Below are 115343 nucleotides of genomic sequence, written 5' to 3' on the forward strand. Positions count from 1 at the left end.
AATCTGTCCGGATTCGATCTTGGAGAGATCAAGTAAATCATTAACCATTGATTTTAAACGCTTGAGCTCATCATTTGCGCCTTGCAACAGATCGCGTTCCCGGGTGTCCAATTTATCTGACGTATTGTCCAGCAACAAGCCAAGGCTCATGCCCATGCTGCCTAACGGGGTGCGAAGTTCATGGGAAGCAGCCATCACAAACTCGGTTTTTAACCGTTCGAGTTCCTTAAACCAGGTGATGTCCTTTAGCATCATCACGATACCGGTCACAGCATTTGTGTCGTCAACGATCGGGGTCATCGAGCAGGAATAATGTTTTTTCCCACCTGAATTTTCAATTGCTATGATACTTTCTTCTTCATCTGCCTCAGGTGCTTCCCCGGTTTCAGCAATTGTCTGCAGGCGCTGACAAATCTTTTCATCCGGTATGATTTCGCTGCAGGATTTGGATAAACATTTCTCCGATGGTTTTCGAAGAATATCACAGGCCGCCGGATTGATATCTGTGGATTTAAGCGCATGATCAAATACAATTAACCCATCTCCGATATTTTTCAGGATGGCCTCCCCTTTTTGTTTTTCGGCAATAATGCGGCCGACATTGAGCTGATTGTATTCTTCCAGTTTGGCGGCCATTTGATTGAATTCCGTTGCCAGTCTCCCAAGTTCATCGTTGCTTTTTGCGGGCACGGAAACGGCATAGTTACCATTGGTGATTTGTTTGGCCGCTGTCATCAAATGATTAAGCGGTTCGGTGATCCGCCGCGAAATTATTAGACTGAAAATCACGACAGCCAGGAGCCCGGCGGCTGCCACAGCGGCGGTAGACCACACAGCCCGGTCAGCCATTCGATTGGTATGAAGGTTGTTTTCATACATGATGTCTTCATTGGTATCACTTAATTGGATACATTTATCACGTATCTGATCCGCTACCGGGGCAATGGCTTCCTGGTACAGTTTTTTTCTGGTTTCAAAGGATTGATCTGTGTGATTTGCCAGTTCAATGAATTGTGAAAAGTTATGAACGTAATCCGAATAACGAGCCTCAATAGCCTTTAAAAGCTTTGACTCCCCGGGAACATAAACATTATCCTTGGCGCGGGTCAGCGATTTTAAAAAAGCCACTTCGTTTTTCCGGAACTGTTGTAGGCCAATTTCCCTTGAACCCAAAAAAGCCATCAACACCGCGTTTTCCTGGCGCTCAAGGGCCTCGATCATACTCTCTGCTGCAAGAATGCTTTTGTGATTTTCATGAAGCATGACATCGCTGGTCTGGCTGATGGCAATGATATGTCCAACCGACCACGCTATGACCAGACCCAGCAAAATAACGGCAACACCATAACCGATGAAAATTTTTTTTTGTAAAGTCATTGGTGTGTTACTTTAAGATCGGTTTATTTTTGTCTCTTAAGTAAAAGTTCAAATCGGCTCGCGGGGTTCATGAGCCGATTTGAACCTATTGATGGTGGCAGGTTACTTGGTTAATGTGACAACAACCAGACCCCGCCGGGGTCGCTTGATAAGAAACTGAACTTTATCACCTTCCTCGACATTCTTAATAATCTTCTGGCAGTCTGCAACTGAGCTGACCGACTTGTGCTTGATTTCAGTAATAATATCATTTTTCTGGATACCCGCTTTGTCCGCCTTGCTTCCAGCCTTGACGTCGACCACAATAACACCGGCATCCTGATTAATATTTAACTTTTCAGCCAGCTGCGGGGTAATATTTGCAATCGCAATCCCCATGTTAGCCGACTCCTTATCTTCCTTTGCCCCTTTTCCATGAAGCGCTGCTTCATCCCGTTTTGCAATTTCAACCGTGAGGGTTTTGGTATCACCATCCCGGTAAACTTTAATTTTTGCCTTTTCCCCGACAGAAAGGTTAGAAATCTTATTGGAAAGCTCCCGGGCGGAGTCGACTTTTTTGCCGTTGACAGAGATAATTATATCATTGGGCTTCAAGCCGGCTTTGTCTGCCGGATCTCCCTTGAATACGCGGGTAACGAGGACTCCGTGATCGACATCATAATACGCCTTCAGATCTTTGTCTAAACTTTGAATGCCAACACCTAACCAGCCCCGGGTAACTTCCCCGCTTTCTTTAAGTTGGGCTACAATGTCCTTGGCCATGCTTGAGGGAACGGCAAAACCGATGCCTTCACCAGCGGCCAGGATAGCGGTATTGATGCCTATAACCTCGCCCTTCATATTAAGGAGTGGCCCACCGCTGTTTCCGGGGTTAATGGAGGCATCGGTTTGAATGAAATCATCATACGGACCGGCGCCGATCACCCGGCCTTTTGCGCTGATAATGCCGCTGGTAACCGTATGTTCAAGCCCAAATGGATTGCCGATCGCGAGCACCCATTGTCCGATTGCCATTTTGTCTGAATTTCCCAGTTCAAGCTCTGGAAGCTTTTTGTCCGAATCGATTTTAAGTAAGGCCAGGTCTGTTGGGGGATCACTGCCGATAATTTCTGCCGAATACTCTTTGCCGCTTTTTAGTTTGACCTTGACTTGGTCGGCATTCTTGATGACATGATAATTGGTTACAATATAGCCTTCTGTATCTATAATAAATCCGGATCCCAGGCTTCTTTGCTGGAACTGCTGTTGCGGCAGGTTGCCGAAAAATTTTTCAAAAAATTCTCTTAATTGTTGCTGATTGCCCTGGGGCCCCTGAAAAAAATACTGAAAGGCCTGGCCCGGCTGACTCTCGATAGTCTTAACAGTCCGAATGTTAACCACCGCCGAACTTGCCTTCTCCGAGAGTTTTGTGAAGCTCTGCGGGCTGATTTGCGCTGTCGATGCGTTTGTGTCATTCGCCCAAAATAACGCAGGAACGACAAGAAATATCGCAACAATCAATAAAGAAAAAATGATCTTTTGATAACGTTTAATTTTTTTGTTTCCTCGGATAAAGTGCATTGTCAATCTCCTTCTGACTTTTTTGCATTCAGGTGATTCGGTCAATCAGCAATTAATCATCATCAAGCGTAATGACGGAGTCCGCTATCAGTTCCTGCTTTTCCCAGAAATCACTGCTCATTTCACCGGTGACGCTCACGTAGTCGCCTTCTTCAACATTTTGATAGCCTTTGTTATCCAGGGGATTGTAGGGCATCTTTCTGGTATCAATGCGAAGTTCCTGTTCACCCTCATCGATTATGAATTCCCTTCCTTCAACATCTGATACAGTGCCTCGAACCGTGGTTGCTCCAGGCTCAACCGGCGTGGTGACCCAGTAATCGCTGCCGCCATATTCTTTATCACCTTCTTCATCTGTGTCACTGGCATAGAAATAAGTGCCCATGTTTTCGACATAAACACTGCTGGCCTCGATCGTGTCTGTTGAATACATGTTATCATCGACTTCGCCATAGACGGTGACGCGGTCGCCTTCAAGCTTTTCTCTGTCTTTTTCATACCATTGCCAGCCATCCATTTCCACGGTAATGATATTATCGCCATAATCCAGTGTAAACGATTGGGGCGTTGTTTCTATGGCCGTGCCATCAATGCTGATCCATGTTTCGTCGGGCTCAAGATACGGATCCTCTTCCGTTTTTTTTGCATACGCATTGCCGACAAAAACCGTCAGCCCAAAGATCAGTATCAGCATAAGTCCAATTCCCTTTAAGCTGAAACGTCTCATTTTTAACCTCCTTATTTTTTGTTCAAAATTTACAAATTTTACCCAATGGGAATGTCTTTTGGGTTCCCAAAAAGCTTAATTTATTTATTCACTGATAAAAGCAAATCACATGCCAAGATTATGGCTACCGGTATGAAGGGGTTGAAAAGAGGCGTCGGGTTTGAGTGGATTGAAATTTGCAAGACAAAAAACAGGCCATATTGCAATTTGCAATACCTGGAAGATAGAAACACCTTTACAATTAATGACCGCCACCCCTTTGATTGTATGCAACTTTAAATAATTCTGTTTGAATCTTTGTGTTTATTGATTGCTGGCATTACCTTTGCTGAAAATAGGCAGAGCAAAATTTTCAACAAAAGTAGGATTGAATTGCACTAAAAACAAACTTAACCTGTTTTCGGGTTCAGGATAGGTCAGGATCGAAAGTCAATTTTCTCAATTATCGAATAGAGTTGCATGTTTGTCTACTCATGGGAGGAAAACGGTTATGAAGAATCTATTCTATCTGGCGTTAATCACACTGGCGGAAGCCACCATCGGAGTATTTGTCAAACTGGCCGGAGATGCCATACCGGTCTTTACCCTAAACTGCTACCGGGTCGGGTTTGCTTTTTTATTCCTGTTGGCAACGGTTCCTTTCATCAAGCGCGATTTCTGGGAGATGGACCGGGATGACATCAAGCCGTTGTTCTTTATCGGTCTGTTCATTGCCCTGCAGATCAGCCTGTTCAACATCGCCATGACCCTGGCGCCCATTGCCAACGTGGTGATTTTTTGGAGTGTGGCCCCCTTTTTCGTCTTTATCTTCTCCTGGTTTTTCCTTAAAGAAAAGGCCCGGAAATCCCACATCCTGATTTTCATCATCGCCCTGGCCGGCATTTTTATCGCCAAACCCCTAAAAGGAACGGCCAACCTGGGCAATGCCATCGCCCTGTGCTCCGGGCTGACCTATGCGGCCATGGTCACCTACATGCGGTATGAAGGACGCGATGAATCCCCCAGCATGGTGGTCTGGTACATGGCCGTCGCCACCCTGCTGCTTTCGCCGGCCCTGTTTATTTTCGGGCCGGGAGAAGTATTTCTGATGAAAAGCTACCCTGCCATAGGTGTCAATCTGCCGATTATGCTGTGGGTAATGTGCCTTGGCGTTTTTTCCACCGGTGTGGCCTATCTGTTCATCTCGCTGGTGCTGCAGCATATCTCAGCCAATGTCTACTCTCTGGTGGATATCATCGTCTCGCCGGTCGTCGCCGCTGCTTTCGGCTACCTGGTATTTAATGAGGTTCCATCCATAAACCTCATCTTTGGTGGGATTTTGTTGTTGGCCTCAGGTTTCTGGCTGAGCTGGGACATGCAGAATCGGGAGCGGACCTAAATCCTCAGACCGGGTATACAGAGGACGATTCCGAAAAAGGCCAGTTTTTTCTTATTTTACTGCACCGGCCCATCGGCGAAGGTCGTATACAATGCGGATAAGGATGGGAAGCAGAAAAAGCAGGACAAAGCTGGCAAATAAAAGACCGAATGCTAAACTAATGGCCATTGGAATAAGAAACCGGGCCTGAAGACTGGTCTCCAGAAGCATGGGCAGAAGGGCGAGACTGGTGGTCAGCGTGGTCAAAAGAATTGGGCGGAAACGCCGTCTTACCGCCTCAAAAACGGCTTCCTCGGGAAAGTCCCCCAATTCTTCCCGCCTTTTGTTGTAATAATCGATCAGCACCACGGAATCATTGATCACCACACCGGTTAATGCCACGATGCCGAAAATGGAAATAAAGGAGAGGTCAAATCCTAAAAGCAGGTGTCCCAGAACCGCCCCGACCATTCCGAACGGGATGACCGCCATGATGATCGCCGGCTGGATGTAGCTGCGAAGCTGGGCACCGAGCAGCGCGAAAATCAAAAGCAGGGCAATCGCCATGTTGCGGAAAAGAGATGCCAAATCTTCCCGCCTGTCCTCGCTCTGGCCCGCCACCCGGGCGCCCAGCTCTGGATGGGCTTCCCGGAGATCCGGCGTGATTTTTTCCATGATGCCGCCGAGTGCCTCTTCCGGTGTAGTGATCCGCCTGACCACATCGGCTGTCACACTGGTGACCCGCTGCCCGTTAACCCTGATAATTTCCGCGTAGGTCTTCTGCTGCCGAATCCTCGCCACTTTTTCAAGGGCGGCCGAATCCCCGTTGGGCAGCCTCACCCGGAAATCGGAAATACTTGCAATGGACTCCCGGTCTGATTCCGGATACCTGACCATAACGCGCAGTTCCGACTGCTCGCGCTGGATGCGCTGCACCTCGTATCCGTAAAATGCGTTTCGAAGCTGAAATCCCAGGTCCGCCGGTTTGAGTCCGGCAGCCAGGCCCACAGAGGTGAGCTCAAAAACATATTCCAGTTTGCCTGGCTTCAAACTGTCGGTTACTTCGGTAACCCCGCTCATGGCGCGCATTCTTTTTTTCAGTTCAGCGGCCGCGGCATCAAGAACCGCCGCGTCCGTGTGGGCCAGCTCGATGTTAATATCCGGACCGCCGGATACCAGGCTGCTCTGAAAGGAGAGCTCATCGGCATTGGGTATGGCACCGATGGTCTCGCGAAGCCGGTTGGCCACTTCCTGTGCGGAAATATCGCGCCTCGGGGGATCAATCAATTGAATCTGAAGCTCCGCGCTATTGCCGCCCGCCGCGCCTCCCCCCTGGGAAGCGGGGGGCGTCTGCTGGGAAAAACGGCCTCCCACCAGAAGCGAAGTGCTTTCAAACAAACTTTTCCCCGCCTTTTCCCGAAGTTCGGCTGCCACCTGTTCCGCGGCATTCATCATTTTGGCGGCATTGTGCCGCGTGACTTCAAACGGCGTCCCTACGGGCATAATTAATGTGGCTGTCACCCGGCTCCCTTCAATCTGGGGGAAAAAAATAAAGCGGATTATCCCGACCCTCAGCATCGCCCCGATAATAATCAACAAGGCGACAAAAGCCGCCAGCACCGCATAGCGCCACCGCACGGCCACTCTCAGGACCGGCAGCAGAAGCTGGTCGACAAATTTTCTGAGCAGCTGGCTGAACCCCTTGTTGATACTTAAAACCACACCCCGGCTCCACCGGCTGGAAGAAGACAGGTGCGCCGGCAGAATCGTAAACGCCTCCAAAAGGGATATCAATAAAATGCTGATCACGAAGATGGGGATGGGCCGCATGATCTGGCCCAGAGTGCCGGTAGTAAATGCGAGCGGGGCAAAAGCGGCGACCGTCGTGAAAACACCGATGGAAACCGGGGCGCGAACTGCCTGTACGCCGGCTATAGCCGCTTTTTCATCTTCTTTGCCGGACTCCTGCTCGACAAAAATGCTCTCTCCGGTAACAATGGCATCATCGACCACAATGCCAAGCACCACGATCAGGGCAAACAAGGTGACCATATTAAAGCTCATCCCCAACATGAAGACGCACAGCAGGCCGCCGAGAAAAGAGATGGGAATCCCCAGGCTGGTCCAGAACGCAAGCTTCAAATCCAGAAATACGAGCAGCGCGATAAATACCAGGGCGTAACCCAGCAGTGCATTTCGGGTGAGCAGGTTCATCCGTGATTTTAGAATTTCGGTTTGATCTTCCAGGATATCCAGGTCAATGCCGGGCGGAAGCTTTGCCGACTTCAGATAATCCTTTACCGCCCGGGCGACTTTGAGGGTATCCTGGGATTCGCTTCGTGAGACCTTGATAAAGATGGCTCGCTTGCCGTTATGGCGGGCCACCAGATTGACATCTTTGAAGCCGTCCACGATATTGGCGATGTCTTTCAGGCGGAGCAGGCTGCCGTCCGCCCGGCTTTTTATCACGATATCTTTAAAGGCGGCCCCCATATACTTTTTTTCCTGAACCCGCAAAAGGATGTCCCCGGATTCCGATTCAACCGTCCCGGCCGGCAGATCAAGCGATGAATTTCTTATCATGCGGCCCGCCTCCGCTATGGTGAGCCCGTATTTGCGAAGGTTTTCCTCCGGGATTTCTATGGAAATTTCATAGTCCCGGTCCCCGTGAAGGGAGACCAGCGATATATTCCGGCGTCGCAGCAAATCATCCTCAATGCGCTTTGCCCAATTTTTAAGGGTCAGTTCCGGTACCTCGCCGGATAAAACGAGGGTGATGACCGAGGGCTGGGGTTTTGCCTGGGTGATCATCGGGTCTTCGGCATTCTGCGGCGGAAAGTCGGCCAGCTGATCCACTGCATTTTCCGCGTCGTTTACGACGTCATCCATGTCGGCGAAGTCTTCCACCTCAAGGGTCACCACGCCCATGTTTTCGCGGGCAATGGAGGTCACCCTGGCCACGCCTTCTATTTCGATCAGGGCCTCTTCAACGCGGCGGGTAATGCCGTCTTCAACCTCGTGGGGCGTGGCGCCCGGATAGGGAACGGTAACATTTATTATCCGCGGATTGATCGTGGGAAACAGTTCCGTGCGCATGCTGAAAATCGCCAGCAGGCCCCCGCCGATGAACAGGATCATCAATAAATTGGCAGCCACGTGATTGTCGATAAACCATCCAATAAGGCCGCTGCCAAATATTTTGGCGCCATTGCGGTTATTTGCCATGGCTGTCCGAACCCCTCTCTGATCGGCTGACCAGCCGAACCCGCGTGCCCTGAGTCGCTTCCGGCAGGTTGCCCTGAACAGCGCGTATGGGCGTGCCGTCGCTTTCAGCCACGAGATATTTATCGGTTATCTGAATGATTTCAGGATGAATGGACCGGAGGGTCCGGTCTGGGGCGACCACCCAGATGCGGCCCTTTTTTTGAAGGGTATTCAGGGGCAGAACCCATACATCTTTCTTTTCAGGTCCGGTAATCCGGGCATGAACAAAGGCGTCCGGCAGAAGTTCAGGAGCCTTCTCCTCCAATCCCAGGATAATCCGGGAAAAACGGGTTTCAGGATCAAGTTTGCCGGCAACCCTTTTAATGTGTGCTTTGTAGACAGGCGCTTTTGAAAAATCCTTGCTGATCTTAATTTCCGGCTCGGAAGCGGCCATGACCCATTCAAATTTCTGTTCTTGGAGCGGCACATCAATCTCAAGGGATTTCAGCCGATAGGCCTGGCCATAGGATTGGCCCGCAACCACATACTGACCTTCCTCCATTTGAAACTCGGTAATCCGACCGGAAAACGGGAGCCGGTATTGGGTGCGCGACAAATCAAGGCGCGCTTTTTTTAGCCGGGCTTCTGCTGCAGCCAGGTTGGCCCGGGCTTCCCGGAGCTGAGGCTTTTTAGCGACCAAAGGCGGGACGGGGCGATCCGGATGCAGATCCTGCCACTCGGCAACTGCCGTTTTGGCTTCCGCCTTTTGAATTTTAAGCTGGGTTTTTGCCCGGGCCACTTCAGCCTTTATCCGTTCAAGGGCCAGTTTATAGTCAATTTTTTCAATTTGAAAAAGTAGGGTGTTTTCGGAAAAAAAACCGCCGGGAAATGCGCTGTCGTCAACCGAGGTGATACGGCCGCTGACCTGAGGCACGAGATGGGTCATGGCCCGCACCTGCACCGTGCCGGTGCAGGTAAAGGAGAGCCGGTGGGTTTGGGGCTCCGCAACGACCGTTTCCACCACCAGCTCCAGGTCCTGTTGCCGTATTTCGGTTTCCGGCGTCAGCTCCAGGGAGGAGAGATAGAGGTTTAACAGTAACGCCCCACCCAGGAACAGGATCACCAGGCAAAGCTGTAAAAGGCCGAAAAGCCACTTTTTGTCGTTTTTTTTGGGAAGTTTGGGTGTCGTCATAAATCGCTTTCTCTCGTTGGGCTGGAAACCGGCGCCAGATCCGGAGGTCTTTTAAGCCAGTCGCCGCCCAATGCCAGGATGAGAGCGATCCGGTTGTTCCAGGCCGTCCGGGCAGTGACAAGATATGCCGGTTCATTTCCCTGGTAGCCGATATTTCCGCTTAAGGTCAGATCCGGGTACAGGTCGGCCTCTGCCACCCCGATCTGGTCCACCTCGGCGGCCATCCGAAGTTCACTGGCCCTCAGATCCGGCCGCCGATCGATCAACTGGGCCGGCAACCGGTCGGGATGCTGCCGGGCGGCGGCCGCTTTGAGTTCCAGGTTCTCTTTGAGCAGGGTATCTACATATTTGTTCATGATCGGATCATTCTTTTGCCGCCACCAGCAGTTGAACTCCCCAAAAACCAGTTGCTCAGTATCTTCGGGCGTTCGGGCGTAAGTCGAGCTTTCATCGGCCGCGGTTGCCGGCCGCCGGTACGTTGGCCCCACCGTGCAGGCTGCGTTTAACAACCCCAGAATACAAAGGGCCCCGATCAGCCGAACATGTCGGTTACGCGTCATCATTTTTGCCTTTTCGTCCTTTTCCCGCTTTCAGGATTATCTTAATGGCTCGCGGCTCCGGTCCGTCATCCATAAAAGCCCTATCAAACCCAGGACCGCAACACCGAGGATAAAGCCGGCCAATGCATTTTTTGTGCCGGTAAAAGAAATCAGCCAGGTGCAGATCATAGGAGTAGAGCCCCCGACAACACCAAGCCCCAGGTTATAGGCCACAGAATAGCCGGAGAGTCGATCCTTGGTGGGGAAAAGCTCCACAAACATGGCTGGTGCCACGCCGCATAGCACGGAAATCAAGACGGCAAATCCGATTTGAACAGTAATCACGGCGGCCAGTGTGGCACCGGCAAGCCAAAAAAGCAGCGGATAAGCCGAAAGTCCGAAGATCCCAACAGACAAGGCAATAATATGGGTTCGTCTCATGAAGTGGTCACTGGCCCATCCCATAAGCGGCACCAGAATCAATAAAATGGCGGTGGCCAGGGTGTTAATGGTCATGGCTTTTTCAAGAGGGAATTGGATATATTCATTGAGCCAGTTCGGTAAAAATACAAGGGAAATATAGAACAACGCCCCGTAAGATGAAGCCACCAGGACTGCCTGTACAGTTTCCCTGAGATTTTCTGTAAATGCCTCTTTAAGCGGTGAGGTTTTTTCCCGTTCATTGGCATGTTTCTGGAAATGAGTGGAACTCGGTAAATGCCGGCGCAGCCAGATGGCGAATATGCCGAGCACCGCGCCAAACCAAAAGGGCAGCCGCCATCCCCAGGCATGAACCTGGGGGCTGGTCAACACGCTGGTGGTCAGCGAAGCCAGGCCTGAGCCCAGCAGCATACCGGCCATACTCCCGACATTGGCATAGCTTCCGGAAAGCCCCCGCTTGTTCTTCGGCGCGGTTTCAACCAGGTAGGCCACCGAGCTCGAAAATTCACCACCCACGGAAAGCCCCTGGATAAGCCTCACCATAACAAGCAGTACCGGTGCCAAAACACCAATGGCTTTATAAGTCGGTAAAAGACCCAGCAAAATCGTAGGCAGCGCCATCATGACGACGGATATCATCATGGCTGAGCTGCGGCTTACCTTGTCCCCGATCCAGCCGAACAGTAAAGACCCGAGCGGGCGCATGATAAAACCCGCGGCAAATACCCCGTATGTCGCCAGCAGACTGGCAATCTTATTGTCGCCTGGAAAGAAAAGAACGGAAAGAATGGATGCCATGTAACCGTACAGGGCAAAATCATACCATTCCATAATATTGCCGATAACCCCGGCGGCAATAGCAGTCCTGCGCTGGCTTTTTTCCAGATGGAAAACCATTTCTTGCTCCTTTCTGTTTGTGGGCTACCGGACCGGTATTTTGAGCTTTCGACCCGCTTCCACAGTGGCGCCAAGCTTCGTCTGGTTGAGTAAAGCGATGTCTTCGGCACTCATGTCCCCGGGGGGTGAAGCAATGAATGTCCTGAACTCAGCCGTATGATCGACTGTAATGATATTGAGACGGAGCGGTGATACGTTGATTTTTTTGGGGTCGCTCAAGGTGGCAAACGAGCGGAGCGTTTGTTCGAATGCGGCTCGCATGTGCTCATAGTTTGGCAGCATCGTGAAGCCGGCAAATGCGAAGACCTGGTCTTTGTGCTCGATAAAATACTGACGAAGGCCCACAACCCCCTGCTGGGTTTTTGCAACGGCTGTGATCGCATAAGCTTGATGGCCGTTGACCACAGTCGGCTCCGCGTCCTTCACCTGTATTCCCTGAGATGAACTGAACTGCCGGGCCGCCTGCCGGGCCGTGTCCGCCTGCGCGAGCTGGAAAGTTATCGCCGCGTCCCCTTGCGGCGATCCAAGCGCCACCATGGTTTTCTGGTTTTGGACCGTCCAGTCGGCGGGTATGCTGAATTTGAATCGCATCTCAGGGTGATAGAAGACGCCATGCGCGACATAGCCTTCCCGAGGGTCCTCACCTACCACCAGTTTGTCGATATGGGAGAGATACGCTTCGGGACCAAGCTTGGTCATTTCAATAGTTGACGACAAATTTGCCACCAATTCAGGGACGTTTTCTTCTCTCTGGCCGGGATCCGGATGGGTCGATTGCCAGCTCGGAAGCGGCTGGCCCCGCTGCTCGGAGAGGCGATCCAGGGTCTGAAAGAACCCGGACGCTTCGCCCGCCTGATAGCCGGCCTTCGCGGCATATTTGATCCCCAGCCGGTCAGCCTGCCGTTCATCATCCCGGCTGTATTTCAAAAACAAAAAATGCATGGCTGTATCGCTTAGATTAAGTGCATGCCTGGTGAGCTCCGGGCTGTCTAAAACCTGGGAGCCGATAATTGACCCGGCCAGAAGTCCGATCTGTCCCAGCCTGGCCTGAAAAGCCCGGCGGGAAGCGTGACGAGCGGCAACATGGGCAATTTCGTGACCCAGAACAACGGCTAGCTGGGCTTCGTTTTGAAGATGCGCCAGAAGGCCGCGGGTGACGTAAATATAGCCCCCTGGCAGTGCAAATGCGTTCACTACGGGGCTGTCAAGCACCCGAAAGGTAAACGGGGTTTTCCGGAATTTTGCCGGTGCCTCCGGGGACCGGAGGTCACTTTCCTGCAGGACCGCCTGACTGACATTTTGTATATAGTTCTGCAACGATTTATCAGGATACACACCAAACTGCGCAGTGATTTCCTTGTCCGTTTTACTTCCGATCGCCCGCTCCTTTTCCCAGGAATATCCATAAAATCGGCTCTCGCCGGTAACGGGATTATAGCCGCTGACGCACCCGGCCATCCCCAGCAGCACAAGCAAGAGAACGCTGAGTTTTAGAAAACGATATATCTGCATAATTTTCCATGTCTTTGAGAGTTTAAACTCAAATAAAAAGGTTAGCCTGTGGCGATGAAACAAGCCTTTTTGCGAAATTATTACTATGGACGAGGTTAAAAAGGCTGTTCAGAAAACGGCTCAAATAATCCGCGGCACTGATAATTGCTTAGATTTAAAATATACACTGCTTAAAAAGCCTGTCAATATTGTGGGGGGCTTCGTTGAAGCTTCTGTGTTAGAATCTATCTTGGTATTATATTATAAATGCGAACCGATCCCATAAGGTGATTAATATGCGGATTTTAAAGTGGGTGTTCATTACTTTCGCTGGACTGTTGATCCTTCTGCTTGCAGCGGTATTCATCATCCCCCATGTCATCGACATCAATGATTATAAACCGCAGATCAGCGCCCTTTTATCTGAAAAACTCGACCGACCGGCAACAATCGGCGGAGATATTGATCTGTCCCTCTTCCCTTGGGCGGGTTTTGCTTTATCGGATTTTCAGGTGGCCAACCCGGAAGGATTTGAAACGCGCAAATTTTTGTCCGTTGATTCCTTCGAGGTCCGGGTCAAAGTGCTTCCTCTCCTGTTCAGGGAGGTTCAAATCAAACGATTGGTGCTCAACGCACCGGAAATTTATCTGATCCAGGCACCATCCGGGCGCCGGAACTGGGAAGGCTTGGGACCCGGGGATGGCACCGCCCCGGCGCCTCCATCGCCGCCCGAGCAAACTCAAAAAGAAAAACTGCCAATTCAGTCACTTGACATAGAAGCCTTTGTCGTAAGAAACGGAACTTTCTTATGGATTGACCATACCGCGGGTGTCAAGCAGGAGATCACCGATATCCGTCTTGCCCTCGAAAACTTTTCGTTAGGCGCACCGGTCGATCTTGAATTCTCAGCCCGGCTTGACAAGGAGCCGGTCAGAATGACCGGCCGGTTCGGTCCGATTGGGACCAACCTGTATGAGGCGGAGATTCCGCTTGATTTTAGAACTTCTGTTTTCAACGAAATGACGATCAATTTGTCCGGAAAAGTTTCTAATCCAATGGGTAAACCGACATACAAGATAAAGATGGAAGTGCCGGCCTTTTCGCCGCGACAGTTGTTCAAGGCTATGGATATGTCCTTTCCGCTTAACCCTTCCGATCCCTCGGTTTTTGCAAAAGCGGCTTTTTCGGCCAAAATCATGGGTGATCCTCAATCTGCGAAGATAAGCAACGGTGAGCTGATTCTGGATGAAACCCAAGCGGATTTTCGGCTCGACGTAAAGGATATGCAGAAGCCGTGGATTGAATTTGACATTGAAATTGATCGCCTGAATCTGGATCGGTATTTACCTGAAACCCCATCAAAACAAAAGCGCAGGACAGGAGGAAAGCCTGCGAAAGCCCCGGTAGATTATGCATTCCTCCAGGAACCGCGCATTTCCGGTCACTGCGCGGTTAAGCGGCTGAAAGTCGGTGGAGCATCCATTGATCAGATTGATATTGTTCTGAAAGCACAAAACGGCAATTACCGGTTGGATCCCGTTCAAGCCGCGCTTTACTCAGGGAGTATGGAGGGGTCGATAAGGCTGGAAGTTAATCCTCAAAGTTTGAGCGTGAAAACCGACATCAGCGCAGAACAGATTGAAGCAGGAAGACTTTTAGCGGATACAGCGGATAAGGCATTTTTGGAAGGGCTGTTGCAGGCGGATATGGCAATTACTGCCTCTGGCCCGTCAGCGAACCAGTTTCGTCAAACTCTTTCGGGAAACGGAACCATCCGGGTTTACGACGGCGCAATTCAGGGGTTGGATCTGGTTAAAATCATTCGTCAGATCCAGACTGTCATTGGGCAGCAAGTCTTGCCGGCGGATGGGGGGGCTCAGACCGATTTTTTAGAGTTGGTGGTTCCCTTCAGCATTCGCAATGGCAAGCTCTCCACTACCAGTGCGAGCCTTGTATCTCCGCTGCTGCGGGTAAGCGCATCCGGCACCGCAGATCTGGTATCCCAATCTCTTGATTTCAGGATTCAGCCTAAGATTGTGGCCACCCTGAAAGGCCAGTCTGAAACCCGGAAGCACGCGGGGGTTAAGGTACCAATAAAAGTCTCGGGGACATTCTCCCAGCCGAAGGTGCAGCCGGATTATTCAGGGGTGAAATCAATTGTGGAAGAAGCTGTAAAAAAGCCTGGAAAAACAGATAAAAAATTGGAGGACTTGAAAGAGCAGGCGGAGGGGACCTTCGAGCAAATGAAAAAAGATGCGGAAACAATGCTGGAAGATCTGCTCAGTGAATGAGTGATTGGGTATGTATGGTTTGTATTTGAATTCAATTAATGAAGGGGAGCCCTTGCGGTTCTCCCCTCTTACATCAAATTGTCCGGGTATTGATTTCTTGCGGATTACTTCCGCAGCATTTTATCAAAGATGGCTTCAGATTTTTCGGCCGCAAGTTCAGCCCGATCAGCCTCTGCTTCCGCGCGATCCGCTGCAGCCTCGGCCCGATTGGTGGCATCTAAAGCCTTATCGCTTTCTTTACAACATTTCTCCGCCCGGGCTTTGGCTGCTTCGGCTTCAGCCATGGCCTGATCTGCTTTTTCCATTGCGGCATTTACCCGCTCTTGCAGCTGATCAACCCGGCTAGTCGTGGCACACCCGTTTAAAGACAAGCCGGCAAGCGAAAACGTCTCATTCTCTAACCTCCTTATTTGTTGTTTAAAATTCATAAGCTTTACCCAATGCAATGAATTTTGAGGAAAAAAACTCCATTAATTTATTCATTGATAAACGCAAATCACATGCCAAGACTATGGCTACCGGTATGAAGGGATTGAAAAGAGGCGCCGGGTTTGAGTGGATTGAAATTTGAAAGACAAAAAACAAGCCGTATTGCAATTTGCAATACCTGGCGTAATGATTACAGCGCGTTCAATTGCATTGCGCAACTCCCTGAGATTGCCCGGCCAGTTATGCGCCTGAAGGGCTTCAATCGCGCTGTCAGTGAATCCGGTAAAATGTTTATGATTGTTAAGGGATAAAAATTTTAGAAAATTCTCGGCCATGGGGCAAATGTCTTCAGGCCGCTCTCTAAGGGGGGGGCATGGTAAGTGTAATAACATTTAGCCGGTAATAGAGATCTTCACGAAACCGGCCGTCAGCTACTCTTTGGTCAAGATTCGCATTTGTCGCAGCAATAATGCGGACATCCGCTTTACGAGGCTTAGGATCCCCCAGGCGCTCGTAAGTACGTTCCTGGATAAATCGGAGCAGTTTGACCTGCAGTTCAGGGGGGAGATCGCCGATTTCATCAAGAAAGAGCGTGCCGCCCGAACAAGCTGCGATTCGACCGGGATTATCCCGGACAGCACCGGTAAACGCGCCCTTGGTATGCCCGAACAACTCACTTTCCAATAATTCTGCAGGCATTGCCGGGCAGGACACGGTCCCCATGGATTTTTCTGCTCGCGGACTCCACTGGTGGATCGCCTTGGCCATTACTGACTTACCGGTCCCGGACTCACCCCGGAGCAATATGATCGCCTCCGAATCAGCCGCCTTGCGGGCTGTTTCAATGGTGCGCTGCATGATGGGATTGTTGCTGCTGAAATTCGCTTCCAGGTCAAGGCGTCCCACATCATCCTTTAGTTCGGTTATTTCGCGCTCCATGTCGCGAATTTGGCTTATTTTTACCGTCTGCAGGCGCACCTGGTCCGGGGTAAAGGGCTTGGGGATATAATCTGTCGCGCCTTTTTTCATGGCTTCCACAGCCGTTTCAACAGAGGCATAAGCTGTGATGACAACGATCTTTGTCCAGGGCGGTTCCCTCTGGAGCGCCTCAATTAAATGCATCCCGTCTTCTTTACCCAGTCGCAAATCCACAAAAGCCAGATCAAAGGCACACCGCCTTGCCTCGGCCAGTGCATCGGCCTGGTTGCTGACGGCAATGGCTGTGTGGCCCTCTTGTTCAAGACAATAAATCATGGTCCGACGCATGTTGATTTCATCATCAACCACCAGGACATTTAAGTGCCGCACATGATGGAGGCTCTCATCATCTATCATGGGATTAACATACCTTTTTTCGGTTCCTCGGTTATTTCATTTAAGTGTGTATGTAATTATAAAAAGCTGGGCCAGGATTGCAAGTTACCACAAAAATGAATGAATATTGGCATTATTAATGCATCCATTATGGAGATTTGACGATAAAAGCGACACTTTTTGGATATAAATGGTTTTTGGGCGACAAAGAAAGATCTGGAAAAAAGAACGAAAAATCTGGAAAGTAGCAAAGGGCGTGTTTGGCCTTTTTGCTTCCGCCGGGTTATTGTTCCTGATTGTCATTGTGGGGGTATATTTTTATTTCAGCAGCGGTCTGCCGCAGATCAAAACTCTGGAAGAATACCAACCGCCCGTAGTGACGACGATCTATTCTGATGATGACCATAAAATCGGCGAATTCTATAAACAGCGTCGTATTGTGATCCCATTGAAAGAAATGCCGGATCAACTGATTCATGCCTTTGTCGCAGCCGAAGATGCAAGGTTCTATGAGCATGAAGGCATTGATGTATTCAGTATTGCCCGGGCTTTTTTTCGAAACTTGGAAGCGGGACGGATTGTCCAGGGCGGATCGACCATCACGCAGCAGGTTGCCAAATCGTTTTTTTTAACGCCAAAGCAAACCTATACCCGGAAAATCAAGGAAGCCATACTGGCTTACCGGATTGATAAGCATTTTTCCAAAGAAGAAATCCTTTTCCTGTATTTGAACCAAATCTATTTGGGAAACGGCGCTTACGGGGTTCAGGCGGCTGCCCAAAATTACTTTAACAAATCCGCAAAGGAATTAAATCTGCCTGAGTGCGCCATGCTGGCTGGTCTGCCGCAGGCTCCCAGTTTTTATTCCCCCAAAGCTCATCCGGAGCGTGCCAAGGAACGTCAGATTTATGTTTTAACCCGGATGGCGGCTGAAGGCTTTATCTCCCAAGATGAAGCCACTGAAGCCATTCAAAGAAAAATCACAATGGCCTCAAAACCTGAATGGTTTATGGAAAATACCCCCTATTATACCGAACACGTAAGAAAATGGATTAAGGCCAAATTCGGAACAGACGCACTTTACACTGATGGACTAAAAATTTATACCTGCGTGGATATCAAAATGCAAAAAGCCGCCCAAAAGTCCATTGAAAAAGGGTTGCGGGCGCTTGATAAGCGACGGGGATATCGGGGGCCGCTTCTTCGGCTTGAAAAATCCGAGATCGAACCTTATCTCCAATCTCTAAAAAAGGAGCGTGGGGCCCGGAAACTATTTGACGGCGTTATCACCCATGGCGTGGTCATTGATGTCGACGAGACCGAGCAAAGAATCATGGTGCGTCTTGGCGGTGCAGTGGGCGCCCTTCCTTTTTCCCATATGCGGTGGGCACGTCAGCAGGCGCCAGAATTTTCGAAAGAAACAAAAACCGTTAAAGCTTTAGCAGAGCGGTTGGCGGTCGGGGATGTCATTCAGGTAAAATTGAAAAAATGGCAGCCTTCGCAAGGACAATGGGAGCTGCGTCTTGAACAGAAACCCAACGTGCAGTCGGCACTCCTTTGCATGCAGCCTGAAAATGGGCATGTAAAGGCTATGGTGGGCGGCCGGGATTTTGCTGAAAGTCAGTTCAACCGGGCAGTCCAGGCCAGACGCCAGCCGGGTTCGGCATTTAAACCCATCATTTATGCGGCTGCTCTGGATAATGGCTATACCGTTGCCTCGATAATACCAGATTCACCCTTAGTGTTTGAGAATAAAGAGCTTGACTATACCTGGAAGCCGGAAAATTATGATAAGACTTTCCATGGGTTTACGCTTTTCCGGGAAGGTTTGATCCATTCACGAAATATTGTAACGCTGAAAATCCTGCAGGATATCGGAATTGATTACGCGATTGATTATGCGCACAAGCTCGGTATCGATTCTCACCTGGATCGAAACCTGGCCTTAGGGCTGGGCGCTTCAGGTGTATCTTTGCTGGAGCTGACGGAAGTCTATTCGGTTTTTGCCAATCAGGGCCGGCGCGTGGAGCCGGTGTTCGTCCGCAGAATTGAAGACCGTAGCGGACATGTTATTTATCAGGCCGAAAATGAAGCTGAAAGGGTCATATCACCGGCTACTGCCTATATCATGACGCATCTCCTTCAAAAAGTCGTTGAAGAAGGCACCGGTTGGCGGGTGCGGGCGCTTCAAAGACCGGCGGCCGGTAAGACCGGTACAACCAATGATTTAAATGATGCATGGTTTATGGGGTATACCCCGCGCTGCGTTACAGGCGTGTGGGTGGGGTTTGACCAGGGCCGCCCATTGGGTAAAAACGAGACCGGCTCAAGGGCAGCAAGTCCAATCTGGCTGGATTTTATGCAGCAAATCCTCTCGGGTAAACCCCAGCGTGTTTTTCACGCACCTGACAATGTGGTTTTTACCAAAATCGATGCGGAAACCGGATTGCTGCCCATACCTGCTTCCGATGAAGTGATATGGGGGTGCTTTAAAAAAGGGACTATCCCTAAGCGGCATACCCGATCGCCCGATCAAATCACCCACGAAGAATTTTTCAAAAAAGGATTTTAGTAAATCGGATTAGTGATACCAAGTAGCCATATCTTCCGTCACGGGGATGGATACCGAGATGGGAATCCCTAAACTGGTCCAGAATGCAAGCTTTAAATCCAGGAACACGAGCAGTGCGATAAATACCAGGGCGTAACCCAGCAGTGCATTTCGGGTGAGCAGGTTCATCCGTGATTTTAGAATTTCGGTTTGATCTTCCAGGATATCCAGGTCAATGCCGGGCGGAAGCTTTGCCGACTTCAGATAATCCTTTACCGCCCGGGCGACTTTGAGGGTATCCTGGGATTCGCTTCGTGAGACCTTGATAAAGATGGCTCGCTTGCCGTTATGGCGGGCCACCAGATTGACATCTTTGAAGCCGTCCACGATATTGGCGATGTCTTTCAGGCGGAGCAGGCTGCCGTCCGTCCGGCTTTTTATCACGATATCTTTAAAGGCGGCCCCCACATGCTTTGTCGGCGGTAAAATCCACAATGAGTTTTTGTACTCGTACCAAAAGGCGCGAAAATTTTTGTTATTGGTAAAATTTCACATTATGCTCTGCGCCAGATTCTGTTGCGCTGGTTTATATTCCGGAGCAATTTCTACAGCAGCTTTGTAAAAATTTTTTGCTTTGACCAATTCTCCCTGCATCTCGTGCAGCATCCCTAATAGGTCATATGCCTCCGGTTCACGGGGTTGATTTGAAATCGCTCTATGAAGGGTGGTTTTTGCGGCTGAATATCGACTATTCAGCAATTGCTGCTTGGCCAACTCGATAAGCGCCTGATAACCTGTTTTTTCCTCAATGGATAACTTTTCTATCTCCAGTACTCGCCGATGGCAATGATATGTCCAACCGACCACGCTATGACCAGACCCAGCAAAATAACGGCAACACCATAACCGATGAAAATTTTTTTTTGTAAAGTCATTGGTATGTTACTTTAAGATCGGTTTATTTTTGTCTCTTAAGTAAAAGTTCAAATCGGCTCGCGGGGTTCATGAGCCGATTTGAACCTATTGATGGTGGCAGGTTACTTGGTTAATGTGACAACAACCAGACCCCGCCGGGGCCGATTGATAAGGAGATGAACTTTGTCGCCTTCCTCCACATTTTTAATGATCTCCTGGCAGTCAGCAACTGAGCTGACCGACTGGTGATTGATTTCAGTAATAATATCATTTTTCTGGATACCCGCTTTGTCCGCCTTGCTTCCGGCCTTGACACCGACCACAATAACACCGGCATCCTGATTAATGTTTAACTTTTCAGCCAGCTGCGGGGTAATATTTGCAATCGCAATCCCCATGTTAGCCGACTCCTTATCTTCCTTTGCCCCTTTTCCATGAAGCGCTGCTTCATCCCGTTTTGCGATTTCAACCGAGAAAGTTTTAGTATCGCCATCCCGGTAAACTTTAATTTTTGCCTTTTCCCCGACAGAAAGGTTAGAAATCTTATTGGAAAGCTCCCGCGCGGAGTCAACTTTTTCGCCGTTAACGGCGGTAATAATATCATTGGACTCCAAGCCGGCTTTGTCTGCCGGATCTCCCTTGAATACGCGGGTAACGAGGACTCCGTGATCGACATCATAATACGCCTTCAGATCTTTGTCTAAACTTTGAATGCCAACACCTAACCAGCCCCGGGTAACTTCCCCGCTTTCTTTAAGTTGGGCTACAATGTCCTTGGCCATGCTTGAGGGAACGGCAAAACCGATGCCTTCACCAGCGGCCAGGATAGCGGTATTGATGCCTATAACCTCGCCCTTCATATTAAGGAGTGGCCCACCGCTGTTTCCGGGGTTAATGGAGGCATCGGTTTGAATGAAATCATCATACGGACCGGCGCCGATCACCCGGCCTTTTGCGCTGATAATGCCGCTGGTAACCGTATGTTCAAGCCCAAATGGATTGCCGATCGCGAGCACCCATTGTCCGATTGCCATTTTGTCTGAATTTCCCAGTTCAAGCTCTGGAAGCTTTTTGTCCGAATCGATTTTAAGTAAGGCCAAGTCTGTTGGGGGATCACTGCCGATAATTTCTGCCGAATACTCTTTGCCGTTTTTTAGTTTAACCTTGATTTGATCGGCATTCTTGATGACATGATAATTGGTTACAATATAGCCTTCTGTATCTATAATAAATCCGGAGCCCAGACTTCTTTGCTGGAACTGCTGTTGCGGCAGGTTGCCGAAAAATTTTTCAAAAAATTCTCTTAATTGTTGCTGATTGCCCTGGGGCCCCTGAAAAAAATACTGAAAGGCCTGGCCCGGCTGACTCTCGATAGTCTTAACCGTCCGAATGTTAACCACCGCCGAACTTGCCTTCTCCGAGAGTTTTGTAAAGCTCTGCGGGCTGATTTGCGCTGTCGATGCATTTGTCTCATTCGCCCAAAATAACGCTGGAGCGATAAGAAATATCGCAACAATCAATAAAGAAAAAATGATCTTTTGATAACGTTTAATTTTTTTGTTTCCTCGGATAAATCGCATTGTCAATCTCCTTCTGACTTTTTTGCATTCAGGTGATAAAGTCTTTTGGGTTCCCAAAAAGCTTAATTTATTTATTCACCAATGTGGCAAATCACATGCCAAGATTATGGCTGCCGGCATAAAGGGGTTCAAAAGAGATGCCGGGCTTGAGGGTATTGAAATTTGAAAGTCAAAAAAACAAGCCGTATTGCAATTTGCAATCCCTGGAAAATAGAAACACCTTTACAATTAATGACCGCCACCCCTTTGATTGTATGCGACTTTAAATAATTCTGTTTGAATCTTTGGATTTATTGATTGCTGGCATTACCTTTGCAAAAAATAGGCAGAGCAAAACGCTAAACGATAATGGCGGATAAAATCAAACCGCTTAATATTCAAGCAACTTTCCCCTATTAATTTAGCCTTTATATCTTTGTACTATTGATTTTCTATGGATTTTGCCTATTACTGGAGAGGTTTTTTTGAATGGCACACCAACGTATTTTAATAATCTGCAATGACCGCCGGGTAAATCAAAAATTGCAACAAGCATTGTCCCCCTTGAAACTGGTCATAAAAACTACCGAAACCATTGAAGACGCTTTGGGAGTCATTGAACAAGAATTCTTCGATATAGTGCTTATGGAAATCAGCCTCATTGGCAGCGTCGATGCCTTGAAATATATCATTGAGCGAGAGCCCAGGACGAATGGCGTAATGATCACAGGACCTAATGAAATCGAATCAGCAACCGAAGCCATGAAAAGCGGTGCCACCGATTTTATTGTAAGAGACTTCCCCGCTTGTGAAATCCGGGATCGCCTGGAGCTAATTTTAAGGCAGGATCAGATATCGTAAGCTTTGCGCCGCCGCCATAGTGTTGCCGGATCAATGTCAAGGATGTCAGCTGCTTCCTGGAGCGAATGGGTCATGGCAATAATACGGCGGATATGAAATTCTTCAATCTTTGACAAAGGAACCGGATCGCCAATGCAGGGCTCAGGGTCTCGCTGATTTAAATGTTCCGGTAGTTCACTCGCATCAATCGTTTCCTTGTGCCCTAAGATTACAGCACGTTCAATCGCATTGCGCAGCTCCCTGAGATTGCCCGGCCAGTCATGCGCCTGAAGGGCTTCAATCGCGCTGTCCGTAAATCCGGAAAACTGTTTGTGATTGTTAAGGGATAAAAATTTTAGAAAATTCTCGGCCATGGGGCGAATGTCTTCAGGCCGCTCCCTAAGCGGCGGCACGGTAATTGTGATAACGTTTAACCGGTAATAGAGATCCTCCCGAAACCGGCCGTCAGCTACTCGTTGATCGAGGTCCACATTGGTCGCAGCAATAATGCGGACATCCGCTTTGCGAGGCTTAGGATCCCCCAGGCGCTCGTAAGTACGTTCCTGGATAAATCGGAGCAGTTTGACCTGCAGTTCAGGGGGGAGATCACCGATTTCATCAAGAAAGAGCGTGCCGCCCGAACAAGCTGCGATTCGACCGGGATTATCCCGGACAGCACCGGTAAACGCGCCCTTCACATGGCCAAACAATTCGCTTTCCAATAATTCTGAAGGCATTGCCGGGCAGGATACGGTCCCCATGGATTTTTCAGCCCGCGGGCTCCATTGGTGGATCGCCTTGGCCATTACTGACTTGCCGGTGCCGGACTCGCCCCGGATCAAGATGATCGCCTCGGAATCAGCCGCTTTGCGAGCTGTTTCAATGGTGCGCTGCATGATGGGATTGTTGCTGCTGAAACTGGCTTCCGGGTCAAGGCGTCCCACATCATCCTTTAGTTCGGTTAGTTCGCGCTCCATGGCACGAATCTGGCCGATTTTTGCCGTCTGCAGGCGCACCTGGTCCGGGGTAAAGGGCTTGGGGATATAATCTGTCACGCCCTTTTTCATGGCTTCCACAGCCGTTTCAACAGAAGCATAAGCTGTGATGACCACGATCTTTGTCCATGGCGATTCTCTTTGGAGCGTCTCAATCAATTCCATGCCGTTTTCTTTGCCTAGCCGCAAATCCACAAAAGTCAGGTCAAAGGCACACCGCCTTGCCTCGGCCAGCGCATCATCCTGATTGCCCACCGCGATGGCGGTATGGCCCTCCTCTTCAAGGCAGTAAATCATAGTTCGCCGCATGTTGATTTCATCATCCACCACCAGGACATTTAAGTGCCGTATGTAATTGAGGCTTTCATCATCTGTCATAAAATTAAAATCCCTTACTTGGCGGCATGAAAAGACAGGCCATCAGAAAAAATGGTCATACCTTTAGGTATTTTTATTACCGGCTGGGCTATGATTTTAAAAGAATTTCTTGTTCACTTGCTTTCTCTGAGATTTTTGGTCGGTTTTTCCTGTCATTGAGGGCGCTTTACAATTGCTGTTCGGCATTGCTGATTTTTGTCAGGCTAGAAATCGAATAATTCTTTCAAAAGCCCTCCTTTCTTTTTTTTCTTATGAGTTCCATGCATTGGCGAATCATCCGAATAATGCTTTGATCCTCGATCTTTATGCCTGGGTACCTCATTGGGCACATCTGGATTGGTGCGCTCAATGATTTTATCGAGTTCCCCGCGGTCTAACCAAACGCCTCTGCATTCTGGACAGTAATCAATTTCTACCCCCTGGCGGTCTGTCATTACAAGGCTAACATCTTTACAAACAGGGCATTTCATAAATAATCTCCTTTTTTTGTGAGTTGATAAAATTAAGTATCAAAAAAAAAATTAAATATGGTTCCGGCGGGTGTCAAGGAGGGGGTTAATTATCAGGCAGTAGAGAATAACTATTAATTGGTTTAAAAAATTTTACACTTCCCCCTGATTCGATAGAATTTTTTTTAAACCATCCTTGGTTGGCTTCAACGGCGTATTTGACCTTCTGAGAAGAGGCAATTATTTCAAGGCTGTGCGGTTTCATTTGCCTTATGCCGGTAATATAGCCATCCGCATCAATAAAAGCGATGCTGAGGGCTATATTTGTGTTTTTCATCCAAAACTTGCGATGTGATGACTTGTCATAAACAAATATCATGCCTTTATCATAGTCGAGATGATCGCGATACATAAGCCCCCGGCTGCGTTTATAGTAAGTATCTGCCACCTCACATATCAGCGAGATATTTTTTCCCTCTACATTTGTGAAGACTACCTTCCATTTTTCAAGATTCTGACTGGAGACATCTGAAACGGAAATTACGAGCAGGGAAAACAGCAATAAGGTAACATTTCTAAATTTCAAAAGTATATGGCGGAGAGGGTGGGATTCGAACCCACGGTCCCGGGAAACGGGACACCGGTTTTCGAGACCGACGCCTTCAGCCACTCGGCCACCTCTCCGAATTTGATTTGACTTGCAGGAAAGAAATTTTATTGAATGCAGAAAATTATATGTTCTGCAGGTTTGTGTCAAATGAAAATTGCTGCGGCCCACGGCTAATCTGTTATAACCGCGAAGCCCATAACCACGGTCATGTTAGCGGACAGATAGTCGCCACGGTGGCCGACTCTACGATGCATGTCGCCGTAAGGCAGGCCACCGTGCCTGCCTAAAAAAAGACAGAACAAATTTACCGTGTGCTGCGGCCGGATATAAGGCGCGGCGGGTGCGCCGGGAATGACTGTTGAAATTTTTGTCAGGATTTCGGGCTTGGATTACGGCCGCTGGTGCCGGGATTCATAATGCTTAATGCCTCCGGTGTGCAGGCTCCCTCTGAATCATGGATAAAAAGGGGCGGGGGCATTTCCAGCCCCGGCTGCCCATCTTTTACCGCCTGAAGGATAATGCGCCGGGCAGGGGCATCAGGCTTAAAATGCACCGTGCGAACCTGTTTGGGTTCGAGGCCCGCGTTTCGCATTTGAATAAGGAGTTCAGTCAGCCGGCCGGCGGGATAAATGGTAAATAGCCGGCCTTTGGGGCTTAGCAGCCGGTGTGCCGCCGCTGCCAGATCGGAGACCGTCATCAGGATTTCATGCCGGGCAACAGCGGCTTGATCGTTAGGATTTAAGCGGCCGGAAGATACCGGGATATGCGGCGGGTTGCAGGTGACGATTTCGACAGGTCCCGTATCTGAAAGGGTTATCTTTCGGATGTCTTTATGAATAATTCTTACGCGGCCGGCCAGATGATTGGCTTTTGCATTAAATTCGGCGAGGCGGGCGAGGTCTGGTTGAACTTCAACGCCCCAAACTAGCGCATCCGGAAACCGGCGGGCAAGCAGCAGCGCAATGATTCCGCAGCCGGTGCCGATATCAGCCATCTGTTCGGATGCCGCCGGAGTAACATGGTGGGCCAGTATTAGAGCGTCAATTGAAAACCGGTAGCCGGTCTCGGGCTGAGCGATGTCCAGTCCGCCGTGTAAAAGTGTATCATCAGTTGCGTCCGGCATGGTAAAGAGGCCGTCGGCTTAAATTTTGCCGACCTTGAACTTAATGGTATTAATCTGAGATGAATTTTCAGCCGCATTCAGGTGCTGCTTAATCTCTTCGGTCATGAATCGGAGCTGATGGGTCAGGGTGGAGCTGGTGACATGCACCATCAGGACATCATTTTTAAGTGTGGCCGGCTGGGCATGCTCGGCCATTTCCGCCGGCAGTATGTCATTCCAGATTCTGCGGATTCTTTCAATGACGGTATCTGACTCCCGCTGGTACCTCGGAAGGATGGACTCGAGAATCTCCCGAATATGGGTGAAATCTGAAGCTCCCCGTTTCTTGGATGTCATGTCAGACACTCCTTGTTGATTGGCCGTGGTTTTCTGGTCACTCGCGCTTCCAAAATCTTAAAAAGCAGTTTTCAAAGGAGCGCTGCTCCATATACTGACGAGCGCTTTCTTTGAGTTTTTGCAGATGCTCGGGGTTTTCAGCCATGTGGAGAATGCGCTCGACAAATCCGTCAACCGAATCTGCGGGCACGATATATCCGGTTTTGCCGGGAAGGAGGTTCTCCTTGGGCCCGCCACGGTCGGTGACTAAGACCGGAAGGCCCGAGGCCTGGGCTTCAAGGACCACATTACCCAGTGTGTCCGTGGTTGAGGGCATAATAAACACATCGCTTGATGCGTAGGCCTGGGCCAGGGCGTCGCCGGTTAAATAACCGGTGAATATAACCGGCATCTCCGCGAGCTGTGTTTTCATTTCTTTAAGATAAGGCCCGTCCCCCACCACAATCAGGCGGATGTCATTTCGCATCGCGGCAATCTGGCGCATGATCTGCGGCAGCAATTCCAGATTCTTTTCTTTGGACACCCGGCCCACATAGAGCAGCTTAAGTGTATCAGCGGGCACGCCGTATTGCTGGTCCATAAATCCGTTTTTTCGGGCCGGATGAAAAAAAGTTGTATCCACTCCCCATTGATGCACGATGAGCTTTTGCCGGCCAATCCCTCTTTCCGCCAATTCTTCGGCAGTGGCCGCGGAAGGGACATAGATGCGCTCCATCTGCCCGTAAAACCAAAGAATATACTTCCAGACCAGTTCTTCGACCTGCGAATCTCCGGTCACCATCCGAAGGGTTTGGGGCAGGGAGGTGTGATAGGTGCCGTGAAAGGGCAGGTTTAGTATGCGGGCCGCGGCGAGTGCGGCCAGCCCAACTGGGCCCGGGGTTTCCGCATGAATATGGGTGAATCCGGCCCGATAGCAGTAATCGACGATTTCCAGCACCGGCGGATAGAACAGCTTGATTTCCGGATATTCAGGCAGCTGAAATTGCCCGATGGGGCTGAAGGCAGCCCTATGGGCGGCGCCATCCTGAGACTCGTCACACGTGATCAGGGTCATGGGTTTGCCGGTGATTTGGGCCGCCTTGACCTGGGTTTTGATTACCGCGGCCACGCCGTTGATTTCATTAAATGTGTCGGTAAAAAGGGCGATCTTTTGTTCTTCCTTCCCAGGATCGCCGGGCTCACCGCTGATCGCGGAAAAACAACGGTGGCTGAACTGCCGGTCCCGGCTGAAAATGGAGTAAGCGATAAAAAACGGTGACAGGATGGCATATAATGATGCGGTGGTGGATATGGTATTTAGCAGGTAAAAAATATCCGCTTCCAACAGCTTGAAAAGAATTTCATCGGCAAAATCGCGAATGATGGCATCTGTCGTTTTTTGGGCGTATCGAAACCAGGCGGCATCCTTTTGAGGTTCCCCGTCGGGGCTGGATTTAAGGCATTGCGCAAGTATTGGTTCTTCTGAAATTAATCCAGCGGATTTTTCCATAATTTGATGGGGCAGGAAGGTGGAAAACGGATTGGAAAAATCAAAGGTGCCGTTTTTTGTCCGGCTTTGTTCGGGTGCCGGCTCACATGCCGCCTCCTTTTGGAAGGCGGGAAGCAGGAGGTTGTTATATAATTGCAGTACGTTTTTGTCAGGGAGCCGGTTTTGGATCTGAAAATGGGTTTTATAGAATTGATAGATAATGCTGTAAATGTTGTGGGCCAAACTCTGCGGGGTCGCGCCGGGCACATTAAGGTGCGATCTTCGGTTTTTGATGCCCGCCATAAAAGCGTCCAGGGTTTCGGCGTCCGGCACTTCCGTATAAGCGGTGCCCGGATACAGCCCGGAATGATCGTCTGAGCCGCTGGTCAGCCCCTTCTCCCAAGGCCGGTCCACTGCCGGGGCCAGGTCGTGCTTCTCGGACAGTTCTTCAATCCGGCTTTTTGTCAAGTTTCCCAGAATCCGGTTGATAATTTGGTTTAGCACGGCATCCCGGGCGCCGTTTAACTCAAAATGCTTGAAAAGCAGAAGCATCTTTTCAAAGTGCGCCACTTGGAGTCGATCGTTCACCGCATACATCGGATGGGCCACAGCATGGAGGATCCGTTCCTGGTTTAAATAGGCGACCAGGTCAAATACGCTATCCCGGATGCGGCAAATTTCATCATGCTGGACTTCCGTGATGTCATAGGTCAGCACGTGAAGTTTGCATCGGTCCTCCGGGAAATAGGTGGTCACCTCCTCGCTGATGAAGACATCCTCGAGATGGGCGATTTCCAGGCAGCCTTCGATGGTATCATGGTCCGTCAGAGTGACCCGGTCCATGCCGATTTGTTTTAGATACCGGTAGACCGCTGCCGGCTCGGTATAGCTCTCCGCCCCGCCGATTTTTCGAAGAATCCAGGCGGATGGCCGGTGCGAGTATTTCGAATGAACGTGGAGGTCTGCTTTCAAATCAGGGTTTCCTGTTTTGGTCTTGATATTTAGGATTTTATTTCAATATCAATGTCATTAACTTTAGCCTATCGCCACTGTCATTTCGAGGAACGACAGTGACGAGAAATCTTAAAAATTCATGCAATGAAAAGATTTCTCGCTGGCGCTCGAAATGACAACGGAACCAATTTTCACTCTTAAGTTAATGGCATTGACTTCAATATTTCATATGATGATAAGATAAAATTCGGGCTTTTTCAAACAGCTTTCCGGAAATGCCGATGGTTCTCTATCGCTGCCATTTTTTATTGACTTGTCCGGCGATGTCATTTAAATATTATTTAAATTAAATTGTTTAGGGCAGATATTGAATAATGGATACTTAATGTTGCAGGATGGCGGCATTTCCGCTGTCAGGCAGATTAAGCATACAAAGCAATCAAATCGAATACAGGAAAAAATTATGACATGGGATTGGGAAAAATTACAGCAGCGTCAGAAGGAACGCAGTTCCGGCGACGGCAGCGGCGGAGGCGGCCCAAAACCGCCGCAAATGGATGAAGTGCTGGACAAATTGAAAAACTACAAGTTCTCGGGCGGCTGGATCATTGTGATCCTTGTCCTTCTGCTTCTGTTTTTCGGCTCTTCAATGGTCTATACCGTGGATGTCAATGAAGTGGGCGTGGTCCAGCGGTTTGGCAAGTACACCCGCACCACGCAGTCCGGCCTGCATTTTAAGCTGCCCGCGGGCATTGAAAAGGTAACCAAGGTAAAGACCAAGCGGATTTACAAGGAAGGCTTCGGCGTTGAGGAAAGCAAGGTGACCGATACCCGGACCACCTACTCCGTGGGCCAGGAGACCATTGATGTGTCCCTGATGCTGACCGGCGATTTAAACGTCGGGGTGGTGCCCTGGATTGTGCAATACCGGATTAAGGATGCGTATAATTATTTGTTCAAGGTTCGGGATGTAAAGGGTATCATCCGGGATATGTCAGAGGCCACCATGCGCTTGGTGGTGGGGGATCGCAGCATCAACGAGGTCATCTCCAGCCGCGAGGAGATCGCCAATGCCGCGGAAATCAGGCTGCAGGACGCACTGGATCAGGCGGAAACCGGGGTTGACGTTGTGACCGTTGAGTTGGGCGATACCAATGTGCCGGGGCCGGTTCAGGATTCGTTCAACGAGGTCAACCAGGCATACCAGGAAAAAGAGCAGATGATCTACGAGGCCCGGCAGGAATACAACCGGGTGATTCCCAAGGCCCGCGGGGAGGCGGAGGCAACCATCGAGGCCGCCAAGGGGTATGCCAAGAAACGCATCAACCGGGCCGAGGGTGATGCCGCACGGTTTATGGCCCAGTACAAGGAGTATGCAAAGGCAAAGGATGTGACCCGGCGCCGCTTGTATCTGGAGAGCATCAAATCCGTTTTGCCGAATCTCGGCGAAATTTATATCATCGATTCAGAGCAGAAAAACGTTCTGCCGCTGCTTAACCTGAAAAATGCATGGGGCGTAAAAAATGAAAATTAGATATATTGTATTGATTGCGATTGTGGCCATTGCGGGGGTGGCATTCTATTCTTCCGCCTATGTGGTCGACGAGACGGAGCAGGTGGTGATCACCCAGTTCGGAAAAGTGGTGGCTGAGCCCAAAACCGAGCCGGGCCTTTACTTCAAGGTGCCGTTTATCCAGCAGCCCAACTATTTTCTCAAAAATATTCAGGCCTGGGACGGCAATCCCGGCCAGATCCCGACCAAGGACAAGACCTATCTATGGGTGGATGCGTTTGCCCGCTGGCGGATTACAGATCCGGTGGCTTTTTTCAGAACCGTTACCGATCGGTTTTCCGCGATGCAGCGGTTGGATGACATCATTAATCCGGCGGTTCGAAATGCCGTGACCTCGCATGAGCTTATTGAAACCGTACGCACCAGCAACCGGTCCATGACCACGCTGGAGGGAAAGGATGAGGCCCAGAGAGAGACCATTAAAACCGGCCGGGAGCAGTTAAACAACATGATTCTGGCGGCTTCACAGCCGAAGCTGGACCGGTTCGGCATTGAATTGATTGATGTGAAAATGAAGCGGGTTAACTATGTGAAATCCGTGCGGGACTCGGTATACGGCCGGATGATTGCCGAGCGCCAGCAGATGGCGGAAAAGATCCGCTCCGAAGGCCAGGGCGAGGCTCAGCGGATCATGGGGCAGAAGGAGCGGGATCTCCTTGAAATTCAGTCCGGGGCCTACCGGACGGCAGAAGAAATAAAAGGGGAGGCCGATGCCAAAGCCACGAAGGTTTATGCGGATGCCTACAGCGTGGATCCCGAGTATTATTCATTTACCCAGTCTCTGGATGTCTACACGGAGTCGCTGGATAAAACCAGTAACCTGGTGCTGTCCACGGATTCGGAATTGCTGAAGTACCTTAAAGGGTTCTCCGGCGAGGCGGCGTCCAATTAGCGGATAACCCATAACCTGAATTGAGCGATTTAGGTATAAAAAAACCGGGAGGGCCGGCAATTAAGCCGGGCCTTTCCCGGTTTGCATTTCAAGAAGACTCACCGATTCCATTTTTTTAGCCCTTCTTTCGCTGATGTCTCGTCCTGGCTAAAAGTTTTCGATGTTTATGCTTGCGCATTTTTTTGCGTCGCTTTTTGATCACACTGCCCAACAGATCACCCCCTTTCTTTTAGGCTAAAACTGCAAATAAGGTTGTCAAACCTATTTAAAAACGATAACAATAATTTTTAACACACTCAATATAAATCTGTCCACCGTTTTTTATAAATATGAACGGCTAATTTGCTCTAACCGCAAAGCCCATAACCACGGTCCTGTTAACGGACAGATAGTCGGCACGGTGGCCGACTCTACGACGCATGTGGCCGTAGGGCAGGCCACCGTGCCTGCCTAAAAAAGACGGAACAAATTTACCGTGTACAAACCTGATCGTGCGAATGTATGGCTCAGTTAAGATATTTCAGCCCGGGCCAGCTTGAGACGGTCACCCGGGCGGTTGAAATGGCTGAGGAGCTGGTCAGTAATTATTACAAGCTCTCATCCAGTCAACTGGGCCGGCTGAACTATGATGTCCGGACGCTTTCGGAATTAACGCCGGCCGAGATTGTTTCCGGCCATTTTGCGCAGATCGTTAAATACAAGTTAAAAAGAAAAGATGTGCTTCGGGAAACAGACTCGGAGGATTTTTATAAGATCTGTCTTCAGGATCATTCCATTCTCTCTGCTTTGGAAAAACACCCGGAGTTGGAGGTATTGGCGTTTCTGCTCTATATTGTGAGCCATGAGCTGATCCATGTGGTCCGGTTCCGGCGGTTTCTACAGCATTTTAATGCTTCACCCGAAGAGAAAATGACCGAGGAGCGGCGGGTCCATGCAAAAACCAGTGACATTCTAAGTCCCCTGTCTATTGCGGGTATTGACGCGGTGCTTTCATTCTATGGAAACTGGCGGGAGCGGCCCCATGATCTGGAAGCCCCGTAAAAATTTTTCAGCCTTGCCTCTTGACAACCCAGAAACATTGACTATATTGAGTTTGATTCAAAACAACCGCGAATAATGGTAGCTACTTGTTATTATTAAATAAGCAGGAGTTCGCGCAATGCCGATTTATGAGTACGAATGTTCCGAATGCGGCCGGTATCACGAAGCGATGCAGAAAATGAGTGATGTGCCGCTGTCTGAGTGCCCCCATTGTTCGGGCAGGCTTCACAAACTGATTTCACACAGTACATTTCATCTTAAGGGAAGCGGATGGTACGCAACGGATTATGCAAACCGAAACTCCGGTTCATCAGACACATCATCCAATAAGCCGGATCAAAAATCCGATAATTCAGCACCCGTATCGGACAGCGGTTCCTCTTCCGCAGGCGAATGACGGGAGCCAATCCCGGCCGTCATTTGTCTTCATTTAAGGAAGACCGTGCTGCCGCCGGCTTATAAGATACGGCAACATCAGCCCGTATATTATTCTTCATATCAAAATTTAACTTAATCAAATAGTGAGTATCGAGTCAGGGTAAAGATAGCGGAGGGAATGATAGTATTTCCTGCCGGAAATTCATAAACCCTTTTAAAAATTAGAAATAAAACTGAAAACGAAGGAGAGGCGAAATGAAAATCAGACCATTGCAGGATCGGATTTTGGTAAGACGGGTTGAAGAGGAGTCCAAGACTAAAGGCGGCATCATCATTCCCGACAGTGCCAAAGAAAAACCGGCTGAAGGCGTCGTTGTGGCGGTGGGTGAAGGCAAGCGCACCGAGGACGGCAAACGGATGACCCCTGACATCAAGGCCGGCGACCGGGTATTGTTTGCCAAATACGCCGGGACCGAGGTCAAGATTGATGATGAGGAACATCTGGTCATGCGCGAGGATGATATTTTAGGAATTATTGAATAACTGATTGGAGGTTTAGGATATGACAGCAAAGGAAATTAAATATGGGATGAAAGCCCGGGAAAGAATGCTTGCCGGGGTTGATAAGCTGGCGGACGCGGTTGCCGTGACCTTGGGGCCCAAGGGCAGAAACGTGGTTATTGAAAAATCCTGGGGCTCCCCGACAGTGACCAAAGATGGCGTCACCGTGGCCAAGGAAATCGAACTTGAGGACAAATTCGAGAATATGGGCGCCCAGATGGTCAAGGAGGTTGCCAGCAAAACCAGTGACATGGCTGGTGACGGCACGACCACGGCGACTGTGCTGGCCCGTTCGATTTATCAGGAGGGCCTGAAGCTGGTGGCTGCCGGAAACAGCCCCATGGCCATCAAGCGCGGCATTGACAAGGCGGTTGAAGCCGCAGTCAAGGAAATGAGCAAAATCAGCCGGTCTGCGAGCGAACAGCGTGAAATCGCCCAGATCGGGACCATCTCCGCCAACAATGATGAAACCATCGGCAACCTGATCGCCGAGGCCATGGATAAGGTCGGAAAAGACGGGGTCATTACCGTTGAAGAAGCCAAATCCATGGAGACTTCGCTTGACGTGGTGGAAGGCATGCAGTTTGATCGCGGCTATGTCTCCCCCTACTTTGTGACAGATGCCGAAAAGATGGAAGCCAACCTGGAAGATCCCTATATCCTGATTCATGAAAAGAAGATCAGCAGCATGAAGGATCTGCTGCCGATTCTGGAGCAGGTATCCAAATCCGGCCGGCCCCTGATGATCATTTCCGAGGATATCGAGGGCGAAGCCCTGGCCACATTGGTGGTCAATAAGCTGCGCGGCACATTGAACGTGGCGGCGGTCAAGGCGCCGGGCTTCGGAGATCGCAGAAAAGCCATGCTCGAAGATATCGCGGTGCTGACCGGCGGCCAGGTGGTGTCCGAGGATGTGGGCATCAAACTGGAGAGCATCACCATTAATGATCTTGGCCGGGCCAAGAATATTACCATTGATAAGGATAACACCACGATCGTTGACGGCGCCGGCGCCAAATCCTCCCTGGAAAGCCGGGTCAAGCAGATCCGTGCCCAGGTTGAGGAGACCACCTCTGACTATGACCGGGAAAAACTGCAGGAACGGCTGGCCAAGCTGGTCGGCGGCGTTGCGGTCATCAATGTTGGCGCGGCCACAGAGACTGAGATGAAAGAGAAAAAAGCCCGGGTGGAAGACGCATTAAACGCAACCCGCGCAGCGGTTGAAGAGGGCATTGTGGCCGGCGGCGGCGTGGCGCTGGTCCGCTGCATCAACGCCCTGGACAAAGTCAAGGCCAAAGCTGAGCAAAAGCTTGGTGTTAAGGTTGTAATGCGTGCCATGGAGGAACCTCTGAGACGGATCGCGGAGAATTCCGGGACTGAAGGTTCTATTGTGATTGACAAGGTCAAGAATACTGAAGGATCGCACGGCTATAATGCCGAAACCAACACTTATGAAGACCTGATTGAGGCCGGGGTCATTGATCCCACCAAAGTGGTTCGGTTTGCCCTTCAGAATGCCGGAAGTGTGGCCGGCCTGATGCTGACCACCGAAGCCATGATCGCTGAGGTGCCGGACGAGAATGAAGGCGGCGCCGGCGGCGGCGGTGGTGCCGGCATGGGCGGCATGGGCGGCATGGGCGGTATGGGCGGCATGGGCGGCATGATGTAAGCCCGTCTGCCCCATATGCCCGTATGGATGTAAAATCAACGCCTTCCTGCACTTAGTGCGGGAGGGCGTTTTTTTTGACCGGATCATCAGCCGGCTGCGTCGGCCAGCCTTCCCTGAAAGACCATTTGTCTTGACACCGGCCCATGTGTCGGATAGTTTCGGGTATAATTTAAACTGAGCGGTTTGCTTTTTAAAAATTTGAACCCCTCAGTTTGGGGATATTAAATATTAAGTATTGCCGCAGTGCGAGGCCTAAACCATACATGCCCTGATTATTTTTCCAGTCATCCAGCATTACGGAATCGGTGGATTATCCCGGATAACATTTTCAATTGAAATAAGCGGTTGGTATGCGTTAGGAAATGCATATCAATATGTTTTGCTGTTTTAAAAATGACCGCGGCGTCGGGTCATCATAAAATTTATTAAGAATGGGAGTCTTATCAATATGGGAGTTCAAAGCCTCAATGTCATTGAAATGATATTGAACGCCGGATTGATGGTAAAGTTCGTTATACTGCTGCTCTTTATTTTTTCTGTGGCCTCCTGGGCGATCATTTTTATCAAATACCGGCACATCCGCCGGGCCTATCGCGAGTCCGCTGAATTTATCGAGTATTTCTGGGAAACGCGGGATTTCTCCGAGGCGTTTTCCAAATCCAAGGAGCTCCGGTTTAGTCCGATCGCCCGGGTCTTCCGGATCGCCTACATGGAGCTTCGCAAACTGGGATCAGATGCCGGCCGCCCGCCGACGGACGGCGGCGGCCAGAATCCCGGAATCGCCTTTCCAAAGACGGCCCGGGGGTTTGACAACGTGAAGCGGGCACTTGAGCGCTCAAGCATCACCGAGAGCATCCGGCTGGTCCAGATGGTGCCGTTTCTTGCCACTACCGGTAATATCGCCCCGTTTATCGGGCTGTTTGGTACTGTATGGGGCATTATGAACTCATTTCACAGCATCGCCTTTAAAAAAGGTGTGACCAGTATTGCCGCGGTAGCGCCGGGAATTTCCGAGGCGCTGATTGCAACAGCCGCCGGTCTGGCCGTGGCCATCCCCGCGGTGATCGCGTTTAACTATTTTAATCAAAAAATCCGGATTATCGAATCCGAACTGGAGAGCTTTTCATCCGATTTTTTAAATATTGTGGAGCGTGAACTCATTCTCTCCGGCGAGGCGGCGGCATGAGACTGCCCAGCAAACAAAATCCTTTGATGTCAGATATCAATGTGACCCCGTTTGTTGACGTCATGCTGGTGCTCTTGATTATATTCATGGTAACCGCCCCGATGATGGTCCAGGGCGTGGATGTGTCGCTGCCCGAAACCCGGAATTCGAATCAGCTCTCCTCGGAAGAGGATCAGCTTGTGGTCACCATTGACAAGGATGGCAATATCCTTATCAATGATTATAAAGTCGGCCTGGATTCTCTTGAGGAAAAGCTTGAAAAGATTTTTGAAAACCGGCACTCCCGGGCGGTTTTTTTAAAGGCGGACAAACAGATTGCCTATGGCCGGGTAGTTGAGGTGATGGCTGCCATCAAAGGCGCCGGGGCTGAGAAACTGGGCATGGTGACCCAGCCGGCGGACGAATCCGAGAAATCCTGAGGCGGGCCTCAGGGCACCGGTATTGCATAATGAAGTCAGATAAGCAGAAATACCATCACTTGGCCTCACCGGAGACAGGCTGGTACTGGTATGCAGGGGCATCGCTGATCGGCCATATTGTGCTGATCGCCATTGTCCTGTTTTTTCCGTTTTCGTCCGTCTCCATGCCGGACTTTTCGGACCGGAATGTGATTGAGGTGGATCTGGCCGCGTTGGCGCCCCAGACGCCGCAGCCGCCGGATTCGGCTGGCGAACCCGCGCAAAGCTCCCCGCCGGAGCCCGCGCCAGAGCCTGAAAAAACAGCGCATGACGGCTATGTCCCGGAAAACAAGCCGCCGAATCAACCGGAAAAAGCGGTAATACCCGTGAAGCAGGCTCCGGAAAAACAGTTTGATCCGTCGGATTATGTGGTCGAAAAACCCGGCCCCAAGCTCAAGACGTCCATGAAAAAAAAGACCATTCGGACCGCGGCGGTGCACCGGAGCGCTGTTGAAAATCTGAAGGAACGATCCGAGAAATCCCGTCCCAGCCCATTAAAGGATCGGATCAACGCATTGAAATCCGAGGTCGGCAATACCGATCGAAAACTAACGGATCGGCTGGCTGCCAAAACAGGCGGCGGCGGCCGGGGCTCTGTGCGGGATATGGACCAGATCGAGGTTTTTCAGGCGGAAGTGGCAGTACGGCTAAAAAACAACTGGGTGTTTTCGGAAAAAATGGCCGGCCAGACGCAGGGGCTGGAAAGCCGGCTGGTGATGAAGATTCTGCCGGATGGCTCGATTACCGAGGTCTGGTTTGAGAAGCGCTCCGGCAATTCATACCTGGATGAGTCGGCGTACCGGACGGTCATGAAATCCGATCCGCTCCCGCCGCTTCCAGACGGCTATCCATACTATCATTTGATGGTCGGGTTTACCCCATCCGGGTTAAAGCGCCAATAAGAGGAAGGATAAGCAATTGAATGAGGCGGTATACATGCAGATTAAGGCATTTGCGCGAATCGGTCTTCTCATCGTTTTAACAACCATCGCTTTACAATGGGCGTGGGGGGCTGCCGCACAGTCGGAAGCCGCATATGATTATATCAACATCAGTGAGCCGTTTCTAAAAAAAATTCCCGTTGCCGTGCCGGTGTTTAAAGCCATGACGGAATCGGAAAAAGATAGAGATGCGGCCCGTCAGGCCACGGATATCCTGAGCGACGGCCTGGAATTTACCGGCTATTTGAAACTGCTGGACCGGGGGGCATTTCTGGAAAACCCCCGGGACAAAGGCATTACCGCGGCGGATTTAAACTTTGACAATTGGACGGACATAGGGGCTGAACTGCTGATTACCGGCGGCTTGTGGCTAAGCGATGATGGCACCGTGCGCATGGAGATCCGTCTGTTTGATACCTTTAAGGGCGAATTGCTGTTTGGCAAGCGATACGGCGGCAGCCAGAGCGATCTCAGGCAGATGATCCACCGATTCTGTGGTGAGATGATGTATCGTCTCACCGGCAAACGGGGCCTGTTTGGCAGCCAGATCGTATTTATCAACAAGCAGGAAAAGCAAAACGCCATTTATATCTGCGGATTTGACGGCCATACGCCCCGGCGCCTGACCGAGAGTCAGGCGATTACGTTATTCCCGGCATGGTCGCCGGACGGCGCATCCATCGCCTACACCTCCTATGCCGGGGGCAGTCCCTCAATTATTATCAAAAACATAGAGAGCGGTAAAACCCGGCGGATCGCCTATGACGGGATCAATATCACGCCGACCTGGCTGCCTGGTCAGAACGGGTTGGCGGCCACCCTTTCTGTGAGCGGGGATGAGGAAATTTATCTTTTGACCGAATCCGGCAAAATTGATAAGAAACTAACTGACAGCTGGGGGATTGACGTTTCGCCCACCTTTTCTCCGGACGGCAAAAAGATGGCGTTTGTGTCAAAACGGGCCGGCACGCCGCAGATTTATATTAAAAATCTGGAGACCGATGAAACCCGTCGGTTAACCTATGAAGGCAACTATAACACCGAGCCGGACTGGTCCCCCGATGGCAGGAAGATTGTTTATTCCTCAATGGACGGGGGAAGGGCCGACATCTTTGTGATCGGCACTGACGGCGAGGGATTGACGCAGTTAACCCGAAACGCCGGCAGCAACGAATCCCCTGCCTGGTCGCCGGACGGCACATTAATCGTATTCAGCTCCACCCGCTCGGGAACCGCCAAGCTCTATGTAATGACGGCATCCGGCACGGATCAGCGGCCGCTTTTGGAGATGGCGGGCGAACAGATACTGCCGGATTGGTCTCCATCCATGGAAATTAAGTAGAGAATAATTTTTTCAACGTGAATGCGACAGGGTAAAGGAGAAAAAAACATGAAACAGCAGCGTTTAGGTGTAACATTCGGACTTCTTTTGTTGGTTATGGCATTTTTGTTTGTGGTCTCCTGCGCCAAGCATAAGGATGTTTCCACCACAGCCGGCGAAGAGGCGACAGAGGCGGCAGAAAAGGCTGAAAAAGCCGGAGAAGAAAAAGAAGCCGGTATTTCTGAAGAAGAAATCGCGGCCAGGGAAAAGGCAAAGGCAAAAGCAAAAGCAGAGGAGCGCCGCCGCCGGATTGAAGAGGAAAAAGCCGAGCGGGGGGAGTTTCTCAATGAACATGTCTATTTCGGGTTTGACGATGCTTCGCTGACCAAAAAAGCCCGGGAGATTCTGTCCGAGAAGGCCGACTGGCTGCGGGAGAACCGTGGCGTTGAGGTGACTATTGAGGGGCACTGTGATGAACGGGGGACCAAGGAGTATAATATGGCCCTGGGACAGCGCCGCGCCCAGAGCATCAAAAATTACCTGGTCAATGCGGGCATTGATGAATCCCGGCTGGAAACCATCAGCTACGGTGAAGAACGACCGGTGGATTCCCGGCACAATGAAATGGCATGGGCCAAGAACCGGCGCGGGGTTTTTAAGATCAAATAAAGGCGTATCCTGTTGGCATCTGAGGGGGCGGTATCAGGACGAATGCCGCCCGCTCCTATTTTTTAAAAATCAACAAGCCGGGTGATGAAATCCATGTGGCGCACTATTCTTATAGCAGGTATCAGCTTCTTGTTAATGGCAGGCTGTGCAACCAATTCCGATGTGGTGCGGTTGGAGAACCGGATCAGCAATCTTCAGGCACGCAATGCCTCGCTTGAAAACCAGATTAATGCTTTAAAAGATCGGCTGGAACAACGAAAAGCCCAGGAAAACCGTATTCGCGAGCTTTATGCCGGCCAGGATGCGGAGTTCTATGAATTACGGAGCGAGGTGCGCAAGCTGTCCGGCCGTTTTGAAGAAACCGAGCATCGCTTAAGCCGGAAAATCGAAGAATTGGAAAGCGGTCTGGATGACACCCGCGAAAAGCTTGCCGCCCTGTCTGAATCCGTGGATGTCAATGACGAACGCATCTCCCGGCTGGCCGGCTATCTTGGCTTTGAGTCCGCAGAAAAGATCGAGGCCGCAGTGGACGCCGCATCTTCGGAGGAAAAGGCTTCAGAAGATATGCCGGCGGATAAGTTATACAGCTTTGCCAAAAAATCATTTGACCAGGAAAATTATGAAACCGCCCGGGATGCGTTTGAAAAGTTTCTGGAGACCTATCCGGAGTCGGATAAGGCGGATAACGCCCGGTTCTGGATCGGCGAGGTTTATTACAGCGAGGAGTGGTATGAAAAGGCCATTCTGGAGTACCAGAAGGTCATCGAGAATTTCTCGGACGGCAATAAAGTGGCGGCCGCCTACCTCAAGCAGGGTATTGCCTTTCAAAAGCTCGGGGAAACCGGCAACGCCAAGCTGGTCCTGAAAGAACTGATACAAAAATTTCCGGATTCCAACGAGGCCAATATTGCCCGGCAGCAGATTAACCGGATCGAGCAGTAGTAATCGTCATTCATGATGAAAATCGTGGGCATAGACCCGGGCCTTGCGGCCACGGGGGTTGCCGTTATCGAGGGGACCGAGCTTTCGGTTGCCCGCTATTCTTATGGATGTATTCAAACATCCGCCCGTCATTCGGTGCCGATTCGCTTAAATCGCATTTATGATCAGTTGATTTCGTTTTTGACCCGTCAATCCCCGGATTTTATCGTGGTTGAGGATGTGTTCTCCCTGGAGCGGTTTCCCAAATCCGGTATTATGCTCGGAAAGGTCACGGGGGTAATCCTTCTGGCCGGCTGTCAGCTCCATCTGCCAGTAAAGGAGATTCCGGTCCGGACCGCCAAGCAGATCCTGACCGGAAACGGCAGCGCCAATAAACAGCAGCTGGCCGAAAGCGTCCGGCACCGGTTAAATCATCCGGGCCCCATTCGGCCCTATCATGCCTCAGATGCCATTGCCCTGGCCATGGTCGGCCTGTTTCGGTACACGAGCGGAATTGAAGCATGTGTGGGTACGGGATAGGGTGTACGGTATAGGGTGTAGGGTTTAGGGTGTAAGGTGTGAGGATGGCATGATCGCATATCTTGAAGGTGAATTGTTAAAAAAAGAGATCGACCGTCTGATTCTGCTGGTCAACCAAATCGGCTACGAGGTCCTGGTGCCGGGGTTTGTGATGGAGACGTTGCATGCCAGGTCCCTGGGGGATACCCTGTCGCTTCACATTTACTATCATCAGACCGAGCATCAGCCCAAGCCGGTGTTGATCGGCTTTAACCTGGAGGCGGAACGCGAGTTTTTCCAGCTTTTTATTTCCGTTGAGGCCATCGGCCCCTTAAAGGCAGTAAAGGCATTGAATACCCCGGTTTCTGATATTGCCAAAGCCATTGAATCCAAAAATGCGGTTGTGCTAAAGCGTTTAAACGGGATCGGCGAGCGCATGGCGCATAAAATTATCGCCACGCTGCAGGGAAAAATGGGCAAGTTCGCACTGATCCGGGAGGATGCGGTGCATCCGGCGGAAGAAGCAGCGCCGGCCGCTGATGATCCCTCTGAGCAGGTGATTGCGGTGCTGACCGGGCAGCTGGGCCACAGAACCCATGAGGCCAAACTCATGGTTGATGCGGCCATGAAGCGGAACCCCTCGATCGCCACACCGGAGGAGCTGTTTGAGGAAGTGTATCGGGGCGAGGCGCTAAATGACGGATGATATTATCAAATATTCCGGAGAACCCCGGGGAATCGTAAACCCGGAGCCGCTTCCCATGGATGCGGAGCCGGATATCATTTCGCTTCGGCCGGAGCATCTGAGCGACTATATCGGGCAGGGCGAGGTGCTCGAAACCCTGAAAATCGCCATCCAGGCGGCCAAGCATCGAAATGAGGCCTTAGAGCACGTGCTTTTTCACGGCCCGCCGGGGCTTGGCAAGACAACGCTGGCCCATATTATCGCCAATGAAATGGGTACCAACCTGATGGTCACCTCAGGCCCGGCCCTTGAGAAGGGCGGCGATTTGATCGGCCTGCTCACGCATCTGGAGACCGGGGATGTCCTGTTTGTCGATGAAATCCACCGTACGCCCAAGTCGGTTGAAGAACTGCTGTATCCGGCCATGGAGGATTTTGCCATTGATGTGATCTTTGATAAAGGGGTTCATGCCCGGAGCCACCGGTTTCGGCTGAAACAGTTCGTGCTGGTGGGGGCCACAACCCGGGTGGGGCTCCTTTCTGCGCCGCTTCGGGACCGGTTCGGCATTTTCCGGAGTCTTGATTTTTATTGCGATACGGATTTGGAGCGGATCGTCCGGCGATCCGCGGCGCTGCTCAACCTTTCCATCATGGATGACGGGGCCGCCGAGCTGGCGCGGCGCTCCCGGGGGACGCCCAGAATCGTGAACCGTCTGCTTAAACGGGTCCGGGATTATGCCCAGGTCAAGGCGGACGGCCGGATCACCATAGAGGCGGTCGAAGGGGCGCTGGGGCTTGAAGGGGTGGATGAGATGGGGCTTACGCCCCTGGATCGTCGGTATTTAAACACGATCATTCAGTATTACAAGGGCGGCCCGGTCGGAATTGATGCGGTGGCCGCCACCCTTCAGGAGGAGACCGACACGCTGGTGGATGTGGTGGAGCCGTTTCTTTTAAAGACCGGCCTGATTTTAAGAACCTCCACCGGCCGCAAAGCCTCGGAATCGGCCTACCAGCATCTGGGAATTACGGCATGCCAGTGATCGCCCTTTTGACCGACTTCGGGTTGTCTGACCCCTATGTCGGTATCATGAAAGGGGTCATCCTCTCCATTTGTCCGCAAGCCTCGATTGTGGATGTGTCGCATGATGTGGAGCCGCAGGATATCCGTGCGGCGGCTTATCTGCTGGATGCGGCGTATCCGTATTTCCCGGAAAAAACCGTGCATATTGTGGTGGTGGACCCCGGGGTGGGCAGCGGCCGTGCCGTTATTGCCGTACAAGCCGGCGGCCATTATTTTCTGGCCCCGGATAATGGGGTGTTAACCAAGGTGCTGGAAGATAAAGATCTGCAAGCCGCGGTTCGGGTGGAAAATCGGCAGTATTTTCTCCATCCCGTAAGCCGCACGTTTCACGGCCGGGATATTTTTGCGCCGGTGGCCGCGCATATGGCGGAAGGCAAATCCATGGACGCGTTCGGCCCCCGGATTTCGGCTGAAGATATGGTCCAACTGGCGTTGCCCGCCGCCTGTTTATCAGAGCAAGGGGAAGTGGTGGGCGCGGTAATTACGGCGGACCGGTTCGGCAACCTGATAAGCAATATCCCCGAGAAGTTAGTCCGGCAACTGGCGCCAGGTAAAGATGAAACCCGCCTGCAAGTTCAAGTCGGTTCACATCAGATAAAGGGTCTTTCCGCATCGTATCAGTCGGTTTCCCCGGGTGAACTGCTGGCCATCATCGGCAGCCGGGGATATCTTGAAATTTCGGTCAACCAGGGAAATGCGCGGGATTTTTGTGGAGTTGAAAAGGATGCAGCGGTTGTTGTAAAAGTCCGGGAAGCCGGTTGAATACCGATGCAGGTGCTGCCAAGGAACTGATCGTACTCAGTCCCGCGTGAGCGGGACGGTACTCGTACTCGGAAAATTAAAAATCGAGTACGAGTACGCGTACGAGTACGAACAGAAAGTTACTTCCTGCAAAAATACCTCGGCCGCGGCATAAACGGCTGTTTACGAATTGGCTGATGCGTCGGCACCCGCTTCGAACCGGGGGATCAGGTCAGCCGGATCGGCTGCCACGGTTTGAAAATTTTCGAACGTCACATCAGAAAAAGAAAGTCCGAGCTCGGCTTTGATCTGCTCGAACATTTCCAGGTAATTCAAAAGGATCCGGTTCTGCCAGTTTAATCCAAGACGCTCGGCAAGCGGGCGGATCTCCGGGCCGGGGCCCTCGATTTCCAGGAAATTCCCATAGGGCATGGTATCCAGGCACAGTACAACATCGCCCAGCTTATAGGATTCCCGTTTTTTTTCATAAACCTGCTCCGGATGAAACCCCAGGGAGACCAGAATGTTTTGCATGGCTTCAAAGTTATCCACGGTGACCTCATATTCCCGGTGGATTTTATAGTCCTCGGACGGATCTGGCGGCTCAGACTTATATGTGAGCGTGACCCGGTCCGCCCGGCGAAGGCGCAGCAGGGCCTTTTTTCTCAGAAGCCCGCAATCCTCTGTTTCATAACGGAGATTGGTTTCAGCCGTGGCCCCCAGAAAGCCGGGGGTCAGGGCCTTGATTTGATTTCTGACGGTGTCCGTGTCAGTTATAAAAAATTTGACTTCGATTTCAAGTGAGGACATGCTGGCTTCCTTTGATAAGTTTTGATTTGACCCATTATTCATCATGAGCCAAAACCGGCGTGCATGTCAATTCTGATTCAAAGGCCGCATGATAAATTTGTTCTGTTTTTGCGGCAGGCACGGTGGCCTGCCCTACGCAAGGGGAAAACCAGCCCGTCGTAGGGTCGGCCACCGCGCCGACCGTTCGGGCTTCAGTTTTTTCTTGACATGAAAATGATTTTTCATTAATTGTTGCAAATTAATCTTTAGCAAGGAGTGGTGGACATTGAAAAAATATACATATAGTGCGAAACAATCGGATAATCAAGGGAAATGGTTGGTTGTGGATGCTGAGAATGCGGTGCTCGGCCGTCTGGCCAGCGAAGTGGCCGCCCGCCTCAGGGGCAAGCATAATCCGCTTTTTACGCCGCATGTGGATTGCGGTGATTTTGTCATCGTGATAAACGCGGACAAGGTGAAACTGACCGGCCGGAAAATGCAGCAGAAGATGTATTACCGCCACAGCGGCTATATCGGCGGCTTAAAGGAAATAAACGCCGAAAAGCTGCTTCAGAAGAGGCCGGAGGATGTGATCCGGTATGCGGTTAAAGGCATGCTGCCGAAAAACCGGCTGGGCCGGAAGCTTTACAAAAAACTGAAAGTCTATGCCGGCAGCGAGCATCCGCATCAGGCGCAGCAGCCGCAAGCTTTGGAACTATAAATATTTAAAACAGCGGGGCAGTAATGGAAAAGGAAAACGTATTTTACGCTACCGGCAAACGGAAAACCGCGGTGGCCCGTACTTGGTTGAAACCCGGAAACGGCGATATCGTGATCAACAACAAGCCGCTGGAGGAATATTTTCCTTTGGCAGCCGCCCAGCGGATTTCCCGGCAGGCGCTGGAACTGACCAATACCACGGACAATTATGATATCAAGGTCAATGTCAAGGGCGGCGGAACATTAGGCCAGGCCGAGGCGGTCCGGCACGGGATTACCCGGACGCTTTTTTTAATGAACCCGGAATTCCGTCAGGTCCTTAAAAAGGCTGGTTTCGTCAAACGCGATCCCCGAAAGAAAGAACGGAAAAAATACGGCCAGCGGGGCGCCCGGGCCCGTTTTCAGTTTTCCAAACGGTAGTCTCCCCTCCCATTTATATTTGTTCTACCAAAGGGCGAAGGCCAGCCAAGGCTTTCGCCCTTTTTCTATTCATTGTGTGTTAATGTTTAAATGTGCTGCTTGGCGGTGCAGTCAGCGGCATTTGAAATTCACCGATGACCTGCTCCGGGTGGGTGAATACCGACTGGTTCCGGCCCCGCCGCTTGGCCTCATAAAGCGCTCGGTCGGCATAGGTGACCAGTTCATCCGGTGTCTGCTCATTTTTCGGAATCAGTGTCGAGACCCCGAGGCTTAAGGTGATATGATCCGACACTGTGGATGCGGAATTGGGAATTTTTAGCTGCTCCACAGACTGATTTATGGCCTCAGCCACCTGCATGGCCCCATATGAATTGGTGTTTGGTAAAATAACGGCAAATTCTTCGCCACCGTATCGGGCCACCAGGTCAATGGAGCGCTTCACCGGTTTGCTGAGGGCCCGGGCGATGGCGCGCAGGCATTTATCGCCTTTCTGATGGCCGTAATTATCGTTATAAAGCTTAAAGCAGTCCACATCACACATAATCAGGGAAAGCGGCAGCCCCTCGCGTTTTAACCGGTGCCATTCCCGGTCTAACTGCTCATCAAAGCGTCTGCGGTTTCCGATTTGGGTCAGTTCATCAATATCAGCAAGTATCCGAAGCTTTTCATGGGCCTCCTGCAGGGCGGTTTGGGCTCTTTTGCGGGCCGTGATGTCAAAGAAAGAGACAATGCTGTTGTTTTTTTGGTGCGGCGGGGAATAAATTTTCATGATCACATGTTTTTTGTTTCGGCGCTGGTCAATAATGATGCATTCATATTCCGTAGGCAGCGGCAGACCTTGGTGCTTCTGCCGGGCCCGATGGCGTTTGATGCGATTGAAGCTTTTGCGCTCGATAAATTCGCTTAGGAACTTCTTTCCACTGATCGCTTTTTTGGGGCATCCCGTGAGTTGCGAGAACTCGGTGTTGGCCATGGAAATCCGCAGGTTTTTGCCCACCAGTATCGTGGCCGCCCCGGTATTTTCAAAAAGGTTGCGATACCGGTGTTCGCTTTGCTTGATCATCGCCGCTGCCTTTCGCAGCTGCTGATAAGAACGGCTCAAGGCAAGCTTGGCCTGCTTGCGGGCGGTGATATCGATGATGGTGGCAGTGATGCGCTCATGCCAGGGTATTATTGAAAATTTAATGATCACATGGTGAATGTTCTGATCCTGGTCCACGAGCTGGCATTCATATTCGGCCGGCGCAAGCCCGCCCAATTGTCTTCTGCGGGCGTGGAAGCGCTTGATTCGGTCCAGGTCCTTTCGATAAATAAAATCGGTGAGCCGTTTTTGTTCATACGGTTCATTGCGATGGTATCGGGTCAGTTCTTCAAATTTTGAATTGACCAGTGACAGCCGCATCTGGCCGTCAATCAGGCACATGGCTGTGCTGCTGTTTTCAAAAATGCTGCGATACCTTGCTTCGCTTTCCTGAAGCGCTTTGCCGATTTGCCTGAACCGGTGATTGGCCAGTTCCAAATCATCGGTTTTGCTTTTGGCCTTTTTGTTTAATGTATCAATGTTTTTTAGTGTGCCATAGATGCATCTCAGTAAAATGGCAAGCATGGCTATGTTCATGATGGCTGCCGGTGCCAGACCCAGTATGTAACTCCGTGTCAAAAAGACCAGGGGCAGGGAAATCGCAAAGCCGGCCAGCATAAACCGGAAATGGTCCATTCCTTTTTGAAATCCCGATACAATCAGTACGATCGGGACAATGAGCAGCATCGGCGAGGGTTGAACCGGATCGCACAGCCAGCCGATGTGCGCTGCCCCGAGATCCATAAAAAGGATGGGGGCCTGGCTGTTTTTGCGCTGGATAAGAACAATTAACGGGCTTTTTCTGAAGCTCGTTAAGACGAAGCCGACAATCGTCAGGCCGATTAAAATGAATTTGGGCAGAAAAAGCGGCTCCAGGGGGAGAAACCCAAAATAAAGGGCGCAGATAAAATAGGTAGGCAGACGGCGCAGCAGTCGCTGATCTGATGAGGACAAGTAATCCCTGATCTTCTGCCACCAAGTCGCAGGCGGCATTGCCGGCTGTTGGGTCAGATCGGCCAGGTCAACGATTGTTTGACCGGTTCCGGGCATATTTTCGGATGGCTGTAAAATTGTCATGCTGTTATTCTCTGGATTCACAAATACTTATTTTTAGCCTTATTTATGGAAATAGTCAAATAAAAGCAATCGATTAGGGTTTTTTGTGTTCGCCATACCATGAAGGGCCTTATCGATTGAATGTAGATGCGGCGGCGTTTTTTTAGGCCCGGCTGAACCCTCGCATAGCACGGTAAATTTGTTCTGTCTTTTTTTAGGCAGGCACGGTGGCCTGCCCTACGGCGGCATGCGTCGTAGAGTCGGCCACCGTGCCGACTATCTGTCCGTTAACGGGACCGTGGTTATGGGCTTTGCGGTTAGAACAAATTAGCCGTGCCTCGCATAGGCCTTGCAAAGCAGGCATCAAACATGTCATAAAGACTTGTCAGCAGAGCCAAAAACCTATTTTTAAGGCTTTATAGGGATATGGAGCGTCTAGATTATTTTGTAAAGCGATTCCTGCTCATTGTGCCGACCTTTTTGGGCATCACGATTTTGTGTTTTCTTCTGATCCAGTTCGTCCCCGGCGGACCGGTTGAGCAGGCCATCATGCAGATGAAGGGCATCGGCGCCGGGGAAACCGCGGTCGGCCAGGGCGCTGCCCAGTCCATCACCGAGCAGCAGCGCAAAGATATTGAGGCCTATTACGGCTTTGATCAGCCGATCTACAAGCGCTATTACAACTGGCTGGTCAAGCACCGGATCGGCATGCAGATGGCCTCCTATAGATATCCCAACAAAACCGCCTGGCAGCTGATCCGGGATCGGTTCCAGGTGTCGCTGGTTTTCGGTTTAACCGGTTTTATCTTATCCTATCTGGTCTGCATTCCGCTGGGCATTGCCAAGGCTTTACGTCACAATAAGATGTTTGATCTCGTATCAAGCATCATCGTGTTCGTTGGCTATGCGATTCCGCCGTTTGCCTTTGGCATGGTGCTGAAAATGCTTTTATGCGGCACGACCGAGGGATTCTGGGACATCTTTCCCATATCCGGATTTCACTCGGAAAATTATGTCAGTCTGTCACTTTTTGGAAAAATTCAGGATATTTTCATGCACATGGCCCTGCCGGTGCTTTGCTACATAATCGGCAATTTTGCGGTGTTAACGCTTCTTATGAAAAACTCCCTGATTGAGCAGATCAGCCGGGACTATGTGCGCACGGTAGTGGCCAAGGGCGGGAGTTACCGCCGGGCGGTCTGGGGCCATGCGGTGCGGAACTCCCTGATCCCCATTGCCACCGGGATTGGAGCAATCCTGATGGTCATGTTTGCCGGTTCGGTGATTATCGAGCAGGTATTTGAAATCCCCGGAATGGGGCGGCTTAGCCTGGAGGCGATTATCGGCAGGGATTACCCGGTGTTTATGGGCATTCTGGCACTTACCTCGATTCTCGGGCTATTGGGCAACATCCTTTCAGATTTTCTTTATGTCATGATCGATCCGCGGATTAATTTTCAGGAGATTTAGGCCCCGCATGCAGAAGGCACAATCCCTATGATCGCCAAGCTGTTTCAAAATCCCATGGCAAAAAAGCGCTACCTGCGCTTTAAGTCCATGAAGCGTGCCTATGTGTCCCTGTGGATTCTTCTGCTGCTTTATGGTTTAAGCCTTTTCTCCGAGCTGATTTGCAATGGGGTGCCCCTGTATGTGCGGTTTAACGGACAGTCATTTTTTCCGGTGTTCCAGTTTTATTCCGAGGATGTGTTCACCGGCAGCGGCCGGCAAACCCGGCCGGATTACAAGAAAATTTGTCAGATGCGTACCTTTACCGAGGAACCGGACAATTTCATGATATTTCCGCCCATCCCCTTTGGTCCTTTAGAGGATATCGATCCTGCGAGTATATCCCTATCGGAGAATGTCAAGCTGGTCCTTAAACCGGAGCCCCGGGTCGGCAGCGTGGATTTATATAAGAATTATTCCATTTTGCGCGCCCGTAATTTTGATTTTTTCCTTGGCCCCGAAGACAAGTCCGGGGAAGATATCCGGCTCGACCGCTATTTTTCTTTTCCCAAAGATTTAAAGGCGGCGATAGAGAAGCGGTTTGAAAATAAATCCGCTGCTTATCAGAGTTATGAAATCCTGGCGCCTTCGGGCCCGGTCAAAGTGGTGCTGCCGACATATAGGCCGCGTCCGGAGCCGCCCGACACCATTCGCCTGATGTTTCAGGAAATTGTAACGGGAAGCCGGCAGACCCGGACGATTCGTTTTAATCCGTCGCTGGAGCGCCTCCCGCCGGAGCCGGATATCTGGCAGCAGATTTCAGAGGGCGATAAAGCCTTGCTGCGCAGCATGATAGAGAAGCGGCTGGAGGGGCCGGTGGATAACTATCAGCTATCCATTGATAAGTGCCAGTATAGCGCATCATTTGAGAAGGAGTCGGTGCAGTTTCCCTATCCCCCTGTGGAAGGCCATCCCATGGGCATTGACAGCGCCGGCCGGGATGTGCTGGCGCGGATTCTCTATGGGCTCCGGATATCGCTTACCTTTGGACTGATGCTGGTGGGCTCCACCATGATGCTGGGTATTTTTGCCGGCTCTGTGCAGGGCTATTACGGCGGCCGTTTGGATATCACCGCCCAGCGGCTGATTGAAATCTGGAGTGCCATCCCGTTTCTGTATGTCATGATTCTGATGGGCTCCATCTACGGCCGGAGTTTCATGCTGCTATTGATATGCTACGGGTTGTTTAACTGGGTGGGAATCTCCTATTATGTGCGCGCGGAGTTTTTAAATCTTCGCAAACGGCCCTTTGTTGAAGCGGCCAAATGCATGGGGGGCCCGTCTTATAAAATTATTTTCAAGCATATCATGCCCAATGCCCTGGTGCCGGTGATTACCTTTTTCCCGTTTTCTTTAGTCGGGGCCATCGGCGCGCTGGCCGCCCTGGATTACCTGGGCTTCGGCCTTCCGCCGCCAACGCCCAGCTGGGGTGAGCTTTTGTTTCAGGCCCAGCAGTACCGATGGGCGTGGTGGCTGATTCTGTATCCATCCCTGGCCCTGTTCATTGTCATGCTGTTAGGGGTTTTTGTGGGCGAAGGCATCCGCAATGCCTATGACCCCAAACAATACACGCGGCTGGAATAAGAGGAGATGACGAGCGAGGTAAAAAAAGACAGAGAACTGCTGCTGTCCGTCAAAAATCTGGCAGTGAGCTTTAATACGGATGACGGACGGTTTACCGCAGCCGAGGATGTCTGGTTTGATATCGGCCGGGGCGAGAGCGTGGGCCTGGTGGGCGAGTCTGGATGCGGCAAATCGGTGACCGCGCTAAGCCTCACCCGGCTGATCCCGAGCCCGCCGGGCAGTATTGAAAGCGGGGAGGTTTTATTTAACGGGCAGGACCTGATGCGCATGAGACCCGATAATCTCAGGGATATCAGGGGCAATGACATCAGCATGATTTTTCAGGAGCCTCTGTCCGCCTTGTCCCCGCTGCACCGCATCGGCCGGCAGCTGGTGGAGGCCGTGCGGCTGCATCGGCAGATGTCAAAAAAGGAAGCCTGGCGGTTTTCTGAAGAATGGCTCCGGAAAGTGGGGATTCCGGATTCAAAGGAGCGCATGTTCAGCTATCCCTATCAGCTCTCCGGCGGCATGCAGCAGCGGGTCATGATCGCCATGGCCTTGATGCTGGAACCCGCCCTGATCATTGCGGATGAACCTACCACCGCCCTTGATGTGACCACCCAGGCCCAGATCTTTGATCTTTTGCAGCGGATGAAGCATAATTTGACTTCGCTTCTCTTGATAACCCATGATATGGGCGTGGTCTGGGAAATGTGCGAGCGGGTGCTTGTCATGTATGCGGCCCGGATCGTGGAAACCGGCAGCCGGGAGGCGATTTTTCAGTCTCCCGCGCATCCGTATACTATCGGACTGCTCGAGGCCATTCCCCGCCTATCCACGGGCCGACAGCGGTTAAAAGCGATTCCCGGGCAGGTGCCGTCGCCCTTTGATTTTCCCAAAGGCTGTCATTTCCAGGCCCGCTGCCCCTATGCATTTGAGCGGTGCCGGCAGGAGACACCGCCCCTTTATGAATGCGGCAGCGGCCAGAAAGCCGCCTGCTTTTTATTGGATAAGGCAGAGTAGGGTAATCCAATGATTTTGCGTCTTAATCTTAATCTTACTCTTAATCTTAATCCTATAATGATAAATCTCTCGCAAAGCCGCAGAGAGCGCCAAGACATCCTGATAAAGCCTCTTTGCGGGCTTCGCGTCTCTGCGAGGTAAAAAATTACTAACGAGTTAGATCAAACGGAACATTAAAAAGATGGCAGATACCCGGCCCTTGCTTACGGTCAACAATCTAAAAACCTGGTTTCCCATTAAACGCGGGATGTTTTCCAGGGAGCAGAATTATATCCGGGCGGTGGACGGGGTGTCCCTGGATTTATTTCCGGGTGAGACCCTGGGACTGGTGGGCGAATCCGGATGCGGGAAAACCACGCTTGGGCGAACCCTCTTGGGCCTTGAACCCGTGACTGCCGGTGAGATTTTTTTTAAAGACCAGGCCTTGCACAGGCTCCGCCGCAAACAGATGAACCGGCTGCGCCGGAAAATACAGGTCATCTTTCAGGATCCGCTGTCCTCGTTAAACCCCCGCATGAGCGTCATGGATATTGTGACCGAAGGGCTTGTAAACTTTAAGCGGCTTGAGGTATCCAAAACAGCGGATGCCCTGCGCCTGGTAAAAGAGGTCGGGCTATCAGAAGATTCCATCCACCGCTATCCCCATGAATTCTCCGGCGGCCAGCGCCAGCGGATCAATATCGCCCGGGCCATTTCCCTGCGGCCAGATTTCATTATCTGTGATGAGGCGGTGAGCGCCCTGGATGTTTCCATTCAGGCCCAGGTGATAAATCTCCTTATATCGCTTCAGGAGCGGTATCAGCTCTCTTACTTGTTTATCTCCCATGATTTAAGCGTTGTCAGCAATATCGCTGATCGCGTGGCAGTCATGTACCTGGGCCAGATTTTTGAAAAAGGAAGCACCGCGGATATCATCCATAAGCCCCTGCATCCGTATACCCGGATGCTGCTGGCCGCGGTGCCGGTGCCGGGGGAGGAGAGGCGCTTAGAAACTGCCGAAGTCAAAGGAGAGGCACCCTCCGCCGCCAATCCGCCGGCGGGCTGCCGGTTTCATCCCCGCTGCCCGGACGCCATGCCCGTCTGCCAGGAGACACCGCCGGAACGGCGGCGCTTTGGTGGCCGGGAAGTGTTGTGCCATTTGTATTGACGTCTTTCATTAAAAACAATAGGCGAGATAATCATGAAAATAGAATATGATCAGGAGGTTGGCGCTCTTTACATGAGGATTCAGGAAAAAGCGGTGGAAAGAGATGTTCTCTCCACCGCTTTGGACGTGCAGTGAGCTTGTTTTTACATGAGATGTTCTTCTTCTGATGGTGTTTCTGATTTGGTTTTTGGCTTTTCCGGGGTTTCCGCTTTTTTTTCTTTCTTTTCGGGTGCGGGCTTCTCTATGTCGGATTTCTTTTCTTTTGCCGGGCTTTCAGGCGGGGGTAGCGGCTTTTGAGATGCTTTATCTCCTTCTTTGGAACCGGACATGGCCCTATTTATCCCCTGAATGCGTTTTTCCACCCGCTGGATCTGTTTCCGGGTAATGGCATATTTTTTAGCTTTTTTCAGCTGTTCCCGGATCGCCGCAAAATCGGGTGTGCCCTGTTTTTCGGAAAGTTTTTCCGCCTCTGTCATATAATAGTTAAACGGCAGTTCGTAGGCGGTCTGTTTTGAAACCGCGCCGCTGATATCTTCCGGCGGTTCAATCTCTTTCAGGGCGAACACTTTTTCCTTTCCCCTCGGGGAGAAGTCGCCCTTCCAGATTTCTGTGCCTTCTTTGCCGGCTTTGATATAGTATTTGCTGGAATTCAGGGCGCTGGCCAGGATGATACAGGCAAAAAGCGCAGCAATGCCAATAATCAAAATCTTTAGCCCCCTGCCAATGGGTTCATCCCCGTGCTGGGGACCGGAAGGCGGGGGCGGACCGGGCGGTTCTTCGCCGCCGCCCCCGCCGGGCGGCGGTGTTGCCGGCTTGCCGGGGGGCTTCGCCAATGGGGAGTCTTCCGGTTTTTGGGGCTTGGCCTTTTCAGCCGGCTTTTTCTCTGCTGCCTTGGGCGCCTCCGGAGCCGGTTTTTCTTCAGGTTCGGCGGCGGCCTCAGGCGCTTTTTCTTTTTCAGGCTCGGCTCTTTCCTGCGGTTTTTCGGTCTCGGCAGCCGGTTGCGTTTCTTCAGCTGGAGCCGCTTCCATAGGTTCTTCAGCCGCAGGTGCTTCGGGTTTTTCGGGTTCTGCGGCCTTCGTTGGTTGAGCAGCTTCAGCCGCCGCCTCTGGGGCTTCTGCTTCGGCCGGCTTTTCGGGTTCCGCCGCCGCCTCTGCGGGCGCGGGTTTTTCGGGCTCGGGCGGGGGCTTGGGCGTTACTTTGGAGAGGTCAAACTCCCGGAAGAGCAGTTCTTTTAATTTTTCCGCATCAACCGCGTCGGTAAACGGCGGGGCGGAGAGTTGGCCGGTTTCAGCCGCATCCGGCTTAAACGGTTTTTTCGGCGTCCATGCATCAAACTGTTTTTGGAGCAGCTCCGCTGTTGAGATTTTCTTTTTCTGGGATTTTTTCGGCGCGGCTTTTTTCTTGGCCGTGCCGGCTGCCGCCTTTTTCTTTTGGGTTTTCTTGGGCGCGGCTTTTTTCTTTTCAGACAGTGCAAACTGTTTGGCAAGCAGGGTCTTTAACTTTTCAGCCATTTCTTTGTCCCCGGCCTCAACCGCCGGCGGGGCGGAGAAGTTCGGCGTTTGCGGTTCCGGCTGATACATGGTATCCGGCGCCCAAGCCCCGAAATCCTTTTTTCTGAGCGATTTTAGGGTCGGTTTTTTCTTGCCGCCGGATTTTTGAGATGTGTTTTTCTGGGTTTTTGCGTTTTCGGAAACGGATTTTTTAGAAGTGCTTTTGGCTGTAGTCTTTTTTTTGGTGCTTTTTTTCTTTGACGTTGATTTGGTCAGGCTTTTTTTTCCCATAACCCCCTCTTTTACAATCATCAGAGATTTGATATGTGTGTTTTCGCGAAAAGCGGATTAAACTCGGTTGCAAGTACTTCTATATATAAAATGAGGGGGTCTTTGTAAACAGTTTTTATGCCGCAAAGGAAACAACTTATTAATTTTATTTTAAATTTTAACTATTCTTCGCCGGCAGAAAGGGTGGTTGCCCATTGATAGCGCATCATGTTCTGGAAAAAGAGAAACTGCTTTTAAAAACCCTGGAGAAATTAACTTCGCTGATGGTCGCCTTTTCAGGTGGTGTGGACAGCACCTATCTGCTTTATGCCGCCTGGCATGTATTGGGTGATGAGGTTATTGCGGCCACTGCCGTCTCGCCGATCCATCCCGCAAAGGAGACCGCCGCCGCCGAAGAATTTTGCCGGGCCAATGGTATTCGGCAGGTTTTAATCCCTACCGATCCATTCAGTTCTTCTGAATTTACCAGAAACGCCAAAGATCGGTGTTACGTCTGCAAAAAGCAGATGCTCGCCGCTTTTTTTAAGGAGGCGGAAAAGATGGGGATTCCGTATCTCGCCCATGGGGCCAATCTGGACGATCAAAATGATTTCCGGCCGGGTTTAAAGGCGGCCCGGGAAATGGGCGTTTTAGCCCCCCTGGCAGAGGCCGGGCTAAGCAAATCCGATATCCGCGAACTCTCAAAAAAAGCGGGGCTTGCTGCATGGGACAAACCCGCTTCCGGATGCCTGGCGACACGGGTGCCCTATGGGGTGGAAATTACCCAGGCGGCGCTTTCGCTGATTGAAAGGGCTGAAAAAACCCTGGCTGATGCCGGATTTTGCGAATCCCGCGTGAGATACCACGACGATTTGGCCAAAATCGAAGTGCCGCCGGATGATATTGAAAGGCTTTCCACCCCTGATGTCCGCTCGAAAATTGTAAAGCAAATGCGCCGGATCGGCTTTCAGTATGTGGCCCTGGACCTGGAAGGGTATGAATCCGGTCGATTGAATCGGCCGTTTCAAGGATAACAACACCTCTATTATCGCAATCTATAAGATTGACGCCCTGCCACAATGTATTATTTTAATCTGAGACAGACGCTTAAATAAAAATTAACCCTTCACTAAGAGGTGAGCGATGAACCGGATTGATAAAGACACGTTGGCAGATATTGAATTTCAGGTGAAATGGCAAAGCAATGAGGCCAAACATACGGATACTTCCCTTCACATGGTAAACTTTTGGCGGGATGTCCTGCCTGAAGCCGTATATGGAGAGCTCATGGGCACGGCCCCCGGGGATCGGAAAACTTTCCGGTTTGCCCCGGGTGATGCTCTATCCGGTTATAATCCCCGGCATCGGCATCACTTAAAGCGCGGTCAGTTTAATGATGAGCTGGCAGAGCCCAAATACGGCCGGTTTTATCCCAAAGGCGTATTGAGGGACCTGTATAATGTATTTCCTCAGAACGTGCAGCCGGTCAGGTGCGTGGGGGTTGGTCCGGAAGAACTGGATGTGGATTTGAATCATCCCCTGGCGGAACGCGAAATTGAGGTAACCGCGGTGGTGCATGATATTTACAAAAAGCCGTTTGATCGCGGCGGTCAGTGCAAGGAGATGCTGGAGACGGTTACGGAAGGGCCGGGCATGCAGGCCCGGTACAATGGCAAACCCACCGAGTTTCTGACGCCGGATGGGCTAGTCCGGGGGGATGAAACCAATGATGCGCGGTTTTACGAAAAACCCCGCCTCGTGAATCATATTGATGAGCGGGCGATTGAGATTATTTCCGGGCTCTATGGCCAGATCCTCACGCCGGAGATGCAGGTGCTTGATTTGATGAGCAGCTGGCGCTCGCATGTGCCGGATGCTGTGACACCCCATACGCTTGTCGGCCTGGGTATGAATGCGGCGGAACTGCAAGAGAATCCGCAGCTTACCGAGCATGTGGTTCATGACTTAAACGAGATGCCGAAGCTTCCGTTTGATGATGCCGCGTTTGACCGCGTCATCTGTACGGTATCAGTGGAATACATGACGCAGCCGAAGGCGGTATTTGATGAGATCGCCAGGGTCCTTAAGCCTGACGGCATCCTGATGCACACGTTTTCCAACCGGTGGTTTCCGCCCAAGGCGATAAAGCTGTGGATTGAGCTTCACGAGTTCGAGCGCATGGGGCTGGTGCTTGAATACTTTCACCAGTCCGGTCAGTTTGCGGATCTCAAAACCTTCTCCACGCGGGGCTGGGACCGGCCGGAAACCGATAAGTACTACGCGGATATGCCGCAGTCGGACCCGGTCTTTGCGGTTTGGGGTCGCAAGGCCGCATGAATTCGTCGTTTCAGCTTTGGTAAGTATATGATATAAAAATAGCCCGGCCATGTGCCGGGCGTTTATCATTTCCTGAACTTAGGCATTTGTTAACTGATATCGTATAGGAGCCAAAAGCGATGCCCATTTATGAATTTTACTGCAAGGATTGCCACACGATCTTTAATTTTTATTCAAAAACCATCAATACCACCAAAGTCCCGACTTGTCCGAAATGCCGGAAAACCGAATTAACCCGTCTGATATCCCTTTTCGCCGTAACCGGCCGGGCGGAAGAGGGCGGGGATGAAGATTTCCCCATGGATGAATCCAAGATGGAGAAGGCCATGGAATGGATGGCCCGGGAGGCAGAAAATGTTAATGAGGACGACCCCCGGCAGGCGGCCAACCTCATGCGGAAATTTACGGATATGACCGGTGTGGAGCTCGGCCCGGGCATGCAGGAGGCGCTAAGCCGCATGGAAGCCGGCGAGGATCCCGAGCAGGTGGAGGCCGAGATGGGGGATAGCCTTGAAAGCGAGGAGCCGTTTATCATGCCGGGTAAAAAAGGCATCAAAAACCTGAAAAAGCAGCTGCCGCCCCAAAAGGATGAAACCCTTTATGAGCTTTAGGTGGATTTTGCGTTGAAATGCAATAAGGCAGCAAGGCATTTGGCGGATGCGCTGCCGCTTATCCGCCCTACTGATGCGTACTGAACACTGAACACTGAAACCTTGAGTTTTACCCCTAATACCCAAAACCTAAAACCCGTGAAGCTACATATTCCGCCGGTATTTGCCGCCCACCTCGAAAAGCGCCTGGGTGATCTGGCCCAGGGTGCAGCAGCGGACGGTATGCATCATCTCGGCAAAGATGTTGCCGTCCGCCAAGGCGGTCTCCTTGAGCCGGCGCAGGGCTTCCGGGGCTTTTTCCTTGTTTCGCTCAATAAAGTCATTGCGCCGCTTCAGCTGGGACTGCTTTTCGCCCTCTGTGGCCCGGGCCAGCTCCAGGTTGGCGATTGATTCGCTCTGGTCCACATTGGGATTTAGAAAGGTGTTTACCCCGATGATGGGCAGCTTACCGGTATGCTTTAGCTGCTCATAATAAATCGATTCTTCCTGTATTTTGCTGCGCTGGTAGGCCCGCTCCATGGCCCCGCGAACCCCGCCCCGGGCGGTGATCCGGTCAAATTCAGCCAAAACCGCTTCCTCCACCAGATCCGTAAGTGTTTCGATGATAAAGCTGCCCTGGTTCATGTTCTCGTTTTTGGTCATGCCGAATTCCTGGTTCAGGATCATTTGGATGGCCAGGGACCGGCGCACGGATTCTTCGGACGGGGTGGTGACCGCCTCGTCATAGGCATTGGTATGCAGGCTGTTGCAGTTGTCGTAAACGGCATAAAGCGCCTGCAGGGTCGTTCGGATGTCGTTGAACTGGATTTCATAGCTGTGCAGCGACCGGCCCGAGGTTTGAATATGGTATTTTAGCCGCTGGGAGCGCTCGTCGCCGCCGTACAGCTCCCGCATGGCAACGGCCCAGATCCGGCGGGCCACGCGGCCGATGACGCTGTACTCCGGGTCCATGCCGCTTGAAAAGAAGTAGGAGAGGTTTGGGGCAAAGCTGTCAATCGGCATGCCGCGGGAGAGATAGTATTCAACATAGGTAAATCCGTTGGCCAGGGTAAATGCGAGCTGGGAGATGGGGTTGGCGCCGGCTTCGGCAATATGGTAGCCGGAAACGGATACGGAATAGAAATTCCGGACATCATTGTCGATAAAAAACTGCTGGATATCGCCCATCATTTTTAAGGCGAAATCCACCGAAAACAGACAGGTGTTTTGGCCCTGGTCCTCTTTTAATATATCGGCCTGGACGGTACCCCGCACCTGTGAGAGCGCATCCGCCCGAATCTCCGCTGTTTCGTCCGCACTAGGCGCGCGCCCGTTTTCCTCCCGGAACCTGTCAATCTGCTGGTCAATAGCGGTATTAAAGAACATGGCGAGCATCATGGGCGCCGGGCCGTTAATGGTCATGGAAACCGAGGTGTTGGGGGCGGCCAGGTCAAAGCCGCCGTACAGGATTTTAACATCATCCAGGTTACAGATGCTCACCCCGGAGGTGCCCACCTTGCCGTAGATATCCGGCCGGGTATCCGGGTCAAATCCATACAGGGTAACCGAGTCAAATGCGGTGGAGAGCCGGTTGGCCGGGGAGTCGCTGGAGAGGAGCTTAAAGCGCCGGTTGGTCCGGGCCGGATCGCCTTCGCCGGCAAACATGCGCGTGGGATCCTCATCGGTTCGTTTTAAGGGAAAAACGCCCGCGGTAAAGGGAAACCGGCCGGGAATGTTCTCTTTTCGCATCCAGGTGTAGAGTTCGCCCGGATCCTGGTATTCGGGAAGCGCGATTTTGGGCACCCGGGTCTGGGATAAGGATTCCACGTAAAGCGGCTGCCGGATTTCCCGGTCCCGCACGGTATATACCAGCTCATCCCGGGTATAGGTGTCCCGGATTTCCGCCCATTCGGCCATGGACTGCCGGGCGGCCGGATCAACGTCGGCTTCTGCTGAATCAATGGCCTGTTTAAGTTTTTCCATCAGCGTATCCGTATCTCCGGAAAGCGCCGTTTCGCCGCCGATGGCGGCAGCGGTTTCTTTTAAATGCCAGACTTTTCTTAATTTATCCGCCTGGTCCCGGGTATGAGCATGGTAGGTGCGAAGGGTCTCCGAGATTTCGGAAAGATAGCGGTTTCGCTCCGGCGGGACAAAGATGGTTTTAGTGCTGGAAACGCGTTCCTTTACCTCAGGAATGGCTTCGGCAAACTGAATACCGGTCTTATCCGCAATGGTTTTGATCAGAAACCGGTACATGGCGGTCACGCCGTCATCATTGAATTTTGAGGCGATGGTGCCGAATACCGGCATTTCTTCGGGGGATATGTTAAACGTTTTGCGGTTCCGCTGTACCTGTTTGCGGATATCCCGGAGCGCATCCTCGCTGCCCTCTTTATCGAACTTATTGACGATGATGATGTCCGCGTAATCGAGCATGTCGATTTTTTCAAGCTGGGAGGCAGCCCCGTAATCGCTGGTCATGGCATACATGGACACATCCGTTAAGTCGAAAATATTGGACGCCCCCTGGCCGATGCCCGCAGTTTCCACAATAATTAAATCAAAGCCCGATGATTTGAGGATGTCAACGGCATCCGGCAGCACAATGGGCAGTTCCGTATTTGAGCTCCGCACCGCAAGGCTTCGCATGTAAACCCGCGGAGTATCAATGGCATTCATCCGGATGCGGTCGCCCAGAAGGGCGCCGCCGGTTTTCCGGCGTGTGGGGTCGCAGCAGAGAATACCCATGTTCATGTCCGGGTGATTATGGAGAAGTCTTACAATCAGCTCATCCGTGAGCGATGATTTGCCGGCCCCGCCGGTTCCGGTAATTCCCACCACAGGGATGTTCGTCTTATGCAGATTTTCTGCCAGCCGGGTTTTAAGGGTTTCAAATTCCGAGTCACCGCCGTGTGCCGATATTTCCGCCATGGTGATCAAGCGGGCGATGGTAAGCGGATCTTGCGGTGAAAGCTGGGTGAGATCAGACGGGCTCCCGGCTGCAAGCGGCGAAAAATCCATATGGGCCATCATATGGCTGATCATTCCCTGCAGGCCCATTTGCGAGCCGTCCGCCGGGGAATAGATCTTGGCGATCCCATAGGATTCAAGCTCTTTGATTTCATCAGGCACAATCACCCCGCCGCCCCCGCCGAAAATTTGAATATGCCCGGCGCCCTTTTCCTGGAGCTTGTCATAGAGGTATTTGAAGAACTCCATGTGGCCGCCCTGATAGCTTGAGATCGCAATCCCCTGCACATCTTCCGCCAGCGCGGCATCAACGATTTCCGCAACCGAGCGATTGTGACCCAGATGAACCACCTCCGCGCCGGAGTCCTGCAAGATCCGGCGGATGATGTTAATGGCGGCATCATGGCCGTCAAACAGGGCCGTGGCCGTCACCACCCGGATGGGATGCGTTGCTTGATAAACATCATCAATCGAAGCCATTGTGCCTCCTTTAGTCAATTGATATTTGCCAGTTTCGGGAAGATGTCAGCTCATCTTTAAAATCCGGCGCAGACCACCACCAGTCGTTTCGGGCCAGCGGATCGTAGCATTTCGGATTTCCATCAAGGCGGATTTGAGGGGACTTTTTCAACTCGTCCCGCCCGCATCGCAGCAGCCGATCGCAGGCCATGATCCAGCCGAGAACCGGCCCATGCTTATCAATCGCCTGGCGGGCGTATTCGGAACACCCCGGATGCATGGGGCACGTGCCGGCGCGAACCGCATTGAGATGATCCATCGGGCCGCGATAGAAATCAATGGCAGCGCCCAGCGGACCGGTGCCGGATTCGTTTTGCCAATGAAAATGGCTGCACCCGCAAAGCATAAGGACAGCGGCCGTCAGAAGAAATATGCTGAATTTATGGGAAAATTGCATAAGCCGTTTTTTGCGAAGCCATCAGTCCTGACGGATTGAAAATTTTCCGGGCAGCAGAAAGTCCACCGCCATTGAGATGAAAAAACCCGCCGTGGCCACCAGAATGATGGTCGCCCCGGATGTAAGATTAAACGTATAGGCCAGCCATAGTCCGGTTAAATTAAATATCATGGCAAAAAGCGTGGCCAGCACCATCATCATCAAAAGGGATCTTGCGTATTTTTCCGCAATAAACGGCGGGATGGTCAACAGGGCGATGACCAGAATCAGGCCCACTACCCGGATGATAATGACAATGGAGACCGCAATCAATCCGATAAATAAAAAATAGAGGAGATTTACCGGTACGCCGCGCAGGGAGGCGAATTCATCGTCATAGGAGATGGCCAGCATGTCCCGGTAAAAATATCCCGTGGCCGCAATCGTGATAATGCTGAGCCCCAGCATCCACCAGATATCGGAACCCGGCACAGCCAGGATGCTCCCGAAGAGAAAACTCATGAGGTTGACATTGTAGCCGGGGGTGAGATCGAGCAGAATGATGCCGATGGCCATGCCCACCGCCCATAGGACCCCGATAAATGTATCGGCACGGTTTTTGGCCTTTAGCACCACGGCGGTCATCACAATGGCCGCTAACAGGGAGAATCCCAGGGTGCCGACAATATAGGGGATGCCAAAAAAAAAGGCCACGCCAATGCCGCCGTATGATGCATGGGCGATGCCCCCGCCCAAAAACACCAGCCGGTTGACCACCACGAAAGTGCCGATCACGCCGCAGATCAGGCTGGCAAAGAAACCCGCGAAAAGCGCATTCCGCATGAACTCAAACTGAAGGGCCTCGATCATGGCTGGTCCTTATGGGTTTTTAAAATCCGGTGGGGAATACCGTGCGCGATCAGTTCCACCGGGCAGTGATAGCCGTTTTGTATCATCTCTTCGGTGATTTCCGCATCATCATGATAATGCACGTTTTGGTTCACGCAGGCAACGGATGACACATAGCTTGAGAGCACCATCATGTCGTGGGTGACCAACAGGATGGTTTTGCTTTTATTAATTTCTTTGAGAATGGCGTAGAGCTCGCTGCGGCCGGCATTGTCCAAACTGGCGGTGGGCTCATCCAGAATCAGGATATCGGGGTCTGTGGCAAGGGCCCGGGCGATAAACACCCGTTCGCGCTGCCCGCCGGAAAGATCATCAATGCGCCGGTTCTGGTAGCCAAGCATTTCCATTTCCGAGAGCACCTTCCGGGCGGCTTCTTTGTCCGCCTTGATAAGCCGCCCCCGGCCACGGAATCTCAGCCGGCCCATTAAAACAACATCTAAGACCGATATGGGAAAGGATTTGTTGATGGCCACATCCTGGGGGACATAGCCGATGCGGTGCGCGGCCTTTTCCGGGGGGGTGCCGTATATCCGGATGGTTCCGGTGTCAGGCTTTAAAAGCCCCAGAAAAAGTTTGACCAGCGTGGTTTTGCCGCCGCCGTTGGGGCCGATAAATGCCAGAAACTCTTTTTTCCGCACGGAAAAGGAGACATCCGAAAGCACATTTAGTCCCCGGTAGGAAAAACTCATATTTTCGACTTCAATGATCGGCTCGTTCATGACAGGTTATTTTAACTCTTCTTTGATGGCAGATGCAACCTGCTTTAAATTCTGCTCCCAGTTTTCAGCCAGAGGATCGGCCTGGACAATGGTTGCGCCGATTTCCCTGGCGATGATTTTAGCCTGTTTGACGGAGAACTGGGGCTGGGCGAATATGATCGAAATATCATTTTTTCTGGCGGTTTGGATCAGGGCGGTCACATCCTTTGCTTTCGGATCTTTGCCCTCAATTTCAATGGCGATCTGCTCCAGGCCGTAGGCATCGGCAAAATAGCCCCATGAGGGATGGAATACCATAAACTGGGGGCGTTTGATACCCGTAAATGTTTTAAGCAGGTGAGTGTCGAGTTCAACCAGCCGGTTGATAAAACCTGCATAGTTTTTTTTATAATCCGCCGTGTTCCCCGGATCAAGGGATGCAAGGGCTGTGATTATGTGCCGGGCCTGCAGCATGACAAGCGGCGGAGAAAGCCATACGTGGGGATCTTTGATGCCTTCATGGCTGTAGCCGGTTTTATGATGGCCCATGTGCCGGTGAATCGGCCTTTTTTCGATTCCGTCGGCCGTATGGATGATCCGCATGTCCGGATTGGCGTCGGCGAATTTATCAAGCCAGGCGGCTTCAAAGGGCACCCCAATGGCAAAGTAGATATCCGCGCGCGCCAGTTTGACCATCTGCCTGGGCGAGGGCTCATAACTGGCCGGGCTTTCGCCGGGACTTACCATTACCGAAATGTTGACATGCGCCCCGCCGATGGCTTTGACAAAATGGGACTGGGGGGGTATGCTGACGTAAACGCTCAGGGGGGTGCCCGCATTTGCCGAATTTGGGATAAAAAGGGCGAAAAACAGCAGCATACCGAAGAGCTTTAATAATGCGGGTTTCTTCAATGGGTTATTTCCTTTCAATTCATAGGGCGTTATTATCAGAGTAATCCAGTCGGCATTTATATATAATGAGATCTATATTAAGTTAAACATACCATACCCGGGACAATATAGACAAGTGGCCGGTAATTTGGTTCACGGTAAATTTGTTCTATCTATTTTTCAGGCGGGCACGGTGGCCCGCCCTACGCGACAATGCCGACATTTTGTAGTCATAGGGTCGGCCACCGTGCCGACCTTACATGCGAACAACCCCATGGTTATGGGGTCGTTCGCCAGAACAAATTCACCGTGTAATTTAGTTTGGGCTAAATTTGTTCTGTTTTTCAGGCAGGCGCGGAGGGCTTGCCCTACGCAAGGGGAAAACCCGCCCGTCGCAGGGTCGGCCACCGCGCCGACCGTTCGGGCAAAAAGCCGACCGCCCTTGCTAACGCCTGCAACTTCAGAACCGGATTTGAAAGCCGGAGGCGATTTTGTGAAAGCATCCACCAAATGGTTGTTTAAAAAACACGGCTGGCGGCTGGACCGAACGCTTCACCACTATATTTACTATCGATTCTATTATCCCTATGTGAAATTGCTCTACTGAAGGCCACAGAAGCGGCATCCAAAATTGCCAAAAACCTGTCCATGCCTGCGGAATCCGGCTACTCCGTCAGTCATGCCCCGGCCCTATGCAGCCGGTGCGGTACCTGCGAAGCGGTCTGTCATTTCGGAGCGGTTCAATTCGTAAACGGCAGCAGGGACTATGACCGATCCAAATGCTTAGGCTGCGATCTATGCGTGGAGCAGTGCCCGGATGGCGCGCTTTCGCTTTATCCGGATCCGGACAAGTCGCTTCCCCTGGATCTGGAGATGCTGAAGACATCCGGAGGAAAGGCCCGGTACAATTAATCCGCCATGACCGGGGCGGTGGTCGCCCTTATTAAATTTTGAGTGAATAAAAAATAAAACGAGCGCTCGTTTTTTTATTGCCTGATTTTTACATGCTTGATAGGATCTGTCTTTTATTGATTAATTCTACACGCAACGGAGGATAACAGGTATGACAGGCGCTTCGTTTCTTCATTCGCTCATGACCCCGAAATCGATCGCAATTCTCGGGGCCAGCAACAACCCCATGAAGATGGGGACCATGCATGCATTAAGCATTTTAAACGACGGATTTACCGGAAATTTCTACCCGATTCATCCCACAGAGGAAACCATCCTGGGCCATAAGGCCTATCAATCCCCCAGGGATCTGCCGGAAACACCGGATCTGGCCATTTTCGTTCTCCCGGCAAAGCATCTTCTGCCCTTGTTTGAAGCTTTCGGAGAGATCGGGACGAAATATGCCATTATCATTACCGCCGGATACAAAGAAATCGGTACGGAAGGCGCCCGGCAGGAAGCAGAATTGCTGACTGCGGCCCGCAAATACGGCATCCGGTTTATCGGGCCCAACTGCATGGGGCTTATCAACCGGGAGGCATCACTAAATACCACGCTTATGCCCATGCAGGGAAAACCCGGAAAACTGGGATTTATATCCCAGAGCGGCACCTATGTGGCCCAGACCACTCCCTATCTTGAAAAGCGGGGCATCCATTACAGCAAGGCGTTTAGCCTGGGCAATGAGGCGGATGTCAATATTATTGATGTGCTCGAATATTTGGGGGAAGACGATCAGACCCGGGCCATATCCATGTATATTGAAACCATTCGCGATGTGCCGCGTTTTCTGGAGGTGGCCGGACGGATAACGCCGCATAAACCCGTAATCGCCCAGTATGTGGGCGGATCTGAGGCCGGCGCCCGGGCGGGCCTGAGCCATACCGGCGCCCTGGCGGGAAAGGATTACCTGTATGAGGGATTGTTTCGGCAGGCCGGGGTAATCCGGGTTTCAACCGTTGAGGAGCTTTATAATCTGGGCATGGCTCTGGCTGAGCAGCCGCGTATCCAGGGTAACCGGATTGCCATTTTGACCAACTCCGGCGGGCCGGGCTCAGCCATGGCCGATACCTGCGAGCGGTATGGATGCCAGGTGCCGCCTTTCAGTCAGGCCCTTCAGGATAAGATCCGGCCGCTGGTGCCTTCCCATGCGCCCTGCGGCAATCCGGTGGATCTCACCTTTTCCATGGATGCCGCTCTGATGACCGATACGCTGGCTGATATGATTATGAAAAGCGGGGAAGTGGATGGTCTTATCATGCACGGGGCCATGTCCACCGGGTTTATGAAGGCGGTTTATCCGAATGTGTCGCAGATGATGCCCGATCTTTCGTTATCCGATATGGTGGCACAGATGCAGAAGGACTTGTCTGAGACCGTGAAGCGGCCATTTGAAAACGGTATTCCAATCACACTGTCCTCTTTCTTTGACCGGGAGGATCAGTATACCCGGGATTTTGAGGATAACGGCATTCCGGTATTTGACGGCCCGGAAAAGGCCGCGCGGGCCATGGCGGCCATGGCGGCATACCATGATATCCGGAAGCTGCCGGCCCAAAGCCGGCCCGAACTGCCTGAAGCCGCTCAAAGCGCAAGCGAGATCATTAAAAAGGCCATTAATAATCAGCAGAATGCCCTGGATGAATTCGCCGCCAAGCAGCTGCTTGCCGCATACGGCATTCCGGTGCCAGCCGAGCGGGTGGTAAACCGCCCTGAGGAGCTTGCCGAAGCACTTAAAAATTTTTCCTTTCCCCTCGTGCTAAAGGCCAATCATCCGGAAATCCTGCATAAAACCGAAAAGGGCTTGGTTTTTTTAAATATTGAAACCCCTGAGGCCGCCCGCCGGGCTTACACGGCGATTCAAGACCGGGCCGGGGATTCTGTTCCCGTGATTATCGGGGAGATGATTCAGGGTGAGCGGGAGTTTCTGGCGGGCGTGGCCGATGATGCGCAATTCGGGCAATGCGTGGCCTTTGGCGTGGGCGGTGTGCTGACCGAGGCATTGACCGATATCGTCTACCGGGTGGCGCCGATCACCGAGGCAGAGGCCGTACAAATGCTCTCGGATATCCGTACCACCAAGCTCCTGGATGCCTACCGGGGCATGCCTGCGGTGGACAAGGCGGCCATGGCTACTTTAATCAGCCGGCTCAGCCGGATTTCGTTTATTCATCCGGAAATCCGGGAGATTGATATCAACCCGATTATTATCGCACAGGATTCCCCAATGGCGGCGGATGCCCTGGTGTTGTTAAAATGAGCCGCTTTTAAGGAAAAGATCGTACTCAGTCCCGCGTGAGCGGTACGGTTCTCGTACTCGTAATCGTACTCGGTAAATTAATAATCGATTATGAGTACGAGCACGAGTACGAGTACGAAGAATTCCTTAGAAATCTTGACAAATCGCTTATAAATCGATATAGGTGACGAAACTTCACACCTATAACCCGTTGCCGGCGCGTCAACTGGAATCGATTCTATGCCTTCTCAGGATTCAAACGCATCACAGACCCGGAAAATAAAGGAACTCGAAGAAGAAAACCGGCGGCTGGAAAGTCAGTTATACCATTATCAGCAGAATGAGGAACGGTTCCAGCGGCTTTTGAACAGCACCGAGGAAGGCTATTTCGAGGTCAATCTCGCCGGGGACATGATGTTTTTCAATGACGCGGTGTGCGAGATATTCGGCTATTCCCGGGAGGAGTTAAAGGGGAAGAACAACCGGGAATACACCACCCCGGAAACCGCTGCCCGCATGTATCAGATCTTCAATCAAGTCTATCAAACCGGCAAACCTGCTGAAATCACCGATTATGAAATTATCCGCAAAAACGGCGAGCACCGCTACCTGGAGCTGTCCACCTATCTGATATATGCCGAAAACGGCCATCCGGCCGGATTCGGCGGCGTGGGCCGGGATGTGACGGACCGGAAGAAATATGAGGAGGCGCTACGAAAAAGCCGGGTGAGATACCGGGAGTTGTATAAGGAGGCCCATCAGGCTGAAGAGCTTTACCAGTCCCTTCTGGATTCTTCGCCCGATGCCATTGTTCTGCTGGATACCGATCAAACGGTTCAATACATCAATTTCGCATTCACCCAGCTCTTCGGCTGGACCCAGGGCGCGCTTAAAAACAAGGCTATTCCCTACATTCCCCACCCCCAGAAAAACTGGTTTAAGGAATTTATCCGCAGGCTGCTTGAAGCGGGCGTGCCGGTGAGGGGTGAGGAAAGCCAGGTTTTAACCCGGGATGGCCGGTTTTTGGATGTCAGTATCAGTGCGGCCCGGTATATGGACTACAAGGGGTATCCGGCCGGCGCCCTGATTATTTTCAGGGATATTACCGAGGCCAAGCGCTATCAATGGCATATGTCTCAGGCGCAGAAAATGGAATCCGTCGGCACCATGGCCGGCGGCATTGCCCATGATTTTAACAATTTGCTGATGGGCATCCAGGGCCGGCTCTCCCTTATCATGATGCAGATGGAGGGTGGCGGCAAGACTTACGGCCATTTAAAAGAGATTGAGGATTATACCGTCCGGGCGGCGGAATTGACCCAGCAGTTGCTCGACTTTTCCAGATCGGAACGGATTGAAGCCGCGCCCACCGATATCAATGAGCTGGTGCATGCCCAGGCCCAGCTCTTCGGCCGCACCCGCAAGGAATTGACCATCCACGAGGATTTTGCCGGGGATTTATGGACCGCGGAAGTCAACCCGCGGCAGATTGATCAGGTGCTCTTGAACATTTTTGTCAATGCCGCCCATGCCATGCCAGATGGCGGGGATTTGTATCTCAAAACCTTAAACGAGATTCTGGATGCCGGCCGCACCCAACCCTATGATGCGCAGCCCGGCAATTATATTAAAATCTCCATTACAGATACGGGCATGGGCATGGATCCGGCCATTCAGCGCCGGGTTTTTGAGCCCTTTTTTACCACCAAGGAAAGAGGGCGGGGCACCGGCCTGGGCCTTGCCTCCGCCTATAGCATTATTAAAAACCATGGCGGCTTTATCACCATTTACAGTGTGAAGGGGAAGGGCGCGACCTTTAATATTTATCTGCCGGCATCTGTCCGCGAATCAGAGGCAACGGTTGCGGCCAGCCGGGAGCTCGTCACCGGCACGGGCACTATTTTACTTGTGGATGATGAGGAGATGATCATTGAGGTAGGCGAGGAGATGCTCCGCACCCTGGGCTATGATGTGCTCATCGCCCGCCGGGGAAGCGAGGCGGTAGAGATTCTGGAAAATGATCCGGAAGCCGTCCATATGGTGATTCTTGATCTGATCATGCCGGAGATGAACGGCAGTGAAACCTTTGACCGGCTGAAATCCATCAAGCCGGATGTCAGGGTTCTGCTCTCCAGCGGCTACAGCTTAAACGGTCAGGCTGAATCGCTGATGCAGCAGGGATGCAGCGGGTTTATCCAAAAACCGTTTAATCTTGTTGAACTGTCCCAGAAATTATATGCTATTTTAAATGAAGCCAACTGATTTTTTCGGGCCAGGCAGAGAGGCTCGACATTAATATGTTCGCACACATCCGCGGGGTGCTGACCCTACTTTCCTATATTATTTTTACGACCCTTATCTTTATCGTCCTGCTCTTTGTGGCCATATTAAAGCTTATCATTCCGGTAAAACCCTTCCGAGATATCTGCAGCCGGATTTTGGACGGCCTGGCAAGCACAAGCTGGGTTTTCTGCGCCAACACGACCCACCGGCTTTTGACCCGCACCCGATTCGATGTCCGCGGACTGGAAGCGGTCAAGGTAGACCGCTGGTGCCTGCTGCTTTCCAATCACCAGACCTGGGTGGACATACTGGTGCTGATCCGGGTGTTTTTTCGAAAAGTGCCGTCGTATAAGTTTTTTATCAAAAAGGAGCTTCTCTGGCTGCCCATGATGGGGATTGCCTTCTGGGCGCTGGAGTTTCCGGTCATGAAAAGATACTCCAAAGAATTTGTCGAAAAGTATCCACACCTCAAGGGCCAGGATTTGGAGGCCACGCGACGGGCATGTGAAAAGTTTAAGACCCAGCCGGTCACCATCATGAATTTTGTTGAAGGCACCCGGTTTACTGCGGCCAAGCAGCAAAAGCAGCAGTCCCCCTACAAGCATCTGCTAACGCCCCGGGCGGGCGGCACGGCCCTGGTGCTCTATGCCATGGGCGAGGTGCTGGAGCAGATAGTGGATGTCACCATCGTATATCCGGATGGCGTTCCCGGGCTTTGGGCCTATTTTTGCGGCCGTACCCGGGAAATTGTCGTAGACATCCGCCGAATGCGGGTCACGCCGGACTTGATCGGCAATTATTTCACGAATGCGGATTTCAAAGATCATTTTCACCAATGGATAAATGATGTCTGGGCGGATAAAGACGCCCGGATCGGGGCATATCTGGCTGAGCGCGGACATCCGTCCGTTGAGTGATAGAAGAGTTCCTTAAATTATTGCGGGAGGGGCTTTGCCGATGGAAGGTGAACAGAAGAAAAATTTTGTTTTGGACACCAATGTTATTCTGCATGACAGTTCCTGTATTCATCACTTTCAGGAGCACAACATCGTAATTCCGATTTCCGTATTGGAGGAACTGGATCAGTTTAAAAAGGGTAATGAAACCCTTAATTTTCATGCCCGGGAGTTTTTACGGACGCTCGATGCATTGAGCGGGGACAAGCTGTTTAACGGCGGCGTCCGGCTCGGCCCGGAGGCCGGAAAAATCTCCGTCAAGCTGGAGCAGGAGTTTCATACGGATCTGTCGCTCAATTTCCCCAGTCACAAGCACGATCACCGGATATTAAACACCGCCTACTACCTGGCCAAGGAAAAACCCGATACCGCCATCATTCTGCTCACCAAAGATGTCAATTTGCGCATGAAAGCCAAAGCCATAGGACTGATGGCGCAGGATTATACTTCCGACCATGTGCGGGATATCAACACCTTGTATACCGGCAAACGGGTGGCTGAATACGTTCCGCGGGAGCTAATCGACCAGCTGTATCAGAAACCCTATGAGATTGGATTCGCGGAGCTGGATATCAACCCGCCGCTTATCTCCAATGAATACCTGATCATGCGCAATAACCGGAAATCCGCGCTGGCCCGGTATGACCCGTATACGGAGATCCTGCGGCGGGTGGACAAGAAAACCGCCTATAACATCACGCCGCGTAACGCGGAGCAAACCTTTGCCCTGAACGCCCTTCTTGACCCTGATATCCACCTGGTCAGCATCACCGGAAAGGCCGGTACCGGAAAAACCCTTCTGGCCCTGGCCGCCGCCCTTGAGACCAAGCGTTTTTATCGGCAGATATTCATGGCCCGGCCGGTGGTGCCCTTAAGCAACCGGGATATGGGTTACCTCCCGGGCGATATCCCCGCCAAGCTCGATCCCTATATGCAGCCCTTGTATGACAATTTATCAGTCATTCAGAATCAATTTTCCGAAAATGAACCCTCCCACCGCCGGATTACTGAAATGCTGGAGGCGCACAAGCTTGTGATTGCTCCGCTCAGCTATATCCGGGGCAGAAGCCTGGTGAAAATCTTTTTTATTGTTGACGAAGCCCAGAACTTAACCCCCCATGAAATCAAAACCATTATCACCCGCTGCGGGGAAGGGACCAAGATCGTCTTTACGGGTGATATTTACCAGATTGATCATCCCTATCTGGACACCCTGTCCAACGGCCTGAGCTACCTGATCGAGAAAATGCAGGGCCAGAAGATTTATGCGCATGTCTCCCTTGAAAAAGGGGAGCGCTCTGAATTGGCCGAACTGGCCAGTGATCTGCTGTAGCCATCCGAACGGCGACAGTATTTTTGCCATTTATGTGTGAAAGCAAAGAAAATTTCATGTCTGAACGTTTCAAATTCAACCGTTTGGAGCTTGCAGGCTCCCTGGGCGATCTGGGAACGCTTCTGCCCATTGCCATTGCAATGGTGCTTGTGAATGGACTGGATCCGCTGGGCCTGTTTTTGAGCATCGGTTTGTTTTTCATTCTGTCCGGGATCTATTTCGGCGTCACGGTTCCGGTCCAGCCCATGAAGGTCATCGGCGCCTATGCCATTGCCACATCCCTGAGCGCAGACCAGATTCTGGCTTCATCACTGCTCATGGGAGTTTTTCTTTTGATCGTCGGGGCTACCGGCGCCATTGATCTGATCCGCAAGGCCACCCCGCACTCGGTCATCCGGGGGGTCCAGTTGTCCACGGGCGCGCTTCTGATCTCAGGCGGCATCAAGTTTATCATTGGCACGTCGAAATTCCAGGAAATCCACGACGCAGTCGAACCCTACCTGGCCTTCCAAAGCATCGGCCCTTTGCCCATCAGCCTGATTATCGGCGGCATCGCAGCCGTTATTACCCTTCTTTTGCTGGATAACAGGAAGTTTCCAGCCGGTTTGATCGTTGTGCTGGGCGGCCTGGCTGCCGGGCTTGCCCTGGGCGCAAGGGTGGACCTTGGCGGCGGCGGTATTGGGTTTCATGTGCCGCAGGTGTTTTCCTTCGGACTGCCTGAAAAAGTGGATTTTACCTTTGCCCTGTTTGCCCTGGTGCTGCCCCAGCTTCCCATGACCATAGGCAATGCGGTGCTTGCCTACACCGATCTGTCCAAGCAATATTTCGGGGAGCGATCCAAAAAAGTGACCAACAGAAAAGCCTGTATCAGCATGGCGCTTGCCAATTTCATGAGCTTTGTGCTGGGCGGCATGCCGATGTGCCACGGGGCCGGAGGACTGGCGGCCCATTACCGCTTTGGTGCCAGGACAGCCGGGTCCAACCTGATGATCGGACTGATCTTTGCCGTTCTGGCGCTTGTGCTGGGCGAAAATATCATAAGCGTGTTTAACCTGCTGCCCATGGCCATCCTGGGCGTGCTGCTCGTATTTGCCGGCGCCCAGCTGACACTCACCATCATGGACCTTGAAAGCCGCAAAGACTTTTTTGTCGCCACCCTGATATTAGGCATCACCCTGGCTGCCAACCTGGCCGCCGGCTTTATCGCCGGGATGATCGTGGCCCAGATTCTGAAATGGGAGAAACTGTCGGTTTAGGTGAGCCTGAAGGGTAAATCATGCGTGACGCCATTTCTGTTAAACACCTGAGCAAACGCTTCGAAAACGGGGAGACAGGCACGCAAAACTTTGCATATAACCCGCGAAAATGATAATAGGCACAAAAATTAAAGGTTGTTGGCGGGATATAACAAAAAGGACCGAAATCGAGCGCTCAATTTAGGAAGGATGAAATCTCGAAGTAATGAGCGATAACCAGTGGCATCACCAAACGATAGGCATGCGAGAAAAAATGGACAAATTGCTGGCTCAAATAACAGGGGACAGAAATAATTTTTCCATGGAGCACCGGTGTCTTAACGGGGTCTGCTTTTTAACCACTGTTGTGCTTTTTATCAGTGTGGCGCTCAATTATTTAATCGGCCTGCCCTTTCAAATGATTTTAGTCGCATTATTCAGCTGTGTGATTTTTGGGATCGCTTATTATTTCTGTCGATTCAAAAAAGCATTCAAAGCCGTATACTGGCTGGTGCTGATATCGGTCTGCACGCTTGTGTGTCTGACCTGGTTTAATGCGGGCGGTATTTCAGGGCCAATCGCCCTGATTGCGCTTATCGTTGTATCGGTTATCAACCTGGTTGCCAAAGGAAAAGAGCGGATTTTATCCCTTTTTACCGTTATTTTAGTGACCGGTTTGCTTTTTTTCCTGGAATATACGTATCCCGGTCTGATTGTGGCCTATCAAAGCCGCCACATAAAATACATCGACAATTATATAACCTTTTTAATCGCTGTTCTGATTATCTCCTTTGTCATCGATTTTGCGCTGAGCCATTATCGAACTGAGAGAGAAAAATCCGAGGAAGCCAAAAAGCAATTAAAGGACTCGGAAGCGCACTTCCGCTTGTTGGTTGAAAATGCCCCGGATGCCATTTTTATCCAGACAGACGGGTGCTTCACATATTTCAATCCGGCAACGCTGAAGCTTTTCGGCGCCAAAACCGCAAAAGAACTAATCGGGGAACCGGTAATCAATCGATTTCATCCAGATCACCGGGAGGCCATCAAAAAGCGTATCCGGCGGTTGAATCAGGAGAAAGAACCCATCCCGCACCGCGAGGAAACATACCTGCGAATGGATGGCAGTACTGTGTATACGGAAATTTCAGCAGTGCCGTTTAAATACCAGGAGAAAGATGGCGCTTTGGTATTTGTGCGCGACATTACAGAACAGAAAAAGGCCGACCAGCATCAAAAAGAGATCGAGAAACAACTGCAGCAAGCCCAAAAAATGCAGGCCATAGGAACCTTAGCGGGCGGGATTGCCCATGACTTTAACAACATCCTGTCTGCTATTATCGGTTATACCGAACTTTCAATGAGCAAAGTGCAAAAAGGGACGGATTTACATAAAAATTTATCTTCTGTGCTGAATGCCGGTAATCGCGCAAGCGATCTGGTTAAACAAATCTTGACGCTCAGCCGCCGCGAAGAACAGGAAAAAAAACCTACGCCCATCATTCCATTGATTAAAGAAGCATTAAAGATGCTTCGTTCCACAATTCCCACGTCCGTTGATTTTCAGGAGAATATCAGCAGCGAACATCTAATTATTCATGCCGACGCCACCCAGATTCATCAGATTATTATAAATCTTGCCACCAATGCGGTTCATGCCATGAAGGACCGGGAAGGGGTGCTGAAGATTTGCGTGGCGCCAATCAACTTTGATCGGAACACGAACAAAACATATCCGGATCTGTCGCCCGGCGAATATGTCCGGATCATGATCAAGGACACAGGTGTCGGCATTCCAAAAACGCACCTGGATAAAATTTTTGAGCCCTATTTTACAACCAAGCAAAAAGGGGTGGGCACCGGCTTAGGGTTGTCTATTGTTCATGGTATTGTCAAGTCGCATAACGGCCATATCTCAGTCCGCAGTGAACCTGGCAGGGGATCAACATTTGAGGTCTACTTGCCGTTATCGCAATGGCAGGCTGAGGATTGCGGATTACAAAGGGATGAACAGCTTCAGGGTGGAACGGAGCATATTCTTATTGTGGACGATGAACGGAATGTATTGGAAGTGCATCAGCAAAGCCTCCAAGATTTAGGGTATGAGGTGACAGCGATAAGCGATAGCCTGGAAGCCCTGGAAACGTTTCGGTCTGCCCCGACCCAATTTGATCTTGTTATCACAGATATGGCCATGCCGAACTTGACCGGAGATAAGCTCGCCCGTTCCATAAAAACAATTCGTCAAGACGTCCCGGTGATTCTCTGGACGGGTTTCAGTGAGAAATCTAACGACCTCTTAAAAGATCCAAGCATCGGCAGTATTTTAATGAAACCCGTCAGCTATGCAAAACTGGCAAAAACTGTTCGAAAGGTGCTGGACCCGGCGGTATAGGCGCTCAACGAACGCCCCCCCCGTTCCACCATCACCAACAGCGAGCGTCTTAACTCCTTTATTTTGCCAAAATCGACTTGACATGGTTTGCCCGCTCCGTTAGGACCTTCTAAAAATAATTGCGAAGCGAAGGTGCCCTCCACAGGGGCTCAAAAGGGAATCCCGTGAAAATCGGGAGCGGTCCCGCCGCTGTAATCGGGGACGAAATCCGCAAAACGCCACTGTTCTTGGAACGGGAAGGCGCGGAAAGTAGATCGATCCGAAAGCCAGAAGACCTGCCTTTTGCTTGTATCATTTGCCGTGCGCGCGGCCACGTGCGGCTTTGATGCGATAAAAAGGGCCAAGAAGACGGGTGCAGCCCTCTTAAGCCGCAAGGCTTGGGAGGGCTTTTTTCGTTTTACATCCGTCAGGCCGGCATTAAAATGCCACCGATTCCGGCAAAATCACAAATCGTTTGGCGGTGGGCAGATTTTAAACAGAAAGGCCGCAAAGCAAAGGAGAAGGATATGAAGCGCAACGATCTGAAAAAGATGGCAATTGTCGGTTTTCTAAGCGTATTGCTGATTGCCGGTACCATGACTGCGGCCAATGGCCATGGCCATCACCACCATAAGCCCCAAAAAAAGGGCATTTTGCTGGTGGCATTCGGTTCCAGCCTGCCCGAAGCCCAGGCGGCATTCGACCACATCGACAAAACGGTGCGGTCCGCGTTTCCGGATATTGCCGTGCGGTGGGCCTACACGTCCCGTATTATCCGGGACAAACTCGAAAAACAGGGAGAAAAGCTGAACTCGCCCGCCCAGGCCCTGGCCGAAATGGCCGATGCGGGTTTTACGGCGGTGGCCGTCCAGTCGCTGCACACGATTGCCGGTGCGGAATACCATGACCTGGTCCGCGTGGCCGAGCGCTTTGAGCAGATGCCCGAAGGCATTGATCATGTCCGTATCGGGCTGCCGATGCTCGGCGGGCCGGCGGATATGGAAAAAGTAGCCCAGGCGATACTTGCCACCATCCCGGAAAAACGGGCGGCCGATGAGGCGGTGGTGCTCTTGGGCCACGGCACCCATCATCCGGCCAATGCCGTATACGCCGCCCTGATGTGGCGGCTTCAGCTCGCGGATGAAAACGTGTTTGTCGGCACGGTGGAAGGTTTTCCGAAGGCGGATGTCATCATCGATCAGGTAAAGGAAAACGGTGTGGAAAAAGCCTGGCTGATGCCCTTTATGTCGGTTGCCGGCGATCATGCACAAAACGACATGGCCGGCTCCGGCAAAGACTCCTGGCGTTCTGTGCTCGAAAACGCCGGCATCGAATGTGAAACCGTGATGAAGGGCACCGCGGAATATGATGCCTTTGTCGATATCTGGGTGGGGCACCTGAAAAGCGCCTTGTCCGCTTTGAAGGCCGAGTAAAAAACCGAATCCGGTTATTTGAACCTGAATTTAGGCTGAAATTTTGCGGCAATGACTCCAGGCGTAGGGCGGATAAGCGGCAGCGCATCCGCCAGATACCTGAGACCTGCCTTCTCATAGGCAGGAATGACAGAACTGCAGATGCACTGGCCGAAACCCGCTACGGCGCCGTCGCCTTCTGCCACCCGCTGCCCGGGACCTTTCTCGGCCTGGAATATCTCCGGGAAACCTATGAAAACGATGATGACAACACGGTGATCACCGCACAGCTGGCGTATGAATTTTAATGTTTGAAAAAGGCTTTTTCGAAATCGAAATCGAAATCCCTTTCGAAATCGGAGCATTCGATTTGGATTACGATTTCGATTTCGATTTCGAAAACTTGTCTTATACGTTACTGAATTTTTCCGGATGACCGGATTTTGGCTTTCAACCATGGCTCTCCCATTCACTGCCGGGCATTGGTAACGGCCACTTCCTCAAAGGTCTTGATTTCGGCCAGCACCCGGGTGGCGGCATCCAGGATTTCCATGGCAAGGGCGGCACCCGTGCCTTCGCCCAGGCGCAGGCCCAGGTCCAGGATCGGGGCAATCTCCAGGCGGTCGATCATGTACCGGTGGCCGACTTCCACGGATTTGTGGCTTGTAAACAGATATGCTTTGGCCGCCGGCGCCAGCTCGCAGGCGATCAGCGCGCCCGCCGTGGCGATCAGGCCGTCGCAGACCACCGGGATGCGCCGGGCGGCAGCCCCGATGACCAGCCCCGCCAGCCCCCCGATTTCAAATCCGCCCACCTTGGCCAGCACGTCGATGGGGTCGTTCGGGTCGGGCCGGTTGACGGCCAGGCCGTCTTCGATCACCTTGATTTTGCGGGCAAGCCCCTCGTCGTCGATCCCGGTGCCCCGACCGGTCAATTTTTCAACGGCAATGCCGGAAAACGCCGCAATGACAGCGGTTGACGGCGTGGTGTTGCCGATGCCCATATCCCCGGTGCCGAGCATGTCGAGGCCCTGATCTTGGGCCAATTGGTTTACAATGGCGATGCCGGCATTGATGGCTTCGACGGCTTCCGAACGGTCCATGGCCGGCTGCCGGCGGAAATTGGAAGTGCCCTTGCGGACTTTTTTGTGAAACATGGGCAGGTTGGTGGCGAAATCGGCGTCAACGCCGATATCCGCCACCCGTACCGTTGCCCCGGCATGCCGGGCCAGGACGTTGATGGAAGCCCCGCCGTTTATGAAATTGTAGACCATCTGCTCGGTCACTTCCCGGGGAAAGCAGCTGACCCCTTCATCGACCACGCCGTGATCGCCGGCACAGGTCACGATGCACTTGCGGTCGAGCCGGACGTCTATCGTGGCAGCAATGCCGGCCAGCCGCTCGCTTAAATGCTCCAGCATGCCGAGGCTGCCGGCCGGCTTGGCCTGTTCGGAAAGCCGTTTTCTGGCGGCTTCCCGCGTGGGGTCATCGGGCCGGCCAATGGATGCAATGGTATCGTGTAGCCGTTTCCTATTCGATCTTTCCCGGTCGCTTTGCGCTTGGGCGGTTTTCAGTGCTTCGGTCATGCGGTTCTCCTTTTCCCGTTTTGCAAAATTGTTTGGTCCAAAAAAAAGGGTTCCGACCGGAGATCACTCTCCCGCCGGAACCCTTTACCATCAGATCCCGTCATTACGGCCTTTCAAGCACGTCTTCTGGCTTCCGGAACCGATCGCCGCCGGCCTTCCCGTTCTTTAAAAACAGTGACCTGCGTTTTGGGGCGTCGGTGTTTTCTTTTCCGGTTACAGCGCCGGGTGCGCTCCCGATTTTCACGGGATTCCGTTTGCCTGAAACACCATTCAAATTTAGGAAGCGCTTATAGCCTTTTGAAAACACTCTGTCAAGACGCAATCCTGATGCCGGTTCGATTTTAAACGATGGGATCATTTGAAAAAACTTAAAAATATAAGGTGGTTATTTTGATGAATCCCGACCGGGTTAATGTGTTTTTCCTTGACAAATCGATGTCGCTGCATGTAATTTAGTCGTTTTAAGGTGCCCGGAATCGGGCACAAACAGGGAATCCCGTGAAAATCGGGAGCGGACCCGCCGCTGTGATCGGGGACGAAATCCGCAAAACGCCACTGTTGGTTTTCGGCGGGCCTTTTTAAAAAGGTCCGCTCAATGGGAAGGCGCGGAAAGTAGGACGATCCGAGAGCCAGAAGACCTGCCTTGGAAAAACATGTGTCTGGACGCGCGGCATCGTCGGACAATAACATAAGAAGGGCCAAGAAAGACGGGTGCAGCCCTCTCCAGCCAAAGGCTTGGGAGGGCTTTTTTATTTTATGAATCGTAAAACCGACAAAACAACATGGTATCGACTGCGAAACGGGCGACTCTGGCCGCAGTTGGCAGTGCTTGGCGCACTGCTTTGTCTGCTGATGGCCGCAGCGGCGGGCATGGGCTACGTCCATGTCGGCGTATCCGATGTGATCCGGATCGTGGCCTCCGCCTTGACCGGCAGCGAAAATCTGGCGGCCGCAATCGACCCCATGGCCCGTGCCGTGGTGGTCGATGTCCGACTGCCGCGCATTTTAACGGCTGCCATAGTGGGCGGGGCGCTGGCCGTTTCGGGTGCGGTCTACCAGGGCATTCTGCTCAATCCCCTGGCCGATCCGTATACCCTGGGCGTTTCGGCGGGCGCGGCCTTCGGTGCCTCCATTGCGCTGCTGATCAATATTGAATGGCTGGGCGGTTACTCTGTGCCCCTGTTTGCCTTTGCCGGCGCGGTGGCCACGCTGATGGTGGTGATGTATCTGGCCGGATCGGCCGGCGGGTTTTCCTCCAATAACCTGATTTTGTCCGGCATTATCGTGGCCGCCATTTTATCGGCCGGCATCAGTTTTCTGAAATACCTGGCCGATGAACGGGTGGCCGTGCTGGTGTTCTGGCTCATGGGCAGCCTGGCGTCCAAAACGTGGGCTGACGTCGGCATCATCGCCGCGGTGACGGGGCTGGGCACGGCCGTGTGTCTGTTTTTCGCCCGGGATTTAAACGCCGTTTCCCTGGGCACCAAAACGGCGGAATCGCTGGGCGTGGACGCGAAACGATTGTCTCCGGCGCTTCTGGTCTGCGTCAGCCTCATGGCCGCGGTCTGCGTGTCGGTGACCGGCATTATCGGTTTTGTGGGCCTGCTGGTGCCGCACCTGGTCCGCGGGGTGACCGGGCCGGACAACCGGCGCCTGATGCCGGTATCGCTTCTGGTCGGCGCATTGCTGCTGCTGGCCGCCGACACGGTAACCCGGGCGGTGCTGCCGTCGGAACTGCCCATCGGGGTGCTGACCGCCTTAATCGGCGGACCGTTTTTCTGTTACGTATTCCGCCGACGGCAGATGGGGGCGATGGGCCATGGGTTTTGAACTCGAAAACGTTTCATACGCCTATGGCGCCCATCCGGCGGTCGACGGCGTATCGCTTTCGCTTTTGCCGGGCCGGTTTTACGCGGTGATCGGTCCCAACGGGTGCGGCAAGACCACGCTGCTTGATTTGCTGTGCGGACACAAGCGGCCGGACGGTGGTGAAATCCGCTATAACGGCCATCGCCTGCCGGACTTCGCCAAACGGAACCTGGCGCAGCAAATGGCGCTGGTGCCCCAGGAATACCGGGTCAACTTTCCCTACACGGCGCGGGAAGTGGTGGCCATGGGGCGGTACCCGCATATCGGCCGGTTTTGTGCACCATCGGTTGACGACATGGCCTTCGTGGATTCGGTGCTCGCCGATTGCCGGGCCGATCATCTGGCCGGCCGTTATATGACCGAACTGTCCGGCGGCGAAAAGCAGCGGGTGATTTTTGCCCGGGCCATGGCCCAGCAGACGCAGGTTTTGCTGCTCGACGAGCCGTGCGCCAACCTGGATGTCAAGCACGCCCTGCGTCTGCTCGACCTGGCCGCCGACCGCGTTTGCCGTGACGGGGCCACGGTGGTGGCCGTGATGCATGACATCAACCTGGCCGCGCGCTACGCCGACCAATTCGTGTTCATGAAAGCCGGGCGGGTCAGCGCCGCCGGGAAAACGGATGAGATTTTTGATGCAGATGTTTTGCGGGCGGTATTTGAAGTCGACGTCCGCCTCACTTACGAGGCGGCAGTGAATGCCCCGCAGGTGGTGTTTTTAAGATGAGAAAAAGACAGTCATTCGTCATTGCCGAGAACTTGTCCCGGTCTTCATCGGGAGGCAGGTCTCAGTTCAAGGCGTTAGCCGCAATCCATATTTATCCGATTTCAATGGATTCCCGCCTTCGCGAAAATGACCTCGAGAAGCTGCAGAGTTGGGGCTGGAAGTCAATGCACTGCGGAGACTTTTGGCTCGGCAGAGCAGGAAGCCGCCTTGGATTCGTTCTTTTCATTGCCCTCGGCCTTTTACTGCTGCCTGCGGTTTCGGGTTTTGCCGCCGAAATGGGCCTTTTCGGCCAAAACGGCATCGTGGATGCCGCCGGCCGAAAGATCCGGGTGGAAAAGCCCTTTTCCCGCATTATTTCGCTTTACGGGGCGCATACGGAAAACCTGCTGTCCATGGGGGCTGCTGACGCCCTGATCGGGGTGTCCCGCAGCAGCGACCGCCTTAAGGCCGCCGAAGACCTGCCCGGCTTTTCGGTCCATGACGGCCCGGAACGATTCCTGGCGGCCCGGCCCGACCTGCTGCTGGTGCGGCCCATGCACGACCGCGGCTACGCGGATTTGATGGACCGCCTGCAAGACTTCGGCGTCCGGGTGGTGTCGCTGCAGCCCGGAAACGTTTCGGAAATGAAGACGTACTGGAAGATATTGGCGCGGCTGGTTGAAAAGGAACCCGCTGCACGAGAAATGATCCGGCGTTTTGAAGACGGCGTTGCCGAGGCCCGCGAGATTGCCGGCGGCATTGAATCGAAAAAGCACGTCTATTTCGAGGCCATCCATGACCGGTTCAAAACCTTTACGCCCGGTTCCATGCCGCTGTTTGCACTAACATGTGCCGGCGGCATCAACGTGGCCGCCGACGCGACGGCCGTGCGGGCCACCAACATCGCCGCCTACGGCAAGGAAAAAATTTTGTCGCACGCCGGCGAAATCGACGTATACCTGGCCCAGAAAGGCGTGATGAACCGGGTGACGGTCGAAGAGATTGTCAACGAGCCCGGTTTTGATGTGATTACGGCCGTCCGCAAAGGCGAGGTTCATCTGGTGGATGAAACCAAAGTGTCCCGGCCCACCCTGCGGCTTCTCGACGGCATCTGCCGGATCGGGGCGATCCTGTACCCGGAGCACTTTAATGCAGCGGCAAGACAGGAGATTGGTTCGGGTTTGACGGAATACGGCACTGAATCGAAAGGGCGTTAATCTGCCCGTAGCATTTCGGCTGACCGGCGTCGCGGAAAAGTAAGTTTCCTCGCTCCAGAAGCGTCTTCGACGCTTAATTTCCGCTCGGAAACCAACTTTTCCACGCCGCCGGTCAGGGCAGCATTGTGCCGTATCGGACTATGAAAAGCCGTTTGTTTTGTTACCCATAACCTGTAAGGCATTTTATGCCGGAAATCAAATTGTGTGGCGGCCGTTTAAAGCCGGGGACTGAGCAGGTGATGGGGGGCTGTTTTGGCGGCTTTTTGCAAAATCTGCCCGTAGCATTTCGGCTGACCGGCGGCGTGGAAAGTAAGTTTCCTCGCTCCAGAAGCGTCTTCGACGCTTAATTTCCGCTCGGAAACCAACTTTTCCACGCCGCCGGTCAGGGCAGCATTGTACAGTATCGGATCATGTAAAACCGGCCTTTTAAATGGTCAGTTACCCATAATCTGTAAGGGGATTTATGCCGGAAATCAAATTGTGTGGCGGCCGTTTAAAGCCGGGAACTGAGCAGGCGATGGGGGGCTGCTTTGAGCGACTTTATCTGTAGGCCCGTAGTTTTTCTTAGGCGCATCGGGTGGGGGAAGCCCCGCCGAATCGAAGCCGAGTGATTTTGAATGGCTATGGAGTCCTTTACAAAAGAAGCGTTTTGTCGAGCCGGGCAGTGAGAGCGGGGTGGGGGCAGGAATGCCCCCGGCCGATGCGCCTTAGAAAACAAGGGCCGGAAGATTAAAGCGAAAAGTAGCCGCCCATCGCCTGCGGCAAGCCGGTTCAGAGTTGGGAAAAAGGAAAAACGAAAAACGAATTGTGAATGGTGAATTGCCAATTACCAATAGTTAATGAAGGGGCCGGCGCGAGGCGCGATCGGATAACCGGGAAAATTTTTTTCTCTGCGATCTCTGTGTCCTCTGTGGTGAAAATAAAGTCAGGTTAAAATCGAACTCAATATGACCCGCAACAACTCAAAAATAAAAGGCTTCGTGGTCGCCGCCCCTATAAGCGGCTCCGGCAAGACCACGGTCACCCTGGCCCTGATGGCGGCCCTGAAAAAAAAGGGCCTGCAGGTGGCGCCGTTCAAGGTGGGGCCGGACTTCATCGACCCCGGCCACCACGGTCGGGTGACCGGCCGCACCAGCCGCAACGTCGACGGCTGGATGCTGGAACGGACGACGTGTCGGCAGATATTTTCCGATGCGGCCCGCGATGCCGACATCGCCGTAGCCGAAGGGGTCATGGGTCTTTATGACGGCTACGACGGGACAAGCGAGTCCGGATCGACGGCCCAGATGGCCAAGTGGCTCGGGCTGCCGGTGCTGCTGGTCGTCGATGCATCCAGTATGGCCAGAAGTTTTGCGGCCCTGGTCAAGGGGTTTCTGGATTTCGATCCGGACCTGCGCTTTTGCGGCGTCCTGGCCAACAACGTGGGAAGCGACAGGCATCTGGCGTATTTGCAGCAGGCCTTGGCGGGCACTACCGACGTGCCGCTGCTGGGGGCGATCCCGAGAAACGCCGATGTGACGATCCCGGACCGCCACCTCGGGCTTTACACGGCAGACGATCACGCATTGTCCGACGCCGCCGTCGATGCGCTGGCGGACATGGCAGCGGCCCGCCTGGATCTGGACGTTCTTGTAAAACGCCTGCCCGAAGTGACCCCTGATGAACCGGATGAACCGGATGAACCGGATGAACCGGATGCGCCGGGCATGTCTGCTGCCCCGGCACCCGACCTCCGCATCGGGGTGGCCCGGGACGCGGCGTTTTGCTTTTACTATGAAGACAACCTGGACGTGCTTCGGCAAAACGGCTGCGACATTCAATTTTTTTCGCCCATGACCGATGCCGCGCCGCCCCGTGTGGACGGTCTTTATTTCGGCGGCGGCTATCCCGAGCTTTTCGCGGCGGCATTATCTGAAAATGTTTCTATGCGCGAGACCATTTTCAACCTTTGCGCATCGAACATGCCGGTTTATGCCGAATGCGGCGGGTTCATGTACTTGTGCCGGAAACTGGTAACCGCCGACGGCCGCCCCTATGACATGGCCGGCGTGTTTGCCTTTGACGTGTGCATGCAGCAGCGCCTGGCCGCCCTGGGCTACCGGGAAATCGAATTCGTCCGCGACACGCCGCTGGGGCCGGCCGGTACGACCGTTCGCGGCCATGAATTTCACTACTCGCACCTGGCCGAAACCGATGCGCCCGCCGGTGCCTTGCCGGCCTATGGGGCGACCGATAAAAGCGGCGCGGACCGGGGATGCCCGGGCTGGCTGATCCATAGGTGTCTGGGCAGCTACGTGCACCTGCATTTCAAAAGCCGCCCTTCAATCGGCCGGGGCTTTGCCGCGGCCTGCCGGAAATACAAAGCCGAACAGGAGGCACGCCATGCGGCCCGATGAAATCGAAAAAACCAGTTTTGAAATTATTAAAAATGAAGCCGGCGAACACGGATTCGCACCGCATCACTGGGCCGTGGTGGCCCGGATGATCCACACCAGCGCCGATTTCGAATACCTTAACACAGTGCGGATTCATCCGGAGGCCGTGGATGCCGGCATCGCCGCGATCAAGCAGGGCCGTCCGATCATCACGGATACGAGCATGGCGCTGGCCGGTCTACGCAAGAAGGACCTGGCCGGATATGGATGCGAGGCGGCCTGTTTCATGGCATCGCAGGAAATTGCCCATATGGCCGAAAAAAACGGCACCACGCGGGCCGAAGCCGCCGTGGACGTCGCCGCCGACGCCATGGCCGGCGGCATCTACGTAATCGGAAATGCCCCGACGGCCCTGATGCGCCTGATCGCATTGATCCGGCAGGGCATCGCCAATCCGGCGCTGGTGGTTGGCTTTCCCGTGGGCTTTGTCAACGCGGCCGAATCCAAGGCCGAACTGCTGACCGTCGATACCCCTTACATCACCAATACCGGGCGGAAGGGCGGTTCCAACGTGGCGGCGGCCGTGGTCAACGCTCTTATATTGCTGGCCAAAACTTATTACGGGTTCGTCACAAAATAAGTTGGGCAATTTTGGCGCCGGAATTTTTTCCGTCTTCGAGGCGCGAGGAGGGAGAATAGCAAGCTATTTGACCGACGCAGCAACAAAGAAGACGGGAAAAAGAACAAGCCAAATGTTCAAGTTATTTTGTGACGAACCCCAAAGGAGCAATGGTTATGGAAAACCAATACGGCACCCTCTACGGCATCGGCGTGGGGCCGGGCGATCCGGACATGATCACCATCAAGGCGGTCAAGATGCTTGAAACGGTCGACGTGATCTTTACCGCCAGTTCGACCAAAAACAGCTACAGCCTGGCCGTCAAGATCGCCGAACCCTATGTGCCCGAACACACCGAAGTCCGGATGCTGGCGTTTCCCATGAGCAAGGACGCCGACGTGCTGCAGCGCGCCTGGGAAGAAAATGCGCGCCGGGTTGTCGAGCCGCTGTCGCAGGGCAAAAACGTGGCTTTTCTGACCCTGGGCGACTGCCTGACCTATTCCACCTACGGGTACCTGGCCCGGCACGTGGAAAAAATCGCCCCGGAGGTGGAGATGGTGGCCGTGCCCGGCATTACCTCCTACCAGGCGGCCGCGGCCCGGGTGAACCGGCCGCTGGTCGAGGGCGAGCAGTCCCTGCTGATCATGTCCGGGGTCAAGGGCGGCGACCGGTTCCGGCAGTTCGGCAATCGCTCGGAAAACGTGGTGTTTTTAAAGGCCTACAAAAACGTTTCCGACATCAGCAGCGCGCTGTCCGAGCACGGGTGGGAGGATGAAAGCATCGGGGTGGTCAGCTGCGGACTGCCCGGGGAACGTATCGTGGAAAATATCGGGGAGTTTAAAACGGCGCCGCCCGATTACTGGACCCTGATTATGGCAAAGCATCGAAACGGGCATGGGTAAAAAAAGCAGACCGAAATACCGGGCGCTTGCGGTTTCGCTGACCATCTCGGCGGTGATGGTCGGTGCCGGACTGCTTTTTATCGGGGATATGACGCTGGCAACGGCCTGGGACAAGCTGTTGATGCCCCTGCTGCGGCTTTGCCTGTTTATCGGCTTCGGACTGGCCGTGGCCCAGGCCATCGAGGCCCGGGGATGGACCCGAAAAATCGGGGCGCTGGCAAGTCCCTTGTTTTCCTATGCCAACCTGGGCCACCGTTGCAGTGCGGCCTTTTCCACGGCGTTTTTTTCCGGCGTTTCAGCCAACGCCATGCTGGTCGATTACTACCAGGAAGAAAAGATTTCAAAGCAGCAGGTGATGCTGACCAATTTTATCAACCAGTTTCCGGCCTATTTCCTGCACCTGCCCACGACCTTTTTTATCGTGGTGCCGCTGACCAAGACCGCCGGGGTCCTGTATTTCGCCCTGACCTTTGCCGCAGTATTGCTGCGGACCGTGGCCTTCGTGGTCTACGGGCGGTTTTTTGCAAAGCCGAAAGCCGCGCCGGAAAGCGAGGCCGAGGCGGTCGGGCGCACCGAAAGCCGCAAAAACGAAGGGGCGCTGGCAGCCATCCGCCGCCGGCTGCCGGCCCGGTATACCACGATACTGATGTATGTGGTCCCCATTTACGTGGCCATCTATTTTGTAAACGCCCTCGGCGTGTTTGCCCTGGTGCGCCACTGGCTGGCCGAGACGCTGACCGTGGGCTTTATCCCCGTGGAAGCGTTGTCCGTGGTGGTGCTGAGTTTTGTGGCCGAGTTTACCTCCGGCTTTGCCGCCGCAGGCGCCCTGCTCGACCAGGGGGTGATCACGGTGAAACAGACGGTGCTCGCCCTGATCGCCGGAAACGTCATCGCCTTTCCCGTGCGGGCGATCCGGCATCAGCTGCCGCGCTACATGGGAATCTTTCAACCGAAACTGGGGCTGCAGATCCTGTTGCTCGGCCAGTTTTTCCGGGTGGCCAGCATCATATTGGTAGCAGTGGGGTTTTATTTCATCGCATGAGCAGACAGCGCAACAGGCGAAAAAATCTGCGTTCCGGATTTACCACCGGCACGGCGGCCGCGGCCGCGGCAAAGGCTGCCGCCATGGTCTTCTATGGGCAATCCGCACCGGCTGAAGTTGATGTGGCGCTGTTAAACGGTGGGACCTGGACCATTTCCGTCCAAGAATGCCGCCGGGAAGGCGGGGTTGCCGAATGCCGGGTGAAAAAGGACGCCGGCGACGACCCGGATGTGACCAACGGCGCGATTATCGGCGCCCGGGTGAAAAGGACCGGAAAAAACGGCGTGCAGATCACCGGCGGCGAAGGCGTGGGCCGGGTGACCAAGCCCGGCCTCGAGGTCCCGGTCGGCCTGCCGGCCATCAACTCGGGGCCGCGGAAAATGATCACGCAGGCCATCGAAGCGGTGGCGGCAAATGGGATCCAAAATGCCGAAGACGGCCGGGGAATCGAAGTGGAAATCTTTGTGGCAGACGGCGAAGCCATTGCCCGAAAAACCTTAAACGCCCGGCTCGGAATTGTTGGCGGCATCTCCATACTCGGCACCACGGGCGTGGTCCGCCCCATGAGCCATGCGGCCTATATCGCCACCATCGACTCGGCGGTGGCCGTGGCCGCGGCCTCGCGCCTGGACACCGTGGTCTGCACCACGGGCAGGCGAAGCGAGCGGCATGCCCAGGCCATGTTTGCCGAAATGCCGGCCGAAGCCTTTGTCCAGATCGGCGATTATTTTGAAAAGGCCATGACCATCATGGCCGAGCGCGGCATCGGAAATGTGGTTCTGGCCGCGTTTTTCGGCAAGGCGGTGAAAATGGCCAAAGGCGTGCCCCACACCCACGCGGCGAAATCCCGGATGGTATTAGAAGACCTCGCTCGTTGGGCGGCGGCAGCCGGTGCGGAAAGCAAAGTGGCGGAAAGGGTTGGCGGCGCCAATACGGCGCGGGAAGCGTTTTTTATACTCTGCGAAGCCTGTCCGGCCGTGTTTTCGGATGTGGCGGAAAAAATGGCGGCCGCGGCCCATTTTTTTGCCGGCGGGCGGGTAAACGTGCGCGCCGTGTTGTTTGATTACGAGGGCGCCGTGGCGGCAACGGCTGAAAAACATGGGGTGCAATCATGAAGCAAGTCCGGGTCATCGGCATGGGAGTCGGCCGGGCGGATCTGGCCTCCCGGCATCGCGAGGCCATCGATGCCGCGGATATCCTGGTCGGGGCAAAGCGCCACCTGGCGTTGTTTGACGGCTATCCCGGCCGGAAAGTCGAAATCAAAGCACCCGTTTCCGATGTGATCGATCAAATCCGCGGCGCGATGCAAGATCACCGCGTGGTGGTTTTGGCCACGGGCGATCCGCTGTTTTACGGCATCGGCACGACGCTGGCGGAAACGCTCGGCGAAGAAAACGTCGAAATTTTGCCCAATGTTTCCGTGATGGCCGAGGCCTTTGCCCGGATCGGCAAATCCTGGGCGGATGCCGTCGTGGTGAGTCTGCACGGCCGGGACGGCGAATCCGGTTTGTGCGCCGCCCTGGGCGGTTTTCGCCCGGTTTTTGTGTTTACGGACCGCCGGCATACCCCGGCGTATGCAGCGGAAATGGCAGCCGGGCATGCGCCCGGCCGGTGGCGGGTTTGTGTGGTCTCGCGGCTGGGGGAAGCCGATGAACGGGTCGAGTGGCTGGTCCCGGAAGCGGCGGCGGGGCGTACGTTTTCCGAACCCAATGCCGTAATTTTGTGGCCGGAAGCCGAGCGGCGATGCCGGCCGGGCCTCGGCGGCCCGGATGAAGACTACGCCCATGACCGGGGCATGATCACCAAGGCCGAGGTGCGGGCGGTATCCATTGCCAAGCTGCGCCTGGAACCCGGTTCGGTCATGTGGGATCTGGGTGCCGGCAGCGGGGCCGTGGCCGTTGAAGCATCGATTTTTGTTACGGGCGGCCGGATCGAGGCCGTGGAAAAAAATGCGGACCGGGTAAAAAATATCCGGCAAAACATCGAAAAATTCGGCGTGTCCAACATGTTCGTCCATGAAATGCAGCTGCCGTCGGGCATGGACGCGCTGCCCGACCCGGACCGGATCTTTGTCGGCGGCGGCGGCGAGGCCTTGCCGGAGATATTAAACACGGCTGTTAAGCGACTCCAGCCCGGCGGCCGGATCGTCATTAATGCCGTGGTGATCGAAACCGTAACCGCCTGTCTGGACATTTTAAACGCGGAGGATTTTGAAACCGAACTCGTTCAGGTCCAGGTCTCGAAAGGTGCGCGGATGCCGGCGGGGATGCGTCTTTCGGCGGGCAATCCGGTGTTTGTTTTGTCGGCGAGGAAAAGTAAGGACTTTTAATTATGCATAAACATCCCATACAATTTGTCGGCGCAGGCCCGGGCGACCCGGAGTTAATCACAGTGAAGGGCAAGAAGGCTTTAGAGCAAGCCAACCTGGTCGTCTACGCCGGCTCCCTGGTCCCGGATGCCGCCGTGCGCTGGGCCGAAGGCGCCCGGAAGGAAAACAGCGCGGGCATGCACCTCGAGGAAATCGTAAACATCATGGTCGAGGCCCATAGGGCGGGACAAAAGGTGGTGCGCCTGCATTCCGGGGATCCGAGCCTGTACGGCGCGATTGCCGAGCAGATGGCCGAACTCGACCGGCAGGCGGTGCCCTATGGGGTTATCCCCGGGGTCACAGCGGCCTTTGCCGCCGCAGCCGCCCTCAAGCTGGAATATACCCGGCCCGAGGTCTGCCAGACGCTGATTTTGACCCGCATGGAAGGCCGCACGCCCGTACCGGAACGCGAGCAGCTCGCCTCGCTGGCCGCCCACCAGGCCAGCATGGCGATTTATTTGTCCAGTGGGCTGGTGGAAAAGGTGCAGCCGGTGCTGGTTAAACATTACGGCAAAGACGCCGCCGTGGCCGTGGTCTTTCGGGCCTCGCAGCCCGACGAGCAGGTAATCCGAACCACGGCCCAGCAGTTGACGGCGGCCATGGCGCAAAGCGGCATTACCGGCCAGGCCGTCATTATTGCGGGAAAGGCCGTGGCCCAGCCGGACGAGGCGTTTGTCGCCTCCAAACTCTATGATCGGGGGTTTTCCCACGGCTATCGCCAGGGAAAGGATTCGTCGGATGGTCCATAACGCATCGAAAGCCGTATGGGCTGTTACACCGTCCGGCGCCCGGCTTGCCGAAGCCATCGCCGGACAGATTGAAGGTGCCGTCATCTATGCCGGCCGGGCCGTTGACCCGCCGCCGGCAGGGGCGTTCGGCTTTGCCCGGCTGGCTGATGCCGTCGGGGAAGCGTTTCATCAATACGAGGCCCATATTTTCGTCATGGCCACCGGTATTGCCGTGCGCATGATCGCACCGCTTCTCGGCAGCAAAACCAGCGATCCGGCAGTGGTGGCAGTCGACGATGCGGGCCGGTTCGCCGTCAGCCTCCTTTCCGGCCATGCCGGCGGGGCCAATGCCCTGGCCGAAACCGTGGCCGGCTGCATCGGGGCTGTGCCGGTGATATCCACGGCCACGGACAATGCCGGCGTGCCGGCCATTGATCGGATCGCGGGGCAATACGACCTGGAGATGGAAAACCCGGCAGCCGTCAAGGCCGTGAGCATGGCGTTTCTTTCAGGGCGATCGGTCCGGCGCCATGACCCGTATCATATATTGGATGACAGGCTCCGGGAATGGACGGATTTGGACAATGACGCCGGCTTTGGAAACGGGCCGGGGGTCTTTGTGGACCATTTGATTTGCGATCTGCCGGATGAGGTTCTGGTGCTGCGCCCGAAAAGTCTGATGGTGGGCGTGGGCTGCAACAGCGGCACAGCATCGCAGGAGGTAATTGATGCTGTTTGCGCCGTCTTTGAGGATCATCGGTTAAGCCGGGCCAGTATCCGGAGGTTTGCCACCATATCCGAAAAATTGAGCGAACCGGGATTGCCGGCCATGGCCGGGTATTTTAAAAGACCCCTTGAAGGCTATGATCGCGACATACTGGCCGCGGTCGAGGGGGTGAAAACCCCGTCGGCGATGGTCGAAAAACATATGGGAGTCAACAGCGTATGCGAAGCAGCAGCGATACGGGCAGCCGGCAGGGCGAGACTGCTGGTGCCCAAGGTGAAGTCCGGCAACGTGACGGTGGCCGTGGCGGCCGTATCCTCTCTGTCGTCGGCATAGGGCCGGGCGGGCCGGCCCACATGAGCGGCCGGGCCCGGCAGGTGATCGAATCGGCGGACACCATCTGCGGCTATACCACCTACATTGACCTGGTCCGGCCGTTGATCGGGCAAAAACCGGTGATTGCCACCGGCATGACCCGGGAGGTCGAACGGGTCTGGCAGGCCATTGAAACCGCAAGATCCGGCGGGTCGTGCGCCCTGGTCTGCAGCGGCGATCCGGGCGTGTATGCCATGGCGGGGCTGGTCTTTGAACTGTGCCGGAACAACCATGTGGCCGTCGGCAGCGGTGAAACCGATGCGCTGAACGTGGAGATCGTGCCCGGCATTCCGGCGCTTTCGGCCGGGGCCGCGCTGTTGGGGGCCCCGTTGATGCACGATTTTGCCGCCATCAGTTTAAGCGATTTGCTCACGCCCTGGCCGGTGATCGAAAAGCGGATTCAAATGGCGGCCGAAGCCGATTTTGCCATTGTTTTCTACAATCCGCGAAGCAAAAAGCGCGACTGGCAGCTCGAAGCGGCCCGGCAGATCCTGCTGGGCCTACGATCCGGGGACACGCCCGTGGGCCTGACCACCGCTGCCATGAGAGACGGCCAGAGCGTTTCCCTGTGCACCCTCGAAACCCTGGATTGCACAAAGGTGGGCATGCAGACCACGGTCTTTGTGGGCAACAGCCAGACGTTTGTCTATGGCGACCGGATGGTAACGCCGCGGGGGTATGACGGCAAGTATGACCTTGTCAGATGAAGTAAACAATGCGCACCAAGACGCCAGGACGCAAAGTTTTATGAGTTTTTTTCTTTGCGTCTCTGCGTCTCTGCGCGAGCTTGATTTAAAAAAATATAAATGAATCATATTTGCCCCATCCCGTGCAATTGATGGGCGGGGCGATTCAAAAACTGGAACAGCCGCTGCGGGGTTCGCCGCTGCCCCTTTTTGTCTCCGGCTTGCATTTTTCCGGGATCAGTCGTCACAGGGATCACTGTAGTGTTCAAAAAGTGCAATATTCGGCAAAAAGATTAACCTCTCAATTCATGGCCGGGTATAAGGCTATTTTGACTTGTCCCGCTTGTCCACAGGGGATCGTTTCCAAAGGTTTCCATCCACCATTGGCCGGGGGAGCGGTGCCGCTTGACCGCCATCCTGGGTGGCTTCAAAATCATAAACATAGGCCTCGCCCGCACCTAATGCGATTTCCCGGCTGTATTCCAACTGATACCCATCAGCGACAACGCCCGCAGTTTTGACCTCAATTAAATATGTGCCGGGAGTATATGGGCAAAGGTAAAGTCCGCCCCGCCCGGAAAACCGAAAGGCAGCATTTCCGGCACGTGAAAACCGAAACCCCCGCTTCCCAGATCAATTCCGGCACCCAGCGCGCCGGCCAGCTCCATTCGGTTGAATTTGAAACATTCAGTCATTAATAAATGATATGTCGGAAACTGGGCCCTGGGCGGCACCAGAGACAACATCGCTCCGCCAAAGCAGGCCATCGGTCACCTGGACCTGATCGACAGTGTGAGTGAAGACCAGAAACTCTCCTCCGTAGCCGATGCCGGCCACATGGGACTGTTCCGGTCCCGCCGGGTGTTTCGGGATCATTATGGGCACATTGCGGGTTTCATGAAAGCCAACAGCGATTATGCCGAGGGGAACCGCTATATGGGAAAGCTTGCGCGCAGGGCTTGACAGCCCCCGGAAACCTTGCCCCAAAACGGCAGGAGGGATTACGCCTAAGATAGAGTACGTGAAATTCCGATGGGATGCAGCGCAACGCAGATATTGGACTTTTTACGAAGCCATCAAGATTAGTAAAAGAGGGGCGGGGCCAACCGGCCACCGCCCCTCATGCTGTTTAATCCCGCCCCACGATTGCGATGGAGGAGACGTTTCTGGAGGGCGTGCCGCCAAGGTTGTGGGTCAGGCCGTATTTCAGCCGCTTGACTTTGCGCTCTTCCGGCACCCTTTCCAAAAGCTGCTCATACATGGCATAGATCATTCGCAGCCCCGAGGCGCCAATCGGGTGGCCGAAGCACTTCAGGCCCCCGTCCACCTGGCAGGGAACGTAGCCGTTTAGGTCATAGAAGCCATTCATGACATCATCGTAGGCCCCGCCCTTGGGGGATATTTGCAAATCCTCCATGGTGACGAACTCGGTGATGGAAAAACAGTCATGGACCTCCATCATGCTGATTTCCTCCCTGGGGTCCTTGATCCCGGCCTCTTCATAGGCTTTTGACGCAGCCACACGCGTGGTGGCAAAATGGGCCCCATCCCACTCCGTGTAAGTGTCCTCTTCCCCTGAGCTGACAGATATCTGCAGTGCCTTGACCGTGACGATCCCCTGGTTTTTCTTGATGCTTCGGGCGATCTCCGGTGTGGTTACAATCGCTGCCGCCGATCCGTCGCTGACCCCGCAGCAGTCAAAAAGCCCCAATGGGTAGGCGATCATGGGGGCCCGCTTGATCTGCTCAGCAGAAACCGCCTTGCGCAGATGCGCCTTGGGATTCATCGCCCCGTTGGCATGGCTTTTCTCCGAGACGTGGGCAATGCCCTCCTTGATCTTTTCCATGGAAATATTATACTTGGCGGCATAGGCGGTGGCCAGCTGGGCGAACAGGCCCGGGGCGGTCGCATTGGCGCCGCGCAGAAACATCTCGGTGCCGAAGGCCGCCCCGTCCGGCAGCCCGCCATAGCCCGTGTCTTTCAGTTTTTCAACGCCGAGGGCCAGAACAATGTCATAGGCGCCGGCGGCAACCGCGTAACAGGCTGCCCGAAGGGCTTCAGTGGCGGTGGCACAAAAATTTTCCGTCCGGGTAACCGGGATAAACGGCAGCTTGAGCGTTGTCGCCAGTGGGGTTCCCGCCTTTCCGACATTGACCTCGTCAATATGGGTGCCAAAATAGGCCGCCTGGATTTCTTTCTTATCTATACCCGCGTCCTTAAGGCATTCATTGAAGGACTCCACGATCAAATCCTCGCCGCTGCAGTCCCAGCGCTCGCCAAACTTGGAGCATCCCATTCCCAGGATGGCCACCTTATCTTTTATTCCATCAGCCATGGTTATACCTCCTCTTTAGTGGGTACGGCCTTCCAGAAATAGCCGGCAATGTCTCTTTTCTGATCCCGGTATTTTCTCCGGAAGCTCATTTCAACGCTCATTCCTGTGGAGAGACTCTCCAGGTCGCAGTCCGTGAAATCGAACATGTATTTGCCGCCTTCCTCAAAAACGACCTGGCCGTAAATAGCCGGCGGATTGATGGAAGCCGCCAGATTGTCGCCCGTGAAGCTGGCAATCCGGCCCTTCTTGTCTGAGAAGCAGTACGGGCTCATTTTATCAGTGGCGCCGCATTCCGGGTTCACGCACACTCGCTGGGACGGGTACTGGAGTGTGCCGCAATTTTGGCACTGGGTTCCCCAGAGGCCCAGGATTTCCTTTCGCTTGCGCCACAGCTGGGACCAGCGCGTCCAAAGATCCTCTTCCGAACGAAGGCCCCTGTCCCCCGGCAGAATATCGCGCCACACCAGATACTTGGTATAATTGTCGAGCTCCGCGCGGTTTTCCAGGCTGCCGGACAAGCCGTAGCGTTTGGGGAGGTTTTTTATGTTTTCCGTCACCTCCAGGAACATGGCATCACAGCCGCTGCCAAAACTGACCAGCAGAATTTTGTCGCCGGGACTGGCGTTTTCAAGGGCTGCCACCAGCATGAGCAGGGCGTGCGCACTGCCGGTTTCACCGACCTGCTGCTGCAGGTTATCCTGGTCGGCCTCCGGTGCAATGCCCAGCTTTTTGTTCAGCCCCTTCCGGGCCGCACCGTAATGGCAGGGATAAACCACTTTTGAAAAATCCGTTATTTTAAGGCCGGTCTTGGCCAGCAGCCCTTCCACCGCTTCGGGAAGAATCTGCATAAAGCCCAGGTCGCGTATCCAGCGGTCCTCCCACTGCCTGTCAAACCGGGCGAACTCCCCCCGGAAATGATCGACGAAATCATAGGTCACCGAATAGGCGTCCTTGAATTCCGCGATGACATTGTCCGTGCCCACCGTGACCGAAGCGGCGCCATCGCCGAAGATCAGCTCCTGGGCGGAAGCCGGTTTGCCCAGCCGGCTGTCCGCGGCGGTCACGACAACATTGTCCACGCGTCCGGATTCAACGCCTTCCAGGGCCGAGAGAAGGGCCGTGGTGCCGCACTTGATGCCGCCGCTGAAGTCAGCGGCCCGAATTTGGTCGTTCAGGCCCAGGGCAGCGGTAATGATCCCCGCATTCAATCTTTCCTTGTAAGGCATGGTGGTGGAGGCAAAATAAAGGCCCTGCACCCTGGTCCGGTCCACGCCGCGAAGGGCGTCGATGCCGGCGGCCACCGCCATAGTAAGGGCGTCTTCATCAAAATTGGCGACCGATTTTTCACCGCCGGCATTGGCGATATTTGCCGGGTTCATCCATCCCATGGCCTGGTATATCAGGCTGCGGTTCAGCCGGTATCGCGGCACATAGCCGCCATACGTACAAATTCCTGCCATAATGCAATCTCCTTTCCTTGGGTAGTCTCAAAAAAACTCAGCCCGGCCGTTACCATCGGGCCTGACAATCTTCATGCAGCCTTTGATTATTAAACGAACTGAACCTGCTGGAGCATCTCTTTTTCCCTTATCAGCCGGGTAATCTCGCGGCGGCGCATTTCGTCCGCAACCGGCCGGATCCGGGAGACGGCGGTCCCCTGCTTGTCTGTTGTGCTTTTCCATTGCTCCACCATACCGTACACCAGGACATAAGCACATCCGCCGGCCCCGCAGCAAGTGGCATCGAAAAGGGCATAACCTTTTAAATACAGGACCTCCCCGTCCGCAACCGGCAGCCGGACTTCATCGGTGAACCGGTAGTGGCCGCCGATGGCCATCACCGTCTCATCCAGATCCTTGTGCACATATTCCAACAGCTCGTCTGTCATCCTTGCCCGAACCTCCTTGAATCCATGCTTTTAGCGCTGCAAGTAATGATTACTTACCTCCCAGGCCCATCTCCGGCCGCACCCCTTTCAAGGGCCCCCCTGCCGGTTTCAGCCGGCGCCATCCGCTTTTTTTTCGATCCCGGAAAAAATAAGCGCTCCCAACTGAGAGGCACCGGCGCCCGAATCAATTTCATGGCCGAAAATAACCGGGGCCATGCAGAAATGTTCAATACTGCCCAATATCAGGTCCCGGACGCGCGCCGGCGCGACATCATCCCGGATTTCGTCGTTTGCCATGCCCTCCCGGATGATCTGCATGACCAGGCGGCCATATGTCTGGACCAGCTGGTAGGTTTCACTTTCAAAATAGCCGGGGAAATTTCTCACCTCCAGCAAAAGAATACGGGCCAGCACCCGGTTGCTGTCATACATCCGGATATGCACCTGGATCAGGCTCCTCAATTTGTCCAGGGCCCCCTGGCTGGATTTCAGGTCCTGCTGCACCTGGGCCTGAAAATCGAGCATATAGTCGTGCAAAACCTGGTGGAGCAGCCCCCGCTTGTTCTCAAAATACCGGTATATGAGGGATTCATTGACACCGGCCTCCCGGGAGATCTCGGCATTGGTGATGGAGTTGAAATCCTTGTATTCAAGAATCCGGCTGAGTGCATCCGCCAGTTTTTCTCTGGCTGGCGGCAGGGGGGATTCCGTCAGAATCGCTGCATCGGGGGGATTGGATTCCGTATTAGGCATTTACTGTCTTTTCCTGTCAAAAAACCGGCTGGCCGTCCTTGAACAAACCGGCGCCTATCGTAAAGTCCGGCCTCATAAATTCATAAACATAGTAAGTAATTATTACTTACGCTGCGGACTGTCAAGCACTAATTTTAACCCAACCATAGAAAACGCTCCCCTTCGCCTGGCTGCTTGCCCCTCAGCCGTTAGCCGTTAATCGTTAACAGATAACAGATAACAGATAACCGATAACAGATAACCATTAACCATTAACCGATAACCGATAACCGTTTTTAAAGCATCCCGGCAGCAAGGCGCCCGAGACAACCGGTCTCAGCGTTTTGGCCACCGGCAGGGCAGCTCCCGCTTTCAGGGCATCCCCGATCAAAAACGGCAGCACCCCGACGCTCACCGCCTTTGCCCAGCCCATGCCCGTTATCAGCTTCAGCCAGGAGGCGCCGATGGCATAGACAAGGGCGGCCCCGCAGATAAGGGCGGCCAGATCCAGCATCAGCCGCCTGCCCCCTTTTTCACTGATCAGCCCGATCATCCATACGGCCGGCAGGTAGTTCAACAGATAACCGCCGGTCGGCCCGGCAATACGCCCAATGCCGGCGGTTCCGACGGCAAACACCGGCAGGCCGATAAGGCCGGCAAACAGATAGATCCCCACACAGGCAAGGCCCCAGCGGCGCCCCAATATCAGGCCGGCCAGCATGACAAAAAAGTTCTGCAGAACGATGGGCACCAATCCGAGGGGAATGCAATATAGCTGCCTGCGGCAATAAGTGCCGCGAAAAGGGAAACATACACGTTGTTTGCAAAAATTGATCGTTCGGCCAGTTCTTAAAAGCGAGGAAATCAGATTTCGCGACCTGATGCAAAAGCACCATTATTTGGGATTTGTTCCCAAAATGGGCCAAACACTATGGTACGTCGGCTGTATAGGGGAGCAATGGACATCGTTGCTCGGCTTTTCGGTCGCCGCTTTAAAATGCAAAGCCCGGGACAACTGGATTGGATGGGACTATCGTGTCCAATACGGCCCCTTGAAGGTGATTGCTAACAACAACCGTTTTCTGATCCTGCCAAACTGGCATATCCGGAATTTGGGGTCTCGAACCTTGGCGCTTTGCCTGAAGAGAATCGGGGACGATTGGATCAAATTTTTCGGATACAGAGTCGCTTTGGCGGAAACATTTGTCGATCCGGAGTTGTTTTCGGGCGCCGTCTAAAAGGCTTCGAACTGGCTGTTCGTCGGTCGGACGCGAGGTTTCGCCAGACAAAACAACGGCTATGCGGGGACGGTTGGAACTTCGAAACTGGTCTTCGTAAAACCTCTGGTCAAAAATGCGAGACGGGTTTTATCTCGGCCTTTTCTGGAAAACGAACATAAAAAAGCGGGAGGTAAAATGAATCTCAAAGCCGACCACATGCACTCGTTGCCGGATTTTTTCAAAACGACCCCCGATCCTCGCAGAGCCCAGGGCAGACGGCACAGCTTGCCGACGGTGCTTGCGATAGCCGCAGGCGCAATCCTATGCGGAATGCGCGGATACAAGGCGATTTCGGACTGGGCAAACGGACTGGGACAAAAAGCCAGAGCCCGTTTTGGTTGCAGAAGGGAAAAAGGCCGATACGTCGTGCCAAGCGAATCGATCATCAGGGACGTTTTGGTGCGCGTGAATCCCGACGATCACGATTCTGCACTTCAAAAGTGGAATGAAGCCTTCGGCGCTCAAGACGACGGCTTGGCGATCGACGGCAAAGTCATGTGCAACGCCGTCAACGAAGACGACAGGCAGATCCATGTCATGAACGTGGTCGGCCATGACAGCAATATTTGCTACACCCAAAAAAAGTAGGTACACTGCCCGTCGGCGAAGATTCGGAAGAACAAAAGCAAACCAACGAGATCAAGATAGCCATCCCTCTGCTAGAGGTTCTCGCCATAGAAGGCAAAAACATAACGGCCGACGCCTTGCACACCCAGACAAATTTTGCCGATTACACAGTCCAACAGCGAAATGCTCATTATTTTCTGATCGCGAAAAACAACCAGCCCACCCTGCGCTCCGACATCGAGTTCTATTTTCGCAATATCGACTCGGAACCGGAAGACGTCGATGTTTCCAGCGGGGAACACGGTCGCATAGAAACGCGCAGTATTTGGACGGCAACCGAATTGAACGGATATCTGAATTTTTTGCATGTTGCCCAAGCGTTTATGATAAAAAGAGAAACCATAGAGAAAAAAACGGGCAAGGTTTCAAGCGAAATTGTATACGGAGTTACAAGCAAGCCTTCCGAGGAAGCCTCTCCGAATATGATACAGAACACCATTCGCAAGCATTGGACGGTTGAAAACAGCTGCCATTACATTCTGGATTGGAACTACGATGAGGATAGATGCAGAATAAGAAAAGGATACGGTCCTGAAAATTTGGCCCGGCTCAGAAAATTCGTCATCGCTCTGATCAAATCCAAAAAGTCGGATGGTGTGGCACAAAAAATGAGAGAACTGTTCAGGAACACCAGAGCGGTGCTGGACTATTTGAAAATGACAAAAAATTCCCAGGCCGCCCGTCAATAGGATATAAACGGCTTAGAACAAATTAGCCGTGGACTGAGAAACGGATAAGGGGTAATTCTTCTAACAGGCATCAAACTTTTTACTTTGCCATTATGATTGGAAACGCTCAGCTCAGGTGGAGGGGAACAATTCAATGACAGCCCATGCCATGCCATATCACTTTGAAACCGGGCTGTACCGGCCGCCCAGCGAGGGGGGAAGCAACTCCCTGCTCGTGCGGTTCACCCGGAACTGCCCCTGGAACCGGTGCACGTTTTGCGCCATGTATAAAACCGAAAAATTTGCGCTTCGCTCCCTTGAGGCCATCAAGTCCGATATTGATGCCATGGCCGCCATTTGCGATGAGCTTGGCGCCATTTCGGCAAAAAGCGGCTCAAGCGGGGGAATCAGCCGGGATGCGGCGGTGAAATTCCTGGGTAACCACCCGGAGCTCAATTACCATGAAGGCTTTGCCATGCTTTTTAACTGGCTGATCTCCGGGGGACGGACCGCTTTTCTGCAGGATGCCAACAGCCTGATTATGAAAACAGATGATCTGGTGGCGGCCATTCGGGAGCAGCTCCTGGAACTGCGCGTGACCATGGAGGATCTGGATATCACCGGCAGGGTCTGCTTCGACCATGCCGGAAATTACTGGCGCGACCCCGGAGGCCGGCTTGTTTTTTCCCATGACTACGAAGGATACCGGTTTCCGGATGATAAGCCGCAAGTGCTGAAACGGATTGCAGAAGGACTGGCGGCGGACAATCTCCTGCCCGGCTTTCTGCGGTTTTAATGGGGCGAATCCTATTTATTGCCTGGCCGCCTCCCGTTCTTTTTCCTCCAGGATGATGTGCGCGGCCATCCGGGCAGTTTCGCCGGCCACCGTCGCGCATTTCTCCGGCATTCCGGCCTTGAGCGCGGCCTCCATTTCTTTGGGGTCATAAAGATTAAAAAACTTCCCCGCCAGCTGTGTCTGCAGATCCGCGCACCGGCAGGTGCCATATTTTTCAATAAAGGCGTCGTGAAGTTTTTTTGAAAGAATGCAGGCTTTGAGCTGTTTTTTCATGTTGCTGAACTGATCTCCGGATCGGCCGAAAAAGTAGCCGATCGCCATGGTCCCGCCGGACAGGGCGCCGCAATGGCCGTCGCCGCTGAGTCCCACCCCGTCGGCAAGGCCGGTGGCCGCCCGGAAAACCCCGTCGTCTTCAACTCCAAAAGCCTCGAATATCCCCGCAAGACAGCACTGGGCACATCCACCACTCTCCAGTTCATGTCTTTTAGCATTATCAAAAGCTGTCTGAAGAATTTCCGTTCTTTCTTTTTCCATTCGATTTGTCCCCTTCGCGTGAATTTCTGTGCCAATTTCAGTTTTTGCTGCGCTCATCATTTTTAATGGGCAGGCAAAAAGTTGCGACAAGCTGTCCACCCGGACAAAATAGAAAAATTTGCCGGGTTTGTCTAATTCTTAATTTTGACCCGGTTTTTAATTACGATCCGGCATGCCCGGTTCAGCCTGGCGGTCTTTAAGGCAGAACAAAAGAGGGTGAAGACTGAAATACGCAGTATATTGTTTCCATGCTCAATATGTTGAGGGAAGCCGCTTCCTTTCGGGTCATTGATTTTATAATTATCTGAAAAAAATGAATAAATATCTGTGGCATATTTTTTGAAAGAAAATAGTAAAGCCGAAATGCGTTTCCTGGAATAACAGCTCAGATGATATCAGCTCAGATGATATCAACTGATTGCATTACAGCGCCAACCGGCTTCAATGATACAAACCAACGGATAAGCCAAAAATTCAACAATCCAACGAAGGGGGGGGAGACAAGCTGTTTTAGAAGAAATGGAGGATTTTGATGAAAACTTTATTTCGAAAAACAAAAGGATTGAAAACAATGGAAAAACAAAGACCATTCAGCAAGCGGAAATTTACTGCCATGCTGAGCCTGTTGCTGCTGGCTTCCTTTCTCGCTGTCCCGCAGGCCTGGGGAATGAACTTTCAGTTGCACCCGGACATCAGTATGGACCTGGACACCACCTTGATTTATGGCGCGTCCATGCGGATGAAGGATGCGGACGAGAAAAACCTGGGGCTCAATGTGGACGACGGCAATCGCTCCTTTGAGCAGTATGACCTGGTTTCCAACCGCTTCACGGTTCGCTCCGCCCTGGATCTGAGGCGCAAGCATGTGGGCGTGTTTGCCCGGGGCCGGGCTTTTTATGATGATGCCTATCACGGATCCAATGCCAATGATTCCCCGGAGACACATAACAACTTTCTGGGCGGTTCACTTGATGATCACCAGAAGTTTACCGACGCGGCAGAAGACCAGCATGGCCAGGACCTGGAGCTGCTGGATCTTTACGGTTACGCGGATTTCAGTATCGCCGGGCGGCCCCTGTCGCTCCGGGTTGGCCAGCAGGTGGTCTCCTGGGGTGAGAGCCTGTTCACCCTGGGTGGTATCTCAACAGCGCAGGGCTATGCGGATGCAAACATGCTCAATGTGCCGGGCGCGGAACTCGTGGATATCTTTCTGCCTTCGGAGCAGGTTTCCGCGCGGTTTAATTTTTTCCGCAATCTCTCAATTGCCGGTTATTACCAGTGGGAGTGGAAAAAGCACCGCTCTGAGGCGGTCGGTTCCTATTTCAGCACCATGGATTTTGCTGATGAAGGCGGGTATCATATGCTGGCAGCCCCCGGCGTGCCTGTGACCGCAGACCGCATTGACGATGACCCGGCCAGCGATTCCGGGCAATGGGGTGTCAGCTTGAACTATTACGCAGAGAATTTAAACAGCACCGAATTTGGGCTGTACTATTTGAATTATCATGAAAAATTTCCCCTGGTCTTTACGGTGCCCGGCGCCGGTAATTTGACAATGGACTGGGGCGACCCGATGCTCAACTTTTTTGACAGCCTGGGATACTATCTGGGCTATCAGGAAGACATTGACTTGTACGGCGCCAGTTTCAGCACGCAGGTGGGCCCCACCAATGTTTCCGGTGAAGTTACCTACCGGGCCGATTACGCAACACAGGTGGCGGATCCCACGGCGCCTTTGAAGTTTTCCTGATGAGCCCTTTGACATTGTTCAGGCGCTGGCCTCGGCCATCCACGTTTTCGGCCCGTTTGCCTTTGTCGACACCAGTACCCTGATGTTTGAGGTCGGCATGAACGAAGTGTTAGACGATGAGAATCTTTTTAAAGACAAATTTGCCTGGGGTTCCACAACCAGGATGAGCTTTTCCTTTTTCCAGGTTCTGCCCCAGTTGGATATGACTGTGCCGGTGTCTTTTAAACATCGTCCAAACGGAAAATCTTCACTGCCGGGCACCTTTACCGAGGATCAGCACCAGGTTTCCGTTGGCACTGATTTCATTTTTCGCCAGAAATATGAGTTCGGGCTGAGCTACACGGATTTCCTGGGCTCCGCGGGTGATGAAGACCTGAAATCGGACCGGGACTATCTTGCCTTTTATGTGATGTACACGTTCTAAGGGCCGTATGCAGGGTAAAACTTAACAGATGATAACTGGGAGGCATCCATGAAGATTAAAAAAGGCCTATGTTTAGGCATCTTGTTCCTTTTTGTTGTAACCGCACCGCTTGCCGCTATAGCCAAAGTTTCGCCGGAAGAAGCGGCAAAGCTGAAATCCACCCTGACCCCGTTTGGAGCTGAACGGGCAGGCAATGCCGATGGGACCATTCCTGCATGGGATGGCGGCATTACCGGCCCCCCCGGCGGCGGCGAGCATAAACCCGGAGACCGGCATATCAATCCTTATGCGGATGAGGAAAAACTGTTCTCCATAACAGCCGAGAATATGGACGAGTATGCGGACAAGCTGGGAGAGGGGCAGAAAAAACTGCTTCGTACCCATCCCGAGACCTACCGGCTGGATGTCTATCCGTCGCACCGTTCCCATGCCGCACCGGAATGGGTCTATGAAAACACGTTCAAGAATGCCACCCGTGCTGAAACCAGTAACGAGGGGGTAAGCATCAGCAATGCCTACGGCGGGATTCCCTTCCCCATTCCGAAAAACGGCGCCCAGGTGGTCTGGAACCATCTTGTGCGGTGGCAGGGGGAGGCCAAGCACTATTTCTTCAATTCCCTTTACGTGGACGGTGACAACATCGTTATTGCCTCGGGCGTGGAAAACCACGAAAAATTCCCTTACTACGACAAAGAAAAAACCCTGGAAACATATGACTCGCAGGACTACTGGTATGTGCTGCTCGAGTATTTCGCCCCTCCCCGGAAAAAGGGGGAGACCCTGCTGGTGAGAGACCCTTTGAACCTGGCGAAGAGCCCACGTCAATCCTGGCAGTATCTGGTGGGGCAGCGGCGGGTGCGGCGGGCGCCGACCATTGCCTATGACACGCCCCTGTCTTCCATGAGCGGAATCCATACCTGGGATGACGTCTATCTTTTCAATGGCGCAATTGACCGGTATAACTGGAAAATCCTAAGCAAAGAGGAAATATATATTCCCTACAACTGCTACGACGCCCAGAAAGTGATGGACAAGAAGGAAATGTTCCCCCCGGAACATGTCAATCCGGATCATGTCCGCTGGGAACTCCACCGGGTGTGGAAAGTGGAGGGGACCCTGAAAGAGGGCAGCCGCCATATTTATGCCAAGCGGGTGTTCTACATTGACGAGGACTCCTGGGTATTGACGATGGCCGATAGCTACGACGCCCAGGGTTCTTTGTGGCGCTCCAATATCGCGCCCCTGATCAATGAATACCAGCTGCCCGGGGTGGTGCAGATGTTTTCTTTTTACTATGATTTCCGGATCGATAAGTATGGTGTCAATGCCTCCCAGGTAGGGCTTACGCCCTGGCGGACCTACCCGGAGCCCAAGCCGGATTCATTTTTTACGCCTGAAGAGCTGCGAAGAAGAGGGCGGCGGTAAGGTATCGCTCATTGCCGTTTAATTGCCCGGGTGATTGCAGCTGCCATGCTGCTGCAATCACCCCATTCCATAAAAACGATCCAACAATCTCAAGAAAACGTTGGAGAAGGTATGAGAAAAGTATTCGAAAAGGCTTGTCCCGCCAGATGGTTTTTCCTGCTACTTGCGCTCGTGCTTATGCTGCTTCCCCCGCTTGCAGGCGCCGGGGAGTATCGCGAGCTCAGCCAGTGGCAGGCCAGAAATGATTTGCTTGAAATCCCGGCGGTGGAATCTGATAAGGCGGCCTCTTCATTGCTGCTCGATATTGCCAAAGCGGGTGAACGCCTGGTCGCGGTCGGGGAGCGGGGTCATATCATATACTCCGATGATAACGGAAAAAGCTGGGAGCAGGCCGAGGTGCCCGTGATGGTGACGCTTACCGCTCTTGATTTTTCGACCCCGGAAAAAGGCTGGGCCGTGGGGCATGACGGGGTGGTGCTGCATACAGAAGATAGTGGCGAAACCTGGGTTAAACAGTTCGACGCCTTTGAAGCAAACCAGATGAGCCTGGAATATGCCCGAAAGTTGGTTGCGGCCAAAAAGGCCGAACTGGAACAGGCCGGGCAGGAAGAAAAAGCCGCCTTAAGCAAGGAGCTGGACGATTTAACCTATGAACTGGAGTACTGGGAGAGGGCAGAGGAGCAATGCTGTGTCCCGCTTCTGGATGTGTGGTTTAAAAACAGCAAGGAAGGGTTTGTCATCGGTGCCTATGGCCGGTTTTATAAAACCGCCGACGGCGGCAGGACCTGGTCCCCCTGGTGGGACAGGATTGATAATCTCTGGAAGCTTCATTTAAACGGTTTTGCCAATGCAAACGGCTCCCTTTTTATTGCCCGGGAATCCGGCGTGATATATCGCTCCACGGATGGCGGCGAAAGCTGGGAATCCCTTGAAACGCCGCATGATGGCTCTTACCTGGGTATTGTTGCCTCCCCGGAGCAGGATTTGCTTATCGCTTACGGAATTGGGGCGAAACTGACCTATTCAAAGGACGGCGGCAATACCTGGAAGCTGCTTCAGACAAGGGCCGGCGCTGCATTGAGCGCGGGCGCGGTAAGAAGCGACGGCTCGGTTTTGATTGTTTCCTATTCCGGTGTCATCCTTGCCGGCTCCGACAACCCGGAATCCTTTGTCCCGCAAAAAATAGGCGCCGGGTGGAATGCCTTGATTGAAACAGATGACCGGCATATTGTTCTCGTCGGTCTAAAAGGGGTTCATCGGACAGTTTTTTAATCGTATGGAGGGTCCATAAATGGAACACGGTGACGCCCAGCTATCTGGAACAACAGATAAAAAGGCCCCGTTGCTGGAACGGTTTATTTTCAGTTATCGATGGCTGCTGCTGCTGATTTTTGCCATATTGACAATTGTTTTGGGATTTCAGGCCAGCAAGCTGGATTGGGAAGTCAATTTTACCAAGATGATCCCGACCAAGCATACCTATATTGAAAATTACCTGGAATACCAGGACGAGCTCAGGGGGTTCGGGGATTCGGTCCGGATTGCCGTGGAAACCACTAGCGGCACGATATTTGACGCCGATTATCTGAAGGTTCTGCGCGATATTAATGACGAGGTCTTTTTCTTCCCCGGCGTGAACCGGGCGCAGCAGCAGTCGCTCTGGACCCCGCAGACCAGATGGCGCGAAGTCACTGAAGAGGGCTTTGACGGCGGCCCGGTAATCCCCTCTTCCTATGACGGGTCCCCGGAAAGCCTTTCCCAGTTGAAAACCAACGTCTTAAAATCCGGTGAGATCGGCTCACTGGTGGCCAATGATTTTAAATCCAGCATCATTGATGTGCCCTTATACGAGATCAACCCGGATACCAAAAAGCCGCTGGACTACCGGGATGTGTCCCAGCGCCTTGAAGAACTGCGGGACAAGTATCAAAATGAAGATATAAAAATCCACATCACCGGGTTTGCCAAGGTGGTTGGCGAGTTGATTGACGGCACCCGGCAGGTGGCCACTTTTTTTCTCATCGCCATACTGATCACCCTTCTGATGCTCTACGGATACTCCCGCGGGTGTATCCGCAGCACGCTGGTCCCCGTTCTGTGCTCCATTATCGCGGTGGTCTGGCAGCTGGGGCTGCTCAAAACACTGGGGTATGGCCTGGATCCATTCTCCATACTGGTTCCCTTTCTTATTTTTGCCATTGGCGTCAGCCATGGCGTCCAGATTATCAACGGCATCCATCATGAAATGATGTCGGGCACCGATAAGATGAGTGCCGCCCGGGGAGCCTTTCGTAAGCTATATAAACCCGGCCTGGTGGCTTTGGTCACGGACTGTTTTGGGTTTGCCACCCTGCTGGTCATTCAGGTCCTTATCATTCAGGAGCTGGCAATTGGCGCCAGTATCGGGGTGTTTGTGCTGATCCTGACCAACCTGATCCTGCTTCCGGTTCTTATGTCCTATGCCGGGGTAAATCCTGTCTCTGTCAAACATATCAAGGAGGAAGGCGAAGGTTTTGAGCACCGGGCCTGGCTTTTCCTGTCCCGGTTTACACGGAAAATGCCGGCATCGGTGACGGTGGCGGCGGCCCTTTTGGTATTTGCACTGGCGGCTTATTACAGCCAGGGCCTGCCAATCGGGCAGACCGGTAAAGGCGCGCCGGAACTGCGGCCGGACTCGCAGTATAACCAGGATGTCGCCTTCATGAACGAGAATTATTCGAAAAGCAGCGATGTTTTTGTGGTCATGGTAAAAACACCGGAAGGCAGATGCGGGGATTACCATGCCCTGGTCGCCATGGATCGGCTGCAATGGGACCTGGAGCACATTCCGGCCGTACTTTCGACCAATTCCCTGTGCACCGCTGCCAAGCGCGTAATTGCAGGCTTCAATGAGGGCAGCCTGAATTGGATGGCCCTGGCCCGAGACGATCAGGTGATGAGCAACGCGGTGCTTTACACGGCTTGGAAGAACAGGAACCAGGCCTGCAGCCTGGCGCCCATCAGGGTTTTCATGGAGAACCACGAAGCGGGTTCGCTTCAGGCGGTTGTTGATACCGTGGAAACGTTTGCCGCCGCAAACAATACAGAGGACGTCAAGTTCCTGATGGCCGCCGGAAATGCCGGGATTGAAGCGACAACCAATATCGTTGTTGCCCAGAAACAATATACCATGCTCTTTTGGGTCTTCGGCGTGATCGCCCTGCTGTGCCTGGTGACCTTCCGTTCTCTCCGGGCGCTCTTCAGCATTATTATCCCGCTTGCCCTGACCACGGTTCTTTGCCGGATGGTGATGATGTGGATCGGCGTGGGCGTCAATGTTGCCACTCTTCCGGTCATCGCACTGGGCGTGGGCGTTGGTGTGGATTACGGGATTTATATCTACAGCCGGTTTCAGTTTTATCTGGATGAGGGCATGCCCATATCCGGGGCCTATTACGCCACTTTGATGACAACCGGCAAAGCGGTGATCTTTACCGGCCTCACCCTGGCCGTTGGTGTCTGTACCTGGGTGTTTTCACCGATCAAATTCCAGGCGGACATGGGCATATTGCTGACATTCATGTTCCTGGTGAACATGATCGGCGCGATCATTTTACTGCCTGCCATTGCAAGCCTTTGGGAGCGGCGCCTCCGGGCGAACCATAAGCATTAAAATCAAGACGCCGCAAAAGGAGCTGGATGGAATTAAAAGAGCAAAGTTTTGGCCCCATACGAATCATTGCCGGTGACAAGGGCGGGCGATACCCCTCCTGCCACTCCATTTATGTGGAAGATGCCGGGGTCCTGATCGACCCGGCCGCAAACCGGGAGCGCCTCAAAGAGCTCAGGTCCCGGGATAAAGTGCGGATGATCTGGCTGTCTCACTGGCACGAAGACCACTTCCGGGACCTGGATCTGTTTGATGACAAGCCCTTGTGGATGGAGGCCAGGGACGCGCCCCCGCTTGCCGATATGGACATATTTTTTGATTGGTATGGCGTCAGCAGCGAACCCGGCGATCAACTCCGGTCCTATTGGGAGCCGATTTTAGAGAAGGCGTTTCACTTTCGGCCCCGCACGCCCGAGCGCTTCCTGGAAGACGGGGAAATTATCGATCTGGGCAGTGTCACAGTTGAAGTGATTCATGTCCCCGGGCATTCGCCGGGACATCTGGCATTTTTTTTCAGGGAACCCGGCGTCCTCTATATGGCGGACTGCGACCTGACGCCTTTCGGACCCTGGTATGGAGACCGGTATTCAAGCGTTGAGGACACCATTCACTCCATTGACCGGCTCCGCCGCATACCCGCAAAGGTCTGGTTGACTGCCCATGAGACCGGCGTGTTCGAAACACCGCCGGGGCCCCTGTGGGACGCCTACCTGGGCGTTATCGAAAAGCGCGAGGCAGCGCTGTTGGATTTTCTTTCAGCGCCCAGAACCATAAATGGAATCGTGGAGCAGTGGATCGTATACGGAAAGGAGCGAAAACCCCGGGTATTTTTCGAATACGGCGAGCGCGCCCACATGGAAAAGCACCTGGAGCGACTGATCCGCAACGGTGAGGTAGTTCTGGATTCCGGCCGGTACCACAGGACAAAGGGCGCATCCGTTTCCTCGTCTGCTCTTCGTTCGGGCGGCAGGTAAGCCATCTCGCTTTTTTTTCTCAACAATTGTGATGTTTCTCGAAGAACAATCCATCAGGGGTGAAGGGGACGGGTGCGTTTAATGAAGGCCATTGACAGGCTTGACGCCCATTTAAACTCCAGGCTCCCCGGGTTGCTGGAAGCCAGGGCGCAGGGCCGCAAGGTGATCGGCTATAGCGCCGGCGGCTATATGCCGGAGGAACTGGTTATCGCCTGTAAAGCGATACCCCTGGGTTTGGTGCAGGCAGGCGATAGTGACCTGTTGGATGCAGCCCGATCATATATCTGCAGATGGATGGATCCGTTCTGGCGAAGCCAGGCGGGCCTGCTGGCAACGGGCAGCGATCCCTATTACAATATGCTTGATCTGCTGGTCATCCCGGTAACCGACAACCACTGCCGCTTGTTTTCCAATACCGTTCAGTATTACTTCCCCGACGTGGAATCATTTCTTTTTGGGGTTCCCCATACAAAGGATGCGTCCGCCCTGGCTTATTATCTCAGCGGTATTCACCGGCTCAGGAAAAAACTCGAGGATTTTACCGGAGTGAAAATCACCGACGCCCGGCTGCGGGATGCGATTGATTTGTGCAACAGGGAACGGCAGCTTTTCCGGGAGATCAGCCGACTTCGCCGGGACGAACGCCTGCCGTTTAACAGCAGGGACTTTGTCGCCCTCCACCACGGCTCTTTTCTTGCGGACAAGACGGTGATGGTGGATATCCTGGAGGCATTCTTAAAAGAGGCCGGCTCCGGCGGCCCTGACAGTGAAACAGGCCCGCGGATTCTTTTGACCGGCTCAACGCTTGCCCGCGGCGATTCCGGGGTGATGGCGCACATTGAAGCGGCCGGGGCCGCGGTGGTGGTCGAGGAGTTTGCCGAGGGGCTCAGGCCTTACCGGCACCGGATAAAAAAGGAAGGGGATCTGCTTGCCGCGCTGGCTGAGGGTTACTTCATGGACCGGGTATGCCCGGGCTGGTTCCGGCCGGGAACCGAACGGCTTGATTTATTGATACAGCTGGCAAGGGATTATGACGCGGCCGGGCTGATCTGGTACCAGTTGATGTATCGCGAGTCCTACAAGGTGGAATCCTATTTTTTCCCGCAGATCCTTGAAAAGGTAACGGGGCTGAAGATGCTGGTCCTTGAGTCCGAATATGATGCCATGGCGCCGGCCTCCATGGAAACCCGTATTGAAACCTTTTTGCATACCCTGAGGAATTGATTGATGGCGCCATATTATGATGATTTGCTGCAGCTTTGCGGATTTGCGCCTGAAGAGATGGTGAGTGAAAGCCAGCGGGTGGAAGCGGCATTCGCCAGACTGGGAATCGGTCCCGATGACATGGCTGCGGCGGAGGCATGGGTCCGGCAGAATCACGATGTCCGCCTGACCGGCGTCCGGGAACTGCTGGGCGCATGGCTCAAAGAGCTTATCGACGTTGTTTTGGCAAAAGATGAGGGGAAAAAGGTTGTATATTTCGGGTTCCCCGCCATGCTTGGCCCGGGCTTGTTAATTAACGCCGCGTCCGAGGATGTTTATGTTTGCGCTCCTGATATGGTGCTCTGTCATACCATGGGGCAGATATTCAACAAACTGGACCCCATCATCGCGGCCGGAGAAGCCAACGGTCTGCCCCCGGGGCATGCCCTGTGCTCTTTGTGGAAAATTAAGATAGGCGCTGTTGCCTTGGGGATGATTCCTGTCCCAAATCTGGCCCTGGCATCCAGTTATTTCTGTGATATGGGCTCCAAGGCCGATGACCTGGTCACCGCGCTTTTTGGGACGCCCGTGGCTTATATTGACGGCGTGATGGATTCGCAATGGGGGGAATATCCCTCTTTTTTGCCCGAGCGCGTGCAATATCTCGGCGCTCAAATCAATCAGGCCTTTGACATGGCGGAGCAGGTCCTGGGTATTACAATCGCACCTGAAAACTGGGGGGAGGCCAGGGCGGTGGGCCAGGCGTTTGTCAGCCGGCTGGTCAAACTTGCCGGGTTCATGCGAAGCGACCCGGTTCCCGTGAGCTTCACCGCAATCGAGCTGCTGGAAGCACTTTCCGGCTCTTCCACCGGCCGGGGGATCCATGCAGGCGTCAAGGCCATGGATATCCTGATCGACGAGATCCGGCAAAGGGCAGCGGCCGGTGTCGGGGCCACAAAAAAAGGGGTGCCCCGGGTGATGATCTCCTTCGGCCACATGTCCGATCCGCGGGTTACGGGCCTAGTGGAGGATTCCGGGCTGGCTGTTCCATTGACACTGGTATTGAATGCCATTGCCGGCCCGCCGGCCGAGCCGGAAATGAATTACCCGAGCCCGGGTGAAATGGTCGCGGCCCATGAATTGGCAGGCGGCTTTTTTCACAGCACTTATGGAATCAACAAGCGCATGGAAGAGGCCCTTGAAGTGATGAAGCTCGATGGGTTTATCGCCAATTATATATATTGCTGCCGGCCCTCCGCGCTGCAATCGCATATCACCAAGGACTACCTCGAGGAAAAAACGGGGGTTCCGGTTCTCAGCCTGGAGCAGGACATTTATGACAGCAGCGCCTACACGGCTGATTCCATGAGAACCCGGGTGGAGACTTTTGCGGAAATGCTAAGGGACAGGAAAAAAATCAATTGAAAACAGAGAGGTGAATATATGCAGGAAAAATGGCGGGCCAACATCTGGCCCAAGGTTGACCCCATGGTACCGCCCCTGCCCCGGCGCCCCATCTTTGAGGAGATCCGGGAACAGGCCGGGATCAGACCGGATAAAACGGCCCTTAATTTTTACGGCCACGAGGTGAGCTTCAGGCAGCTGGATGCGCTCTCGGATCAATTTGCCGGCGCCCTGCTGGCGCAGGGGATTCAAAAGGGCGATCGCGTGGCCTTGTACCTGGAGAACTGCCCGCAGTTTGTCATCGGATTTTACGGCGTCATCAAAATGGGCGGGGTGGTGATTGCCTGCAGCCCCATGTATAAAAAAGACGAGCTGGATTATGTGCTCTATGACGCCCAGCCCCGGGCTATTTTACTGGAAGACAATTTTTTTCCGATTCTGGACTCCTGTGAATATGCATTTACCCCGGAGACCACCATTGTAACCAGTTTTTCCGATTTTCTGCCCCCGGAGCCGACCATCCCCATTCACTCCTCCATGTCTGCTGAGAAGCAGACCTTTCCCGGGACCACTGACTGGGGAGATTTTTGCAGCAATCCGCCGGTCAGCTGCCGGAAGTGGCAATCAATCCGGAGGAGGACCTGATCCTGCTCCAGTATACCGCCGGCACAACCGGCCGGCCCAAGGGTGTCATGCTGACCCACGAAAATCTCGCTGTGCACGGTGCCCTGGTGAAGCATTTTTATGAATATGCAGAAGATGACTTGCACCTGGTTATTCTGCCGCTTTTTCATGTCACCGGCCTGGATATCGCCATGAACCCGGCCCTGGCCAAAGGCAGCACGCTGATTCTTTTCGCCCGTTTCGATCTGATGACCATGCTCAATGTGATTGCCGACTATAAGGTCACCCACATGGTCACCATTGCCCCTATAAATATCGCCATGCTCAGTGTCCCCAACATATCTGACTTTGATTTCAGCCGCATCCGGCTGATTCTCTCGGGCGGTGCGCCCGTTCCCCTGGAAGTCCATCATAAATGGAAGAATACCATTGGCGTTCCCATTGTCGAAGGCTACGGGCTCAGTGAGTCAAGCGGCGGCATTATTGGCAACAACCGCCAGCACTACCAGCCCGGAACGGTTGGCGCCCCGGTTTATTATCACGATGTGAAGCTATGGAACAATGAGGAGAGCCGGGAGGCCGGCCTGGATGAGGCAGGAGAGCTCTGGATCCAGGGCCCCTGTATTATGAAAGGGTATTGGCAGGCTCCGGAGGAAACCCGGGCCATGCTCACAGATGACGGGTGGCTGAAAACCGGGGACGTGGCCAAAATCGATGAGGCGGGCTGGATCCGCATCGTCGGCAGAATAAAGGAGATGATCAAGGTTTCCGGCTACACGGTTTCGCTTGCCGAGATCGACGCCTATTTGCATGAGCATCCGGCTGTTGCGGAAGCCTGTACCATCGGGGTGCCGCATTCCTACCGGGGCGAGGAGCCCAAGGCCTTTGTGGTTTTGAACCCCGGCTATAAAGACAAGGTGACAGAAGAGGAAATCGTGGCCTTCTGTAAGAACAAGATGGCGGCTTACAAATATCCCCGGGCGGTAGAATTTGTGGAAAGCCTGCCCAAGAGCGGCGCGGGAAAAGTTTTGCGGCGGGTGCTTTCGGAGAAAGAAAACGCCGGGGAAAGGGCCGGCTGAGCGCAATCCGCCGGTGCCTGAGAAGAAGGGAAGATGTTTCCGAACGCGGCGGTTGAGTTTATGTGTAAATAAAGATTGTGCTGCGGATCATTTTTAAATATGACTTAAAGATCAATTTTATTTTTTATCATCAAGAGCAAAGCGCAGGCGCGCCCGCGGGTTCGCCTGCGCTTTGCGCAATCAAGGAGGAAGGTACGAATGGCTCAGGTTATTGCCGACCGCCGGGACATTGATTTTGTGCTCTACGAGCAGCTCAATACGGAAGCCCTGGCCAAGGAAGACGCATTTGCGGGACTCAACCGCAAAACTTTTGATTTGATTATCTCCGAGGCGCGCAATTTCGCGGTCAAGGAGATCTTACCCACCCGCGAGGATGGCGACCGCATCGGGGTCACTTTTGACAATGGTTTGGTGAAGGTGCCGGAGAGCTACCACCGGGTGCACAAGCTGCTGGTGGAGGGCGAATGGCCCTCCATGTCCGAAGATCCGGAAGTGGGGGGGCAGGGCATGCCCCACATTATCAGCCAGGCCGCGGCCGAATACATCGGCGGCGCCAACGGAACGGCCGTCGGCTATGCCCTGATGGGCCACGGCACCGGAAAGATGATTGATCTCTACGGCACTCAGGAGCAGAAGGATTTGTATCTCAAGAAGCTCTATACCGGGCAATGGGGCGGCACGATGCTTTTGACCGAGCCCAATGCAGGCTCTGACGTGGGAGCTTTGACCACAACAGCCGAAAAAAATGATGACGGCACCTACAGCATCACCGGCAACAAGATATTTATCACCAACGGGGAGCACGATCTTACCGAGAATATCATTCATCCGGTTCTTGCCCGGGTGGAAGGTGCGCCGGCAGGGACCAAGGGAATCTCCATCTTTATTGTTCCCAAGATCCGTGTAAATGCGGACGGCAGTCTGGGAGAGCCTAATGATGTCGTCTGCACGGGCATTGAAGAGAAGATGGGCATTCACGGCAGCGCCACCTGCAGCCTGGCTTTAGGCGGCAGGGGGAAATGCCGGGGGTATCTTTTGGGCGAGGAGAACAAGGGCATGCGGATCATGTTCCACATGATGAATGAGGCCCGCCTGGACGTGGGCTTCCAGGGTATTGTTGCCGCATCGACCGCCTACCTTTATGCGCTTAATTATGCCCGTGAAAGACTTCAGGGCCGCGAACTCGGGGCCGGCAAGGAGGCTGCGGAGCAGGTGCCCATTATCCGGCATCCGGATGTGCGCCGTATGCTTTTGTGGATGAAATGCCATGTGGAAGGCATGCGCAGCCTGGTTTACTATGTTTGTCAGTTGTTCGACACTGCCAAATGCACGGATGACCCGGAAACCAAAAAAGCCTGCAACGACATGGCCGAGCTGCTCACTCCGATAATCAAGGCCTATGGCACCGACCGGGGCTTTGAGGTCTGCGTCCAGGCGATACAGGTCTATGGCGGTTACGGCTATATCCGGGAGTACCCGGTGGAGCAGCTGGCCCGGGATTGCAAGATCCATTCCCTTTATGAAGGAACCAACGGCATACAGGCCATGGACCTGCTGGGCCGGAAGCTGGGAATGAATGACGGCGCCGTTTTCATGCAAATGGTCCGGGAGATGCAGGAGACCATTGCTGCGGCCAGGGAGGTGGATTCGCTGAGGGAATTGGCGGACCAGGCTGAGGCCGCTGTCAACCGCCTGGGTGAAGTGGCGCTTCACATGGGCAAATCGGCGCGTTCCGCGGCGTTTAAAACCGCATTTGCCGGCGCTGCGCCTTTTCTTGAGGTCACCGGCGATGTGATCATGAGCTGGATGCTCCTGTGGCGGGCTCGACTGGCTGCACAGAAGCTTGAAAACGGAGCGGCCAAAAAGGATCAGGCCTTTTACAAGGGACAGGTAAAGAGCGCGGACTTTTTTATCCATAAGGTGCTTCCCGGCACACTGGGTAAAATGAATGCCCTTACCAACGATAATGCGGCCGTGGTTGAAAT

The 115343-nt window shown here is 53.1% G+C and carries 104 protein-coding genes, 1 tRNA gene and 3 riboswitches (2 of these 108 running past the window's edge); of the genes, 66 read left to right on the plus strand and 39 right to left on the minus strand.

Going from position 1 to position 115343, the window contains the following annotated elements; all coding sequences use genetic code 11:
* The 3 genes from U5L07_19100 to U5L07_19110 form a co-directional block, all read right to left on the minus strand.
* On the minus strand, positions 1-1377 hold the 5' portion of the coding sequence (locus U5L07_19100) for an ATP-binding protein (GenBank protein MDZ7833854.1). It extends 465 nt beyond the left edge of the window; only the first 1377 of its 1842 coding nucleotides appear in the window; it begins with the start codon at positions 1375-1377; the stop codon falls past the left edge of the window.
* 102 nt (positions 1378-1479) lie between these two features.
* Positions 1480-2982 (minus strand): DegQ family serine endoprotease, encoded by a 1503-nt coding sequence (locus tag U5L07_19105; protein ID MDZ7833855.1) that lies wholly within the window; start codon positions 2980-2982, stop codon positions 1480-1482.
* Between the two features lie 7 nt (positions 2983-2989).
* Positions 2990-3664 carry a hypothetical protein gene (locus U5L07_19110; GenBank protein MDZ7833856.1) on the minus strand — a complete coding sequence of 225 codons (675 nt, stop codon included), beginning with the start codon at positions 3662-3664 and terminating at the stop codon, positions 2990-2992.
* A gap of 490 nt (positions 3665-4154) precedes the next feature.
* Between U5L07_19110 and U5L07_19115 the strand changes: the two genes are divergently transcribed.
* The gene (locus U5L07_19115; GenBank protein MDZ7833857.1) at positions 4155-5042 is read left to right on the plus strand and encodes a DMT family transporter; all 888 of its coding nucleotides are present in this window, start codon (positions 4155-4157) and stop codon (positions 5040-5042) included.
* A gap of 51 nt (positions 5043-5093) precedes the next feature.
* Here U5L07_19115 and U5L07_19120 read toward each other — a convergent pair whose 3' ends face one another.
* Genes U5L07_19120 through U5L07_19140 form a run of 5 tightly spaced genes read right to left on the minus strand, consistent with a single transcriptional unit; the run spans position 5094 to position 12806 of the window.
* Positions 5094-8246, minus strand: a complete 3153-nt coding sequence (locus U5L07_19120) for an efflux RND transporter permease subunit (GenBank protein MDZ7833858.1) — start codon at positions 8244-8246, stop codon at positions 5094-5096.
* Positions 8236-9417: an efflux RND transporter periplasmic adaptor subunit gene (locus U5L07_19125; GenBank protein ID MDZ7833859.1), complete on the minus strand. Its 1182-nt coding sequence runs from the start codon at positions 9415-9417 to the stop codon at positions 8236-8238. The genes U5L07_19120 and U5L07_19125 overlap by 11 nt, the downstream gene beginning before the upstream one ends.
* Positions 9414-9977, minus strand: a complete 564-nt coding sequence (locus U5L07_19130) for a TolC family protein (protein MDZ7833860.1) — start codon at positions 9975-9977, stop codon at positions 9414-9416. Before U5L07_19130 ends, U5L07_19125 begins: the two co-directional genes overlap by 4 nt.
* 36 nt (positions 9978-10013) lie before the next feature.
* Complete coding sequence (locus U5L07_19135) at positions 10014-11294, minus strand: MFS transporter (GenBank protein ID MDZ7833861.1); 1281 nt, start codon at positions 11292-11294, stop codon at positions 10014-10016.
* 24 nt (positions 11295-11318) lie between these two features.
* A complete protein-coding gene (locus U5L07_19140) occupies positions 11319-12806 on the minus strand; it encodes a M48 family metalloprotease (protein MDZ7833862.1) in 1488 nt (495 codons plus the stop codon).
* 275 nt (positions 12807-13081) lie between these two features.
* On the opposite strand from U5L07_19140, the gene U5L07_19145 reads away from it, so the two are divergent.
* Positions 13082-15076: an AsmA family protein gene (locus U5L07_19145; GenBank protein MDZ7833863.1), complete on the plus strand. Its 1995-nt coding sequence runs from the start codon at positions 13082-13084 to the stop codon at positions 15074-15076.
* Positions 15077-15180: 104 nt separating this feature from the next.
* Here U5L07_19145 and U5L07_19150 read toward each other — a convergent pair whose 3' ends face one another.
* Entirely contained in the window at positions 15181-15504 is a 324-nt protein-coding gene (locus U5L07_19150; protein ID MDZ7833864.1) for a hypothetical protein, read from the minus strand.
* Positions 15505-15627: 123 nt separating this feature from the next.
* Between U5L07_19150 and U5L07_19155 the strand changes: the two genes are divergently transcribed.
* Positions 15628-15816, plus strand: coding sequence for a hypothetical protein (locus tag U5L07_19155; protein ID MDZ7833865.1), 189 nt, complete (start codon positions 15628-15630; stop codon positions 15814-15816).
* A 49-nt stretch (positions 15817-15865) separates the two neighbouring features.
* Here U5L07_19155 and U5L07_19160 read toward each other — a convergent pair whose 3' ends face one another.
* Positions 15866-16840 (minus strand): sigma-54 dependent transcriptional regulator, encoded by a 975-nt coding sequence (locus U5L07_19160; GenBank protein MDZ7833866.1) that lies wholly within the window; start codon positions 16838-16840, stop codon positions 15866-15868.
* Between the two features lie 265 nt (positions 16841-17105).
* Between U5L07_19160 and U5L07_19165 the strand changes: the two genes are divergently transcribed.
* Complete coding sequence (locus U5L07_19165; protein ID MDZ7833867.1) at positions 17106-19391, plus strand: PBP1A family penicillin-binding protein; 2286 nt, start codon at positions 17106-17108, stop codon at positions 19389-19391.
* Positions 19392-19400: 9 nt separating this feature from the next.
* Here U5L07_19165 and U5L07_19170 read toward each other — a convergent pair whose 3' ends face one another.
* The 3 genes from U5L07_19170 to U5L07_19180 form a co-directional block, all read right to left on the minus strand.
* Positions 19401-19865, minus strand: a complete 465-nt coding sequence (locus U5L07_19170) for an efflux RND transporter permease subunit (protein MDZ7833868.1) — start codon at positions 19863-19865, stop codon at positions 19401-19403.
* A 54-nt stretch (positions 19866-19919) separates the two neighbouring features.
* On the minus strand, positions 19920-20144 hold the full coding sequence (locus tag U5L07_19175) for a tetratricopeptide repeat protein (protein ID MDZ7833869.1): 225 nt from the start codon (positions 20142-20144) through the stop codon (positions 19920-19922).
* Positions 20145-20407: 263 nt separating this feature from the next.
* Positions 20408-21922, minus strand: coding sequence for a DegQ family serine endoprotease (locus tag U5L07_19180; protein MDZ7833870.1), 1515 nt, complete (start codon positions 21920-21922; stop codon positions 20408-20410).
* Positions 21923-22333: 411 nt separating this feature from the next.
* Here U5L07_19180 and U5L07_19185 point away from each other — a divergent pair, with 411 nt between their 5' ends.
* A complete protein-coding gene (locus tag U5L07_19185; GenBank protein MDZ7833871.1) occupies positions 22334-22705 on the plus strand; it encodes a response regulator in 372 nt (123 codons plus the stop codon).
* Here U5L07_19185 and U5L07_19190 read toward each other — a convergent pair.
* From U5L07_19190 to U5L07_19220, 7 genes are all read right to left on the minus strand, one after another.
* Positions 22693-24057, minus strand: coding sequence for a sigma-54 dependent transcriptional regulator (locus U5L07_19190; GenBank protein ID MDZ7833872.1), 1365 nt, complete (start codon positions 24055-24057; stop codon positions 22693-22695). The genes U5L07_19185 and U5L07_19190 overlap by 13 nt on opposite strands.
* A 203-nt stretch (positions 24058-24260) precedes the next feature.
* The gene (locus tag U5L07_19195) at positions 24261-24527 is read right to left on the minus strand and encodes a zf-TFIIB domain-containing protein (GenBank protein ID MDZ7833873.1); all 267 of its coding nucleotides are present in this window, start codon (positions 24525-24527) and stop codon (positions 24261-24263) included.
* A gap of 85 nt (positions 24528-24612) precedes the next feature.
* Complete coding sequence (locus tag U5L07_19200) at positions 24613-24954, minus strand: DUF192 domain-containing protein (protein ID MDZ7833874.1); 342 nt, start codon at positions 24952-24954, stop codon at positions 24613-24615.
* Between the two features lie 145 nt (positions 24955-25099).
* A tRNA-Ser gene (locus U5L07_19205) sits at positions 25100-25190 on the minus strand.
* Positions 25191-25486: 296 nt separating this feature from the next.
* A complete protein-coding gene (locus U5L07_19210) occupies positions 25487-26239 on the minus strand; it encodes a methyltransferase (protein MDZ7833875.1) in 753 nt (250 codons plus the stop codon).
* A gap of 18 nt (positions 26240-26257) precedes the next feature.
* A complete protein-coding gene (locus tag U5L07_19215) occupies positions 26258-26575 on the minus strand; it encodes a DUF721 domain-containing protein (protein ID MDZ7833876.1) in 318 nt (105 codons plus the stop codon).
* Positions 26576-26612: 37 nt separating this feature from the next.
* On the minus strand, positions 26613-29015 hold the full coding sequence (locus U5L07_19220; protein MDZ7833877.1) for a glycosyltransferase: 2403 nt from the start codon (positions 29013-29015) through the stop codon (positions 26613-26615).
* 445 nt (positions 29016-29460) lie between these two features.
* On the opposite strand from U5L07_19220, the gene hflK reads away from it, so the two are divergent.
* Both hflK and hflC read left to right on the plus strand, forming a co-directional pair.
* The gene (hflK, locus tag U5L07_19225; GenBank protein ID MDZ7833878.1) at positions 29461-30531 is read left to right on the plus strand and encodes an FtsH protease activity modulator HflK; all 1071 of its coding nucleotides are present in this window, start codon (positions 29461-29463) and stop codon (positions 30529-30531) included.
* Positions 30521-31462 carry a protease modulator HflC gene (gene hflC, locus U5L07_19230; GenBank protein ID MDZ7833879.1) on the plus strand — a complete coding sequence of 314 codons (942 nt, stop codon included), beginning with the start codon at positions 30521-30523 and terminating at the stop codon, positions 31460-31462. Before hflK ends, hflC begins: the two co-directional genes overlap by 11 nt.
* 115 nt (positions 31463-31577) lie before the next feature.
* On the opposite strand, the gene U5L07_19235 is transcribed toward hflC, so the two are convergent.
* Positions 31578-31673: an AURKAIP1/COX24 domain-containing protein gene (locus U5L07_19235; GenBank protein ID MDZ7833880.1), complete on the minus strand. Its 96-nt coding sequence runs from the start codon at positions 31671-31673 to the stop codon at positions 31578-31580.
* Positions 31674-31963: 290 nt separating this feature from the next.
* On the opposite strand from U5L07_19235, the gene U5L07_19240 reads away from it, so the two are divergent.
* The 14 genes from U5L07_19240 (at position 31964) to U5L07_19305 (ending at position 43656) form a co-directional block, all read left to right on the plus strand.
* Positions 31964-32503 carry a hypothetical protein gene (locus U5L07_19240; GenBank protein ID MDZ7833881.1) on the plus strand — a complete coding sequence of 180 codons (540 nt, stop codon included), beginning with the start codon at positions 31964-31966 and terminating at the stop codon, positions 32501-32503.
* 118 nt (positions 32504-32621) lie between these two features.
* Entirely contained in the window at positions 32622-32900 is a 279-nt protein-coding gene (locus U5L07_19245) for an FmdB family zinc ribbon protein (protein ID MDZ7833882.1), read from the plus strand.
* A 236-nt stretch (positions 32901-33136) separates the two neighbouring features.
* Entirely contained in the window at positions 33137-33424 is a 288-nt protein-coding gene (gene groES / locus U5L07_19250) for a co-chaperone GroES (protein ID MDZ7833883.1), read from the plus strand.
* A 19-nt stretch (positions 33425-33443) separates the two neighbouring features.
* The gene (gene groL, locus U5L07_19255; protein MDZ7833884.1) at positions 33444-35111 is read left to right on the plus strand and encodes a chaperonin GroEL; all 1668 of its coding nucleotides are present in this window, start codon (positions 33444-33446) and stop codon (positions 35109-35111) included.
* Positions 35112-35559: 448 nt separating this feature from the next.
* Complete coding sequence (locus U5L07_19260; GenBank protein ID MDZ7833885.1) at positions 35560-36297, plus strand: MotA/TolQ/ExbB proton channel family protein; 738 nt, start codon at positions 35560-35562, stop codon at positions 36295-36297.
* Entirely contained in the window at positions 36294-36716 is a 423-nt protein-coding gene (tolR, locus tag U5L07_19265) for a protein TolR (protein MDZ7833886.1), read from the plus strand. The genes U5L07_19260 and tolR overlap by 4 nt, the downstream gene beginning before the upstream one ends.
* 29 nt (positions 36717-36745) lie before the next feature.
* Positions 36746-37657 (plus strand): TonB C-terminal domain-containing protein, encoded by a 912-nt coding sequence (locus tag U5L07_19270; GenBank protein MDZ7833887.1) that lies wholly within the window; start codon positions 36746-36748, stop codon positions 37655-37657.
* Between the two features lie 34 nt (positions 37658-37691).
* Entirely contained in the window at positions 37692-39038 is a 1347-nt protein-coding gene (gene tolB, locus U5L07_19275; protein MDZ7833888.1) for a Tol-Pal system beta propeller repeat protein TolB, read from the plus strand.
* Positions 39039-39086: 48 nt separating this feature from the next.
* Positions 39087-39686, plus strand: a complete 600-nt coding sequence (gene pal / locus U5L07_19280) for a peptidoglycan-associated lipoprotein Pal (GenBank protein MDZ7833889.1) — start codon at positions 39087-39089, stop codon at positions 39684-39686.
* A 135-nt stretch (positions 39687-39821) separates the two neighbouring features.
* Complete coding sequence (gene ybgF / locus U5L07_19285; protein MDZ7833890.1) at positions 39822-40628, plus strand: tol-pal system protein YbgF; 807 nt, start codon at positions 39822-39824, stop codon at positions 40626-40628.
* Between the two features lie 12 nt (positions 40629-40640).
* A complete protein-coding gene (locus U5L07_19290; protein ID MDZ7833891.1) occupies positions 40641-41147 on the plus strand; it encodes a crossover junction endodeoxyribonuclease RuvC in 507 nt (168 codons plus the stop codon).
* A 49-nt stretch (positions 41148-41196) separates the two neighbouring features.
* Positions 41197-41832, plus strand: a complete 636-nt coding sequence (ruvA, locus tag U5L07_19295) for a Holliday junction branch migration protein RuvA (GenBank protein MDZ7833892.1) — start codon at positions 41197-41199, stop codon at positions 41830-41832.
* A complete protein-coding gene (gene ruvB, locus U5L07_19300; GenBank protein ID MDZ7833893.1) occupies positions 41822-42853 on the plus strand; it encodes a Holliday junction branch migration DNA helicase RuvB in 1032 nt (343 codons plus the stop codon). The genes ruvA and ruvB overlap by 11 nt, the downstream gene beginning before the upstream one ends.
* The gene (locus U5L07_19305) at positions 42844-43656 is read left to right on the plus strand and encodes an SAM-dependent chlorinase/fluorinase (protein MDZ7833894.1); all 813 of its coding nucleotides are present in this window, start codon (positions 42844-42846) and stop codon (positions 43654-43656) included. Before ruvB ends, U5L07_19305 begins: the two co-directional genes overlap by 10 nt.
* 162 nt (positions 43657-43818) lie before the next feature.
* On the opposite strand, the gene cyaB is transcribed toward U5L07_19305, so the two are convergent.
* Entirely contained in the window at positions 43819-44445 is a 627-nt protein-coding gene (gene cyaB, locus U5L07_19310) for a class IV adenylate cyclase (protein ID MDZ7833895.1), read from the minus strand.
* 265 nt (positions 44446-44710) lie between these two features.
* Between cyaB and rplM the strand changes: the two genes are divergently transcribed.
* Both rplM and rpsI read left to right on the plus strand, forming a co-directional pair.
* Positions 44711-45145, plus strand: coding sequence for a 50S ribosomal protein L13 (gene rplM, locus U5L07_19315; GenBank protein MDZ7833896.1), 435 nt, complete (start codon positions 44711-44713; stop codon positions 45143-45145).
* Between the two features lie 23 nt (positions 45146-45168).
* Positions 45169-45564: a 30S ribosomal protein S9 gene (gene rpsI, locus U5L07_19320; GenBank protein ID MDZ7833897.1), complete on the plus strand. Its 396-nt coding sequence runs from the start codon at positions 45169-45171 to the stop codon at positions 45562-45564.
* A gap of 79 nt (positions 45565-45643) precedes the next feature.
* Here the strand turns inward: rpsI and U5L07_19325 are convergent, their stop codons facing one another.
* Positions 45644-47722: a diguanylate cyclase gene (locus U5L07_19325; protein ID MDZ7833898.1), complete on the minus strand. Its 2079-nt coding sequence runs from the start codon at positions 47720-47722 to the stop codon at positions 45644-45646.
* Between the two features lie 405 nt (positions 47723-48127).
* On the opposite strand from U5L07_19325, the gene U5L07_19330 reads away from it, so the two are divergent.
* The 4 genes from U5L07_19330 (at position 48128) to U5L07_19345 (ending at position 52940) form a co-directional block, all read left to right on the plus strand.
* A complete protein-coding gene (locus U5L07_19330) occupies positions 48128-49171 on the plus strand; it encodes an ABC transporter permease subunit (GenBank protein ID MDZ7833899.1) in 1044 nt (347 codons plus the stop codon).
* A 27-nt stretch (positions 49172-49198) separates the two neighbouring features.
* Positions 49199-50791 carry an ABC transporter permease gene (locus U5L07_19335; GenBank protein ID MDZ7833900.1) on the plus strand — a complete coding sequence of 531 codons (1593 nt, stop codon included), beginning with the start codon at positions 49199-49201 and terminating at the stop codon, positions 50789-50791.
* A 6-nt stretch (positions 50792-50797) separates the two neighbouring features.
* On the plus strand, positions 50798-51793 hold the full coding sequence (locus U5L07_19340; protein MDZ7833901.1) for an ABC transporter ATP-binding protein: 996 nt from the start codon (positions 50798-50800) through the stop codon (positions 51791-51793).
* A 181-nt stretch (positions 51794-51974) separates the two neighbouring features.
* The gene (locus U5L07_19345) at positions 51975-52940 is read left to right on the plus strand and encodes an ABC transporter ATP-binding protein (GenBank protein ID MDZ7833902.1); all 966 of its coding nucleotides are present in this window, start codon (positions 51975-51977) and stop codon (positions 52938-52940) included.
* A gap of 143 nt (positions 52941-53083) precedes the next feature.
* Here the strand turns inward: U5L07_19345 and U5L07_19350 are convergent, their stop codons facing one another.
* The gene (locus U5L07_19350) at positions 53084-54721 is read right to left on the minus strand and encodes a hypothetical protein (protein ID MDZ7833903.1); all 1638 of its coding nucleotides are present in this window, start codon (positions 54719-54721) and stop codon (positions 53084-53086) included.
* Positions 54722-54915: 194 nt separating this feature from the next.
* Here U5L07_19350 and larE point away from each other — a divergent pair, with 194 nt between their 5' ends.
* The 3 genes from larE to U5L07_19365 all read left to right on the plus strand — a co-directional run bounded on the left by larE (position 54916) and on the right by U5L07_19365 (position 57648).
* Positions 54916-55734 (plus strand): ATP-dependent sacrificial sulfur transferase LarE, encoded by an 819-nt coding sequence (gene larE / locus U5L07_19355; protein ID MDZ7833904.1) that lies wholly within the window; start codon positions 54916-54918, stop codon positions 55732-55734.
* Positions 55735-55843: 109 nt separating this feature from the next.
* Complete coding sequence (locus tag U5L07_19360) at positions 55844-57037, plus strand: methyltransferase domain-containing protein (GenBank protein ID MDZ7833905.1); 1194 nt, start codon at positions 55844-55846, stop codon at positions 57035-57037.
* 119 nt (positions 57038-57156) lie between these two features.
* The gene (locus U5L07_19365; GenBank protein MDZ7833906.1) at positions 57157-57648 is read left to right on the plus strand and encodes a zinc ribbon domain-containing protein; all 492 of its coding nucleotides are present in this window, start codon (positions 57157-57159) and stop codon (positions 57646-57648) included.
* Positions 57649-57792: 144 nt separating this feature from the next.
* Here the strand turns inward: U5L07_19365 and icmF are convergent, their stop codons facing one another.
* Genes icmF through U5L07_19390 form a run of 5 tightly spaced genes read right to left on the minus strand, consistent with a single transcriptional unit; the run spans position 57793 to position 64011 of the window.
* Positions 57793-61077 (minus strand): fused isobutyryl-CoA mutase/GTPase IcmF, encoded by a 3285-nt coding sequence (gene icmF, locus U5L07_19370; GenBank protein ID MDZ7833907.1) that lies wholly within the window; start codon positions 61075-61077, stop codon positions 57793-57795.
* Positions 61078-61087: 10 nt separating this feature from the next.
* Complete coding sequence (yidD, locus tag U5L07_19375) at positions 61088-61513, minus strand: membrane protein insertion efficiency factor YidD (protein MDZ7833908.1); 426 nt, start codon at positions 61511-61513, stop codon at positions 61088-61090.
* Between the two features lie 21 nt (positions 61514-61534).
* The gene (locus U5L07_19380) at positions 61535-62362 is read right to left on the minus strand and encodes a metal ABC transporter permease (protein ID MDZ7833909.1); all 828 of its coding nucleotides are present in this window, start codon (positions 62360-62362) and stop codon (positions 61535-61537) included.
* Positions 62359-63120 carry a metal ABC transporter ATP-binding protein gene (locus tag U5L07_19385; protein ID MDZ7833910.1) on the minus strand — a complete coding sequence of 254 codons (762 nt, stop codon included), beginning with the start codon at positions 63118-63120 and terminating at the stop codon, positions 62359-62361. The genes U5L07_19380 and U5L07_19385 overlap by 4 nt, the downstream gene beginning before the upstream one ends.
* Before the next feature lie 6 nt (positions 63121-63126).
* The gene (locus tag U5L07_19390; GenBank protein MDZ7833911.1) at positions 63127-64011 is read right to left on the minus strand and encodes a zinc ABC transporter substrate-binding protein; all 885 of its coding nucleotides are present in this window, start codon (positions 64009-64011) and stop codon (positions 63127-63129) included.
* 627 nt (positions 64012-64638) lie between these two features.
* On the opposite strand from U5L07_19390, the gene U5L07_19395 reads away from it, so the two are divergent.
* The 8 genes from U5L07_19395 to U5L07_19430 all read left to right on the plus strand — a co-directional run bounded on the left by U5L07_19395 (position 64639) and on the right by U5L07_19430 (position 76794).
* Positions 64639-64902, plus strand: a complete 264-nt coding sequence (locus U5L07_19395) for a 4Fe-4S binding protein (GenBank protein ID MDZ7833912.1) — start codon at positions 64639-64641, stop codon at positions 64900-64902.
* A 151-nt stretch (positions 64903-65053) separates the two neighbouring features.
* Positions 65054-67201, plus strand: coding sequence for an acetate--CoA ligase family protein (locus U5L07_19400; protein MDZ7833913.1), 2148 nt, complete (start codon positions 65054-65056; stop codon positions 67199-67201).
* Between the two features lie 219 nt (positions 67202-67420).
* Positions 67421-69442, plus strand: a complete 2022-nt coding sequence (locus U5L07_19405) for a PAS domain S-box protein (protein ID MDZ7833914.1) — start codon at positions 67421-67423, stop codon at positions 69440-69442.
* A 35-nt stretch (positions 69443-69477) separates the two neighbouring features.
* Positions 69478-70380, plus strand: coding sequence for an acyltransferase (locus U5L07_19410; protein ID MDZ7833915.1), 903 nt, complete (start codon positions 69478-69480; stop codon positions 70378-70380).
* A 40-nt stretch (positions 70381-70420) separates the two neighbouring features.
* Positions 70421-71752 carry a PhoH family protein gene (locus U5L07_19415; GenBank protein ID MDZ7833916.1) on the plus strand — a complete coding sequence of 444 codons (1332 nt, stop codon included), beginning with the start codon at positions 70421-70423 and terminating at the stop codon, positions 71750-71752.
* Between the two features lie 56 nt (positions 71753-71808).
* Entirely contained in the window at positions 71809-73008 is a 1200-nt protein-coding gene (locus U5L07_19420; GenBank protein ID MDZ7833917.1) for a putative sulfate/molybdate transporter, read from the plus strand.
* A gap of 205 nt (positions 73009-73213) precedes the next feature.
* On the plus strand, positions 73214-75382 hold the full coding sequence (locus tag U5L07_19425; protein MDZ7833918.1) for an ATP-binding protein: 2169 nt from the start codon (positions 73214-73216) through the stop codon (positions 75380-75382).
* A 113-nt stretch (positions 75383-75495) separates the two neighbouring features.
* Positions 75496-75680: riboswitch (cobalamin riboswitch) on the plus strand.
* Between the two features lie 208 nt (positions 75681-75888).
* Positions 75889-76794: a sirohydrochlorin cobaltochelatase gene (locus tag U5L07_19430; protein ID MDZ7833919.1), complete on the plus strand. Its 906-nt coding sequence runs from the start codon at positions 75889-75891 to the stop codon at positions 76792-76794.
* Positions 76795-76808: 14 nt separating this feature from the next.
* On the opposite strand, the gene U5L07_19435 is transcribed toward U5L07_19430, so the two are convergent.
* Positions 76809-77231 (minus strand): hypothetical protein, encoded by a 423-nt coding sequence (locus U5L07_19435; protein ID MDZ7833920.1) that lies wholly within the window; start codon positions 77229-77231, stop codon positions 76809-76811.
* Between the two features lie 11 nt (positions 77232-77242).
* The gene (gene cobT / locus U5L07_19440) at positions 77243-78358 is read right to left on the minus strand and encodes a nicotinate-nucleotide--dimethylbenzimidazole phosphoribosyltransferase (GenBank protein ID MDZ7833921.1); all 1116 of its coding nucleotides are present in this window, start codon (positions 78356-78358) and stop codon (positions 77243-77245) included.
* Between the two features lie 98 nt (positions 78359-78456).
* A riboswitch (cobalamin riboswitch) is annotated at positions 78457-78664 on the minus strand.
* 141 nt (positions 78665-78805) lie between these two features.
* Positions 78806-79019: riboswitch (cobalamin riboswitch) on the plus strand.
* A 95-nt stretch (positions 79020-79114) separates the two neighbouring features.
* On the opposite strand from cobT, the gene U5L07_19445 reads away from it, so the two are divergent.
* From U5L07_19445 to cobJ, 12 genes are all read left to right on the plus strand, one after another.
* The gene (locus U5L07_19445; GenBank protein ID MDZ7833922.1) at positions 79115-80188 is read left to right on the plus strand and encodes an iron ABC transporter permease; all 1074 of its coding nucleotides are present in this window, start codon (positions 79115-79117) and stop codon (positions 80186-80188) included.
* Complete coding sequence (locus U5L07_19450) at positions 80178-80951, plus strand: ABC transporter ATP-binding protein (protein ID MDZ7833923.1); 774 nt, start codon at positions 80178-80180, stop codon at positions 80949-80951. Before U5L07_19445 ends, U5L07_19450 begins: the two co-directional genes overlap by 11 nt.
* Positions 80952-81115: 164 nt before the next feature.
* Complete coding sequence (locus tag U5L07_19455) at positions 81116-82147, plus strand: ABC transporter substrate-binding protein (GenBank protein ID MDZ7833924.1); 1032 nt, start codon at positions 81116-81118, stop codon at positions 82145-82147.
* Positions 82148-83094: 947 nt separating this feature from the next.
* Complete coding sequence (locus U5L07_19460; GenBank protein ID MDZ7833925.1) at positions 83095-84543, plus strand: cobyrinate a,c-diamide synthase; 1449 nt, start codon at positions 83095-83097, stop codon at positions 84541-84543.
* Positions 84530-85162: a precorrin-8X methylmutase gene (locus tag U5L07_19465; GenBank protein ID MDZ7833926.1), complete on the plus strand. Its 633-nt coding sequence runs from the start codon at positions 84530-84532 to the stop codon at positions 85160-85162. Before U5L07_19460 ends, U5L07_19465 begins: the two co-directional genes overlap by 14 nt.
* Positions 85163-85317: 155 nt before the next feature.
* On the plus strand, positions 85318-86043 hold the full coding sequence (cobI, locus tag U5L07_19470; GenBank protein MDZ7833927.1) for a precorrin-2 C(20)-methyltransferase: 726 nt from the start codon (positions 85318-85320) through the stop codon (positions 86041-86043).
* A complete protein-coding gene (locus U5L07_19475; protein MDZ7833928.1) occupies positions 86036-87085 on the plus strand; it encodes a nucleoside recognition protein in 1050 nt (349 codons plus the stop codon). The genes cobI and U5L07_19475 overlap by 8 nt, the downstream gene beginning before the upstream one ends.
* Positions 87082-88200, plus strand: coding sequence for a cobalt-precorrin-5B (C(1))-methyltransferase CbiD (gene cbiD / locus U5L07_19480; protein MDZ7833929.1), 1119 nt, complete (start codon positions 87082-87084; stop codon positions 88198-88200). Before U5L07_19475 ends, cbiD begins: the two co-directional genes overlap by 4 nt.
* Positions 88197-89414: a precorrin-6y C5,15-methyltransferase (decarboxylating) subunit CbiE gene (cbiE, locus tag U5L07_19485; protein MDZ7833930.1), complete on the plus strand. Its 1218-nt coding sequence runs from the start codon at positions 88197-88199 to the stop codon at positions 89412-89414. The genes cbiD and cbiE overlap by 4 nt, the downstream gene beginning before the upstream one ends.
* 2 nt (positions 89415-89416) lie before the next feature.
* Entirely contained in the window at positions 89417-90202 is a 786-nt protein-coding gene (cobM, locus tag U5L07_19490; protein MDZ7833931.1) for a precorrin-4 C(11)-methyltransferase, read from the plus strand.
* On the plus strand, positions 90192-91241 hold the full coding sequence (locus tag U5L07_19495; protein ID MDZ7833932.1) for a cobalamin biosynthesis protein: 1050 nt from the start codon (positions 90192-90194) through the stop codon (positions 91239-91241). The genes cobM and U5L07_19495 overlap by 11 nt, the downstream gene beginning before the upstream one ends.
* A gap of 20 nt (positions 91242-91261) precedes the next feature.
* A complete protein-coding gene (cobJ, locus tag U5L07_19500; GenBank protein ID MDZ7833933.1) occupies positions 91262-91987 on the plus strand; it encodes a precorrin-3B C(17)-methyltransferase in 726 nt (241 codons plus the stop codon).
* A 303-nt stretch (positions 91988-92290) separates the two neighbouring features.
* Here cobJ and U5L07_19505 read toward each other — a convergent pair whose 3' ends face one another.
* Together U5L07_19505 and U5L07_19510 are read right to left on the minus strand one after the other, a co-directional pair.
* On the minus strand, positions 92291-92452 hold the full coding sequence (locus U5L07_19505; GenBank protein ID MDZ7833934.1) for a hypothetical protein: 162 nt from the start codon (positions 92450-92452) through the stop codon (positions 92291-92293).
* Between the two features lie 41 nt (positions 92453-92493).
* Positions 92494-92661 carry a hypothetical protein gene (locus tag U5L07_19510; GenBank protein ID MDZ7833935.1) on the minus strand — a complete coding sequence of 56 codons (168 nt, stop codon included), beginning with the start codon at positions 92659-92661 and terminating at the stop codon, positions 92494-92496.
* 97 nt (positions 92662-92758) lie between these two features.
* On the opposite strand from U5L07_19510, the gene U5L07_19515 reads away from it, so the two are divergent.
* Complete coding sequence (locus U5L07_19515) at positions 92759-92929, plus strand: hypothetical protein (GenBank protein MDZ7833936.1); 171 nt, start codon at positions 92759-92761, stop codon at positions 92927-92929.
* A gap of 166 nt (positions 92930-93095) precedes the next feature.
* Here U5L07_19515 and U5L07_19520 read toward each other — a convergent pair whose 3' ends face one another.
* The 5 genes from U5L07_19520 to U5L07_19540 form a co-directional block, all read right to left on the minus strand.
* Positions 93096-94301 (minus strand): acetyl-CoA acetyltransferase, encoded by a 1206-nt coding sequence (locus U5L07_19520; GenBank protein ID MDZ7833937.1) that lies wholly within the window; start codon positions 94299-94301, stop codon positions 93096-93098.
* 2 nt (positions 94302-94303) lie between these two features.
* Positions 94304-95761, minus strand: coding sequence for a 3-oxoacyl-[acyl-carrier-protein] synthase III C-terminal domain-containing protein (locus U5L07_19525; GenBank protein MDZ7833938.1), 1458 nt, complete (start codon positions 95759-95761; stop codon positions 94304-94306).
* A gap of 89 nt (positions 95762-95850) precedes the next feature.
* Positions 95851-96189 carry a hypothetical protein gene (locus U5L07_19530; protein ID MDZ7833939.1) on the minus strand — a complete coding sequence of 113 codons (339 nt, stop codon included), beginning with the start codon at positions 96187-96189 and terminating at the stop codon, positions 95851-95853.
* Positions 96190-96297: 108 nt separating this feature from the next.
* Positions 96298-96942, minus strand: coding sequence for a TetR/AcrR family transcriptional regulator (locus U5L07_19535; protein ID MDZ7833940.1), 645 nt, complete (start codon positions 96940-96942; stop codon positions 96298-96300).
* 244 nt (positions 96943-97186) lie between these two features.
* Positions 97187-97672: a biotin transporter BioY gene (locus U5L07_19540; protein ID MDZ7833941.1), complete on the minus strand. Its 486-nt coding sequence runs from the start codon at positions 97670-97672 to the stop codon at positions 97187-97189.
* 70 nt (positions 97673-97742) lie between these two features.
* Here U5L07_19540 and U5L07_19545 point away from each other — a divergent pair, with 70 nt between their 5' ends.
* From U5L07_19545 to U5L07_19560, 4 genes are all read left to right on the plus strand, one after another.
* Entirely contained in the window at positions 97743-98159 is a 417-nt protein-coding gene (locus U5L07_19545) for a DUF4338 domain-containing protein (protein ID MDZ7833942.1), read from the plus strand.
* 177 nt (positions 98160-98336) lie between these two features.
* Complete coding sequence (locus U5L07_19550) at positions 98337-98789, plus strand: transposase family protein (GenBank protein ID MDZ7833943.1); 453 nt, start codon at positions 98337-98339, stop codon at positions 98787-98789.
* Positions 98768-99517, plus strand: a complete 750-nt coding sequence (locus tag U5L07_19555; GenBank protein ID MDZ7833944.1) for an ISAs1 family transposase — start codon at positions 98768-98770, stop codon at positions 99515-99517. The genes U5L07_19550 and U5L07_19555 overlap by 22 nt, the downstream gene beginning before the upstream one ends.
* 133 nt (positions 99518-99650) lie before the next feature.
* Positions 99651-100292, plus strand: a complete 642-nt coding sequence (locus tag U5L07_19560; GenBank protein ID MDZ7833945.1) for a hypothetical protein — start codon at positions 99651-99653, stop codon at positions 100290-100292.
* 15 nt (positions 100293-100307) lie between these two features.
* Here U5L07_19560 and U5L07_19565 read toward each other — a convergent pair whose 3' ends face one another.
* A complete protein-coding gene (locus tag U5L07_19565) occupies positions 100308-100826 on the minus strand; it encodes a C-GCAxxG-C-C family protein (protein MDZ7833946.1) in 519 nt (172 codons plus the stop codon).
* Between the two features lie 571 nt (positions 100827-101397).
* Here U5L07_19565 and U5L07_19570 point away from each other — a divergent pair.
* From U5L07_19570 to U5L07_19620, 11 genes are all read left to right on the plus strand, one after another.
* Positions 101398-102576: a DUF1302 family protein gene (locus U5L07_19570; GenBank protein MDZ7833947.1), complete on the plus strand. Its 1179-nt coding sequence runs from the start codon at positions 101398-101400 to the stop codon at positions 102574-102576.
* A gap of 13 nt (positions 102577-102589) precedes the next feature.
* Positions 102590-103000, plus strand: coding sequence for a DUF1302 family protein (locus U5L07_19575; GenBank protein MDZ7833948.1), 411 nt, complete (start codon positions 102590-102592; stop codon positions 102998-103000).
* Positions 103001-103048: 48 nt separating this feature from the next.
* Positions 103049-104425, plus strand: a complete 1377-nt coding sequence (locus tag U5L07_19580; protein MDZ7833949.1) for a DUF1329 domain-containing protein — start codon at positions 103049-103051, stop codon at positions 104423-104425.
* A gap of 111 nt (positions 104426-104536) precedes the next feature.
* Complete coding sequence (locus tag U5L07_19585; protein ID MDZ7833950.1) at positions 104537-105697, plus strand: YCF48-related protein; 1161 nt, start codon at positions 104537-104539, stop codon at positions 105695-105697.
* 19 nt (positions 105698-105716) lie between these two features.
* Entirely contained in the window at positions 105717-108077 is a 2361-nt protein-coding gene (locus U5L07_19590) for an MMPL family transporter (GenBank protein MDZ7833951.1), read from the plus strand.
* A 26-nt stretch (positions 108078-108103) separates the two neighbouring features.
* On the plus strand, positions 108104-109048 hold the full coding sequence (locus U5L07_19595; protein MDZ7833952.1) for an MBL fold metallo-hydrolase: 945 nt from the start codon (positions 108104-108106) through the stop codon (positions 109046-109048).
* A gap of 81 nt (positions 109049-109129) precedes the next feature.
* Complete coding sequence (locus tag U5L07_19600; GenBank protein MDZ7833953.1) at positions 109130-110272, plus strand: 2-hydroxyacyl-CoA dehydratase family protein; 1143 nt, start codon at positions 109130-109132, stop codon at positions 110270-110272.
* Between the two features lie 3 nt (positions 110273-110275).
* Complete coding sequence (locus U5L07_19605; GenBank protein ID MDZ7833954.1) at positions 110276-111676, plus strand: 2-hydroxyacyl-CoA dehydratase family protein; 1401 nt, start codon at positions 110276-110278, stop codon at positions 111674-111676.
* An 18-nt stretch (positions 111677-111694) separates the two neighbouring features.
* Positions 111695-112300 carry an AMP-binding protein gene (locus U5L07_19610; GenBank protein ID MDZ7833955.1) on the plus strand — a complete coding sequence of 202 codons (606 nt, stop codon included), beginning with the start codon at positions 111695-111697 and terminating at the stop codon, positions 112298-112300.
* The gene (locus U5L07_19615) at positions 112243-113358 is read left to right on the plus strand and encodes an AMP-binding protein (GenBank protein MDZ7833956.1); all 1116 of its coding nucleotides are present in this window, start codon (positions 112243-112245) and stop codon (positions 113356-113358) included. Before U5L07_19610 ends, U5L07_19615 begins: the two co-directional genes overlap by 58 nt.
* 198 nt (positions 113359-113556) lie before the next feature.
* A protein-coding gene (locus tag U5L07_19620; protein MDZ7833957.1) for an acyl-CoA dehydrogenase crosses the window boundary here: on the plus strand, positions 113557-115343 show its 5' portion. The gene runs 25 nt beyond the window's last position; only the first 1787 of its 1812 coding nucleotides appear in the window; its start codon is at positions 113557-113559; the stop codon falls past the right edge of the window.

This window comes from Desulfobacterales bacterium (genome assembly GCA_034520365.1).
Classification (GTDB): domain Bacteria; phylum Desulfobacterota; class Desulfobacteria; order Desulfobacterales; family Desulfosalsimonadaceae; genus M55B175.

Excerpts from the sequence above, each read along its gene's own strand:
- U5L07_19110 (MDZ7833856.1), bottom strand. The coding sequence starts at position 3,664 with ATGAGACGTTTCAGCTTAAAGGGAATTGGACTTATGCTGATACTGATC.
- U5L07_19115 (MDZ7833857.1), top strand. The coding sequence starts at position 4,155 with ATGAAGAATCTATTCTATCTGGCGTTAATCACACTGGCGGAAGCCACC.
- U5L07_19120 (MDZ7833858.1), bottom strand. The coding sequence starts at position 8,246 with ATGGCAAATAACCGCAATGGCGCCAAAATATTTGGCAGCGGCCTTATT.
- U5L07_19125 (MDZ7833859.1), bottom strand. The coding sequence starts at position 9,417 with ATGACGACACCCAAACTTCCCAAAAAAAACGACAAAAAGTGGCTTTTC.
- U5L07_19130 (MDZ7833860.1), bottom strand. The coding sequence starts at position 9,977 with ATGACGCGTAACCGACATGTTCGGCTGATCGGGGCCCTTTGTATTCTG.
- U5L07_19135 (MDZ7833861.1), bottom strand. The coding sequence starts at position 11,294 with ATGGTTTTCCATCTGGAAAAAAGCCAGCGCAGGACTGCTATTGCCGCC.
- U5L07_19140 (MDZ7833862.1), bottom strand. The coding sequence starts at position 12,806 with ATGCAGATATATCGTTTTCTAAAACTCAGCGTTCTCTTGCTTGTGCTG.
- U5L07_19145 (MDZ7833863.1), top strand. The coding sequence starts at position 13,082 with ATGCGGATTTTAAAGTGGGTGTTCATTACTTTCGCTGGACTGTTGATC.
- U5L07_19150 (MDZ7833864.1), bottom strand. The coding sequence starts at position 15,504 with ATGAATTTTAAACAACAAATAAGGAGGTTAGAGAATGAGACGTTTTCG.
- U5L07_19160 (MDZ7833866.1), bottom strand. The coding sequence starts at position 16,840 with ATGATAGATGATGAGAGCCTCCATCATGTGCGGCACTTAAATGTCCTG.
- U5L07_19185 (MDZ7833871.1), top strand. The coding sequence starts at position 22,334 with ATGGCACACCAACGTATTTTAATAATCTGCAATGACCGCCGGGTAAAT.
- U5L07_19190 (MDZ7833872.1), bottom strand. The coding sequence starts at position 24,057 with ATGACAGATGATGAAAGCCTCAATTACATACGGCACTTAAATGTCCTG.
- U5L07_19195 (MDZ7833873.1), bottom strand. The coding sequence starts at position 24,527 with ATGAAATGCCCTGTTTGTAAAGATGTTAGCCTTGTAATGACAGACCGC.
- U5L07_19210 (MDZ7833875.1), bottom strand. The coding sequence starts at position 26,239 with ATGCCGGACGCAACTGATGATACACTTTTACACGGCGGACTGGACATC.
- U5L07_19215 (MDZ7833876.1), bottom strand. The coding sequence starts at position 26,575 with ATGACATCCAAGAAACGGGGAGCTTCAGATTTCACCCATATTCGGGAG.
- hflK (MDZ7833878.1), top strand. The coding sequence starts at position 29,461 with ATGACATGGGATTGGGAAAAATTACAGCAGCGTCAGAAGGAACGCAGT.
- hflC (MDZ7833879.1), top strand. The coding sequence starts at position 30,521 with ATGAAAATTAGATATATTGTATTGATTGCGATTGTGGCCATTGCGGGG.
- U5L07_19240 (MDZ7833881.1), top strand. The coding sequence starts at position 31,964 with ATGGCTCAGTTAAGATATTTCAGCCCGGGCCAGCTTGAGACGGTCACC.
- U5L07_19245 (MDZ7833882.1), top strand. The coding sequence starts at position 32,622 with ATGCCGATTTATGAGTACGAATGTTCCGAATGCGGCCGGTATCACGAA.
- groES (MDZ7833883.1), top strand. The coding sequence starts at position 33,137 with ATGAAAATCAGACCATTGCAGGATCGGATTTTGGTAAGACGGGTTGAA.
- groL (MDZ7833884.1), top strand. The coding sequence starts at position 33,444 with ATGACAGCAAAGGAAATTAAATATGGGATGAAAGCCCGGGAAAGAATG.
- U5L07_19260 (MDZ7833885.1), top strand. The coding sequence starts at position 35,560 with ATGGGAGTTCAAAGCCTCAATGTCATTGAAATGATATTGAACGCCGGA.
- tolR (MDZ7833886.1), top strand. The coding sequence starts at position 36,294 with ATGAGACTGCCCAGCAAACAAAATCCTTTGATGTCAGATATCAATGTG.
- U5L07_19270 (MDZ7833887.1), top strand. The coding sequence starts at position 36,746 with ATGAAGTCAGATAAGCAGAAATACCATCACTTGGCCTCACCGGAGACA.
- tolB (MDZ7833888.1), top strand. The coding sequence starts at position 37,692 with ATGCAGATTAAGGCATTTGCGCGAATCGGTCTTCTCATCGTTTTAACA.
- pal (MDZ7833889.1), top strand. The coding sequence starts at position 39,087 with ATGAAACAGCAGCGTTTAGGTGTAACATTCGGACTTCTTTTGTTGGTT.
- ybgF (MDZ7833890.1), top strand. The coding sequence starts at position 39,822 with ATGGCAGGCTGTGCAACCAATTCCGATGTGGTGCGGTTGGAGAACCGG.
- U5L07_19290 (MDZ7833891.1), top strand. The coding sequence starts at position 40,641 with ATGATGAAAATCGTGGGCATAGACCCGGGCCTTGCGGCCACGGGGGTT.
- ruvA (MDZ7833892.1), top strand. The coding sequence starts at position 41,197 with ATGATCGCATATCTTGAAGGTGAATTGTTAAAAAAAGAGATCGACCGT.
- ruvB (MDZ7833893.1), top strand. The coding sequence starts at position 41,822 with ATGACGGATGATATTATCAAATATTCCGGAGAACCCCGGGGAATCGTA.
- U5L07_19305 (MDZ7833894.1), top strand. The coding sequence starts at position 42,844 with ATGCCAGTGATCGCCCTTTTGACCGACTTCGGGTTGTCTGACCCCTAT.
- cyaB (MDZ7833895.1), bottom strand. The coding sequence starts at position 44,445 with ATGTCCTCACTTGAAATCGAAGTCAAATTTTTTATAACTGACACGGAC.
- rpsI (MDZ7833897.1), top strand. The coding sequence starts at position 45,169 with ATGGAAAAGGAAAACGTATTTTACGCTACCGGCAAACGGAAAACCGCG.
- U5L07_19325 (MDZ7833898.1), bottom strand. The coding sequence starts at position 47,722 with ATGACAATTTTACAGCCATCCGAAAATATGCCCGGAACCGGTCAAACA.
- U5L07_19330 (MDZ7833899.1), top strand. The coding sequence starts at position 48,128 with ATGGAGCGTCTAGATTATTTTGTAAAGCGATTCCTGCTCATTGTGCCG.
- U5L07_19335 (MDZ7833900.1), top strand. The coding sequence starts at position 49,199 with ATGATCGCCAAGCTGTTTCAAAATCCCATGGCAAAAAAGCGCTACCTG.
- U5L07_19340 (MDZ7833901.1), top strand. The coding sequence starts at position 50,798 with ATGACGAGCGAGGTAAAAAAAGACAGAGAACTGCTGCTGTCCGTCAAA.
- U5L07_19345 (MDZ7833902.1), top strand. The coding sequence starts at position 51,975 with ATGGCAGATACCCGGCCCTTGCTTACGGTCAACAATCTAAAAACCTGG.
- U5L07_19350 (MDZ7833903.1), bottom strand. The coding sequence starts at position 54,721 with ATGGGAAAAAAAAGCCTGACCAAATCAACGTCAAAGAAAAAAAGCACC.
- U5L07_19360 (MDZ7833905.1), top strand. The coding sequence starts at position 55,844 with ATGAACCGGATTGATAAAGACACGTTGGCAGATATTGAATTTCAGGTG.
- U5L07_19365 (MDZ7833906.1), top strand. The coding sequence starts at position 57,157 with ATGCCCATTTATGAATTTTACTGCAAGGATTGCCACACGATCTTTAAT.
- icmF (MDZ7833907.1), bottom strand. The coding sequence starts at position 61,077 with ATGGCTTCGATTGATGATGTTTATCAAGCAACGCATCCCATCCGGGTG.
- yidD (MDZ7833908.1), bottom strand. The coding sequence starts at position 61,513 with ATGCAATTTTCCCATAAATTCAGCATATTTCTTCTGACGGCCGCTGTC.
- U5L07_19380 (MDZ7833909.1), bottom strand. The coding sequence starts at position 62,362 with ATGATCGAGGCCCTTCAGTTTGAGTTCATGCGGAATGCGCTTTTCGCG.
- U5L07_19385 (MDZ7833910.1), bottom strand. The coding sequence starts at position 63,120 with ATGAACGAGCCGATCATTGAAGTCGAAAATATGAGTTTTTCCTACCGG.
- U5L07_19395 (MDZ7833912.1), top strand. The coding sequence starts at position 64,639 with ATGCCTGCGGAATCCGGCTACTCCGTCAGTCATGCCCCGGCCCTATGC.
- U5L07_19400 (MDZ7833913.1), top strand. The coding sequence starts at position 65,054 with ATGACAGGCGCTTCGTTTCTTCATTCGCTCATGACCCCGAAATCGATC.
- U5L07_19405 (MDZ7833914.1), top strand. The coding sequence starts at position 67,421 with ATGCCTTCTCAGGATTCAAACGCATCACAGACCCGGAAAATAAAGGAA.
- U5L07_19410 (MDZ7833915.1), top strand. The coding sequence starts at position 69,478 with ATGTTCGCACACATCCGCGGGGTGCTGACCCTACTTTCCTATATTATT.
- U5L07_19415 (MDZ7833916.1), top strand. The coding sequence starts at position 70,421 with ATGGAAGGTGAACAGAAGAAAAATTTTGTTTTGGACACCAATGTTATT.
- U5L07_19420 (MDZ7833917.1), top strand. The coding sequence starts at position 71,809 with ATGTCTGAACGTTTCAAATTCAACCGTTTGGAGCTTGCAGGCTCCCTG.
- U5L07_19425 (MDZ7833918.1), top strand. The coding sequence starts at position 73,214 with ATGAGCGATAACCAGTGGCATCACCAAACGATAGGCATGCGAGAAAAA.
- U5L07_19430 (MDZ7833919.1), top strand. The coding sequence starts at position 75,889 with ATGAAGCGCAACGATCTGAAAAAGATGGCAATTGTCGGTTTTCTAAGC.
- U5L07_19435 (MDZ7833920.1), bottom strand. The coding sequence starts at position 77,231 with ATGGTTGAAAGCCAAAATCCGGTCATCCGGAAAAATTCAGTAACGTAT.
- cobT (MDZ7833921.1), bottom strand. The coding sequence starts at position 78,358 with ATGACCGAAGCACTGAAAACCGCCCAAGCGCAAAGCGACCGGGAAAGA.
- U5L07_19445 (MDZ7833922.1), top strand. The coding sequence starts at position 79,115 with ATGAATCGTAAAACCGACAAAACAACATGGTATCGACTGCGAAACGGG.
- U5L07_19450 (MDZ7833923.1), top strand. The coding sequence starts at position 80,178 with ATGGGTTTTGAACTCGAAAACGTTTCATACGCCTATGGCGCCCATCCG.
- U5L07_19455 (MDZ7833924.1), top strand. The coding sequence starts at position 81,116 with ATGCACTGCGGAGACTTTTGGCTCGGCAGAGCAGGAAGCCGCCTTGGA.
- U5L07_19460 (MDZ7833925.1), top strand. The coding sequence starts at position 83,095 with ATGACCCGCAACAACTCAAAAATAAAAGGCTTCGTGGTCGCCGCCCCT.
- U5L07_19465 (MDZ7833926.1), top strand. The coding sequence starts at position 84,530 with ATGCGGCCCGATGAAATCGAAAAAACCAGTTTTGAAATTATTAAAAAT.
- cobI (MDZ7833927.1), top strand. The coding sequence starts at position 85,318 with ATGGAAAACCAATACGGCACCCTCTACGGCATCGGCGTGGGGCCGGGC.
- U5L07_19475 (MDZ7833928.1), top strand. The coding sequence starts at position 86,036 with ATGGGTAAAAAAAGCAGACCGAAATACCGGGCGCTTGCGGTTTCGCTG.
- cbiD (MDZ7833929.1), top strand. The coding sequence starts at position 87,082 with ATGAGCAGACAGCGCAACAGGCGAAAAAATCTGCGTTCCGGATTTACC.
- cbiE (MDZ7833930.1), top strand. The coding sequence starts at position 88,197 with ATGAAGCAAGTCCGGGTCATCGGCATGGGAGTCGGCCGGGCGGATCTG.
- cobM (MDZ7833931.1), top strand. The coding sequence starts at position 89,417 with ATGCATAAACATCCCATACAATTTGTCGGCGCAGGCCCGGGCGACCCG.
- U5L07_19495 (MDZ7833932.1), top strand. The coding sequence starts at position 90,192 with ATGGTCCATAACGCATCGAAAGCCGTATGGGCTGTTACACCGTCCGGC.
- cobJ (MDZ7833933.1), top strand. The coding sequence starts at position 91,262 with ATGAGCGGCCGGGCCCGGCAGGTGATCGAATCGGCGGACACCATCTGC.
- U5L07_19510 (MDZ7833935.1), bottom strand. The coding sequence starts at position 92,661 with ATGACTGAATGTTTCAAATTCAACCGAATGGAGCTGGCCGGCGCGCTG.
- U5L07_19520 (MDZ7833937.1), bottom strand. The coding sequence starts at position 94,301 with ATGGCTGATGGAATAAAAGATAAGGTGGCCATCCTGGGAATGGGATGC.
- U5L07_19525 (MDZ7833938.1), bottom strand. The coding sequence starts at position 95,761 with ATGGCAGGAATTTGTACGTATGGCGGCTATGTGCCGCGATACCGGCTG.
- U5L07_19530 (MDZ7833939.1), bottom strand. The coding sequence starts at position 96,189 with ATGACAGACGAGCTGTTGGAATATGTGCACAAGGATCTGGATGAGACG.
- U5L07_19535 (MDZ7833940.1), bottom strand. The coding sequence starts at position 96,942 with ATGCCTAATACGGAATCCAATCCCCCCGATGCAGCGATTCTGACGGAA.
- U5L07_19550 (MDZ7833943.1), top strand. The coding sequence starts at position 98,337 with ATGAATCTCAAAGCCGACCACATGCACTCGTTGCCGGATTTTTTCAAA.
- U5L07_19560 (MDZ7833945.1), top strand. The coding sequence starts at position 99,651 with ATGACAGCCCATGCCATGCCATATCACTTTGAAACCGGGCTGTACCGG.
- U5L07_19565 (MDZ7833946.1), bottom strand. The coding sequence starts at position 100,826 with ATGGAAAAAGAAAGAACGGAAATTCTTCAGACAGCTTTTGATAATGCT.
- U5L07_19570 (MDZ7833947.1), top strand. The coding sequence starts at position 101,398 with ATGGAAAAACAAAGACCATTCAGCAAGCGGAAATTTACTGCCATGCTG.
- U5L07_19580 (MDZ7833949.1), top strand. The coding sequence starts at position 103,049 with ATGAAGATTAAAAAAGGCCTATGTTTAGGCATCTTGTTCCTTTTTGTT.
- U5L07_19585 (MDZ7833950.1), top strand. The coding sequence starts at position 104,537 with ATGAGAAAAGTATTCGAAAAGGCTTGTCCCGCCAGATGGTTTTTCCTG.
- U5L07_19590 (MDZ7833951.1), top strand. The coding sequence starts at position 105,717 with ATGGAACACGGTGACGCCCAGCTATCTGGAACAACAGATAAAAAGGCC.
- U5L07_19595 (MDZ7833952.1), top strand. The coding sequence starts at position 108,104 with ATGGAATTAAAAGAGCAAAGTTTTGGCCCCATACGAATCATTGCCGGT.
- U5L07_19600 (MDZ7833953.1), top strand. The coding sequence starts at position 109,130 with ATGAAGGCCATTGACAGGCTTGACGCCCATTTAAACTCCAGGCTCCCC.
- U5L07_19605 (MDZ7833954.1), top strand. The coding sequence starts at position 110,276 with ATGGCGCCATATTATGATGATTTGCTGCAGCTTTGCGGATTTGCGCCT.
- U5L07_19610 (MDZ7833955.1), top strand. The coding sequence starts at position 111,695 with ATGCAGGAAAAATGGCGGGCCAACATCTGGCCCAAGGTTGACCCCATG.